Annotated in this window: 110 protein-coding genes and 9 pseudogenes (2 of these 119 cut by a window edge); 48 read left to right on the top strand and 71 right to left on the bottom strand. The window is 58.8% G+C overall.

Translation table 11 applies throughout. The features are described 5' to 3' along the window. The 3 genes in view from ligD to IB267_RS17445 are tightly spaced (at most 12 nt apart) and all read right to left on the bottom strand, a layout consistent with a single transcriptional unit that may run on beyond the window. Positions 1–671, bottom strand: partial view of a non-homologous end-joining DNA ligase gene (gene ligD, locus IB267_RS17455; RefSeq protein WP_192448732.1) — the 5' portion only. It extends 361 nt beyond the left edge of the window; 671 of the gene's 1,032 nt are visible here — the first part of the coding sequence; it begins with the start codon at positions 669–671; the stop codon falls past the left edge of the window. Further along, positions 668–1,480, bottom strand: coding sequence for a Ku protein (locus tag IB267_RS17450; RefSeq protein WP_192448731.1), 813 nt, complete (start codon positions 1,478–1,480; stop codon positions 668–670). The genes ligD and IB267_RS17450 overlap by 4 nt, the downstream gene beginning before the upstream one ends. A gap of 12 nt (positions 1,481–1,492) precedes the next feature. Beyond that, on the bottom strand, positions 1,493–2,392 hold the full coding sequence (locus IB267_RS17445; RefSeq protein ID WP_192448730.1) for a Ku protein: 900 nt from the start codon (positions 2,390–2,392) through the stop codon (positions 1,493–1,495). A gap of 198 nt (positions 2,393–2,590) precedes the next feature. On the opposite strand from IB267_RS17445, the gene IB267_RS17440 reads away from it, so the two are divergent. The 5 genes from IB267_RS17440 to IB267_RS17420 are packed head-to-tail and all read left to right on the top strand — an operon-like array spanning position 2,591 to position 4,366. Continuing rightward, entirely contained in the window at positions 2,591–2,767 is a 177-nt protein-coding gene (locus IB267_RS17440) for a hypothetical protein (protein WP_192448729.1), read from the top strand. A gap of 11 nt (positions 2,768–2,778) precedes the next feature. Beyond that, positions 2,779–3,555: an exodeoxyribonuclease III gene (xth, locus tag IB267_RS17435; RefSeq protein WP_192448728.1), complete on the top strand. Its 777-nt coding sequence runs from the start codon at positions 2,779–2,781 to the stop codon at positions 3,553–3,555. Positions 3,556–3,599: 44 nt separating this feature from the next. After that, positions 3,600–3,845: a hypothetical protein gene (locus IB267_RS17430; protein ID WP_192448727.1), complete on the top strand. Its 246-nt coding sequence runs from the start codon at positions 3,600–3,602 to the stop codon at positions 3,843–3,845. Between the two features lie 12 nt (positions 3,846–3,857). Then, positions 3,858–4,097: a hypothetical protein gene (locus tag IB267_RS17425; RefSeq protein ID WP_192449318.1), complete on the top strand. Its 240-nt coding sequence runs from the start codon at positions 3,858–3,860 to the stop codon at positions 4,095–4,097. A 5-nt stretch (positions 4,098–4,102) separates the two neighbouring features. Continuing rightward, a complete protein-coding gene (locus IB267_RS17420; protein WP_192448726.1) occupies positions 4,103–4,366 on the top strand; it encodes a hypothetical protein in 264 nt (87 codons plus the stop codon). A gap of 20 nt (positions 4,367–4,386) precedes the next feature. Here IB267_RS17420 and IB267_RS17415 read toward each other — a convergent pair. Next, positions 4,387–5,273 (bottom strand): annotated as a pseudogene (locus IB267_RS17415) (alpha/beta fold hydrolase). Positions 5,274–5,295: 22 nt separating this feature from the next. Continuing rightward, complete coding sequence (locus IB267_RS17410) at positions 5,296–6,189, bottom strand: SDR family oxidoreductase (RefSeq protein WP_192448725.1); 894 nt, start codon at positions 6,187–6,189, stop codon at positions 5,296–5,298. A 146-nt stretch (positions 6,190–6,335) separates the two neighbouring features. On the opposite strand from IB267_RS17410, the gene IB267_RS17405 reads away from it, so the two are divergent. Then, positions 6,336–6,653: a plasmid stabilization protein gene (locus IB267_RS17405; RefSeq protein ID WP_192448724.1), complete on the top strand. Its 318-nt coding sequence runs from the start codon at positions 6,336–6,338 to the stop codon at positions 6,651–6,653. A 236-nt stretch (positions 6,654–6,889) separates the two neighbouring features. After that, positions 6,890–7,586, top strand: a pseudogene (locus tag IB267_RS17400) (sulfite exporter TauE/SafE family protein). Between the two features lie 30 nt (positions 7,587–7,616). Here the strand turns inward: IB267_RS17400 and IB267_RS17395 are convergent. Further along, positions 7,617–7,757: pseudogene (locus IB267_RS17395) on the bottom strand (transposase domain-containing protein); the annotation flags it as partial. Positions 7,758–8,087: 330 nt separating this feature from the next. Continuing rightward, a pseudogene (locus tag IB267_RS33945) lies at positions 8,088–8,159 on the bottom strand (transcriptional regulator); the annotation flags it as partial. A gap of 298 nt (positions 8,160–8,457) precedes the next feature. Between IB267_RS33945 and IB267_RS17390 the strand changes: the two are divergent. Next, positions 8,458–8,829 (top strand): hypothetical protein, encoded by a 372-nt coding sequence (locus IB267_RS17390; RefSeq protein WP_192448723.1) that lies wholly within the window; start codon positions 8,458–8,460, stop codon positions 8,827–8,829. Positions 8,830–9,013: 184 nt separating this feature from the next. Then, complete coding sequence (locus IB267_RS17385) at positions 9,014–9,292, top strand: HU family DNA-binding protein (RefSeq protein WP_042778458.1); 279 nt, start codon at positions 9,014–9,016, stop codon at positions 9,290–9,292. A 299-nt stretch (positions 9,293–9,591) separates the two neighbouring features. On the opposite strand, the gene IB267_RS17380 is transcribed toward IB267_RS17385, so the two are convergent. The 5 genes from IB267_RS17380 to IB267_RS17360 are packed head-to-tail and all read right to left on the bottom strand — an operon-like array spanning position 9,592 to position 15,014. Next, a complete protein-coding gene (locus tag IB267_RS17380) occupies positions 9,592–10,608 on the bottom strand; it encodes an ABC transporter ATP-binding protein (RefSeq protein WP_192448722.1) in 1,017 nt (338 codons plus the stop codon). Beyond that, positions 10,605–11,600 (bottom strand): ABC transporter ATP-binding protein, encoded by a 996-nt coding sequence (locus IB267_RS17375; protein ID WP_192448721.1) that lies wholly within the window; start codon positions 11,598–11,600, stop codon positions 10,605–10,607. Before IB267_RS17375 ends, IB267_RS17380 begins: the two co-directional genes overlap by 4 nt. After that, on the bottom strand, positions 11,593–12,501 hold the full coding sequence (locus tag IB267_RS17370; RefSeq protein WP_192448720.1) for an ABC transporter permease: 909 nt from the start codon (positions 12,499–12,501) through the stop codon (positions 11,593–11,595). The genes IB267_RS17375 and IB267_RS17370 overlap by 8 nt, the downstream gene beginning before the upstream one ends. After that, positions 12,492–13,427 carry an ABC transporter permease gene (locus IB267_RS17365; protein ID WP_192448719.1) on the bottom strand — a complete coding sequence of 312 codons (936 nt, stop codon included), beginning with the start codon at positions 13,425–13,427 and terminating at the stop codon, positions 12,492–12,494. Before IB267_RS17365 ends, IB267_RS17370 begins: the two co-directional genes overlap by 10 nt. 9 nt (positions 13,428–13,436) lie before the next feature. Continuing rightward, positions 13,437–15,014 carry a nickel ABC transporter substrate-binding protein gene (locus tag IB267_RS17360; RefSeq protein ID WP_192448718.1) on the bottom strand — a complete coding sequence of 526 codons (1,578 nt, stop codon included), beginning with the start codon at positions 15,012–15,014 and terminating at the stop codon, positions 13,437–13,439. A 310-nt stretch (positions 15,015–15,324) separates the two neighbouring features. On the opposite strand from IB267_RS17360, the gene IB267_RS17355 reads away from it, so the two are divergent. From IB267_RS17355 to IB267_RS17345, 4 genes and pseudogenes are all read left to right on the top strand, one after another. Next, a complete protein-coding gene (locus IB267_RS17355; RefSeq protein WP_192448717.1) occupies positions 15,325–16,098 on the top strand; it encodes an aspartate/glutamate racemase family protein in 774 nt (257 codons plus the stop codon). Between the two features lie 2 nt (positions 16,099–16,100). After that, positions 16,101–16,208: pseudogene (locus IB267_RS33355) on the top strand (flavin reductase family protein); the annotation flags it as partial. Between the two features lie 38 nt (positions 16,209–16,246). Continuing rightward, on the top strand, positions 16,247–16,507 hold the full coding sequence (locus IB267_RS17350; protein ID WP_246810687.1) for a DUF1214 domain-containing protein: 261 nt from the start codon (positions 16,247–16,249) through the stop codon (positions 16,505–16,507). A gap of 409 nt (positions 16,508–16,916) precedes the next feature. After that, a complete protein-coding gene (locus IB267_RS17345; RefSeq protein WP_192448716.1) occupies positions 16,917–17,990 on the top strand; it encodes a GSU2403 family nucleotidyltransferase fold protein in 1,074 nt (357 codons plus the stop codon). A gap of 263 nt (positions 17,991–18,253) precedes the next feature. On the opposite strand, the gene IB267_RS33940 is transcribed toward IB267_RS17345, so the two are convergent. Continuing rightward, a complete protein-coding gene (locus tag IB267_RS33940) occupies positions 18,254–18,496 on the bottom strand; it encodes an amidase family protein (RefSeq protein ID WP_371742557.1) in 243 nt (80 codons plus the stop codon). Positions 18,497–18,653: 157 nt separating this feature from the next. Here IB267_RS33940 and IB267_RS17335 point away from each other — a divergent pair, with 157 nt between their 5' ends. Continuing rightward, positions 18,654–19,358, top strand: a complete 705-nt coding sequence (locus IB267_RS17335; protein WP_210335899.1) for a DUF1003 domain-containing protein — start codon at positions 18,654–18,656, stop codon at positions 19,356–19,358. A gap of 594 nt (positions 19,359–19,952) precedes the next feature. Here IB267_RS17335 and IB267_RS17330 read toward each other — a convergent pair. The 3 genes from IB267_RS17330 to IB267_RS17320 all read right to left on the bottom strand — a co-directional run bounded on the left by IB267_RS17330 (position 19,953) and on the right by IB267_RS17320 (position 20,976). Continuing rightward, positions 19,953–20,108: a hypothetical protein gene (locus IB267_RS17330; RefSeq protein WP_192448714.1), complete on the bottom strand. Its 156-nt coding sequence runs from the start codon at positions 20,106–20,108 to the stop codon at positions 19,953–19,955. A gap of 95 nt (positions 20,109–20,203) precedes the next feature. After that, the gene (locus IB267_RS17325) at positions 20,204–20,581 is read right to left on the bottom strand and encodes a hypothetical protein (protein WP_192448713.1); all 378 of its coding nucleotides are present in this window, start codon (positions 20,579–20,581) and stop codon (positions 20,204–20,206) included. Between the two features lie 8 nt (positions 20,582–20,589). Then, complete coding sequence (locus IB267_RS17320; RefSeq protein ID WP_192448712.1) at positions 20,590–20,976, bottom strand: hypothetical protein; 387 nt, start codon at positions 20,974–20,976, stop codon at positions 20,590–20,592. Positions 20,977–21,233: 257 nt separating this feature from the next. Here IB267_RS17320 and IB267_RS33935 point away from each other — a divergent pair, with 257 nt between their 5' ends. Both IB267_RS33935 and IB267_RS33930 read left to right on the top strand, forming a co-directional pair. Next, entirely contained in the window at positions 21,234–21,557 is a 324-nt protein-coding gene (locus tag IB267_RS33935) for a LacI family DNA-binding transcriptional regulator (protein ID WP_371742556.1), read from the top strand. Positions 21,558–21,683: 126 nt separating this feature from the next. Next, positions 21,684–21,878: pseudogene (locus tag IB267_RS33930) on the top strand (substrate-binding domain-containing protein); the annotation flags it as partial. 93 nt (positions 21,879–21,971) lie between these two features. Here the strand turns inward: IB267_RS33930 and IB267_RS17305 are convergent. The 12 genes from IB267_RS17305 to IB267_RS17250 all read right to left on the bottom strand — a co-directional run bounded on the left by IB267_RS17305 (position 21,972) and on the right by IB267_RS17250 (position 33,898). Next, positions 21,972–23,072, bottom strand: a complete 1,101-nt coding sequence (locus tag IB267_RS17305; protein ID WP_371742555.1) for a GlxA family transcriptional regulator — start codon at positions 23,070–23,072, stop codon at positions 21,972–21,974. Between the two features lie 51 nt (positions 23,073–23,123). Continuing rightward, entirely contained in the window at positions 23,124–23,831 is a 708-nt protein-coding gene (locus IB267_RS17300) for an RraA family protein (protein ID WP_210335898.1), read from the bottom strand. After that, positions 23,828–24,556: an alpha/beta fold hydrolase gene (locus tag IB267_RS17295; RefSeq protein ID WP_192448710.1), complete on the bottom strand. Its 729-nt coding sequence runs from the start codon at positions 24,554–24,556 to the stop codon at positions 23,828–23,830. Before IB267_RS17295 ends, IB267_RS17300 begins: the two co-directional genes overlap by 4 nt. A gap of 3 nt (positions 24,557–24,559) precedes the next feature. Next, entirely contained in the window at positions 24,560–25,528 is a 969-nt protein-coding gene (locus IB267_RS17290) for a cupin domain-containing protein (RefSeq protein WP_192448709.1), read from the bottom strand. A 5-nt stretch (positions 25,529–25,533) separates the two neighbouring features. Next, on the bottom strand, positions 25,534–26,508 hold the full coding sequence (locus IB267_RS17285; RefSeq protein WP_192448708.1) for a nuclear transport factor 2 family protein: 975 nt from the start codon (positions 26,506–26,508) through the stop codon (positions 25,534–25,536). Positions 26,509–26,533: 25 nt separating this feature from the next. Then, positions 26,534–27,301, bottom strand: a complete 768-nt coding sequence (locus tag IB267_RS17280; protein WP_192448707.1) for an SDR family oxidoreductase — start codon at positions 27,299–27,301, stop codon at positions 26,534–26,536. Further along, a complete protein-coding gene (gene hisD, locus IB267_RS17275; RefSeq protein WP_192449257.1) occupies positions 27,298–28,608 on the bottom strand; it encodes a histidinol dehydrogenase in 1,311 nt (436 codons plus the stop codon). Before hisD ends, IB267_RS17280 begins: the two co-directional genes overlap by 4 nt. 79 nt (positions 28,609–28,687) lie before the next feature. Further along, positions 28,688–29,227 carry an ester cyclase gene (locus tag IB267_RS17270; protein ID WP_192448706.1) on the bottom strand — a complete coding sequence of 180 codons (540 nt, stop codon included), beginning with the start codon at positions 29,225–29,227 and terminating at the stop codon, positions 28,688–28,690. A gap of 14 nt (positions 29,228–29,241) precedes the next feature. Beyond that, the gene (locus tag IB267_RS33350) at positions 29,242–30,450 is read right to left on the bottom strand and encodes a carbohydrate ABC transporter permease (protein WP_192448705.1); all 1,209 of its coding nucleotides are present in this window, start codon (positions 30,448–30,450) and stop codon (positions 29,242–29,244) included. 15 nt (positions 30,451–30,465) lie between these two features. Next, positions 30,466–31,494 (bottom strand): carbohydrate ABC transporter permease, encoded by a 1,029-nt coding sequence (locus tag IB267_RS17260; RefSeq protein ID WP_192448704.1) that lies wholly within the window; start codon positions 31,492–31,494, stop codon positions 30,466–30,468. A 69-nt stretch (positions 31,495–31,563) separates the two neighbouring features. Continuing rightward, entirely contained in the window at positions 31,564–32,742 is a 1,179-nt protein-coding gene (locus IB267_RS17255; RefSeq protein ID WP_210335897.1) for an ABC transporter substrate-binding protein, read from the bottom strand. 28 nt (positions 32,743–32,770) lie between these two features. Next, entirely contained in the window at positions 32,771–33,898 is a 1,128-nt protein-coding gene (locus IB267_RS17250; protein ID WP_192448703.1) for an ABC transporter ATP-binding protein, read from the bottom strand. A gap of 139 nt (positions 33,899–34,037) precedes the next feature. Between IB267_RS17250 and IB267_RS17245 the strand changes: the two genes are divergently transcribed. Continuing rightward, the gene (locus IB267_RS17245; RefSeq protein WP_192448702.1) at positions 34,038–35,060 is read left to right on the top strand and encodes an ester cyclase; all 1,023 of its coding nucleotides are present in this window, start codon (positions 34,038–34,040) and stop codon (positions 35,058–35,060) included. A 7-nt stretch (positions 35,061–35,067) separates the two neighbouring features. Here IB267_RS17245 and IB267_RS17240 read toward each other — a convergent pair whose 3' ends face one another. After that, positions 35,068–36,105, bottom strand: a complete 1,038-nt coding sequence (locus IB267_RS17240; RefSeq protein WP_192448701.1) for a LacI family DNA-binding transcriptional regulator — start codon at positions 36,103–36,105, stop codon at positions 35,068–35,070. Between the two features lie 593 nt (positions 36,106–36,698). Here IB267_RS17240 and IB267_RS17235 point away from each other — a divergent pair. Both IB267_RS17235 and IB267_RS17230 read left to right on the top strand, forming a co-directional pair. Then, positions 36,699–37,232 (top strand): hypothetical protein, encoded by a 534-nt coding sequence (locus tag IB267_RS17235; RefSeq protein ID WP_192448700.1) that lies wholly within the window; start codon positions 36,699–36,701, stop codon positions 37,230–37,232. Then, a complete protein-coding gene (locus tag IB267_RS17230; protein ID WP_192448699.1) occupies positions 37,232–37,699 on the top strand; it encodes a RidA family protein in 468 nt (155 codons plus the stop codon). The genes IB267_RS17235 and IB267_RS17230 overlap by 1 nt, the downstream gene beginning before the upstream one ends. Positions 37,700–37,926: 227 nt before the next feature. Here IB267_RS17230 and IB267_RS17225 read toward each other — a convergent pair whose 3' ends face one another. The 4 genes from IB267_RS17225 to IB267_RS17210 all read right to left on the bottom strand — a co-directional run bounded on the left by IB267_RS17225 (position 37,927) and on the right by IB267_RS17210 (position 40,773). After that, positions 37,927–38,346: a type II toxin-antitoxin system VapC family toxin gene (locus IB267_RS17225; RefSeq protein WP_192448698.1), complete on the bottom strand. Its 420-nt coding sequence runs from the start codon at positions 38,344–38,346 to the stop codon at positions 37,927–37,929. Then, on the bottom strand, positions 38,343–38,597 hold the full coding sequence (locus IB267_RS17220; protein ID WP_176356532.1) for a plasmid stabilization protein: 255 nt from the start codon (positions 38,595–38,597) through the stop codon (positions 38,343–38,345). The genes IB267_RS17225 and IB267_RS17220 overlap by 4 nt, the downstream gene beginning before the upstream one ends. 317 nt (positions 38,598–38,914) lie before the next feature. Further along, complete coding sequence (locus IB267_RS17215) at positions 38,915–40,237, bottom strand: epoxide hydrolase family protein (RefSeq protein WP_192448697.1); 1,323 nt, start codon at positions 40,235–40,237, stop codon at positions 38,915–38,917. Positions 40,238–40,332: 95 nt separating this feature from the next. Further along, positions 40,333–40,773: a VOC family protein gene (locus IB267_RS17210; protein WP_192448696.1), complete on the bottom strand. Its 441-nt coding sequence runs from the start codon at positions 40,771–40,773 to the stop codon at positions 40,333–40,335. A gap of 333 nt (positions 40,774–41,106) precedes the next feature. On the opposite strand from IB267_RS17210, the gene IB267_RS17205 reads away from it, so the two are divergent. Beyond that, positions 41,107–42,060 (top strand): alpha/beta fold hydrolase, encoded by a 954-nt coding sequence (locus IB267_RS17205; protein ID WP_192448695.1) that lies wholly within the window; start codon positions 41,107–41,109, stop codon positions 42,058–42,060. Positions 42,061–42,062: 2 nt separating this feature from the next. On the opposite strand, the gene IB267_RS17200 is transcribed toward IB267_RS17205, so the two are convergent. Further along, positions 42,063–42,965: a LysR family transcriptional regulator gene (locus IB267_RS17200; protein ID WP_192448694.1), complete on the bottom strand. Its 903-nt coding sequence runs from the start codon at positions 42,963–42,965 to the stop codon at positions 42,063–42,065. A 29-nt stretch (positions 42,966–42,994) separates the two neighbouring features. Then, on the bottom strand, positions 42,995–43,630 hold the full coding sequence (locus IB267_RS17195; protein ID WP_192448693.1) for a TetR/AcrR family transcriptional regulator: 636 nt from the start codon (positions 43,628–43,630) through the stop codon (positions 42,995–42,997). Positions 43,631–43,895: 265 nt separating this feature from the next. Here IB267_RS17195 and IB267_RS17190 point away from each other — a divergent pair, with 265 nt between their 5' ends. From IB267_RS17190 to IB267_RS17170, 5 genes are all read left to right on the top strand, one after another. Continuing rightward, positions 43,896–44,435, top strand: a complete 540-nt coding sequence (locus IB267_RS17190; protein WP_192448692.1) for a YkgB family protein — start codon at positions 43,896–43,898, stop codon at positions 44,433–44,435. Between the two features lie 489 nt (positions 44,436–44,924). Continuing rightward, complete coding sequence (locus tag IB267_RS17185; protein ID WP_192448691.1) at positions 44,925–45,353, top strand: cupin domain-containing protein; 429 nt, start codon at positions 44,925–44,927, stop codon at positions 45,351–45,353. Positions 45,354–45,376: 23 nt separating this feature from the next. Beyond that, on the top strand, positions 45,377–45,832 hold the full coding sequence (locus IB267_RS17180) for a carboxymuconolactone decarboxylase family protein (RefSeq protein WP_192448690.1): 456 nt from the start codon (positions 45,377–45,379) through the stop codon (positions 45,830–45,832). Between the two features lie 175 nt (positions 45,833–46,007). Then, positions 46,008–47,003 carry an SLAC1 anion channel family protein gene (locus IB267_RS17175; RefSeq protein WP_192448689.1) on the top strand — a complete coding sequence of 332 codons (996 nt, stop codon included), beginning with the start codon at positions 46,008–46,010 and terminating at the stop codon, positions 47,001–47,003. After that, positions 47,003–47,962 (top strand): GlxA family transcriptional regulator, encoded by a 960-nt coding sequence (locus IB267_RS17170; RefSeq protein ID WP_192448688.1) that lies wholly within the window; start codon positions 47,003–47,005, stop codon positions 47,960–47,962. Before IB267_RS17175 ends, IB267_RS17170 begins: the two co-directional genes overlap by 1 nt. Before the next feature lie 152 nt (positions 47,963–48,114). Here IB267_RS17170 and IB267_RS17165 read toward each other — a convergent pair whose 3' ends face one another. From IB267_RS17165 to IB267_RS17125, 9 genes are all read right to left on the bottom strand, one after another. After that, positions 48,115–49,341: an NADH:flavin oxidoreductase/NADH oxidase family protein gene (locus tag IB267_RS17165; RefSeq protein WP_192448687.1), complete on the bottom strand. Its 1,227-nt coding sequence runs from the start codon at positions 49,339–49,341 to the stop codon at positions 48,115–48,117. 349 nt (positions 49,342–49,690) lie between these two features. Beyond that, on the bottom strand, positions 49,691–50,572 hold the full coding sequence (locus IB267_RS17160) for a hypothetical protein (RefSeq protein ID WP_192448686.1): 882 nt from the start codon (positions 50,570–50,572) through the stop codon (positions 49,691–49,693). Between the two features lie 976 nt (positions 50,573–51,548). Beyond that, positions 51,549–52,571, bottom strand: coding sequence for an aldo/keto reductase (locus IB267_RS17155; RefSeq protein ID WP_192448685.1), 1,023 nt, complete (start codon positions 52,569–52,571; stop codon positions 51,549–51,551). A gap of 219 nt (positions 52,572–52,790) precedes the next feature. Beyond that, positions 52,791–53,759: a D-glycerate dehydrogenase gene (locus tag IB267_RS17150; protein ID WP_192448684.1), complete on the bottom strand. Its 969-nt coding sequence runs from the start codon at positions 53,757–53,759 to the stop codon at positions 52,791–52,793. Positions 53,760–53,812: 53 nt separating this feature from the next. Further along, positions 53,813–54,778 carry a sugar phosphate isomerase/epimerase gene (locus IB267_RS17145; protein WP_192448683.1) on the bottom strand — a complete coding sequence of 322 codons (966 nt, stop codon included), beginning with the start codon at positions 54,776–54,778 and terminating at the stop codon, positions 53,813–53,815. 56 nt (positions 54,779–54,834) lie between these two features. Next, positions 54,835–55,929 (bottom strand): substrate-binding domain-containing protein, encoded by a 1,095-nt coding sequence (locus tag IB267_RS17140; protein ID WP_192448682.1) that lies wholly within the window; start codon positions 55,927–55,929, stop codon positions 54,835–54,837. 21 nt (positions 55,930–55,950) lie between these two features. Next, positions 55,951–56,973 carry an ABC transporter permease gene (locus tag IB267_RS17135; protein WP_192448681.1) on the bottom strand — a complete coding sequence of 341 codons (1,023 nt, stop codon included), beginning with the start codon at positions 56,971–56,973 and terminating at the stop codon, positions 55,951–55,953. 23 nt (positions 56,974–56,996) lie between these two features. Continuing rightward, positions 56,997–58,517, bottom strand: a complete 1,521-nt coding sequence (locus IB267_RS17130; RefSeq protein ID WP_192448680.1) for a sugar ABC transporter ATP-binding protein — start codon at positions 58,515–58,517, stop codon at positions 56,997–56,999. Then, positions 58,514–59,413: an SMP-30/gluconolactonase/LRE family protein gene (locus tag IB267_RS17125; protein WP_192448679.1), complete on the bottom strand. Its 900-nt coding sequence runs from the start codon at positions 59,411–59,413 to the stop codon at positions 58,514–58,516. The genes IB267_RS17130 and IB267_RS17125 overlap by 4 nt, the downstream gene beginning before the upstream one ends. Positions 59,414–59,498: 85 nt before the next feature. Between IB267_RS17125 and IB267_RS17120 the strand changes: the two genes are divergently transcribed. The 3 genes from IB267_RS17120 to IB267_RS17110 all read left to right on the top strand — a co-directional run bounded on the left by IB267_RS17120 (position 59,499) and on the right by IB267_RS17110 (position 61,674). Next, positions 59,499–59,924, top strand: a complete 426-nt coding sequence (locus tag IB267_RS17120) for a heme-binding protein (RefSeq protein WP_192449255.1) — start codon at positions 59,499–59,501, stop codon at positions 59,922–59,924. A 183-nt stretch (positions 59,925–60,107) separates the two neighbouring features. Further along, positions 60,108–61,145 (top strand): LacI family DNA-binding transcriptional regulator, encoded by a 1,038-nt coding sequence (locus IB267_RS17115; protein ID WP_192448678.1) that lies wholly within the window; start codon positions 60,108–60,110, stop codon positions 61,143–61,145. A 145-nt stretch (positions 61,146–61,290) separates the two neighbouring features. After that, positions 61,291–61,674 carry a hypothetical protein gene (locus tag IB267_RS17110; protein ID WP_192448677.1) on the top strand — a complete coding sequence of 128 codons (384 nt, stop codon included), beginning with the start codon at positions 61,291–61,293 and terminating at the stop codon, positions 61,672–61,674. A 344-nt stretch (positions 61,675–62,018) separates the two neighbouring features. Here IB267_RS17110 and IB267_RS17105 read toward each other — a convergent pair. From IB267_RS17105 to IB267_RS17090, 4 genes and pseudogenes are all read right to left on the bottom strand, one after another. Beyond that, a pseudogene (locus tag IB267_RS17105) lies at positions 62,019–62,463 on the bottom strand (IS6 family transposase); the annotation flags it as partial. Positions 62,464–62,616: 153 nt separating this feature from the next. After that, positions 62,617–63,597, bottom strand: coding sequence for a Gfo/Idh/MocA family protein (locus tag IB267_RS17100; RefSeq protein WP_192448676.1), 981 nt, complete (start codon positions 63,595–63,597; stop codon positions 62,617–62,619). A gap of 515 nt (positions 63,598–64,112) precedes the next feature. Further along, a pseudogene (locus tag IB267_RS17095) lies at positions 64,113–64,202 on the bottom strand (IS6 family transposase); the annotation flags it as partial. Between the two features lie 338 nt (positions 64,203–64,540). Then, positions 64,541–65,500: a helix-turn-helix domain-containing protein gene (locus tag IB267_RS17090; protein WP_371742554.1), complete on the bottom strand. Its 960-nt coding sequence runs from the start codon at positions 65,498–65,500 to the stop codon at positions 64,541–64,543. A gap of 95 nt (positions 65,501–65,595) precedes the next feature. Between IB267_RS17090 and IB267_RS17085 the strand changes: the two genes are divergently transcribed. The 6 genes from IB267_RS17085 to IB267_RS17060 all read left to right on the top strand — a co-directional run bounded on the left by IB267_RS17085 (position 65,596) and on the right by IB267_RS17060 (position 72,470). Further along, positions 65,596–66,831: an ABC transporter substrate-binding protein gene (locus IB267_RS17085; protein WP_192449253.1), complete on the top strand. Its 1,236-nt coding sequence runs from the start codon at positions 65,596–65,598 to the stop codon at positions 66,829–66,831. 186 nt (positions 66,832–67,017) lie between these two features. Beyond that, positions 67,018–67,836, top strand: coding sequence for a carbohydrate ABC transporter permease (locus tag IB267_RS17080; protein WP_192449252.1), 819 nt, complete (start codon positions 67,018–67,020; stop codon positions 67,834–67,836). Beyond that, positions 67,836–68,687, top strand: a complete 852-nt coding sequence (locus IB267_RS17075; protein ID WP_192449251.1) for a carbohydrate ABC transporter permease — start codon at positions 67,836–67,838, stop codon at positions 68,685–68,687. Before IB267_RS17080 ends, IB267_RS17075 begins: the two co-directional genes overlap by 1 nt. A gap of 53 nt (positions 68,688–68,740) precedes the next feature. After that, positions 68,741–69,832 (top strand): ABC transporter ATP-binding protein, encoded by a 1,092-nt coding sequence (locus IB267_RS17070; RefSeq protein ID WP_192448675.1) that lies wholly within the window; start codon positions 68,741–68,743, stop codon positions 69,830–69,832. Continuing rightward, entirely contained in the window at positions 69,829–71,805 is a 1,977-nt protein-coding gene (locus IB267_RS17065) for a beta-galactosidase (RefSeq protein ID WP_192448674.1), read from the top strand. Before IB267_RS17070 ends, IB267_RS17065 begins: the two co-directional genes overlap by 4 nt. Continuing rightward, positions 71,802–72,470 (top strand): DUF1349 domain-containing protein, encoded by a 669-nt coding sequence (locus IB267_RS17060; RefSeq protein WP_192448673.1) that lies wholly within the window; start codon positions 71,802–71,804, stop codon positions 72,468–72,470. The genes IB267_RS17065 and IB267_RS17060 overlap by 4 nt, the downstream gene beginning before the upstream one ends. Before the next feature lie 712 nt (positions 72,471–73,182). Here IB267_RS17060 and IB267_RS17055 read toward each other — a convergent pair. Next, positions 73,183–74,046 (bottom strand): helix-turn-helix domain-containing protein, encoded by an 864-nt coding sequence (locus tag IB267_RS17055; RefSeq protein WP_192448672.1) that lies wholly within the window; start codon positions 74,044–74,046, stop codon positions 73,183–73,185. Between the two features lie 133 nt (positions 74,047–74,179). On the opposite strand from IB267_RS17055, the gene IB267_RS17050 reads away from it, so the two are divergent. Then, positions 74,180–75,016: an N-acyl homoserine lactonase family protein gene (locus IB267_RS17050; RefSeq protein ID WP_192448671.1), complete on the top strand. Its 837-nt coding sequence runs from the start codon at positions 74,180–74,182 to the stop codon at positions 75,014–75,016. A 185-nt stretch (positions 75,017–75,201) separates the two neighbouring features. On the opposite strand, the pseudogene IB267_RS33345 reads toward IB267_RS17050, so the two are convergent. The 5 genes and pseudogenes from IB267_RS33345 to IB267_RS17030 form a co-directional block, all read right to left on the bottom strand. After that, a pseudogene (locus IB267_RS33345) lies at positions 75,202–75,662 on the bottom strand (transposase); the annotation flags it as partial. Between the two features lie 494 nt (positions 75,663–76,156). Next, a complete protein-coding gene (locus tag IB267_RS17045) occupies positions 76,157–76,504 on the bottom strand; it encodes a nitrile hydratase accessory protein (protein WP_210335896.1) in 348 nt (115 codons plus the stop codon). Next, positions 76,491–77,147 (bottom strand): nitrile hydratase subunit beta, encoded by a 657-nt coding sequence (gene nthB, locus IB267_RS17040; RefSeq protein ID WP_192448669.1) that lies wholly within the window; start codon positions 77,145–77,147, stop codon positions 76,491–76,493. The genes IB267_RS17045 and nthB overlap by 14 nt, the downstream gene beginning before the upstream one ends. Continuing rightward, entirely contained in the window at positions 77,147–77,794 is a 648-nt protein-coding gene (nthA, locus tag IB267_RS17035) for a nitrile hydratase subunit alpha (RefSeq protein WP_192448668.1), read from the bottom strand. The genes nthB and nthA overlap by 1 nt, the downstream gene beginning before the upstream one ends. Positions 77,795–78,563: 769 nt before the next feature. Further along, complete coding sequence (locus IB267_RS17030; protein ID WP_246810685.1) at positions 78,564–79,025, bottom strand: ceramidase domain-containing protein; 462 nt, start codon at positions 79,023–79,025, stop codon at positions 78,564–78,566. Here IB267_RS17030 and IB267_RS17025 point away from each other — a divergent pair. Next, complete coding sequence (locus IB267_RS17025; protein WP_210335895.1) at positions 78,999–79,562, top strand: RidA family protein; 564 nt, start codon at positions 78,999–79,001, stop codon at positions 79,560–79,562. The genes IB267_RS17030 and IB267_RS17025 overlap by 27 nt on opposite strands. Positions 79,563–79,763: 201 nt before the next feature. On the opposite strand, the gene IB267_RS17020 is transcribed toward IB267_RS17025, so the two are convergent. After that, positions 79,764–80,555: a DUF1194 domain-containing protein gene (locus tag IB267_RS17020; RefSeq protein ID WP_192448666.1), complete on the bottom strand. Its 792-nt coding sequence runs from the start codon at positions 80,553–80,555 to the stop codon at positions 79,764–79,766. A gap of 839 nt (positions 80,556–81,394) precedes the next feature. Here IB267_RS17020 and IB267_RS17015 point away from each other — a divergent pair. The 3 genes from IB267_RS17015 to IB267_RS17005 all read left to right on the top strand — a co-directional run bounded on the left by IB267_RS17015 (position 81,395) and on the right by IB267_RS17005 (position 83,274). Then, positions 81,395–81,727: a GYD domain-containing protein gene (locus tag IB267_RS17015; RefSeq protein WP_192448665.1), complete on the top strand. Its 333-nt coding sequence runs from the start codon at positions 81,395–81,397 to the stop codon at positions 81,725–81,727. A 407-nt stretch (positions 81,728–82,134) separates the two neighbouring features. Next, positions 82,135–82,902, top strand: coding sequence for an SDR family NAD(P)-dependent oxidoreductase (locus IB267_RS17010; RefSeq protein ID WP_192448664.1), 768 nt, complete (start codon positions 82,135–82,137; stop codon positions 82,900–82,902). A gap of 60 nt (positions 82,903–82,962) precedes the next feature. Beyond that, positions 82,963–83,274 carry a hypothetical protein gene (locus IB267_RS17005; RefSeq protein WP_192448663.1) on the top strand — a complete coding sequence of 104 codons (312 nt, stop codon included), beginning with the start codon at positions 82,963–82,965 and terminating at the stop codon, positions 83,272–83,274. 295 nt (positions 83,275–83,569) lie between these two features. Here IB267_RS17005 and IB267_RS17000 read toward each other — a convergent pair whose 3' ends face one another. The 7 genes from IB267_RS17000 to IB267_RS16970 form a co-directional block, all read right to left on the bottom strand. Next, positions 83,570–84,427: a carbohydrate ABC transporter permease gene (locus IB267_RS17000; RefSeq protein ID WP_192448662.1), complete on the bottom strand. Its 858-nt coding sequence runs from the start codon at positions 84,425–84,427 to the stop codon at positions 83,570–83,572. Positions 84,428–84,436: 9 nt separating this feature from the next. Then, positions 84,437–85,330 (bottom strand): carbohydrate ABC transporter permease, encoded by an 894-nt coding sequence (locus IB267_RS16995; protein WP_192448661.1) that lies wholly within the window; start codon positions 85,328–85,330, stop codon positions 84,437–84,439. Beyond that, positions 85,327–86,424: an ABC transporter ATP-binding protein gene (locus IB267_RS16990; RefSeq protein WP_192448660.1), complete on the bottom strand. Its 1,098-nt coding sequence runs from the start codon at positions 86,422–86,424 to the stop codon at positions 85,327–85,329. The genes IB267_RS16995 and IB267_RS16990 overlap by 4 nt, the downstream gene beginning before the upstream one ends. Before the next feature lie 5 nt (positions 86,425–86,429). Then, on the bottom strand, positions 86,430–87,212 hold the full coding sequence (locus IB267_RS16985) for a 6-phosphogluconolactonase (RefSeq protein ID WP_192448659.1): 783 nt from the start codon (positions 87,210–87,212) through the stop codon (positions 86,430–86,432). A gap of 65 nt (positions 87,213–87,277) precedes the next feature. Beyond that, the gene (locus tag IB267_RS16980; protein WP_192448658.1) at positions 87,278–88,546 is read right to left on the bottom strand and encodes an ABC transporter substrate-binding protein; all 1,269 of its coding nucleotides are present in this window, start codon (positions 88,544–88,546) and stop codon (positions 87,278–87,280) included. 31 nt (positions 88,547–88,577) lie between these two features. After that, positions 88,578–89,513, bottom strand: a complete 936-nt coding sequence (locus tag IB267_RS16975; protein WP_192448657.1) for a PfkB family carbohydrate kinase — start codon at positions 89,511–89,513, stop codon at positions 88,578–88,580. Further along, positions 89,504–90,889, bottom strand: coding sequence for a 6-phospho-beta-glucosidase (locus IB267_RS16970; RefSeq protein ID WP_192448656.1), 1,386 nt, complete (start codon positions 90,887–90,889; stop codon positions 89,504–89,506). The genes IB267_RS16975 and IB267_RS16970 overlap by 10 nt, the downstream gene beginning before the upstream one ends. Positions 90,890–91,062: 173 nt before the next feature. On the opposite strand from IB267_RS16970, the gene IB267_RS16965 reads away from it, so the two are divergent. The 3 genes from IB267_RS16965 to IB267_RS16955 all read left to right on the top strand — a co-directional run bounded on the left by IB267_RS16965 (position 91,063) and on the right by IB267_RS16955 (position 92,718). Further along, positions 91,063–91,836, top strand: a complete 774-nt coding sequence (locus IB267_RS16965) for a GntR family transcriptional regulator (RefSeq protein ID WP_192448655.1) — start codon at positions 91,063–91,065, stop codon at positions 91,834–91,836. 228 nt (positions 91,837–92,064) lie between these two features. Next, positions 92,065–92,484, top strand: a complete 420-nt coding sequence (locus IB267_RS16960) for a hypothetical protein (RefSeq protein ID WP_192448654.1) — start codon at positions 92,065–92,067, stop codon at positions 92,482–92,484. 42 nt (positions 92,485–92,526) lie between these two features. Then, positions 92,527–92,718, top strand: coding sequence for a hypothetical protein (locus tag IB267_RS16955; protein ID WP_192448653.1), 192 nt, complete (start codon positions 92,527–92,529; stop codon positions 92,716–92,718). 286 nt (positions 92,719–93,004) lie between these two features. On the opposite strand, the gene IB267_RS16950 is transcribed toward IB267_RS16955, so the two are convergent. The 6 genes from IB267_RS16950 to IB267_RS16925 form a co-directional block, all read right to left on the bottom strand. Then, the gene (locus tag IB267_RS16950; protein ID WP_192448652.1) at positions 93,005–94,546 is read right to left on the bottom strand and encodes an FRG domain-containing protein; all 1,542 of its coding nucleotides are present in this window, start codon (positions 94,544–94,546) and stop codon (positions 93,005–93,007) included. Positions 94,547–95,169: 623 nt separating this feature from the next. After that, the gene (locus tag IB267_RS16945) at positions 95,170–95,964 is read right to left on the bottom strand and encodes a hypothetical protein (RefSeq protein ID WP_192448651.1); all 795 of its coding nucleotides are present in this window, start codon (positions 95,962–95,964) and stop codon (positions 95,170–95,172) included. After that, complete coding sequence (locus tag IB267_RS16940) at positions 95,948–98,665, bottom strand: toll/interleukin-1 receptor domain-containing protein (protein ID WP_192448650.1); 2,718 nt, start codon at positions 98,663–98,665, stop codon at positions 95,948–95,950. Before IB267_RS16940 ends, IB267_RS16945 begins: the two co-directional genes overlap by 17 nt. A gap of 165 nt (positions 98,666–98,830) precedes the next feature. Beyond that, positions 98,831–100,117, bottom strand: a complete 1,287-nt coding sequence (locus IB267_RS16935; protein ID WP_192448649.1) for a DUF4062 domain-containing protein — start codon at positions 100,115–100,117, stop codon at positions 98,831–98,833. Positions 100,118–100,228: 111 nt separating this feature from the next. After that, the gene (locus IB267_RS16930) at positions 100,229–102,298 is read right to left on the bottom strand and encodes an ATP-binding protein (protein WP_192448648.1); all 2,070 of its coding nucleotides are present in this window, start codon (positions 102,296–102,298) and stop codon (positions 100,229–100,231) included. Further along, the gene (locus tag IB267_RS16925; RefSeq protein WP_192448647.1) at positions 102,295–103,578 is read right to left on the bottom strand and encodes an SIR2 family protein; all 1,284 of its coding nucleotides are present in this window, start codon (positions 103,576–103,578) and stop codon (positions 102,295–102,297) included. Before IB267_RS16925 ends, IB267_RS16930 begins: the two co-directional genes overlap by 4 nt. 384 nt (positions 103,579–103,962) lie before the next feature. Between IB267_RS16925 and IB267_RS16920 the strand changes: the two genes are divergently transcribed. From IB267_RS16920 to IB267_RS16910, 3 genes are all read left to right on the top strand, one after another. Continuing rightward, on the top strand, positions 103,963–104,742 hold the full coding sequence (locus tag IB267_RS16920) for a phage Gp37/Gp68 family protein (RefSeq protein WP_192448646.1): 780 nt from the start codon (positions 103,963–103,965) through the stop codon (positions 104,740–104,742). A 21-nt stretch (positions 104,743–104,763) separates the two neighbouring features. Continuing rightward, the gene (locus IB267_RS16915) at positions 104,764–106,026 is read left to right on the top strand and encodes a three-Cys-motif partner protein TcmP (protein ID WP_192448645.1); all 1,263 of its coding nucleotides are present in this window, start codon (positions 104,764–104,766) and stop codon (positions 106,024–106,026) included. A 433-nt stretch (positions 106,027–106,459) separates the two neighbouring features. Further along, positions 106,460–106,960, top strand: a complete 501-nt coding sequence (locus IB267_RS16910) for a hypothetical protein (protein WP_192448644.1) — start codon at positions 106,460–106,462, stop codon at positions 106,958–106,960. A 1,199-nt stretch (positions 106,961–108,159) separates the two neighbouring features. Here the strand turns inward: IB267_RS16910 and IB267_RS16905 are convergent. Genes IB267_RS16905 through IB267_RS16895 form a run of 3 tightly spaced genes read right to left on the bottom strand, consistent with a single transcriptional unit; the run spans position 108,160 to position 110,935 of the window. Next, positions 108,160–109,227, bottom strand: a complete 1,068-nt coding sequence (locus IB267_RS16905; RefSeq protein WP_192448643.1) for a hypothetical protein — start codon at positions 109,225–109,227, stop codon at positions 108,160–108,162. A 22-nt stretch (positions 109,228–109,249) separates the two neighbouring features. Continuing rightward, a complete protein-coding gene (locus IB267_RS16900) occupies positions 109,250–109,759 on the bottom strand; it encodes a GIY-YIG nuclease family protein (protein ID WP_192448642.1) in 510 nt (169 codons plus the stop codon). A gap of 27 nt (positions 109,760–109,786) precedes the next feature. Further along, positions 109,787–110,935 carry an RHE_PE00001 family protein gene (locus tag IB267_RS16895; RefSeq protein WP_192448641.1) on the bottom strand — a complete coding sequence of 383 codons (1,149 nt, stop codon included), beginning with the start codon at positions 110,933–110,935 and terminating at the stop codon, positions 109,787–109,789. A 186-nt stretch (positions 110,936–111,121) separates the two neighbouring features. Between IB267_RS16895 and IB267_RS16890 the strand changes: the two genes are divergently transcribed. The 3 genes in view from IB267_RS16890 to IB267_RS16880 are tightly spaced (each overlapping or abutting the next) and all read left to right on the top strand, a layout consistent with a single transcriptional unit that may run on beyond the window. Then, the gene (locus tag IB267_RS16890; protein ID WP_192448640.1) at positions 111,122–111,379 is read left to right on the top strand and encodes a type II toxin-antitoxin system VapB family antitoxin; all 258 of its coding nucleotides are present in this window, start codon (positions 111,122–111,124) and stop codon (positions 111,377–111,379) included. Continuing rightward, positions 111,376–111,780 (top strand): type II toxin-antitoxin system VapC family toxin, encoded by a 405-nt coding sequence (locus IB267_RS16885; protein WP_192448639.1) that lies wholly within the window; start codon positions 111,376–111,378, stop codon positions 111,778–111,780. Before IB267_RS16890 ends, IB267_RS16885 begins: the two co-directional genes overlap by 4 nt. Then, positions 111,753–112,457, top strand: partial view of a site-specific integrase gene (locus IB267_RS16880; protein WP_192448638.1) — the 5' portion only. 516 nt of this gene lie beyond the right edge of the window; the window shows 705 of its 1,221 coding nt (coding positions 1–705); its start codon is at positions 111,753–111,755; its stop codon lies off the right edge, out of view. Before IB267_RS16885 ends, IB267_RS16880 begins: the two co-directional genes overlap by 28 nt.

The following is a 112,457-nucleotide window of genomic DNA, read 5'->3' as shown; positions in this document are numbered from 1 at the left end:
TTCAGCCAGTCGCCTGTCCTGCCTGAGCGGTATGGACGCTCCCGGTGCTTGGCGATAATGCCCTCCAGTCCAAGCGACCGGGCGTTTTCCAGAAGTTCGCCGCCGTCACCCTGTATCTCCTCGGACAACCGTATCGCACCGACCGCGCCCTCGAGCAGATCCTCAAGCAGATGGCGACGGACTGATAGCTCGGTCCGGGTCAGATCGTGGCCATCGAAATAAAGAAGATCGAAGGCGAACAAGACGGCTTCCGTCGACGCACGCTTGCCGCCGCGCCCGCCGAGCGAACGCTGCAAGGCTCCAAAGTCCGAGCGTCCTTCGCTGTTCAGCACCACGGCCTCACCGTCGAGGATGGCTCTCGAAACGCCCAGGTTTCTGGCGGCCTCGGCAATCGTCGGGAAGCGATGCGTCCATTCATGGCCTCCGCGGGTGATGACCCGCACACCCTTCGGCTCGATGTGGATCACCAGGCGGTATCCGTCCCATTTGATCTCGTAGGCCCACTCGCGGCCGGTCGGCGGCGTAGCCCTCAGGAGCGCCAGGCACGGCTCGACGCGCTCAGGCATGGGATCGAATGGTAGATTGGGCTGCGCCGGGTCGCGCTTCCGGCGCGGCTGCGATTTCGCGGTGAAGCTATCGTCCTGGAGAAGCGGCTTGGCAGGGCGTCTCATTTGCCGGACCGGCTTTCGGCCGCCACCGACTTCTTCAAAGCATCCATGATGTTGATGACGTTATTGGGTGCAGCTTTCCCCGGTGCTGGCGGCTTGGCCTTCGCCGGCTTCTTCATCGCTTTCTTCTTGGTGGCGATGATATCGAGCAACCGATCCTGGACCGGGTCGATGACCATCTTCGGGTTCCAGTGCTGCGTCTGCTTCTTGATGAGTTGCTGTACCAGGGGCATCATTTCGCTGTCCGCCGTCTCGTCGTCGTCGATCCCTGCGAAATAGGTATCCTCGTCACGAACCTCATCCCCGTAGCGCAAGGTCCAGAGCACGATACCCTTGCCGCGTGGCTCGAGCATGACGGCGCGTTCCCGGCCCGAGATCACCAGCCGCGAGATACCGACCATGTCCTGGGCTTCCATCGCGTCGCGGATCACCGAGAACGCTTCCTGCCCGACTGGATCGTTGGGCGACAGATAATAGGGCGTGTCGAGCCAGATCCATTCGACGCTGTCGCGTGGCGTGAAAGTCGAGATGTCGATCGTCTTGGTGCTGTCGAGCGCGACGTTCTCCAGCTCTTCGTCCTCCAGCATGATGTAGTCGTTTTCGCCGCGCTGGTAGCCCTTCACCTCGTCTTCATCCTTCACTTCCTTGCCGGTGACGGAATCCACGTAGTGGCTGACGACGCGGTTCTGGGTTTCGCGGTTGAGCGTGTGAAAGCGAACCTTTTCGTTCTCGGAGGTCGCTGGCATCATCTCCACGGGGCAGGTGACCAGCGATAGCTTGAGATAGCCTTTCCAGTAGGGACGGACAGCCATGGTATCCTCCAATCAACCGGCGCGGCGGGTCTGCGATGCCGCAGACTTTGATTTGGCGGTTGCGAGCTTCGCGGCCTTCTGGCGCGACGTGCCCTTGTTGGCGTTGGCAGCCGTCCGCTTCGGCTCGGTCTTTTTCCCACCTATGCCGGCGCTCTCGCGCAGCGCCTGAAGCAGATCGCTTTGCTTGGACACGGCCGGCGCCTTCTTCTTCGGGAGCGCCCTGCCCTCGATCTTGGCCTTGACCAATTCTGCTACGGCCGCTTCATAACGATCGTCGAAGGCACTGGCGTCGAAGCTGCCTTTCTTGGTGCCGAGGATATGCTCGGCCAATTCCAACATCTCGCCTTCGATCTTGAGGTCGGGCAGTTCTTCGAACGCCTCCTCGGAGGAGCGCACCTCGTAATCGAAATTCAGGGTCGTGGCGATCAGCCCTTTGCCGTGTGGCCGGATGAGAACTGTACGCACACGGCGGAACAGGACTGTGCGGGCGATCGCAGCAACTTTGGCTTTTTTCATGCCGTCGCGCAAAAGCACAAAGGCATCCGTGCCCATCTTGTCAGGCGCCAAATAGTACGGCTTGTCGAAATAGATATCGTCGATCTCGTTGCAGGGAATGAAGGCGTCGATCTTGAGTGTCTTGTCGCTGTCGGGCACAGCCGCCGCCACCTCTTCCGGTTCGAGGATGACATACTGGCCATTCTCGATCTCGTAGCCTTTGACCTGTTCGTCCCGCTCGACCGGATCGCCGGTCTCGCTGTCAACGAACTCCCGCTTCACCCGATTGCCGGTCTTGCGGTTCAGTGTGTTGAAAGCGATGCGTTCCGAGGAGGATGCCGCGGTGTAGAGCGCTACCGGACAAGCGACCTCTCCAAACTTGATGAAGCCTTTCCAATTGGCTCTTGGGGCAACCATGACGCAGAACTCCTGACACAACCAATGCGATTCAAGCGAATCAGCGAGCAATTGTTCCGAGTCGAAACGAATCTTTTTTCAACGGCTTAGGCCAACAACGCCGCTCGTTTTGCGAGTCTGCATTAGGCTCTTGATTCCGGTGCATCTTTTCCCGGCCACGCGCGTTTTCCCCGACAGCAACCATGAAGGAGTCCTGCCATGAGCAAGCGCGAACTGATCGATACCGGAACCGACAAGCGTTATGTCCGCCGGGACAAGGAAGGCAAGTTCAACGAAAGCGTCGACGTCTCTCGGTCGCTGTCAGCGGACGCCCGCCACGACGCCAAGCATGATGCGAAGCCGGGCCAGGGAGACAAGGGCGATCGCAAGCACTGACGGAAACGCCGGTGAAGCTCGCCACCTATAACGTCAACGGCATCAACGGCCGGCTTGAGGTGCTGCTACGTTGGCTCGACGAGGCGAAACCTGACGTCGTGTGCCTTCAGGAGCTGAAGGCGCCGGACGAGAAGTTTCCGCGCCGCGAGCTCGAGCGCGCAGGCTACGGCGCCATCTGGCACGGCCAGAAAGCCTGGAATGGCGTCGCGATCCTTGGCCGCGATCAGGAGCCGCGCGAGACAAGGCGCGGACTGCCGGGCGATCCCGACGACAGCCACAGCCGCTACATCGAGGCTGCCATCGATGGCATCATCATAGGTTGCCTGTATCTTCCGAACGGCAATCCAGCACCAGGGCCGAAGTTCGACGATAAACTTCGCTGGTTCGAGCGGCTGCATTCCTATGCGGCGGAACTGTTTGAACTCGATGTGCCCGTAGCTCTGGTCGGCGACTTCAACGTGATGCCGACGGATCTCGACGTCTACAAGCCGGAGCGCTGGCGAGACGATGCGCTGTTTCGGCCTGAAGTCCGGGCCGCCTATTCCGAGCTCGTTGCCATGGGCTGGACGGACGCGATTCGCCTGCTGCACCCCGAGGAGCGGATCTATACCTTCTGGAAGTATTTCCGCAACGCCTTCGCCCGCGATGCCGGACTTCGGATCGACCATTTCCTGCTCAGTCCGTTACTCCGGGAACGACTGCAAGCCTGCGGCGTCGACAAGTTTGCGCGGGCCTGGGAGCACACGAGCGATCACGCGCCGGTCTGGATCGAACTGGATGTCGACTAGGCCGCTATCGCCAAACCGATCGATGACAGAGGAGCCGACAGACAATGGCAGAGGGACAAGATTTTGATGCTGCGGGGTTCGAAGACCAACTTTCCGCGATGACCGACGAAGAACTGTTTGCCCTGATGCAGAAGCTGGAAGACGAAAGCGAAGATATCCCCGTGGAAGACCGCGACACCAGCGAGGTCTTTGCCAGGATCGCCATGGTCGAAACCGTGATCGAAGATCGATTTCCCGGACAGCTGTTGGCGCCATACAAGGACTGGCAGCAGCGGAGGCTAGATATTTGAGGAGCGACGATCGTGACAGAAAGATCTGACAATGCCGAACGGCTATTCCAGCATCTCGATGACCTTGTCGCCGAGATCATCGACCGGTTTGCGAATGAGGGCCATGGAACGGTCACGGTGATCGAAACGCTTCAAGACGTCATTGCAAAACGTCGCCTGGCTTACGACCGTGACCCCGATCCAGCCGAAGACGTTGAGGAGCCATCGAACGATTGGCCCGCCGCTACCGCGGCGACAGAGGGGAAGGGGTAACGCTTATGCTGCCCTCCCTCGAGCACCCCGGCCCAGCCGAGACGGAAAAGAGCCTCACCCGGAGCCAACGGGACGCGCTACGAGCGATCGCGTTTTTCCGACGCCAGCGCAAGGCGGGCAAAGGGTGGCTGGTTGGCGACAAGCGTCTGTCCGAAAAGCTGGTCGAGCGCCTGGAAATGATGGAGCTGGTGGAAGAGAGCTTCATCAGGGGGGAGCCGATACTTCAGTTGACCATCGTCGGGCGCGCTATCGAGGCAAAACTGCAATAGTCGTGTCACGGACACGGGAGCTATCTCTCCGGGCGCAACTCTCGGACTGCGTCCGCAAATTTCGTCGGTGCTTCCTGCGGAACGTTGTGGCCAACGCCGGCAAGAATGTGGCGGCTATAGGCTCTCTTGAAGTGAACAGCATCTTTGTCCTCCAGTGATGGAGGATCCACACCATCGTCGGCGCCGAGCAAGACTATGGTGGGAACCGTAATGGCAGGCTGCTCTGCCAGCCGGGCTTCGATGTCGGCATAGGCCGGATCGCCGGGCACGACGCCGTACCGATGGCGATAGGAATGAATGACGACGTCCACGAAGTCCGTATTGTCGAACGATGCGGCGCTGCGTTCGAACGTGGCGTCAGCGAACGCCCAGGACGGCGACCACGTCTGCCAGAGAAACCTGCAGATCTCATCTCGCTGCTGCTCAAGTCCCTTCCGACCCCGCTCGGTGTGGAAATAATACTGATACCAGTCCCCCGCCTCCTGGTCCGGAGTACCAGGGTTGGCGGCGCCGGCGATATCCTGGACGTTGTAACCCGCCCCCGCGCTCACCAGCCCAATCACCCGTTCAGGCCAGCCCGGCCACCCCAGTCGTAACCGCCGAGTATGGCTTGTTCGATGCCGAGAGAATCCATCATCGCCAGGAGGTCCGCGCCTAATGCCGCCTACTCACCAGAGCGTGGCGTCGCCGGCGACTGGAAGCGGGTCGCGCCGTAGCCGCGAAGGAAGGGTACTATGCAGCGGTGCCCCGAGGCGGCAAGGTTGCTTGCCACCTCGTCATAGGCATGAGCATCATAAGGGAAACCGTGAAGCAGGATCGTCGGCGTGCCATCCTCGGGCCCCAGCTCGATGTAGGCAATATCGAGCACACCAGCGCGGACCTGCTTCAAATCCTGATCCTGAACCATGCTTCGCCTTTGGCCCGATTGCTCATGCGACGCCTTTGCCGCCGGTCACGCCGTAGACCTCGCCGTTGATGAAGCTGGCTTCCTGCGAGGCGAGGAGCACGAAGACAGGAGCAAGTTCGACCGGCTGGGCGGGCCGACCGAAATCGCTGTCCTTGCCGAAGTTCTTGACCTTCTCATCTGGCTGCCCGCCGCTTGGCTGAAGCACCGTCCAGATCGGGCCGGGTGCAACGACGTTGGCGCGGATGCCGCGCTCGATCAACTGCTTGGCGAGCGCCTTGGTATAGGCGACAATGCCCGCCTTCGTCGTCGCGTAATCGAGCAGGATCGGCGAAGGCTGATAAGCCTGGATCGAGGCGGTCGTAATCACTGCAGATCCAGCCGGCATGTGCGGCACGGCAGCCTGGGCAATCCAATGCAGCGCGTAAAGGTTGGTCTTCATGGTCTTGTCGAAATCGTCCGTCGACAGCTCCTCGATCTTTTCGCGGTACTGCTGGCGTCCGGCATTGATAACCAGGATGTCGAGGCCGCCAAGACCAGAGACGGCCTTTTCGACCAGCTCGCGACACCATGTCTCTTCCTTGATGTCGCCCGGCAGCGCGACCGCCTTTCGGCCCTCCGCCTCGATCAGCCGGATCACCTCCTTCGCGTCCGCTTCCTCTTCCGGAAGATATGATATCGCGACGTCAGCACCCTCGCGGGCAAATGCGATCGCGGCGGCGCGCCCGATCCCGGAATCGCCGCCCGTCACCAGGGCTTTGCGGCCAGTGAGCCTTTCGGACCCGCGATAGCTTTCTTCACCATGGTCGGGTACGGGGTCCATCTTGCGGGCAAGCCCAGGAGCAGCTTGCGGCTGGTCGGGAAAGGGCGGCGCAGGATAGAGGTTGCGGGGGTCGTTCAGAGAAGCTTTGTTGTTCATCGTCTCACCAAGACTATGTTTGTCGATGATTGGATCGTCGCAATTTGCGAACGCAGCCTGGCGATGTTTGTTCCGGGACCTGTGGCGCTGGGGAACTATCTGCGGAAGGGTTCGTTCGTTTTTATCATCAACCCGGAGGAAGCATCATGCCCCAAGGTGACAAATCGAAATACATGGACAAGCAGGAACGTAAGGCAGACCATATCGCCGAAAGCTATGAGGACCGCGGCGTTTCGGAAAAAGAAGCCGAACGGCGCGCCTGGGCGACCGTCAACCAGGACGACGGCGGCGGCAAGAAGGCCGGCGGCTCTGGTCGAGGAAAGCATACCGGTCATCCCGCAGCCCACAAAGGTGGCGAGAACGCTGGAAAGGCCGCTGCATCACGATCTGCCGCCGATCGCTCGGCGTCGGCGAAGAAGGCTGCAGCAACCCGGAAACGCAATGCAGAACACGCGCATCATTAGCAGCTGCGCTGACTGCGGGCCGACCTGGTACCTGTCGATCAGGCGATTTCGCGGAAGGTGATCGAATAACGAAGCTGATCGACAGGCGGGATGGAATGCTCCCCTTCCGACTTTTAATCGCTCTCGATGGCAAGACAACTTAAAAGCGCTGCGAGGCCTCAGAGCCTGGAGTTAGATCTGGATCGCCGGTTTGCTCATGGGGACCAGGCCGAAGCAGTGCGCAATTCGGCTCGCACATCGGCCTGCTTGCCGGGATCGTAAGTGGCATTATCGGTACTGGCTCCTCTATCATACTCGTCCCGGTGTTGGCCTATTTCTATGGGCTAAAAGAAGCTGTGCCTATAATGGCGGTAGCTGCCGTCATGGCGAACATTTCCCGGATTCTTGCATGGTGGTGGGAAGTTGATTGGCGAGCTGTGGCAGCCTATGCGGTTACTGGCGTTCCTGCAGCGGTTCTTGGCGCACGAACAATGCTTGTTCTGCCGCCAGGGGCAGTAGATGCGGCGATTGGATCATTCTTGCTCTTGATGATACCTGGACGTCGCTGGTTGGCCGCAAACCTTATCCACTTGCGATTACCTCATCTGGCCGCAGCCGGCATGCATCGGCTTTTTGACTGGGATCGTGGCCTCGTCGGGACCTGCTTCCGTACCGGTGTTCATCGGTTATGGTTTGACCAAGGGAGCCTTTATCGGCACCGAAGCTGCAGCTTCGCTCGCGATCTACACTACCAAAGCACTCACCTTTCAAGGATCGGGAGCACTTCCTTTTGTTCTTGTACTGAAGGGTCTTACGGTGGGGGCATCTCTGATGGTCGGTTCCTTCATAGCGAAACCTTTTCTTCTCCGCCTCACGCCAGAGGCTTTTCGCCATATCATGGATGCGCTGCTGGTAACTTCAGGACTCAGCCTGCTTTGGGGAGCGGCAGTCTAGGCAAGACGATAAGGCGCGAGCCGCAATCGGCTAGTTAGCGCCCATTATTGGCATTTTACCTGGGATTGGATGATTCCACGGTAACAGATCGCTGATCTGACTCTGCTTGTGGCCATTGACTATAGCAGTAAGCGTGGCGGTCAGGTCAGCCTGCGGATCGACATGGTTGACCACATTGGCCGTTGCGCGGTGTTGTCGCGCGATGGCGGGTGACGCTACGATATTTGGGTCTCTGCGCCACCCGTCACCGGTCACGCCCGATCATGCGACGGTCGAGTTCTGTCAATCACATCTGGCGGACGATCCATCTCGAACGCCATTTTTCCCAGTTTTGTCCAGACGTCGCGCGCTCGTTCGTCGTCCTCGCTGTGGAGGTTTCAACCATCCAGAATAGCGCTCGTAGATCATGGTGGAATGGCCGCATTCTTACACTTAAGAGCCAAACGACATTTGCATCTGCAAGCCGTACATTAAGCAAGCGGCCGATCGGATGGGATTTTAGCCCTTCGTCCATTCCGGTGCGAAGCCGATCCCGAGGCCGGCGGAGACGAGCGACACCAGCGAAAAGGTGTCCGGCTGCGCCTCGGCCTTTGCCGTAGAAGGCTATCAGGCGCCGGCCGCGGGGTTCACACTGCAACGTTCGTGGTCAAGTTTTTCTGCGCCAGCGTACCGGGATCGAGGAAACGGACCTTCAATCCGTTGAGCTATGCGCTTAGCGTACATGAGGAATTTCTGTTGGACTGCAATCCTCCCCGCGCCCAGTGAGCCATATGGGTGCTAAACTCGCTCCGCCTACCGGCGAGGTCTTTCTTTCCGGCACGAGAGTTCCCGTCGCTAGAGCCAGGCATCAGGATACTCCGAGAGGCACTGCATGAAAGCTGAAGAAATTTCGCTAAGGTATTCCGCTCTCCGGCCCGACGGCACTGTTGTGGAGATCGAGTTCAATCAGGAAATCGCCGCTTCGCTCGCGCGGCTTCCGGATGACCCTTCGCTTTACTTCGATCTGAGCGAACCACATCTCCTCGTTCCGCTCGAGCAGTTGGTCAACGCGCGTGCGCGCGAAAGAGGCATCGTCAATGCCAACCGCCACATGGTGGCGGCAGCGAAAGGCAGGCTGGAAAAACGCAAACCCCTCACTGTTCAGTCCTTAGGCAACGAGCTGTGGCTCGTGGTGGATGGCAATTCAACTCTGCTCAACGCGCGTCACTCTGGTTGGCGGGCGATACCTTGCTGCATGAGATGACCAGACACATCTGGATATCCCGCCATCGATCGAACGGGCACTCGCATGCTCGGGGGCCAATTTCACCGAAAAGCAGCGATTGCGTTGTGGAAATCCTCGCATTTCGCTCCACCTCGCTGGGACGCCGGATGACAACGGGGATCCGGGCGGGCGAGACTTCCCCGTCATCAAGAGGGGAAAAACAATGACAACAACCAACGAGATTGCAGACAAGATCGCGACCGAACACGGCTTGACCAAAGTCCAGAGCAAGGCGGTTGTCGAGGCGGTCTTCGCCGCCGTGACCGCGGCCGCTACATCCGGCGCCGAAACTTCGATTCCGGGGTTTGGCAAGTTCAAGGTCAAGGACACGCCTGAGCGGGAGGCGCGCAATCCGGCAACCGGTGCAACCATTAAGGTTGCTGCTGCGAAAAAACTGACCTTCGCGCCGGCCAAAGCTCTCAAGGACGCGCTGAACGGCTGATACGACTCGGAGGTTCGGGGCGAGAGAGCGCACCACCTCACGGTGATGCTAACTGGTCGCCTCGAACCTTAACGATTGCGGATTGTGCGGCAGAATCGGTCGGCTGACGCACTTGAGAGATGCGGGACCCGCGATGGCTTGGTCCCGCCGCACGCGGCTCCCGATGATACATTATGCGATCCTGGACGCACGAAACGGGAACAGATCAAGAAAAGAGCCCCGCGCTAAGGCGGGGCAGTCGCGCATCCCCAGCTTTGAAGGATGCGAGGGAACTCTGGGCGCAGAAGGGTTCAGCGAGCCTATGCCGCCGACACCTCCTGCTGAAGGAGCGCTGATCGCTTGCCACGATGAAGGTCGGCAGCGAAGGTGCAGGCAGCCGTATGCCCAGGCGAAAGCACCCTCGATGGCGGCAGCGCCTTGGCGCAATCGTCGACCGCGAGCGGACACCTCGTCCTGAAGCGGCAACCCGACGGCGGGTTTGTCGGGCTGGGTACCTCGCCGATCATCAATGGCCCCTTGCGGTGCTTCTCTATCCGTGGATCCACCTCGGGTGCGGAGGCCAGCAACATCTCGGAGTACGGATGGCTCGGGCGGTCATAGAGGTTTTGCGAGGGGCCATGCTCGACGATCTTGCCGAGATACATCACATAGACCCGCGAGGCCGCCTGCCGCACCAGCGCCAGATCATGGGCGATGAACAGGCATGCAACGCCTAGATCCTTCTGCAGCCGCAGGAAGAGGTTCATCACCTGGGCCCGGATCGAAAGATCGAGCGCGCTCACCGGTTCATCGCAGATCAGCACCCGCGGGTTAACTGCGAGCGATCTCGCAATCGCCACGCGCTGGCGCTGGCCGCCCGAGAGTTCGCGCGTGTGACGGTCTCGGACCGCGGATGCGAGGCCGACCTGATCAAGGAGTTCCTTTGTGCGACGATTGCGCTCATCCGGTGATCGGGTGCCGGCGATCACCAGCGCTTCATCGATCGCCTCTCCCACCGTCTGTCGGTCGTTCAAGGACGAATAGGGATCCTGGAAGACGTATTGCAGCGCCCGGCGGCTGTCGCGCAGAGCGGCTCCCGACAGCGCGCTGAGATCGACGCCGTCGAGCAGGACGCGACCGCTGTGTGCCTTCTCGAGCCCGACGATGGTGCGCCCGAGGGTCGACTTGCCGCAGCCGGATTCACCAACCAGACCGACGATTTCGCCCGGATAGAGTTCGATCGAGACATCATCGACGGCATGGACATATTTACCGCGCTGAACGCTTTTGAAGCGCGTCTGGAGGTTTTCGACTTTGAGAACGGGTGCTTGTGTCATGCGGCAGCCTTTCCTTGATTGACGACGGGGCACGCCACGAGAACGGCGCTGTCATCGGAGCGGACGAGCGGTGGGCGGCTGTTGCCGCATGCCGGGACGGCCAACGCGCAGCGCGGCGCAAGGGCACAGCCCTTGATCGGCGCACCGAGCGTCGGCGGGATACCGGGAAGCCCACGGAACTCCGAGCCGATCGGATCCTCCCGCCTCGGGATCGCGTTGATCAGGCCCCTGGTGTAGGGGTGACGCGGGGTTACCAGAACCTTGTCCACCGGACCGCATTCGGCAGCGCGTGCCGCATACATGACGACGATGTTGTCGGCAGCGCCCGCGACCACGCCCATGTCGTGGGTGATCAGCACCATCGCCATGTTCAGACGCTGCTGCACGTCCTTGAGCAAACGCAGGATCTGCGCCTGAACCGTCACGTCGAGCGCGGTCGTGGGCTCGTCGGCGATCAGGAGTTTGGGTTCGCCGGCAAGCGCGATGGCAATGACGATGCGTTGCCTCAGACCGCCGGAGAGCTCATGCGGGTATTGCCGAAGCCGTGCCGCGGGATCGGAGATGCCGACGAGCTTGACGAGTTCGAGCGCGCGCGCTTCTGCCGCTCTGGGCGTCATGTTCAGATGCAATTCTGCCATCTCGGCAATCTGCCGACCGATCCGGCGCACCGGATTGAGCGCGCTCATCGGGTCCTGGAAGATGAAGCCGACGGACTTGCCGCGCAGCTTCTGGATTTCCGCCTCGGGCAGGCCGATCAGTTCGCGGCCCTCAAGCTTCACGGAGCCGGAGAGCATCGTCGTCACACCGGTCGGCATCAAGCCGAGTGGCGCGAAATTCATCACCGTCTTGCCGCTACCACTTTCGCCGACGATGGCTAGACACTCGCCCTGTCGGACCGAATAGCTGACACCGTCGACGGGACGGACCGCCGATTTCGCGGTCAGCAAGTTGACCGTCAGGTTGCTGACTTCAAGGAGCGGTTGATCATGCATCGGAATTCTCCTTGCTCCAGCTTGCGACCTCGGCACGACGCATCGCGAGCATGCGTCTTGTGAGCGGTTTCGGAATGCGATTGAGTGCGATGGACTCGCCGAGCGTGTTGAAGCCGATGACGGCCATGGTGAGAGCAAAGCCTGGCAAAAGAACCTGACGCGGGTCGGATTCGAGATAGGGCAGCGCATCCACGAGCATCTGCCCCCACTCCGGTGTCGGCGGCTGGATGCCGAGGCCGAGGAAGCTCAACGTCGCAACCGCGAGCGCGGCCGTGCCGGCATCCGCAGTCGCATAGACCATCACCGAACCGATGGTGCCCGGTAGAAGGTGGCCGAAGTAAATGCGCCAAGGGCTGGCGCCGAGCACCCGCAGAGCCTCGATATGCGGCTTGCTCATGATGCTGACGGCGACCGCCCGGCTGATGCGGCCGCTCATCGGCCACCAGGCAAGCGCCAGCGCCAGCACCATCGTCCAGTAGCCGGGGCCGACGATGCCGATGACGGCGAGCGAGATGATCAGGCTTGGCACGGACAGGCCGACATCGACGACGCGCATCAGGAGGTCGTCGACCCAGCCGCGATGATAGCCGGCGATCGTTCCAAGCAGGATGCCGATGGTCATGGCGACGCCGAGGACAGAGCCGACGCTGACGAGCGAGGTGTTCGCAGCGATGATCAGGCGGCTGAAGGTGTCGCGTCCGAGGTGGTCGGTTCCCAGCCAATGGGCGGCGGACGGACCAAGCCCCGCATCCAGCAGGTTCTGGGCGCTCGGATCCTGGGGCGCCAACCAGGGCGCGAAGGTGCCAAGCGCAATGAAGAGGCCGATGGTGATCAGTGCCGCGCGCGGCATCTTGTTCAATCGGGCGAGGATAGGATTGAGCATGTTCATGATCAGCTCCATTGGCGACGGATGCGTGGATCGGTCAGCAGCACTGCCAGATCGACGATTAGGTTCACCACGATGAAGAACGTGAGGAAGATGAGCAGGCACGCCTGCACCACCATGAAATCGCGGAAGCGAACGCCAGCGAGGAAGTAGTCGCCCACACCCTGCCAGGCGAACAGTGGCTCGACGATGATGGCGGTTGCCGTCATCAGGCCGACCTGGGTGCCGAGCGCGTTGATGAAGATCGGCGTGATGTTTGGCAGCGCCTCGCGGAAGAGAATTTTGGTGCGGCCAAGGCCCTTGCTCTTTGCGGTCAGAACGAACGGGCTGGTCATCGACTCTTCCAGTCCCACCCGCACGACACGACTGAGAACGGCTGCCGGCAGAACCGCGATGGTGAGCCATGGCAGGATCCAGCTCTTCGGGCCGTCGAAACCGAACGATGGCAGGAGCTGGAAGCTGACGGAGAAGGCGTAGATCATCAGCGCGCCGACGAAGAAGGTCGGGGTCGATGCGCCGAGGAGCGCCAGACCGCGCGAAACGCGGTCCGGCAATTTGTAGGGCCAGAAGGCGCCGAAGAACCCGAGCGCAAGGCTGATGAGGGTGGCGATCACCGCCGAGCCCGCTATCAGCGTTCCGGTCACGAGCATCCGGTTTGCCAGATCCGCACTAACGTCCTGACCAGTCCGGTAAGAGATGCCGAAATCTCCGCGAACGGCATCCCCCAGCCAATCCACGTAGCGCATCAACAGTGGCTTGTTCAGTCCTATCTCTTCTTCAACTTGTTCAACATAACCCGGTGTGGCGACGGCTCCCCGCAGTTCGGCGATCAGGACGGCAACATTGCCGGGCGCCGACACGACGAGAGTGAAGCAAACCACGGACGCCATGAACAACAGGACCAGGGAATGCTTCAGCCGCTTGCTGATGAAGTGGATCAAGGTACGCTCCTATTCGTCCAGCAGAATGTTGTCGTAGGGCATGTCGTATTCGGTGACTGGGCTCATAAAGCCGTGGAGCCGCTTGGAATGCGCCCAGATGCTCGGCACGTAGACCAGCGGTGCAATCGCGTCGTTGTCCCTCAGCCAGTCGTAAACCTTCTGGATGGTCGGCTGGATCTGATCCCCGGTTGCCGCCGTCGCCGCATTGATCAACGGATCGAGGTTGACCGGATCCGTAACCAGCTTGCCTTCGACGTCATTCTTGAAAGTCGACAGGCAGAGCGCCACGATCGAGCCGAACGGATCGTATGGTGCGCCGTAGGTTAGGAAGAACCCGAGATCGTATTTCTGCTCCAGCATGTCGGTGTGCTTGGAGGCGTGGTCGACCGAGCGGATCACCAGATCGATGCCGATCTCCTTCATCTCCGACTGGATGACTTCGGCAATTACGCGCGATCCCGGCACGGCGTCCGGGCTGACGACCAGTTCGAGCGTCAGCGGCTTGCCGTCCTTGGACCTTATGGGACTTCCGGTCCAGCCGGCCTTTTCGAGCAGCGCCGCGGCGGCCGCAGCATCCCGGATCGGGGCATCATATTGCGCCCCGGCATAGGGCAAAGCGCCTGAGAACATGTTGCCGGCGGGCTTGGCGTAACCGTGGTAGAGCACCTTGGAGATCGCCGCGCGATCGATGCCGATGCTGATGGCCCTTCGCACCTGCGGGTCCTTGAGCGCCTCGGCGCGGTCGGGGTTGAACGCCATCACCAGCGTGACGTTGCCGGGATCGACGACGACGTTGAAGCCGGCCCCCTCGAGCTGCTTGCCCTCCTCCGGCGTCAGCGGCGCGATCCAGAAACCGCCGACCAGGTCGATTTCGCCGGCGCGCAGAGCCGCGACCCGCGAACGCGCATCGGGGATGACCTTGGCCTCGAGGCGCTCATAAGACGGCAACTGTCCCCAGTAGCCTTCGTGATGCTCGAAGACACTCTGGGTGTCGTCGGCGCTGACTTGGCGCCACGGCCCAGTTCCGACCGGGTCCTTGAACTTGCCATCGGCGCCGACCGACTTGGGCGAGAGGAACCGCGTCGGCCGCGTATAGGAGAGCTCCTGCATCAGCGCCAGGACCGGCTCCTTGAAATGAATGGTGATGTGGTAGTTGTCGACCACGTCCAGCGACTGGAAGTGCTTGGAGCAATTCATCCAACTGAACTGGTCGAGGCCCATCCAGCGTTCGAGGTTCCACTTGCAGGACGCGGCGTCGAACTTGGTGCCGTCCTGGAACGTCACGCCCTGGCGCAGCGTCAGGTGCAGTGTCTTGCCGCCATCCTCGATCTTCCAGTCGGTCGCCAGGCAAGGCTCGATCTGACCGCCTTTGCCATATTTGACGAGCGGCTCGAACATCAGATCCTGGATCGCCCAGATGGCATAATGGCTCTGCGGATCAAGATTGCCTGCGGGCTTGGCGATGGCGACGCGGAGCGTGCCCGCTGCACCCTGCGCATAGGCGATTTTCGACAGGGCACCCTGTGCGATGGCCAAGCCGATAGCGCCGGCCGCCCCTTGCAGGAACGTACGTCTGTTCACTGACATGAGTATTTCTCCTCCTGTTAGGCGCTCCTCGCGCCGTCGATACGAGCGGCCTCCACACCGTTTTGTATAGACAAAAAGAATATTCTCATGTATGCAATTATCCGTCAATATCGTATTCATCTTTGTCGACAAAATTGCCCACATCCGAAAAACCGAATGAACACCTGAAGGGAAGGCAGCGACGTCGGACGGCTTACCTGCCGTGGATCTCACGCTTCAACGCCTTGATTTTTCGACAATTTTGCATCCGCGAGCACGAGATGCTTTCGACAATATCGATGCGTATTGTGTACAATACGGGAGGACATAAATGCTGATAAAACTGATCAATCCGAATACAACGACGAGCATGACGGAGCTCATGGGTGAGACTGCTCGCAAGGTTGCAGCTCCTTCAAGCGAGATCGTCCTTGCGACGTCACGCTCCGGGGCCGCCTCAATCGAAGGACACTACGACGAGGCCTTGAGCGTGATCGACGAAATCACGAATGGAAAGCCTGCAGACGCCTACGTCATCGGCTGCTTCGGTGATCCCGGCCTGCTGGCCGCTCGCGAAATCACCGCATCACCCGTCCTCGGCATCGCCGAAGCGGCAATGCACGCCGCAACGTTCGTAGCGACGAGTTTCTCGATCGTCACCACACTTGAGCGCACCCGGATCATCTCAGAACACCTCGTCCGCAATTACGGTATGCAACACCACTGCCGTCGCGTGCGCGCCACGGACGTCCCGGTCCTTGAGCTTGAAGAGCTAGGTTCGAAGGCCGATGCCACAATCCTTGCGGAGTGCGAGAAGGCTCTGATCGAAGACCGCGCAGAGGCGATCGTGCTTGGCTGCGCCGGCATGTCGAACCTGGTGGAACGTCTGCAGCAACGGCTAGGTGTTCCGGTGATCGACGGCGTTGCCGCTGCGGTCAAGGTCGCCGAGGCGATCGTGGGCATGGGGCTGCGGACATCGAAGGTCGGGGACCTCGCCTATCCGCTGCCAGAAGCCTATGCCGGGAAACTCGCTGAGTACGCCCCGGCTCATCTGAAACTGCGCGAGACCAGCTTCCCAGCGCTCGCCACAGCGGTAAGGGGCTAGTCATGGAGTTCGATTTTGCCCAACTGCCTGAAAAGGAACGCTACCGGCTGCTGTGCAGCTTCGTCGGGCCGCGCCCGATTGCCCTGGTCACCACCGTCGATGACGCTGGCCTGAGGGACAGGAGCCGCCGGTCAACGGGTTCTGGTCGATGGCGCTCTACACTGCGGAGCACTTCTTCCACCCGAACGACCTTAAGCGGTATTCGCTCGGCACCAAGAACAAATCCCTGACGTGCAACGCCGACGGTTCGCTGACGCTATATGCCGGCGCGAAGAACCCCGGAAAGGACAAGGAAAGCAACTGGCTGCCGGCACCGGACGGCGCCTTCTCGCTCTACATCCGCGCCTATTGGGGCAAGGAAGGCATCCTCGACGGCTCCTGGCAGCCACCGAAGATCGAGGTGAAGTAGGGAGCAGAGCGCAGACTTGCTCTAACTCGGAGGGTCCCCGTCACGCATACGGGGACACTCTCGCCACGTTACATCTGGCAGGTCGGCGTATCCCGTCACCTTGAAAGGGTTCGAACCACCGAACCGCGCGCTTGATGCGCTAAGCCATTGAAACCCGATCAATTGATTTAAGCGGTACGCTAGCTGCAGCGTAACCCGCTATTATGGAACTGCTGATGGCAGGTGTTCTCGACGGCCGCGGCATGCTATAATTTTCCACCAAAAACATTATAACTTCCACTCTGTGGCCCCATTTGACGGTGAGCATGGCTTGTATTTCTCCCGGACTGCCGGGGCATTTTGTGATCCGTTGACAAAGTCAGGCGCAGTTATAATGTTTCATACAATGCATTATAACGAGAAGACAGCGATGAAACAAATCGACCTGATTTATCGGACGGCGTTCGCTGAACTCGCGCAGCGAACATTCGACGCTCAGTTCCAAGCCGACTTCCCCCTCGAGGGACGTTTCGTGACGGTCCCGGTCAAGGGCCGCAATTATTGGTATTTCGACCTTCCTACTCCCGAAGGCAAGGACAAACGAAGCTATGCCGGCCCCAAGGATGATGCAGAGATCTCGGCTCGAGTGAAGGCCCACAGGGAAATCAAGGATGACATTCGCGAGCGTCGGCGTCTCGTCAGTATGCTCCAGCGTAGCGGCGGCATGGCCTCCCCGGATCGCTTCGCGGGCGAGGTTACGAAGGCCCTTGCCGACGCTGGCCTTTTCCGTCTCAGGGCGGTCCTGATCGGCTCGGTGGCGTTCGGTTGCTATTCGGGCCTGCTAGGTGTCCGTCTCCCCAATACCGCCATCCAGACGGGTGATGCGGATTTCGCACAGGACTTCGCGATCTCGGCTGAGGTCGAGGACAGCCTGCCGCCCATTCTCGAGGTCTTGCATTCGGTCGATGAGACCTTCCGGGCGGTTCCGCATCAGGCCGACAAGGCAAAGGTTGCCGCCTTCACGAACTCGGTCAACTATCGCGTCGAATTCCTGACGGGCAATCGGGGATCGGACGAATACACGGGCAAACCCTCGCCTATGCCTGCCCTCGGCGGCGCGTCGGCGGAAAACGTCCGCTTTTTGGACTACCTGATCTACGAGCCGGTCAGGACCGTACTCCTGCATCGCGAGGGCGTGAGCGTGAACGTTCCGGCTCCCGAACGATATGCCGTCCACAAACTCATCGTGTCGTCCCGGCGTCTCAACGATGCGCCCGGACGTGCGAAGCGGGACAAGGACCTTCTGCAGGCCTCCCTGCTGTGTGAGGCACTCCAGGAGACGAAACAGGGCTACGTGCTGGCCGATGCCTACCGCGAGGCATGGGATCGCGGACCCGCGTGGCAGGAAGGGATTGCCGCGGGTCTTGCAATGATGCCGGACGACGGCAAGGCAGCGCTGGCGGTCGCTCTCCGCGTGAAGCCCGAAGAACTCGGTAAGATGTAAGGACGAGACGTGGAGGAGCTGCTGCGGTGGACGCAAGAAACGAGACAACATCTGCCAAATGTCGAGCGATTGCCTCGGAAGGGATGATATGGACGGCCCCACTTTGCCGTCACAAGTCCCATGCAGACCTGCCCCCAGGAGATCTCGGCGAAACGATGTCGGACTTCACGACCGCGCGAAACATCCGCTTACCAGGACCATCCGTCCGGCCGACCAATCGCCAAACACGCTGTGCGCAGCGTTGCCTCGATAGCGCCGCCAAGTTACAGCACTTTTTCATCGGCATAGGGATGACCGAAAATCTGCAGGCCGACCGGTAGGCCGTTTTCGGCCAACCCAGTAGGTAGAGAAAGTGCCGGGCACTGCGGCAAGAGGTTGAACGGGCAGGTCATGTCCAACCCGAGAAAACGCCCGTCCCGCGTATCGGCAACACGATGACGACCCTCGAATTTGTCAAATGTTGCCCGATAGTTGGTTTCGAGGAGTTGGAGGAATGCCGCCCACACACCTTCCCACCTTTGCTGATCGCGTGGGATTCGTAACAGAACTTTTTATGGTGCCGTTTGCCAAGTTTCAAGGTTCCCATGCCTATCTTTAGCCATCTGTTGCACTGAATGGATGGCAAACGCTCAGCTATGTCAGCCCACCAGCGGGAGCATTGGAATGAAAACACCGAATTCCGCGCATGGACATTTCTGCGGTCTTTGCGGTCAGAGAAAACCTACAAACGAACTTATGGTCTGCGACCTCGTTCGCCCCTCCATCACCGCGCTTCTGGATGCTTCGCACACGGATTGGCGGCGTACCGGCTGGGTCTGCCGCGGTCATGTCCAGGACTTTCGCCGCAAGGCCGTCGAAGACTTGATACTCCGTGAACGCGGGGAACTCACTGCACTCGACAAAGAGGTCATAGACAGCCTTGCCGATCACGAAACGCTCACGGAGAACACTGAGGAAAGCTACGATGAGGCCGAGACATTCGGCGACCGGGTCGCAGATCGGACGGCTTCATTTGCGGGATCCTGGGTCTTCATTCTTTCTTTCATTGCCATATTGGTCGTCTGGGTCGCAATCAACGTCATTCCAATGTTCACCTACGACCCTTATCCGTTCATTCTCCTTAATCTTTTCCTGTCGATGATCGCAGCGCTACAGGCGCCGTTGATCATGATGAGCCAGCGTCGGCAGGAAGAAAAGGACCGGTTGCGCTCGCAGAACGACTATCAGGTCAATCTGAAGGCGGAGCTGGAGATCCGGCATCTGCACGAGAAGCTAGATCATTTTCTCGTCGGACAATGGGAACGGCTATCGAAAATTCAACAGGCACAGTTTGAAATGTTGGAGGAGTTGTCTCAGCGAAAGGCATGACAACGCGCGCGGCCGAGGAACGCTCGATGCAGTAACAGCGCGATCGCAAGCCCCAACATGGTCTCGATGCCCACGGAGACGACGGTGAACACGCGCGTGTTGGCGGACGGCCCGCCAGAAGGTGGCGTCTTCCCAGACGGTTACGAAATTGGCGAAACCGACGAAATCATAGCTACCGGGATTGTCGAGATGGGCATCGAAAAAGCGAAGAGCACTGCACGGCTCAGCGGCGAGAAGGCCGATCGCCGAAGCGATCGACCTCATACGGGGCGGCAAGCCCGAGCCGCATTGCGAAGATCCGCATTCTCCGTCCGCAGTTTTTCAGCGAGCGTATTGCGCAGCCGCGCATTCTCTTCTTCGACCTGCAGAAGCTGGGCGGTTTCGTCCAGGGCCGAAACCGGCGCTTGTACCGACGATGTGGGTGCCGACCAAGGCTCTGACTATCCACTTGGGTTCCCTCCTCGATCCTCGAAAGCAATTTGTGACTTTCAAGTACAGGGATCACGCAACGTAGACCTCGGGCGTGATCCCATTCCTAGCCGTTGAACATGGGCCAAACCCGGCTTGGGTTGGTTCTGCCAACTGACAGCCGGCTCATGCGGTCAGGAACAATCCCACCGCCGCAATAGCCGCCAAGGGAATAACCGCCCAATAAAATTGCCTGCGAAGCACCCGCATCGTTATCAACGAAGCGATACCCATGGCGAAGACAATCGGGATCACGATCAGGAAGATATCAGTCAGGGCCATGCTTTTTCATTCCCACTATGGCTGCTTTATTGAGTTAACGGCTAGGCAACGGCCCGGCAAAGTATCATGCTCAGCCGGGCCGCCGCGTGACCGGGTTAGCCGCCAGTCAGCGCGCTAGCATTCTCGTCGAAGGATTTGCAGTGCTGCTCAAGCGTTTGGCTCATCCCCTCGGCAAGTTGCTCAGCCGACATCTCGCTTTGGGAATCGGCATAGTAGTAAAGGCCTTGACGGCCTTTTTCCTCAGCCAGGGTCGCCTGCGCCGCATCTTGCGCAACCGGCAACGAGCTCAGAAATTTTTCATACTTCTCGGCGGCTTGCTGCGACGGAAACCCTTTGTCGATGCAGTATTTGATTATGCCGAGTTGATTCCGAAACTGATAATGCAGAGCGTCCGGATTGGGATCCTGTGCCTGCGCTGGCAGAGAAAGCGCAGCGAAAATGCCAAAGCCAAGATTAATGTTCTTCATCGACACGATATGCCTCATTTTGCAGGTTGTCTTTTGGTGATCAATTTGCCCATGAAAATCTGGTTGCGATATTCATGGCAGACATCGGCCAGCTCGACGCCATTGGCTGCGGCCAGCTCCTCAAGGGGCTGTTCATCGCCCTGGAGATAGGAAATACCTTGACGGCCCTTGCTCTTGTGAAGGTCGCCGCCGGCCGTCGGCGGTAATTTACGATAGAACTCCTCGATATGGGCTTTGAAAAAGCGCTCCGAGTCACCCGGAAGCAGGCCCTTGCTCGCGCAGAAGACCACAAGCCCGAGATCATTGCGGCTCTCAAGATAGTAAGAACTGGAGTCTCGCGCATAGGATGTTGCTATTGAGAAGACCCCAAGGGATGCGGCGCTTGTCAGCGCCAACGCCATTCGTCTGCTCATACCCTTGCCATCACATTCTAAAATACAGTTATAATAGTGTTTTTTCAGCGCAGAATGAACCTTGCCCTCGTCGCTCTTGTCTAAGGGAGGGAGCACAGAAATTCAACCAGGGCGAGATCGATCTGGTTCGGGTCCTGCCGGGCCAACCATATTGCCAAATGATCGCCACGCGACCGGTTAGTGCCCTGACGACCAACTCAGAGCTATGTCGCCACGCTTAGAAGCGACCCTCGAACCTTCACTGATTGCCGAGCGAGCCTCGTGCTTCGCGGCTCCTACGGGAGGGGGAGAAATTTGCCAGGCGCGAAGCGGTACATCCTTGTTCCGGAGAGAACTTGTCCAAGAAACGCATTTCGTCCCTTGACGTCGTCTGTCGCGCCGGAGTTTCCCAGTCGGCCGTAAGCCGTGTTTTCTCTAGAGTCGGGACGGCACCGACGGTATCCGACGAGATGAGAGCGCGCGTCATGGAAGCGGCTAGCGACCTCGGTTACCGCCCGAACGCCCCTCGCTCGCGCGGTGTTTGTCGGCCCCTCGCGGATTGTGGCGGTACTTTTCAGCTAACTCGATAATCCGTTTTACGCAGACGCCCTGGAAAGGATCCGCACAGAACTGCAATCGAATCGCTGCCACGCTGTGGTGTTCATGATGCCTGAAACAACACAAGGCGTCGACGCAGTCATGGAAGAGATCCTGCAGTATCAGGTTGCGACATCCAGCTTGCGAGCTTTCCAAGCTACAATCTGACAACCGTGGCGCACCCCCTCGTGCCGATGGTTACGGCGAGCGTCCAGATGCTCATAAGCAAGATTGAAACACGCGACGTCGTGCCGGAACATATTTCGATTGGGGGCAAGCTCATGGTACGGGGATCCACGCGCCGGGAGACGTAGCGCCGGCCGCTCGGACCCTTTTCGGCTTCAGTAGGTGGCTCGGACGTCCGCGTCGATGGTCGCAGGGTCCGTCAACTCCACGATAAAGTTTCTCTAGCTGCGACGTCGTCCTTTTTCCCCGACGTGCGCCCGCCTGAGACTGGACGGAGTTTGTCCGAAATGACGACGGAACCGGCGGCTAAAATTCGAATCGCTCTCGAACCCGCACGCAAGTGCCACTTGTATTATCGAACTGGTCGTGTGGAGGACCAGCTTTAACGCCGCGTCCAGTCTAATCTTGAGATAGGCAGCGCTGGGCGACGTTCCCAGCTCGGTGTCGAACAGGCGTTCCAACTGCCGTCTCGACAATCCGACCAGCGACGCCACTTGGCCTATCGGAAGCAAGTCTTCGACGTGCTGCTCCATGAGCAGCAATGCGCTGCGCACGCGTCTGTCGTTCGTTTCGAATGCCAAAGGTATTCGGGCCTGTGCGTCCTCCGGATTCCGCCGTGTGGTGATCTGAAGAATTTCCATTGCGTTGCGCTCGGCTTTCTCCCCGATGTGCCGGCGGACAATCGCGGCTGCGAGATCGGCGACGGCGCTCCCGCCCGCACACGTCGCTCGCTTCTTGTCCAACCGAAAAATCTGGTTATGTGCGATCGGCTGGTGTGGGAACCTTTGCCGAAATTCCCGGCAGTGGAGCCAGCTGACACAAGCGGAATGTCCGCCCAGGTGCCCGTGCTCTGCCAGGATGAACGTCCCTGTGCAAAGACCGATCAGTCCCACGCCTGCCCTCGCGGCCTTTCTGAGATAATTGACCTCATCGCTATCCAGCGGATCCTCGACACTCAGCAACCCGCCTACGACTGCTATGTAGTCATAACTCGCCGGTTCGGCGAGCGAGGCGGTCGGAACCACCTTAACACCGCAACTGGAAGACGTGGAGTTGGGAGAACTGCTGAGGATGTCCCAATCGCAACGGATACGACGCGAGCGGTCCCCTTCGTCGCCCGCTAAACGCAGCGTGTCCGCGAACAGCGCGAAAGCAGACAACGTGAACCCCTTGGCCAGGATAAACCCGACACGCAACTTCGGCAGTTCGCGGAGAGCGTGGTTTTTTCGCGTTGGCGTCGATATTTCCGCGAGCTTCTGGTTTGGAGCAACGCGCCCCTCGCCCCGGTCTGTTTCTCGTATCCGGAAAATGACTTGCGACACAGACGTTATCCCCGCTGCCGTTTTCGCGCGGGCGCGCTTCCAATCCGCATGCTACACTCGCGCGGCTTCGAAGGCCCGCCAGGCTTCCTCGAAGCGCTCAATAGTGAAACCGGGCTCTCGCGCCGGACCGAGTATGACTTTCTCGCTTTCGAGCAGCTTGGCGACGGATTGCCCAAGCCTTGGCACGACGTCGGAGGGGACCACGACCGCGCCGTGACGGTCCGCGTGAACCAGATCCCCATCCGCCACGTTGAGACCGCAGATATTCACCTCACCGCCGATTTCGAGCACGTGCACGAAACCGTGACTTGGCCCGATCGAACCGGCGATCACCTGAAATCCTGGCGCCAGGTCGCCCAGATCACGCATGACGCCATTCGTCAGGGCGCCCACGACGCCGAGGCCTGCATGGACGGTTGTATTCACCTCCCCCCAGAACGCCCCCACGCAGTCCGGATAGTCCATGTCCTCGATCACGGTCACGCTCGGCCATGCTCCCGACGCCATGTGACGATAGTATTCCATTCGACGTTCGCGAATGGTCGAAGGGGGCTCCTTGGGTGGCGCGACCGCAGCGATCCGCGCTGTGCGAGCGAACCCCACCATAGGCGGAAGGTTAAGGTCGGCTGTCAGCATCGTCTTTCGCGTGAAGTTCTGGAAACCTCGCTTTCCCTGCGCGACTTCGATCGCGTTGCACACCGTAGGGGTGTCCACGCGCCTCAAAAGGGCGAGCAGTTCATCATCAATGATCTGGATCATTTGCAATCTCTCTCAGTTTGCGCGGTGGTCGAAAGCCAGCGCCGTAGTTGTGCATTCACAAGGTCTGGAGCTTCGAGCGTGGATATGTGGCCGATGCCCGGAAGGGTCACCAACTCGCTGAAATTGCACGCCCCCACAATCATTCGGTGCCGGTCGATCGGGCACAAGGCATCCTCCTCGCCGCACAGCACAAGCACTCGTCCGCGATAGGATCGCAAAGCATCTTCGCTGTTACGACGGTCGCGGAGCGCTACCGACTGGTTCTCAAACACGTCGACGCCGAGATCCATCGCCATCTCCTCGAGCGATCGGCGAAGGCTCTCATCCTTCTCGTTCAGCGACCCGAGATAAAAGGGCAGCATTTCCTCTACGAAGACACGTTGCAGGCCGCCCTTTCTTGCTTCGGCGACCTGACGGTCGCGAACGGCGTCTCTGCCGGCAGCATCCGCCAGTGGCGTCGTATCAAGCAACGCGGCTGACATTATGCGCTGCGGCGACTGGCGGATCATTTCCATCGCGACGATACCCCCCATCGACAGCCCACAAATCGAGAAGCGATCGAACGGAACTTCGACGAGCAGCGCCGACGCTATCTCCTCAATTGATCTGTGGCGTCCGATATTCGCCACGACCATCTCAGCGACGTCGTCCAGATGTGCGATCTGAGGCCCAAACAGCCTTCGATCGCACATCATTCCAGGTATGAACAGCAGCGGAACGCGCACCCGCTAGATCCTGGTCGGTCCGGCTTGGTCGTCCGTATCGCGAACCCGGAAGAGTGCGACCTCTCCTGTCATGCTCGGGACTAGCGAGTGGCGCAGGCCAGGCGGGACAGCGCACGTATCGCCGGGCGCGAGCGTCTTTTCGCCTTGCTCCCACGCCAGTCGCCAATGCCCCTTGTGAACCAGCAGGACCTCGTGTCGGTCAACGGCGTAGGGTTCCGGCGAGATGGAGTTGCGCCCGAGAAACTCCACTTCGAACCCAGTACGATCGCGTATCAAGGCGTTCTCCTGTGTACCGATGATCTTGGCGGGGATCTTTCCGGCCAAGGCCAGCATGTCGTGATAGCGACCGACATAGTGCGGCACGACGTCGCCGACCGGTGTTTCGGGGAATGCTTTCAACTCCTCGCCAGTCAGCAGCGGCATCGGCCTGACGCCCTCGGGCAATGCGTGGCCTTTCTTGGTGTCATAGAGCTTGCCGGTTTCTGCAAGTACCAGGCCGTGGTCGCGGGCGTCTTCGATGACCTGCGGGGCCCAAATGACTCCGCCTCCGGCGTCGTCACCGCCCAGGATCGCCATGATGATCCCGTAGTCGGTGCCTATGTTCTCGAACCCCCGGAAAATGCCCGTCGGGATGTCGAAAATATCGCCTTCCTCCAACACCACTTCCCCGGCCGTCCCGTGACGGCCCCAGAAGAAGCGCCACTTGCCCTTGTGCACGTAAAACACTTCCGCAGTGCGGTGCGAATGCAGCGAATTCCTGCATTTGGGTGGCTGTCCGGCAGCGCCGATGTTGAAGCCAGGCGTGTCCTTGATGTGAACATGCTGGTCGGCGCTTTCGGAAACTCCGCCCCCGATGATGGTGAAGTTCTCTTTCTGGTTCGACCCCGGAGTATGGGCGTCGATGAATGCGGTTTTGCAGGGCTTCAGATCGCCATAGCGAACGATCCGCTGTTCCATTTGCTCAGGTGTCATGTTTGTCATCCCGTCTTGAGTACGATCTGCTTCCAGATCGCCGTTTCGTCGAAAAGCACAAATTCGCGTCGCAAGCCCCAGGGGCCGAACTCTGCATGGCTCATTCCCATCACGTGCACGTTTGCTCCGGTCGGCGCGCCGAAAGCCCCCCAGCCATCGTGCTTGCCGGTCAGCGACCAGCGCAGGGCGGCGCGCGGTGCGAACTCCGGATCGTCGCGTCCGATCTGGTGATGGATCTCAAATGCAGCGTTCGGGAAAGCAGCCCTCAATCCCATCCAGAACTGATCAGCATCGCCGTAGCTGTGGCCGGTGACGCCGCCAGGAAGCTCAAGCTGAACGGCGCGGTCGTATTCCGAATTGATCACCGCCATGTCCGCACCCATGATGCGCGTCAGGATGTCGGCGTAGCGCTGCCCGATCGGGTGATTGTTCCCGCGTCCTTTATAGAGACCCTCGACGTCGATTTCGGGCGTGAAGGGGCGCACGCATTTTTCGGGGCCGCCCTCGCGTTCGATCAGATCGGCTGCGAAAGACTTCGGCTCCCAACCCATCTGACGCACGATCGCGCCTTGGTCACGGATGAGCCACTCGTCATAGATCTGATTATCCCGCGCCGCGCAATCGGCGATGATACGATACTTGAGACGCTTGCCCGTTGCTTCTCCGTAGAGGCCCGATCGGGTGTGCGTCGCGGTCGACAAGAGCCGATGGGACGATAGAAATCCGCTGTCTTCGTCCCCGCACCAGATGACGTCTTCCGCCAGCAGCGTTCGGTCCGGGAACTCGGCGAGCGTTGCCATCGTCGCCGAGATCACGTTCTTGTTCCCAAGGACGATTGAGGCTGGCGAGCGGACCGGCATATCGGGCGCGTAGTAGCGGTGCAGTGTCGCTATACCGCGGTCTTCCCAGATCTCCTTTGTTATTCCGATGATGAAGTCAGGAAAGTCCTTAAACTTCGGGTCGAAACCTTTGAGGCTCATTATTCACATCCTTCCATGTATCTGTTCAGCCTGCGGTCCACCCGCCATCGACCAGCAAAGAGGTCCCCGTGATCATCGCGGCCGCGTCGCTCGCCAGGAAAACCACCGCACCCATCACATCCTCGAGCTCGGCGACTCTGCCGAGCTTCATTTTCGAGGCGATCCATTCTGCTTTCTCCGTGTCCGCGAATGTCGCCTCCGTCAGCGGTGTGCGAATGAAGGTGGGACAGACAGTGTTGACACGGATGCCGTACCGGCCAAACTCGATTGCAGCCGACTTTGTCATTCCCTCTATCGCATGCTTCGTCGCGGCATAGACCGCGCGGTCGATCCCTCCGACGTGCCCCATTTGGGATGAAATCGAGAGGATCACACCGCCCTCGCCCCGCGAAATCATTCCGCGGGCGACGGCCTGAGAGACGAAGTAAGCGCCGCGAAGGTTGACGTCGACCACCGCGTCGAAATCCTCGACCCGAGTATCGACCATCGGGCTGTGGCGCGCGACGCCGGCATTGTTAACCAGGACGTCGATCGGCCCCAGGTCCGCAACGACATCCGCAATGTTGGCCGGATCGGTCACGTCCAGAACAATGGCCTGAGCGCTCCCGCCTTCACCCGCTACCGCAGAGACGCCTTCGGCCAGTTGACCCTTGTCGCGTGCCGCCATGAAAACGTGCGCGCCCGCCTGCGAAAGGGCCGCGGCACAGGCAAAACCAATCCCTCGCGACGCTCCCGTGACGAGCGCTCTGCGACCGTCCAGGCGGAAGGAAGGGGTCTGAGGGCAAGCGTTCACTCCGCCGCCTCCGCGTATGGAACGTGGCGGCCGCCATAACGGCGCACACGCACGTTCGCCTGTTCGGCGTGCCCGACAAAGCCTTCAAGCATGCAGAGCCGCGAGCAATAGCCTCCGATCAGCGCCGATGCCTCGTCGGTCAAAACCTTCTGATAGCTGTGCGTCTTGAGGAACTTTCCGACCCACAGACCTCCGGTGTAGCGTCCGGCCTTCTTGGTGGGGAGGGTGTGGTTCGTGCCGATGACCTTATCGCCGTATGCGACGTTGGTCCGCGGCCCCAAGAACAGGGCTCCATAGCTCGTCATGTTCTGGAGGAACCAGTCGTCGCGGTCAGTCATGACCTGGACGTGTTCGGACGCATAGAAGTCAGCCTGCTGCAGCATCTCATCATAGGTGTCGCAGACGATGACCTCGCCATAGTCTTCCCAGGACTTGCGGGCCGTGGGCCCGGTCGGAAGCACACCAAGCAAACGCTCGATCTCCGCCATGGTCTCCCGCGCCAGACGCTCCGAATTCGTCAGAAGCACCGCCGGCGAATTAATGCCGTGTTCTGCCTGGCCGAGCAGGTCCGTGGCGCAGATTTCGGCATCGACCGTTTCGTCGGCGATCACCATCGTTTCCGTCGGGCCGGCAAACAGGTCGATTCCGACCCGTCCGTAAAGCTGGCGCTTGGCTTCGGCGACGAACGCGTTTCCAGGGCCGACCAGCATGTCGACCGGCGCGATCGTCTCGGTGCCGAGCGCCATGGCGCCGACTGCCTGAATGCCCCCGAGGCACAGGATTTCGTCAGCTCCGCCCAGGTGCATTGCCGCGACGATCGCCGGATGGGGCGCGCCGCCTTGCGGCGGCGCAGAGGCGACGATCCGCTTCACGCCCGCAACCTTGGCCGTCACCACGCTCATATGAGCTGAGGCAACCATCGGGTACTTGCCGCCAGGGACGTAGCAACCGACGGAGTTGACAGGAATGTTGCGATGACCGAGCACGACGCCAGGCAACGTTTCAACTTCGATATCTCGCATCGATTGCTTCTGATGCTCGGCGAACGTTCTCACCTGCGCTTGAGCAAACCGGATATCCTCCAGATCGCGTCGTGACACTTTGGACAGCGCCGCTTCGATCTCGTGTTCGGTCAAACGGAACGAATTGGGCGAATAGCTGTCGAACTTCTCGGAAAGCGCCCGGACCTCGGCGTCACCCCGGGCTTCGATACCCGAAAGAATGGCTTCCACCGAGGTACGGACCCGCGCATCTTCCTCGGCTCGCTCTTCCACGCTCTTTGCTGTTTTCAGCTGTCGGATCACAATGACTTCCTCCCGCGGGCAGCCTTTGAAGGTCTGCCCGCCTGTTAACTTGTACCAATTGTTGGCAGTCTATGACCTAAGATCAGGCGGCTTGGTGGTTCGGGCGCGGCGGGACCTTTCGACCGGCGTCGTATTCCTCCCAGCCGTGGCCGTTGAACGGGTCGACACCGAGCTGGCGCATCACGTGCGGGAAATCGACCATCACCCAGTTGTCGACGATCTTGCCGTCAACAACCTTCCAGAAATCCATGTAGCGGATCTCGACGCGCTTGCCGGTCGGAGCGATGCCCATGAACTCGCCCGAATGAGTGGCTTCCTGGCGACCAAACGCGGCCATCCATTCGCCTTCCGCAAGCCGCGCCTCGTCGATGCAGACCTTGTCGGAGAAGGCCGCCTGGAACGGTCGCTGCCAGTTGTCCTGGAATTCTTTCAGCCCGTTCTTGACGCCGCAGCCGGCATTCCCGAGCCATCTGAAATTGCTGGCGAAGAACGATCCGATGCCGTCAATGACATGGTCGTTCAGCCCGTCGACCATCGTCTCGACGACCTTGCGCGTGGCCTCGGTCTTGCTGAGGTCGTTGTCGCGGGTAAGTGCCGCTTGTTCTGGACGAGAACCCTTCATATCTAATCTCCTTGTTAGCCCTTGACCGCCCCTTGAGTGAGGCCGGATACGATTTGCCGCTGGAATACCATGACCAGCAGGAACAATGGGGCGGTGATCGACACCGCGGCCGCCACTGCCTCGATCTGGTCAGTGGTGGTGGTTTCTCGGTTGAAATACTGAGCTATCGCCGGAACCATCGTCTGCGATTGCGCATCGAGTAGCAGCGAAGTCACGAGATAGTCATTGTAAGCGAGCAGGAACGAAAATAGCCCCGTTGTAATCACGCCTGGCCACATCACGGGCATGATCACGCGCCAGAACGCCTCGAAGTAAGTGCATCCGTCCACCCTCGCCGCCTCATCAAGCTCCGCAGGTATGTTCTGGAAAAACGATCGCAGCATCCAGATCGTGAACGGCTGATTGATCGACACGAGGACCATGATAACCGCCAACGGCTGACCGTAGAGCGTGGGCGGCTGTTCAGAGAACAGATGGAAAAACCAGGCGAGCGGCGGCCAGTTCCAGAGCGGCATGAGGATTTCACGCGAATTGATGAAAGGCGGCAGATATCCTGTTACAAGCACCGAATGCGGTAGCGCTCGGAAAATCAGAGCCGCGATGAGCAACCAGAATGCCAGGTTGCTATTGGCGCGAGCCAGGGCGTACCCTGCAAGCGTTCCGACCGACAACGAGATGGTGACGACACCGAACGTGACCAACATCGAGTTGAGAAATTGGTGGTAAAAGCCGTGCTTGATCCAGACCGCTTGGTAGTGCTCCGTCGTAAGCCCAAACAGAGGCTTCGCGAAGGCTCCTAGAACCGGCAGCGGCGAGATGAGGGCCTCGACGGCACCGATCACCGCCGGGATGACCCAATACACCGCTGCCCCGAGCAGCAGAACGTAGAGGAGCCAGGCGGCGAGCAGGCCAATGGACCGCGCGCCACGGAACGACAAAGCCTTCGCTAGCGCCGCTCCGTGACGGCGGGGCAGCCAGATCGAGCAGCACAGCACGAGGATATACGCGGCAATCGCCAGCAGCGATATTCCGCCGCGTCGCTGCAGTGTGACGTCACCGAAGATCACCTGCAGCGGGTCGGTCGCAAAAGCATCGATGGGGACTCGGAACGACATGATCGCGATCCACACCAGAGGGAATGCCGCTATGATCGCCCAGAAGGCAACAAACAGGCCGACCGCCAGATTGAGGCCGAAACCGGGTCTTAGAGCTTTGGTGTTCATGTTCGTTCTCTCAGACTAGCGCTTCGATCGATGCTCGCGCCAGGTACGGCGCAGAAGCGGAAGCAACAGGATGACGATGCCAAGCATGGTCAGCATCGAAGATGCCGAAGCGCGCGAAATGGAGCGATTGCCGCTGTTGTCGGGGATGAGATAGTTATAGGTCAGCCATTGCAGCGAAATGCGATGAGCCTGGCTGGAAAAACCTATGACCTCGTCGAATGCCCGGTACGCGTCCATCAGGTGGATTAGCGACACAAAGACGATCAGAGGCATCAGGTGCGGTACGATGACGTAGCGCAGACGCTCGAAGCGCGAAGCTCCATCGACCACGGCTGACTCCAAAGTATCCCGGTCGACCGTCTGCAGACCCGCATAGAAGATCACGAAAGCGAACGGCGCGACGTGCCACACGCGATAGAACATCATCAGCAGTTCTATCATCCAACCGTGCGCGAACACCGCGACATGCTCACCGGAGAGTTTGGCGATCGCCGCGGTCATAATTCCGTCGCCGACGAACAGCCACCTAATTGCAAGCGCGCCAATCACCGGGGTAATGATGAAGGGAAGCAGCGAGATGAAGATCAACGGGCCGCGGACCGATCTCAGGGTATTGTTGACGGCGAGCGCAAGGGCAAGACCGGTGCCGATCACAAGCGGCAGCGTGATCAATGTAAACGTCAGGGTAAAGCGCAACGCTTTGTAGAAGTCTATATTCAGAACTGCCGCCCAACCGCCGCCGCCCTCAGAGAAGGCCCGCATTACCGCGTCCGGCTGTAGCACGGTCTTATAGACATCGAACCCGACGAATTTCGTTTCGACTATGGGGCGGCCGTTGACGTCGAGCTTTGGGAGGTTTTTGACTTCCTCAACGCAAGACTGGGTCAGGAAGCCGGGGGTGCAAGTCTCGGTCTTAACCTGTTCGAACACCTGCTGTGTGAGTTGAAAACTCTGCACGGCCACGCTGATGAGCGGTAAGGCGATAAACAGGATCATCAGCGCCATAGAAGGAGCGACGAAGGCGTAGAAGGTGCGCGATCTCATCGCCGGTCCTCCTGGGTTCAAAGGCAAGAATTGATGAAATGGGGCGGCTCGCACCGCCCTACCTTGGCGTCAGTTAACGAGCCCCTTTTCCTTCGCCGCGGTGAGGTACTCCCCCTCAATATCCTTGAGGGTTTCTTCGACCGTATCCTTCCCGGTCAGGAAGTCGGCGATATGGTTTCCAAGAGCCGTGTGCATGATGCCGAGTGCGGTGGAGGCGGGATAGGAAGGCGCCCCCGTCTCTGCCGAAGCGAACGCTCCTCGCGACAACCGACCCGGCTCGTAACCCTTGACGAGCCAGACGGCGGCGTCGTTGTTGGCCTTGACCATCTCCGCTTTGAGACCTTCCATCGCCAGACGAAAAGCCGCGTCCGCCTCATCGTCGGTAATGTGGCTGGCGATCGTGACGCCATCCCACCAGATCGTCGTCGCCGGCTTGCCTCCAGGTGTTGCTGCAGGCGCGGCGGCCATGGCGATCTTGCCCACCACTTTAGACTCCTTCGGATCGTCCATGGCGGCCGCCCGTGAAGCCCAAAGGTTGGCCATCGCGATTTTTTCCTGCTGGAACTGCTGCTGCACCGTGGTCGAGTCCGACACGAGGTACTCCGGATCCATGTATTCCGTGAGCGCCTTCATCATCTCTAGCGCCTTGACGCCAGAATCGTTGTTGATCGAAGGGGTGTTGTCTGCGTTGAAGAACTTGCCGCCAAACCCGAGGTACATGTTGACGAACTCTTCGCCCAAATTCCAGCCGGTCTTGTAGGTCCCTCCAAGCGGATAGGGCACGACGCCCGCCTCCTTGATCTTTTTCGCCGCTGAAAGCACCTCGTCATAGGTTTTCGGCAAAGCGATATCGAGGTTCTTGAAGATATCCTCGCGGTACATTAGGTGCTGCGCGTTCACCATCATCGCGATCGCGACAATCTTGCCGTCGACCTTGATGAGCTGGTTGGTGTTGAGGTTCTGCCCGTACTTCGCAACCAGGTCATCCAATGGGCGTATCAGACCTTCCTGGAGGACAGGTACCAGCGTTTCGTTGGCCACACCGCCGATCTGGTAAAGAGACGGCTGGGCGGAAAAGGCGGCCACCTGCTTCTGGGCGAATTCCTGGTCGAGTTCAGCCTTGAAGTTACCACACTCAGCCATCGTCGAAGTCACTGCCTTCCAAGCCTCGAAGCCCGCCGTCAGAGATTTCAGCGGCACCTTGTTTTCATAGCTGCAGGCGGCATGGGCGGAGGCGCTGGCCAGCATCAGGATGCTTGCCGCGCAGACGATCTTCTTAACGAACATGACGGTTCTCCCAGTTTCTGTTTTCGATGGTTCCCGAAACGGTGCCGCTGCCGGCACTCTTGTGATTTTCGATGCGATTGCCGCTCGTCCGGTCGAACAGGTGGCAGATCTCCGCCCGGATCGAGAACCCCACAGGGTCCCCGATCTGCGCGCGATACTCCTTGCCCGCCCGCACCGCGACGAGGCTCGCTCCCGTCTTCACCGTCACCATTGTGGCATCCCCGAGGAGTTCCACGCTGTAGATTGGCGCCTGAACCTGCGACGCTTCGACGGGACAGACCCTTGCGTCTTCGGCACGAAACCCCAAGGTCACAGGGCCGACGATGTCCCGAGCAAAGCCTTCGATCCGAACGTTCGGGCATGTGAAAACGCCGTCGACGATTTCGCCATCGATCAGATTCATGGCGGGAGAGCCGATAAAGCCCGCGACAAAAGTGTTTGCGGGCCGGTCATAGATTTCGGTGGGCGTTCCGACTTGCTGGAAGACGCCGCTTTTCATCACAACCACCCGGTCTGCCAGAGTCATCGCCTCGATCTGGTCATGTGTGACGTAGATCGTCGTCACCTGAAGTTCATGGTGCAGGTTCTTGAGCTGGGCCCGGGTGGAGACGCGGAGCTTGGCATCGAGGTTCGACAGCGGCTCGTCCATCAGGAACACCGAGGGCTGGCGAACGATGGCGCGAGCGAGCGCGACACGCTGTCGCTGCCCGCCCGAAAGGGCGCTCGGGCGGCGATCGAGCAAATGCGTGAGCTCCACCATCTCGGCGGCGCGTCGTACCCGAGCGTCATGCGACTTCGGATCGATCTTCCGAACCTTCAAAGGAAAGCGGATATTTTCGTAAACGGTCAGATTGGGATAAAGGCCGTAGTTCTGGAATACCATGGCAATGTCGCGGTCTCGCGGCTCCAGATCGTTGACGACCCGGTCCCCGATCAAAATGTCACCAGACGTCGGGTCCTCGAGTCCGGCAATCATGCGCATCGTGGTCGTTTTGCCGCAGCCCGACGGCCCCAGGAAGACCATGAATTCCTTATCGGCGATCTCGAGGTTGACGCTGTCGACGCCGATAAACGCGCCCCAACGCTTGGTCACCCCCTTGAGTGTGATTGATGCCATCCGCCGGCCTTCCCTGTTTTAAAGTTCCCTGGCGGCCATTGAATTAGCCATCCTTGATATTGAGATTGACAGAAATTGAATACGTATGCAATACCTGGAGCGGACAAATTTTTTGGTTGCTCAAAAGACGGGGATCGGAATGGAAAGCCTGAACCTGCGCCACAAGCGCTTTATACAAAACGTGATGTCAAAGCTTGCCGGAGGTGGAGCCGAAGGGATTGGGAGACGAATTTCCGACGCCTACCATCCGAACGCAGAATGGCGGGGCTCCCACCCGCTAAATGAAATGAACGGCCACGAAGCGATCGCCGCGAGGGTGTGGCAGCCACTGCTTTCGTCGTTTCCGGATCTTGAACGGCGCGACACCATCTTGATGGGCGGTAACTACAACGGGGCCGACCTCGTCGGGGCCGTTGGCCATTATCTGGGCACCTTTGAAAAGGACTGGCTGACCATTCCGGCGACCGGACGGCCGATCTATCTGCGATATGGCGAGTTCCATGAGATCGTCGAAGGAAAGATCGCCCGCAGCACGGTGTTGCTGGACGTCCTCGACGTCATCCGCCAGGCAGGCTTCTGGCCAATAGCGCCGAGCCTCGGGACGGAGGAGCAGTGGCCTTGCCCAATTAGCGCCGACGGCATCCTGCTCACCGAACAGGATCCAGGGGTCTCCAGTGCCGCGCTGAAACTTACGCTTGATATGCAGGCTTCGCTCGGGGCTTACAATGACGAAGCCAAAGAAGGGCGCGAAGGCCTGTTGAACATGCCGCAGAAGGCGTTCTGGCACCCGAAAATGATGTGGTACGGTCCCTGCGGCATCGGCACCACCCGTGGACTGGAAGGCTTTGTCGACTATCATCAGCTGCCATTCCGAACCGCATTCCCCAATCGCCGCGGCGGCAACCACTATGTTCGCATCGGAGATGGCAAGTTCTCGGCGACGGGCGGATGGCCGAGCGTGTACGGCAAACATGTCGGCGGAAATTTTCTAGGAATGGCGCCTACGGGAAGAGATGTCAGCATGCGGGTGATGGACTTCTACTTGGCCGAAGACGGACTCATCCGTGAAAACTGGGTACCGCTCGATATCATTCATCTACTGCTCCAAATGGATGTTGATGTGTTCGCCCGTATGCAGTCATTCTTCAGGCGCGGCCGCTGAAAAATCCTCAACCCGCCTCGATGATCCGGGCAACGCTGCCCGGGTCGGGCAGCCGGGCGGATCGCCTGACGCTGACGGTGGCGGGAACGATGACGGCCCGGCGCTCGACCTCGCCGCGCTCGATCTGATCGAAGAGTATCCGCACGGTCTCTTCGATCATGACGTCGGCCGGCTGCCGCACGGTCGTGAGTTTGTATCCTCCCCAGCCGGCTTCGGGAACGTCGTCGAATCCCACGACCGAGATGTCCTCGGGAACCCTGAGGCCAGCTTCGTCACGGATGACGTCAATGACCGAAAACGCCATGTGGTCGTTCGCGACCACGATCGCATCCGGCAGCTCCCCGTTGTCGAAGAGCTTGCGCGCCGCCCGGGCGGCTCCCTCCGAAGTGTAGTCGCCGACAAGCCGCCGAAATGGCAGCAGCCCCCCTCGCTCCATCGCTTGAAGAAAGCCGGACTCGCGATCCTGATTGGTGGACGAATCCTCGGTCCCAGCGATGTACGCGATTCTCTGATGCCCGGCGGCAATCAGAAGCTCGGTCACCATTCTCGCCCCGCCGACGTTGTCCGACGTGACGCTACTGGAGAGCGACGAGGTGACGTAACGATTGAACAAGACCACCGGAATCCCGGTGTCGGCGCATTCCCTCGCCAGGCTCGAGGACATGTCTGCCGACGCCATCACAATCCCCTCGACCTGATACTGCAGCATCTTTTGCACCATTTGGTCCTGGGTGCCGCGCTCCGTCAAGAACAGCAGCACCTGATAGCCACGCTCCTGCACGGCGCGCGAAAGGATTTCGAGAACCTGTGGGTAGAAGTGGTTGTCGAGGTAGGCGACGAGGACGGCGATCAGCCGGGACCGGCCGCTGATCATAGCGCGGGCAAGGGCGTTCGGTCGATAGCCCAGTTCACGGGCGGCATCGAGCACACGCTGCCGCGTGCGCTCCGAAACGCTTGCTCCGGGGGTGAACGTCCGGCTGACTGCGGATTGGGAAACGTTTGCCAATCGGGCGACATCCTCGGATGTCACATTTTCCTTCGCCACCTGTGTCCCCTACTCCGCATTGTCGGATATTCTATGCATAGGTACTCAGCGCGACAGGGTATCAGGCGGCAGGCTTACTCTGCAAGCGCGGGGTCTTCCAATGCAAAAAATGGCCAGAACGTTTCGCAGGCAGGATGAGGTGATTTGCAAGTGAATCGGACAGCGGCCTTCCGCGGCGAATGTGGACGGGTATTGTATCCGCGGGGCGAAGTCGAGGCCGCCGGTGCGCCCTTCCATTCGATACATTATGCGATCATTTTGGCCCAGAACGTGAACATCCTGGAAACGAGTCCTGCATCGGGCTCGTGGAGGAAGGATGAACTCCCTTGGGTGGTAACTCACGTTGCGTGCCACATTCCATTCAACGCCGATTGACATGCCCGGTTCGCGCGCGGGAGCCGGGCACCGCCATGCGCCTCAATAGTAGATTTCGGTGACGGACAGATTCTCGGCCGAAATCTCCGTGAGGGTGACGCCCTCGATCAGGATGCCGGCATCGTCGAACCCGTCGAGCGTGACGACGACGCCGCCCTGCGTGTCATGCGAGGCCAGCCGAGTTCACACCTTTTGCCGCGGTTTCGGAATGGGCGGCGATGAACTCTTATTGCTTAATGTCCCCAAGCAAACCCTTTAATCTTACCGGACTGAAGCATTCCATCGTAATCACCCCGAATCCGGCGCTGCGAGAGGATTTCAGGCGCGGTCTGGTCGGTGCCAATCTCATGTATGGCGGGAGTGCCCTTGGCTACGCCGCTGCCGAGGCGGCGTTTCGAGATTGTGACGATTGGAGCGAGGCACTGATGCTGCACATAGCCAGCAACCACGCCTACGTCGCCGACCTCATCCGTGCATTTCTGCCGGAGGTGACGGTTCCGACAGCCGAAGCGGCATATTTCGCTTGGCTGGATCTCTCGAACCTCAATACGCCAAAGAGCCTCTACGAGGCGTTGATCGAAAAGCAAGCGAAGCTGATCGTGACCTACGGCGAATTCATGGGGCCTGGCGGGGAGAACCACATCCGCATCAATCTCGGCACGTCGCGCTCAGTCTTGGAGAGTGGTATGCGCCGCCTGCTTGCTGCCCTCGTTCCCCATACGGGACGCGCTTTCGATGAGGGCGCGCTTTAATGGCCCCGACAGCGGAGACACGCCTCGCAGCTTTGGGCATTGAGTTGCCTGAGCCTCCTATCTCAGTCGCCAACTACGTGGCAACGCTGCGATTGTCGAACATGCTTTTTGTACCAGGGCAGCTTTGCCTTGACCGAGGAGCCCTAGTCGCCACAGGGTGTGTCGGCACTAGCGTGACGTTGGAAGACGCTACCGCGGCAGCGAGAGCCTGCGCTATCAACATTCTTGCACAATGCCGTAGCTCACTGGGTAGCCTGGACCGGGTGCGGCAGGTAGTGCGGCTGGGAGGTTTCATTGCCAGTGCTCCGCATTTTGAGGACCAAGCGACCGTGATGAATGGGGCCTCCGATCTCATGGTGGAAGTTTTTGGCGACGCTGGGCGGCATACGCGGTCTACCGTTGGCGTGAGCGCGCTGCCAAAGGGCGCGGCCGTTGAAATTGAGGCCGTTTTCGAGATCGAGCCCTGATACCGCCCTCCGACGGAGACGAGAGGCAGAACGGCAGCTATCCACCGTTCTGCCTCTCATTGCTGACTGGCTACGAATGAACCGAGACCGACTGCCGACATCAAGGATTCTTGAATAAGCGCCGAGAGGTGCCGGTTGCCGCCGGGTGCGTGTCCCTCGCTTTGAGCCGATCCGAACCTGAGACCGGCGGAGGAAGGCAAGAGCCCCAAGGTTCAGTATCTTTGGAGTTATTCGTTTTTCCAAGGATTTACGACGGCAAGTCCCGCCACTTCAAAGGGGCTGGTGTCGCGCGTAGCTATGATAAATCCCTTAGAGGCGGCAATCGCGGCGATATATCCGTCCGGGGTCGGGAAACCCCTGCCGGCCGCTCTTGTTTTCACCGCCAACCCGGCGTAGTGCCGAGCAGCTTCGACGTCGAACGGCAACACACGATCGCCAAACAGTTCAAGCACGCCGTCAAGCATCCCGGCTAGCGCCTTCTTGCGCCGACCGTCGGGCAACGCGCCGATGCCAAACAGCAGCTCAGCCAACGTCACACTTGACAGGTATAGGGTTTCAGCAGCCTGCTCGTTCAGCCAAGAGCGGACGGCCAGATCAGGTTGTGGTTTCATCGCCTCGGAGACGACATTCGTATCCAAGACGATCATTCAAACCTCATTGGCTCCGCCGACGCATCGTCACGTACCTGGTCAAACACGGCAAAATCGTCATTGGTCAAGCCCTGTCGTCGGCCGAGCTCAGCCAAGGCATCGCCCATGCGGACCCGCTGTTCCGGCTTCACTACACTTTCGAGAATGTCGCGGACTTCCGCCTCGGTGCTGCGGCCGTGCATCGCGGCCCGCACACGCAAAGCTCGGTGCACCTCGTCGGGCACATTCCGCACTGTCAGAATTGCCATCGTCAAACCCTCGCATTCGCTGTCAATGACAGCAATATAGCTACTATGCAGGCTCACTGCAAGTTTGGGTAGTTGCGCGATTTCGCGAAGCCGTCCGATGGACTATCAGAATATGGGCCTGCGTTAGACAGTTGTGCTTTCTGCCACCAGAGATGCGCCCAGCGTTCGCTTCCCGTTGATACATTATGCGATCTTCGAAGCACAAAATAAGAACATACTCCTCAATAACGGATCTCCCATCGCGCCTAAGGCCTATGCGCCCAGATGCAGTTCTTCGTTCCGGTGCGCCAAAGATGAGGAAGTTCGAACTTGTGCGCTCAGTCCGGAAGACGCATAACCTTGAAACCCGCCCTGATCTCTTCTGCAAAGAGTTCCGGCTCCTCCCATGCAGCAAAATGCCCGCCCTTCGAGGCGTGGTTATAGTAGACGAGCTTCGGATAGGCCTCTGACAGCCATTTTCTCGGCGGCCGATAGACCTCCCCCGGAAACACCGTGACGGCGACAGGAACCTTGGCGGCGGTGAGCTTCGCTCCAGCCTTGAGGTTTTCCCAGTAGATGCGTCCGCTCGATGGGCCGGTGTTGGTCAGCCAATACAAGGTGATGTTGTCCAGGATGTCGTCTCGGCTCAAAGCCTGTTCCGGATGGCCGCGAGTGAACACCCAATCGGCGATCTTGTCGTAGAGCCAGGCCGCTAGGCCCACCGGAGAATCCGCAAGCCCGTATCCGACCGTCTCCGGGCGGGTGCTGAGGATCGACGCATAGCCAAAACCGTTGTTGAGGAAGTCGCGCGCCTCGTCTAAGACCTTCTTCTCTTCGGCCGAAAGGCTGTCGGGAGCCGGCCCTCCGCTCTTCAGCGCCTGGGCAGCGTCGGCGGGAAATGTCGAACCGCGCTCGATGCGGTTGACGTGGATACCGAGAAGCCCCTCCGGTGCCTGACGGGCGAGCGCGTCGCTGACGATCGCGCCCCAATCACCGCCTTGCGATACATAGTGGCTGTAGCCGAGCCGCTTCATCAGCCTGTCCCAGGCCATGGCGATCCGGCGCGCGTCCCACCCCGTCGAGCTTGGCTTCTGCGAAAAGCCAAAGCCGGGGATGGAGGGTATGACGAGATGGAAAGCGTCTTCGACCTTGCCGCCATGCGCGGTCGGGTCGGTCAGCGGGGCAATGACGTCCAGCAGCTCAAAGACCGAGCCGGGCCAGCCATGCGTCATGATCAGCGGCATTGCGTTGTCATGACGCGAACGCACATGGATGAAATGGATGTCGAGCCCGTCGATATTCGACAGGAATTGCGGGAACGCATTGAGCTTTCGTTCCGCTCTGCGCCAGTCATAGGCGGACTGCCAATAGGCCACGAGGTCCTGAAGCGTCTGCTGGTCGACGCCCTGGGAGCGGTCCTTGACGGTTGAACTGTCCGGCCAGCGCGTCGCCGCGAGACGCCGCTTCAGATCCAAGAGGGCGGCTTCGGGAACGGCAGCCCTGTAGGGACGGATGTCATCGCCGTTGATTGGTACACCCACGGTGTCGGCAGCGGCAGCGGACCGGGGCAGCACCGCCGCCGCTGCACCGATCGCAGCGCCCGAAAGCAAAAACGAGCGCCGCGTAACGTGGCGCTTCCCAGCCCTATTTTCCAAGTCCATTTGAGGGTTTCCTTTGTGAGCACGCACAATCGTCGTCGAACAGGTTTGGAGGGAATGCCGGAGCCTCGCCGATGGCGGCGAGGCTCCGCCGATCGTCAGGCCTCGTCGGGGCCTTTGCGGTAGATCAGGAACTTGTTTCCTTCCGGATCGCGAAAATAGGCACAGTAAGGGTCGCCGCCGTCAGTTCCTCTCGGACCGGGCCCGCCCTCGTCCGAACCGCCCGCTTCCAGCGCCGTAGCATGGGCGAGATCCACCTGCGCCCGCGTGCGGGCCTCGAAGGCGATCATCGTACCATTGCCGGCAATGGCCGTCTCGCCATTGAACGGCTTCAGCACGCCGAACTCGAGCGCACGGTGCCCGTAGTAGACGGCCCTTCCCGGCTGAACCAGCACGCGGCCGATACCGAAGACGGCGAGGAATTTGTCGTAGTAGGCAGCGGCAGCATCGAGATCGTTCGTGCCGACGGTCGAGTGGCCGGGCAGTGCTCTGGCTTTTTCCGGGATCGCTTTTAACGAAGAGGATGTCGTATCGTTCATTCTGATCTTCCTTTTGAGGCGAGGGATTTTCGTCTCGCTGTTTCGCTTGGGATCGCTGTCGAAACGACGATCCGCGAATGACCGGAAATCTAAGAACGAGGCCGGGCGGCCAGCACCCAGCGGAATTGAGAGCCACCCTCTCACTTGGGATAAATGGGACGGCCGGGAGCACGGGCAGTTCATGCTAAAGCAAGGACGAACATTGGCATCTCACGCCGCCCGGCGGCCCTTTGCTCCGTTCAAGAGGGTTCCTCTCAGAAACGCCATCTGCCGGTGACCCATCCGATGTCGGATCTTGTCGTCAGGATCAGATCGACCAGAAGGACACCTGACATGGTTACCCCGACACTCAAGTACTTCATTGCGACAGCTTCCGTGGCAATGGCTTCGGCGGCACCAGCACAGGCCGGCGCCACCACCGTGGCGGGGCCGAAGATCGACTTCATCAAGATCGACGAAACCATCACGCTGCGGCGCATGGTTGCCGGTCCGTCCTCCCCGAAGGGCACGGTTCTTTTCCTGCACGGTTTCCCGGAAACCTTGACGGTCTGGACGCAGGTCGCGGAAACACTGGGCAGGGACTACGAGGTGCATGCTTTCGACTGGCCCGGTTACGGCCAGTCTTCGCGTCCCTCGGTGCCACAGTTTTCCTATTCACCGATGGACTATGCCAAGGTTCTCAAGGCCTATATCGAGAAGGCGGGCGTCGACCGATCCAGCCTGGTCATCTACGCCTCGGATATCGGTGGCCTTCCTGCACTGCTGTTGGCCCTCGACGAACCAGGCGTGGCAAGAAAGATCGTCGTCGGCGACTTTGCCCCGTTCAACCGGCCGCAGTTCATGTATGAGAGCCTGCAGAACCTCAAGGCGGAGCCGACGGCGACGCCGACACGCGCCTACATGAACAAGACCAGCGACGAGATCCTGCAAAACGTGCATCGCCGCGGTCTTGCACCGGAGGCCCAGTACGAACTGCCGCCCGAGGCGCAAGCGGACATGAAGAGCTCCTGGGCACGCGACGGCGTAACCAGCGCCGACGCCTTCGCTTTCTATTATTCCTATTTCACCCGCGACGAGGACTATCTCGAAGCCAATCTTCACCGGCTGAAGGTCCCGGTGAAAGTGATCTGGGGCGACCGCGATATCTACATCAAGCCGGAGATGGGCAAGGAATTTGCCGACCGCACCAATTCGGAGTTCGACCTTCTCTCAGGTATCGGCCACTTCCCGCACCTGCAGGATCCGGCTCGGACGATCGAAGAGGTACGGGCGGCCTTCGCGGACTAGGCTTACGAAACCTCGCCTCGCTTGCAGGCAGCGCGAAGGCGAGGCAGTGCCCAGTCGACGAAGGACCGCACCTTGAGCGTCAATTGACCCTGTCCGGAATAGACAATGTGGATCGGAAGAGACGCCTGGTCGAAAGCCTCGAGAACCGGCACTAGAGCGCCTGAAGCCAACTCGTCCGGGACCTGATAATCGAACAGGCGAGCGATCCCGGCGCCGCCGACCGCGGCTGCCACGCAATTGGCGGCGGTGTTGACCTCAAGGCGGGTGCGCGGAACCGCCTCCACCGGGTTGCCATCGACATCGAAGGTCCAGAAGAAAGTCCGCTTGTTGAAGAGAATTCCGTCGTGGTCTACGAGATCGCACGGATGTTCCGGCACGCCGCGGCGTTGCAAATAGGCCGGGCTGGCGCAGGTCAGCAGGCGGAACTCGCCGGCTTTGACAGCGTAGAGAGAACTGTCGGCGAGGTCGCCCAAGCGGATGGCGATGTCGACCTGCTCGTCCACTAGATGCACCGTCCTGTCGAGCGACAGCAGGTTCAGCGACACCTCCGGATACGTCTCCATGTAGCTGAGCGCGATCGGCATTACATAGCGGGCGCCGAACTCGACCGGCATAGTGATCGTCAGGATGCCGCGCGGCGTCTGGTACTCGCCGGACGCCCGGCGTTCCGCCTCCTCGAGGTCCGCCATGATCTTGCGGGCGGCATCGACATATTCCCGGCCTGCATCGGTGAGCTGGAGATTGCGGCTGGTACGCACGATCAGGCTCGCGCCCAGGTGCCGTTCGAGCTCGGCAACCTTGCGGCTGACGCTGGGCAGTGGAGCGTTCAGCTTCCTGCTCCCTGCAGAGATGCTGCCGGCATCGACGACGGCCAGCAACATTTTCATTGCTTCAAGGCGATCCATCGTATCCCCCCGGGGCGCTCCGACGTTGCTTACGAAATTGTGGTCCTATGCCCTGCCTGTTGTCCTGCACCTTCGCTCCTGGCCGACTGCTTGCCGGGTGCGCGCGCCTCCTCGGCAAGCAGGCTTGCCGCCATGCGTTTGCTCTGCCGGACCGGCTCGCCTGTTCGCGTCATTTGCGCAATCGCGGTCGCCCCCTCATGCAGGAGATTGATCGTGTCGGCGATCCGCTTTGGTTCGCAGAACCGGGCCGCATGTGCGAGTTCTTCGAAATAGGCAAGGACCAGGCGCTTGTGCATCGAGGCGGCGCAGAATACCGGATCGACGGCCTCCTTGTGTTCTCCGGCAGCGCTCATGAAAATGCAGCCGCGGAACTGCTTGTCCCGGACAGAGGCCTCTAGAAAATCGAAGGTTGCCAGAAGCCGCTCGTAGGGATCGCTCGCACGCTGCTCGACAAAGATGCGCATCTCCGCCCGGGATTGTTCGTCGCGCCGCTCCAGCGCGGCCAGGATAAGATCCTCTTTGGTTTCGAAATGTCGATAGAGCGTCGTCTTGGCCACCCCGGCTTCGGCAATCAGCAGGTCGATCCCGGTCGCGTGGTAGCCATGAAGGTTGAACAGGCGCAGAGCGGTATCGAGCAGATGTCCGCGAATCTCTGAGCGGCGCATAATCACTCCTCAAAACAAAACAGATTTGTATCATTTTATCGCGTTGGACGCGAAATGCAAGCCATGGCGCCCGGCTGCCAAGGCTTCGCGCTTCATGGCGATCACCTTCAGAGTGAGGGCCGCCTAGGTAACGCGGCTACACATTCCCGTGTGCCGGATTGCCAAACGATACAGGTCGGTATATTTAAGCACGCACCGATACAGATCTGTATCGTTTATAGGCCAATCGGGAGAATGGCCCGACGCCACCAACCAGGAGAAGACTATGCCTCGTGATCTCGCACACCAAAGCGCGGCGCGTCCGCGTGTCCACGCTCGTTCCGCCGCCTCCGCGCTCGAGCTGATCGACAGCCACGGCCAGGCCGTCACTGCGGCTGGCCTCTATGGGTCGCTCGCTGTGGTCTACGGCTGGTTCGGCGGCATGAAGTTCAGCCGCTATGAAGCGGAGGGCCTGGTCGGACTGGTCAGCAACAATCCTTTGCTGAGTTGGACCTATTCGCTCTTCAGCGTAGAAGGCTTCTCAAATCTTCTCGGCATCCTCGAATTGAGCATCGCGGCCCTCGTCGTGGTCCGGCTCATCAAACCGATTTATTCGCTCGTCGGCGGATTACTTTCGGCCGGGCTCTTTGCAACGACGCTCAGCTTTATGGTGACGACACCCGGCGTGTTTGTGCCCGAGCTCGGCTTCCCGGCGATCTCGGTCGCGCCCGGGCAGTTCCTGCTCAAAGACATCGGGCTTTTTGCCCTCTCCTTGTGGATCGCCGTCGATTCGTTTGCAGCGCTCCGTGCGGCACGGGCCGATTGACGAAAAACGTGACCCGACGGCCCGCCCTCATGCTTTCGAAATCCGAACACCATCTCCGGCAACCTGGCCGGCTGAACAAAGGAACATCTCACGCCGGCAGTTCGACCTGTGACGAAGCCATGACGCGGGGCCGGTGCAACGAGGTATTGCGCAAAAGTGCATCGGTCAGCGTCGTGGCCAGGACGAGGCCCCGCGCTGCGAATGTGGTGCGGGCAATCCGCCCCTATTGGAGACAAGGAAATGACCTATAGAAAGACTGACGAAGCGATCCGAAAACTGACGCCCGAGCAGACGCTGCCGACCCGCTCCGCATCGTGCTCGCCTGATCGTGGGAGAGGCCCCGCGGCCCAACGACGAAGCAACGACCACTTGGCACCCAGTGCACTGACCAAGTCGCATTGGCTGCCACAAGCGAGCCCGCTCCTTCGTCCTCTCTGGAAGGCTGCGGGCTCGCTGTCCCACACAACGTCATGAAAGGAGAATGTCGTCATGAATGCACGGTTCATCACAGGCGCAGCCTACACCGCCACCGCCCTGGCCATCACGATCGCAACCGGCATCCCGGCCGCCGCCCATGGCCCCACCGAAACGGTCACGCCACATTTCGAAAAGGCGATACCCAACATTCCGGGCAAGACGATGAAAGTGGTGATCGTCGACTACCCGCCGGGCGGCGCATCCGTCCCGCACAGCCACGCGGACTCGTCGTTCATCTTCGCCCACGTTCTCTCCGGGGAAATCGAATCGAAGGTCAATGACGGCCCGACACAAACCTACCGTGCCGGCGAAAGCTGGTACGAACCGCCGGCATCCAGGCACCTCGTCAGCCGCAACGCGAGCAAGACCAAGCCCGCAAGGCTGCTTGCTGTCTTCGTCCTTGATAGCGACGAAAAAACGCTGACCACGCCCATCAAGTAAACCCGACTTAAGGAACAGAACAAATGAGCAAGCGTCTCGACTACAACCAGATCGCACCGGCTGGCGCCAAGGCCCTTGGCGGTGTCTACGGTTACGTCCTGCAAAGTGGCCTGCCACCAGTGCTGGTCGAACTGGTCTATCTCAGGATCTCGCAGATCAACAATTGCGCCTACTGTCTCGACATGCACACCCGCGATCTTCTGAAGAAGGGCCAGCAGATTGAAAAGATCGCGTTGGTGCAGGCGTGGCGGGAAGCCGGTCACCTCTTTGACGGGCGCGAACGGGCGGCCCTCGCCTGGGCCGAAACCGTCACCCGTGTCGCCGAGACGGGTGTACCGGACGAGGCCTACGAGGCCGCACGCGCCGAGTTCAATGAGCGCGAACTCACGGACCTGACGATCGCGATCAGCCTGATGAACGCCTATAATCGCATGGCGATCAGTTTCCGCAACACGCCTCAGGCTGCGCTTGAGGCCTGACCTTCTACCCCAGAGGCGCGCGATCCTCACGCGCCTGTGGTCGGGGACGACCATGGTTCGGCAACACTGGCTGCTAACATCCGCCAACTGTCTGAAATCGTCCCATCAGTTCTATTTAAGCCAGAACCCGGCCATGTTCTAATCCTGCCAGGACTTTCTTGCACAGGAGGAACCAATGACCATCCAGTCGATAAGCATTTCCCAGAACTCGACGCTGACTAAGCGTTCGATCGCCCAGCTCCCGATCAACCTTTTCGGATCGGTGACGGGCATCACGGGCCTGAGCCTCGCCTGGCGCGAGGCCGCCAAGACGATCGGAATGCCGGCACTGCCGGGCGAGTATATCGGCTGGTCCGGCACTTTGATATTCCTGGGCCTCGCTGGCGCCTATGCGATAAAGTGGGCTCGCCACTACGCCGCTGTCGCTGCCGAATTCGCTCATCCGGTCCAGAGCAACTTCTTCGCGACGGTCGCCATAGGTCCGCTTCTGCAATCGGTCTTTCTTGGCCGCTATGATGCGATCGTCTCGCAAACGGTGTGGATAGCCGCTTCGGCCATGACCTTTGTCTTGGCCTATCTCGTCACCAGAGCCTTCATCGGCCGGCAGCAATCTCGCGAAACGACCCTGCCCCCGCTGCTCATTCCAGGCGTCGCCACCCTGGACATCGCGGTCACTGGCTACGCCATGCCGTTTTCCTGGGCACACGAAGTCAACATGCTGGCTTTCTCTATCGGCAGTGTCATGGCTGCAATATTCGTGGCCTTGATCTTCTCGCGCTTGCGACACGAGGATTCGGTCCCGGTGCTCGCCCGACCGTCCCTGATGGTCCTGGTCGCTCCGTTCGCCGTCGGCTTCCTCGCCTACACGAACGTCACAGGCACCGTCGATCTCTTCGCCACTGTCCTGTTCTATTTCGCTTTGTTCCTGATGCTCGTCCTCTCGCCGATGGTCTTCCGGACGCATGTTCCCTTCAGCATTGCCTGGTGGGCAATCAGCTTCCCTCTAGCCGCCCTTTCGATCGCGTTTTTCCGTTACGCTCGGGCCGTTCAAAGCGATATGCTCATCGGCCTGGCGGTCTTCATGTTTGTTCTCCTCGTCGTCGCGGTTGCTGTCGTTTTCATTCGCACCGTCAGCGTCATTCTGACCGGAAAACTTTTCGAGGTACGGTGATGTCGACGCACAGAATTGCAATCGTTGCGATGCAGGGCGTTCAATTGCTTGACGTTATCGGGCCGTCGGACGTCTTTGCCGAGGCGAACCGCCAAAGCGGCCGCGACCACTATTCAGTGGAAGTGGTCAGCACCTCTGGCAACCCCATAAGGGGTTCATCGGGGCTAGCCCTCATCCCCGATCACCTGATTGACGACGAACCGTGCGACTTTGACACGCTGCTTGTAGCAGGCGACCCGCTGATCCAGGAACGTCCCCTTCCCGAAGCGTTGTTGCTATGGGTGAAACGAATGTCCGAACGCACCAGTCGCTTCGGCTCTGTATGCTCGGGGGCCTTCGTGCTCGGAGAGGCGGGCCTGCTGGATGGAAAGAGAGCGACGACGCACTGGTCCCAGGCCGCCGAATTCGCGAAGCGATTTCCGGACGTGAAGCTCGAACCCAATCGCATCTTTACCAAGGACGGTAATGTCTGGACATCAGCGGGGGTTACAGCCGGCATCGATCTGGCCTTGGCAATCGTGGAACAGGATCTCGGGCTTGAAATTGCGCTCAAGGTTGCCCGAGAGTTGGTGGTCTTTCTGAAACGGCCGGGCGGACAGACGCAGTTCAGTACATTGCTTGCCGGTCAGGTTGCGCAAAAGACGCCGATCCGCGTCGCACAGGACTTCATCGCCGACAATCTCGCAGCCGACCTTACGGTTGGCGCAGTCGCGAATCGCGTAGGAATGAGCGAGCGAAATTTCTCAAGGCAGTTCAAGCAAGAGGTCGGGATGACGCCCGCCGACTATGTCGAGAGCATGAGGCTCGAGGCTGGCCGACGATTGGCCGAGGATACCAGGATACCCCTCAAGAAGATCGCCACGGATATCGGTTTCAACGATGACGTGGCCTTCCGAAGGTCCTTTTCTCGCCGGTTCGGCACCTCACCCGCTGCGTATCGACGAAGCTTCGGAACGTAGAATTGCCAGTGTCAGCGATCCCAGCCTGTGCGTCTATCCGCACGACGCTCCGCTCGATACATCAATCGATTGTAGCGGGCGCAGTGCTATGTGCGCCCACATGACGCGGATCGCCCGGCGCTCGTCGCGGTGCTCATACATTGGCGGGCCGATCAGCCTTGGGGTTGCCGCGTTTCATTACAGAAATGACGCAACCAAGCCTCTGTTCGAGATTTGTTACCCGCTTCGTAGTTGCGGATTGCCTGTCCGAGATCAGCAAAAGCCGGCCCTTCTTGGTCAGCGCCGATCTCAGCGAGACGCATCGTGTACCACGCGGTGATCCCGCCCTCCGGGGCGTCGGAGAATTTTGGGAAGAGCGGCTCGGATTTCCGGTCCGCCTTCCACATCATGGGAAGTGAAGGCTCCAGCACGAGCGCTCGTGCAAGACCGACAATATCGACTGCGCCGCTCGCCACAGCGTCCTCGGCCTGCGCGCGCGTCTTGAAACCACCTGTAAGCATAAGCGGCTTGGTTGTTACGGTGCGGGCACGCCTTGCAAACTCGAGAAAATAGGGTCCGCGTCCTGCTCTGTCGGAGGCAGACTTTGCTCCGGGGAAGTAGGTCCCACCGCTGATGTCGATCAGGTCGACCGAAGACCCATGGAGCGTCGCCACTACCTTGAGGGCATCTTCCTCGTCGAACCCGCCTTCAAGCTCGTCTGAGGAGTTGAGTTTCACAGCGATTGGAAAATTCGGCCCGACAGCGGCGCGTGTTGCCTCGACAGCCTCCAGCAACGGCCGCATACGATTGGCAATTGCGCCTCCGTATTCGTCGCTCCGTTTGTTGAAGAGTGGCGAAAGAAACTGACCAAGCAGGAACCCGTGCGCCGCGTGAATTTGCACACCGCCAAAACCGGCCTGCTGCGCTAACCGGGCTGTTCTCGCAAACTGCACCGGCAATTGGCGTGTTTCTTCGCGTGTTATTTCCGCGCAACGCAGTCCCGGCAGGTTGAAAGCACTCGGGCCTTTCGGGGTGCTGGTCGGCGCGTAGGCGAGTGCCCCGGCGTGGCCGAGTTGCAGCCAGAGTTGGGTGCCGTTTTCACCGCCATGTCGCGCCAGTTCGCAGAATCGCCCAAGATCGGAGGCCTCGTTGAGCACCAGATTACCAGGGTTTTCGGTGTAACCGGCGGTAAGCTGCACCTCGCCGATTATCGATACGGCCAAACCACCTGCCGCCCAGCGCTGATAAAGCCTGATCTGTTGAGGTGTCGGATGCCCGGTTCCATCGCCCAAGGCATCGGACATTGCTGACTTTGCAATCCGATTGCTCAAGGTGACGCCACAAGGCAGTTGGAGCGGTTCGAACAAAGGTGCACGTTGCAATTGAAACTTCGCGTCCATTTCCGCTCTCCTGAAGGTAACTTGGTTCGCCGGAAATCGTGTGATGAAAATGGACGATCCAATGAGCGCACTCTAGAGGCGGAGCTCAGTACGCGCTACTCAGTGACATTGAGAGGCATCCTCTCATACGGACGCTCGGCTATCGCGCAAGAACCAAGCAATAACCCGCGCCCAACCGAAGCATTTGTCCGGTTCGAGCGATGCCGTTCCGCCTCCACGCCGCAACGAACGGAAGATTTTCGAAAACACGCAAGCGCAGCACTCAAGCGATTGTACCCGACTAGGTGCCGGTGTGTCGAAACGCGAAACTTTCGGCTGTGACGGTGCAGGCAGTAGGCACGGGCGACGCCTATTCCCTTTGATATATTATGCGATCCCAAACGCACAAAACGGGAACATTGCGTGATCTTCCGATCTTGTGGTGCGCCATTATTCCCTTGCGATGCGCATGTCGCCGTGAGCCAGTCAGGCCCTTTTTGCAAGCAGCTATTGAGAAATACGACCATTGCAGCTCGTCATTCTCGGCGGTCTCCCGCGAACCAATGCGTTCCGCATCCAATTTCAACTTCTGCTTTAGGCGATAATCAGGATTAGGACGCGTGGCGAGAAAGTCCTTCAACAGATCACGTGTCATTCGTAGTGCAATGAAAAAAGTATCCGCCAGGTCGAAGTAGTCCTCGTCCGGTCGGGCCTTTTCGACCCCAAATAGATTGAAAAACACCCGGCCGCCCAAAGGATTGAGCTTCAATCGTATGTTGACGCTGTCGAGATGAACATAAGCTGACGAATCTTCGTCGGCGGCCGTTACCCACAGATACATCTCCGCTAGTTTCTCGCGGAGTATCTTGTCCCGCAGAGGCTGTTTCGTACCTTTCAGCTTCAACGTTGAGTACTTTTCTCCGTTCATTAACCTGGCCCCGGATTCTTCGACATCGTCCACGAGTGTGAGGCCGAAGAGCCTCATTGCGGCTTCGATTTGCATGCGGATCAATGCAGCGGCCGCAATCGTGTTGCGCTCACGGACGAGAGTTTCAAATGCATGAGCATTTGAAGTGCTCTTCGACACGAAAGCGAGCGAAAACCACTCTACATCAGCAAGAATGCAACCTTGGGGGGCGTAGGTCCCGTCCGGCATATGGCAGATTTCATCTGCCATGCTCCGGATACGGACCATCCGGCCTTCCAGTCCCGACGTCTCTTCAAGGTAAATCTCGTTGCTCTCACGCTGCATGGAATTTCATCGATCCTTAGGTTGAAAAATCCCGCCATCAGCAAGATGTGTCAGGCTCACGTGGATGGCTTCAGACGGTCGATGAGATCGACGAAACTGGGCGGTTCAACATCACTCCCCTGCCCAGGAAATGCCCTGAAAATTGCGTTGAGAGATTTCGCACCGGTCCAAGCAAGGAACATCAGATATTGGCGGCGCCACCAGGCGCCTGTACCGTCGCAACCAGTCCTCGCCGGCAAAAGTGCCGTCAATGTCGGCATCAACCAGACGATGGTCGTCTGGAGCCGCGCTGTTCGCGATCGGCTTCCGTCTTGGGTCCGGTCTAACGAGTATTGTCGGCGGCACAACCGTTCGGCCGAGAAGGATGGGCGACAGCTTGGCTGTTTCACCTCCGCTAAGCAACTAACGGTCCGCCATCGCCCGCGTCGCGATGGCGATCTCCATGGGCGGTCTTTGTGTCGCGCACTCGCTCTCGCTGTGGATTACAGCCACTATCGGCAAGGTGAGTGCCTCTGCATTTCTGACAATCGTGATTGTAACCGCGGCGCAACGAGGGGCGGCCGAGAGTGCCGCTGGCTGAGTTGTCCGCAGTTCTTGTGCAAAGAGATACGAACCGCAGACCCGTGAATTCATTGGTGCGGCGTAACGCTTATTTATGGAACTTGATGTGGCATTTAGACTTGAGGGTGCTTGGAACGTTTGCGGCCGTACTAACCGCAAGTTGCGACCCAAGCTGGGTGTTTAATATCGGCGAGCGACCGCCTTTGGCGGCGACAGAAAGGCCAACGGCGTCGGCAGAGACAAGCAATCCAGCATTTATGAAGCCGTCTTGAACGACCTCGAAACACGATGATCGCGCGCAAATGCACGCGCGGTCCTCGTGTATGAAGTTCGTGCAAATTCGACGGCTCGGAAAGGCGCACATGGCGCTTTCCATTCGCATTAGCCGAAACCTTGCCCCCGCTTAGAATCGTAGTTAGTCGGGCGTCGGCGACTCGCAGAGTATGAGCCGTTCCTGCTTGAGTTCCGCCCACAGGTCCTGCGGAATTTTATGGGCCATCAATTTCATGTTCCGCTCTACCTGGTCCCGCGAAACCGCTCCTGGAATCATGGAAGCCACGGATGGATGCCCCAACGGAAACTGAAGTGCTGCGGCGGCCAGCGGCACATCATGGCGCGCGCAGACTGCCTCTATGCGCTGAACCTTTTCCCTTATGTCAGCCGGGGCCGGCGCATAGTTGTAGCGTGCGCCCTCGACAGCGCCTGTCGCGAGAATACCGGAATTATAGGGGCCGCCTAACATAATACCTATCTCTCGCTCTTCGCACAGAGGGAGGAAATCGCTCAGTGCCCCCTGCTCGAGGAGCGTGTAGCGGCCGGCCAACAGGAAGAAGTCAAAATCGCCGGCCGCTGCGAATTCCATGCAGATATCGACTTCGTTAATGCCAACCCCGATTGCTCTCACAACGCCTTGCGACCGCAAATCATCGAGAACACGATACGCACCATCCATGGTCTCCTTGAACTTCTCTTCGTAGATCTCTCGCGTGCCGTGCGTCCATACGTCAACGTCATGAATGGTGAGGCAATCGATGCTCGAAATGCCTAGGCGTGCCATGCTCTGATCGATGGAGCGAAGGGTGCCTTCGCGCGTGTAGTCAAAGACGTGGTTAAAATCCAGGCCCCCCACATAGGGTGTCCGATCCAGAGGTTTTTCAATCGGAGGAACGAGATATCGGCCAACCTTCGTGGACAGTACAAAGCTGCCGCGGGGCTTTCGGTTGAGAACCGACCCGACAACGTGTTCCGATTTACCGTGTCCATAGAATGGCGAGGTGTCGAAAAGTGTCATCCCCCCGTCATAAGCCGCCTCAACGGTGCCTACGGCAACGTCGTGATCTATTTTGGCATTCAGTTCCCCCAAAGGGCCGCCACCGAACCCGATGATCGTGACATCTACGCCGCTTTTTCCCAGTTTACGTCTTGCTCTCGGGTCCATGCTATTGTCCTCGTCCTATGTTCTAAGATTAAGATCTGTTGATGGCTTATCGCGCTCTCGCGATATGTCGCGCGGTTTCGCAATGGCTTGAAAAGTGTCCCAACCCTCGGCTACGGAGGTCACCGTCATAGACAGGGGCGATGCGCAATCTGGTAGTAAGATCACTTCGAATGATGGGGGGACGTCACACTGCCCAACGTTATTGGGCAACTCACATCTTCACCGGCCGTTGACTGGCGTAGTGGCACTTCCGCCTTTCAATACATCTACAACATTGCGAACTGCGAGCTCGACCATTCCCGTCCGAGCTTCCACAGTGCCGCTCCCTATGTGCGGCGTCAGAACCACGTTGGGTATGTCGGCCAGGCCTTGGGCTAGTTTGGGTTCCTGTTCGAAGACGTCGAGGCCGGCTCCAGCAATGGTGCGGTTGCGCAAGGCGTCGATCAGCGCCAGCTCATCTACGACAGGCCCGCGTGCTATGTTGATCAGATGCGCTTTCGGCTTCATCAGTGCCAAAGTTCGAGCGTTTCCAGTGTGGCGGGTCTCCGAACTTAACGGCACGCACAGTACCAAAAAATCAGCAGTGCGGAACACATCGTCCAATGGAAGCCATGTCGCCTGCAGGCTGTGTTCAATGGCGGGATCGACTGGCTTTCGGTTGTTGTAGACAACCCTCATGTTGAAGCCCCTCGCCCGCTGAGCCACAGCTTGGCCGATGCGGCCCATACCGATGATGCCAATCGTCCGTCCACTGATCTCCGCGCCCCAGAGAAGCTTGAATTGATTTTTCGTGTAAAGGCCATCGCGAATGTATCGATCAGCTTCGGCAATCCGCCGCGCGGATGCCAAGAGCAGTGCAAATCCCATGTCGGCTGTGGCCTCAGTCAGAATATCCGGCGTATTGGTGACCACGATGCCAAGCTTGGAGGCAGCGCCGACATCGATATTGTCGTAGCCGACGCCGACGTTGGCGATGACCTTGAGGCTGGGACCAGCCGCTTCCATCATCTGCCGTGATACCCCCATGCCATTGACCACAGCACCCTGTTTACCCGAGAGGCGGCGGCCGAAATCGCTTGGGGACATTGCAGCCTCTGAGGAATCATGATGATCGACAATAATGTCGGCCGGAATGCTGTCGCGCACCGTTTCGGGCAGCCAAGAGTAGATGAATGCAGACGGTTGCATGTTGTAGATCCTTGATAAAGGTGGAAATCGGTAAGTGTGCTGAGGTCATCTCGCTAAGAGAGAGCTTCGACGACGCGGCCGAGATAACGCAGACCGTCACCGCTGACGGCCAGGCCGTCGCCACCATAATGTTCGATGATAACCGGGCCTGCATACCCATCCTGCAGAGCGAAGGTCAGTAGCTTCCGGTAGTTGATAAGCCCTGCCGGCAGGGCAGCCGGATGTGTGAGTGTCAGACCCGTTTGTGGGTGCTCCAGATAGGCATAATTCTTTACATGCCAGTAGTTCGTGACCGGCAGCAAATCCAACGCCATCTGCTCCCAGTCGATAATGTCAGACTGCAGGCGAACGAAATTGCCCAGATCAGGATTGAGACCAAAGCTCGGATGATCAACGGCGTCAAACATTCGCAGTGCATCATTCGCTGAACCTACGAAGGTATCGGGGAATAGCTCCAGAGATACTCTTACACCGAGATCTTCTGCATAGACGCTGAGCTCCCGGAGAGCAGCGACCGTTTCATCCCACTCCTGTGGATCTGCAAGGGTCTGTCGCTGGTTCCAGAACCAGAACGGACCCCCGGGCTGTCGTGGAACCATGCTATGCAAGCCAAGGCAGACATAGGGTATATTGAGGCGTGAGGCACTGGCGATAACGTCTTTCGTATATTCGAGATGGGAGCATCGGTTGCCACGATCCGCCAGGGAACGGTTGGCAACGACGCAGCCGATCGCGGTCAAATCGAGATCCGCCAGGACACCTGCAAATTCGCTGCGTCGCCCATCGTCAAGTTTGCGAATATCCAGCCACCCATTGGAGATTTCCAGAGCCTTGAAACCTTCAACGGCGACTGGTTTCAACATCCGATACCATTGGTTCGGGGTTGCTGCGGCCACATCGTTACAATTGCTATAGGAGGACGGAAATTGCAGCATCCCTGCGGCAAAAACCGGTTCTCCCAAAGATCCGGAGATAGCAGTCGGCACGATGTCGACAGTCGGACGGGGGCATTGTGTCATGAGTTTTCCTTGGGCAATGGGCGGCAGATGCGCTGCCGCCCCAAACTGGGTAAGCGTTACTTCTTGCCCCAGATCTTCATGTACTCGTCGCGATAACCATTTTGTGGATCGAACGTATTGTTGGCTCCGCCATCAAATTCGATGTTGGCGGTCGTGACGACATGCAATGGCGTGACGTAGTCGGACCATCCCTGCCCCGCCAGCGCCCGGTTCATCTCATCAATTGCTTGCCAACCCTGCAAGCTCAAGGGTTCGGCCACGGTTACGGCCTGGTATTGCTTGGCACGAATGCGCTGATACGCTGATGCAGATCCGTCGCCGGCCGAGACATTGATCGGGCGATCAATTCCGCCGAGGCCCGCCGCACTCAACGATGGGGCGATGAAATCAAAGTAGAGATCGTTGACCGCCAGTGAATGAGTCCATTTGGTGCCGTATCTCTGGAGCAAAGTCGATGCCAATTGCGGCATACGGGTCGACGTGTCTGCAATCGGGGTGTCGACATATTCCAGCACAGTTCCACCAAGATCTTCGATGGTCTTTTTCAGGCGATCCGCCTTAGCAATGGCCATTTCATAGGTCGAATCTGTGAAAATGACGACACCAGGTTTGCCGCCCGCGTCGAGATAGGCCCAGTAGGCTGCAGCGTCGGCAACGGCGTCAGGGTCAGTGGTGATATTCCCGAAAATGCCATCTTCCTCGAGTGGCCCGGCTTTGGAACTTGCGTGCCAGGAAACGACCGGAATGTTGGCTTTATTTGCGGCTTCCACGCTCTGTTTCTGCTCGACTGAGTCCACCCCTGCAATGATGATGCCATTGGGTGAGGTGGCGAGAGCTTGTCCCATGGCGGCTGCCCGGCCGGAGACCGAACCCTGGCCATCGAGAACACGAACGCTCCAGCCAATCGCGGCAGCAGCTTCCTTCATTCCCTCGACAGCACCCAAAACCCCGCCGTTGCGCAGATCGCCGGCAACGATGACGATCGATTGATCGGGTTTGGCAACTGGACCCTTGGTCGGACCATCCCATTTTTCGACCTTGGTCGCATACTTGTCGACAAAGGCCTGCGCGTCTGCTTTTGTGTCGGCAAATGCCATTGGCATCGACACAGACAGCGCGAGCATAGAAAGTAGAACAGTTCTTCTCAGCATTATCACTCCTCCCAGAGTTGGTTACTTGCGGGCAGCGCCCTTGCGCCGCTGTGCATATCCAGCAAATCCGATGGCCACGAGTAGGGTTACGCCGTTGAACATCGGCTCCACCCAGAACGACCCACCTATTTGCTGAATTCCTGAAATCCCGACCGCTAGAATGGTGACACCGATGATGGTACCCCAAACGTTGACGCGGCCAGGACGAATGGTTGTCGAGCCGAGAAACGCTCCCACGAGCGCCGGCAGAAGATACTCAAGGCCTACGCTGGCTTGGCCAATGCGCAGTTTAGATGCCAGGATTACTCCGGCCAAAGCCGTGAGGAGCCCCGACGAAAGAAAGGCGCCCATAACGAACTTGCGGGTCGGGATGCCGTTCAAGGTCGCGGCGCGTGAATTAGCGCCGATTGCGTAGAGATAACGGCCAACGGGCGTGTACTCCAACACCACCCACAACAGCAGTGTGATCGCCAAGACATAGAAACCCGTGATCGGCACGCCGAACAGAAATGTGCCATTGATGGCATAAAATCCCTCGGGCAAAGTTCCCATGATCTGCCGGCCGCCGGTATGGGCAAGAGCGAGAGCGTAAAGGACGGTTCCAGTGCCGAGCGTTGCGATAAACGCATCGATCTTGGCGACTTCAACCAACAGCCCGTTTATCAGGCCTGTCACGGCACCAAGTAGCAAGACTACTGCCACGGCAACCGGCCAAGGCAGGCCAAGTGCGGTCTGCAAAGAGATGGCGAGAATGTGCCACAATACAATGCCGTAGCCGACAGTGAGATCAATGCGCCCTGCCGCCATGGGGATCATCGCCGCAAGGCTCAGTATCGCGATGATCGACTTGTCTGAGACAACCGAGCGAACGTTCAGCAAGGTCGGAAATGTATTCGGCATCATGACGGAAAATATGAGGATTAGGGCGATCGTCAGAAAAACCAGGCCATAGACGGGCGCAAGTCGCGTGGCTTTCTCGGTGACCGATAGACCCCGCAGGTCGGCAGCGGTCGGTTCAAGCGCGTCGGATTGAAGGGATTGCATATGTATTGTCCTCCCGATGGGATTTATTCGCTCGCTGAGGCGGCGCTTATGAGAAACGGTGTTGTGAGATTGTCGCCTGAGAGCTCGGCGACGACCTTGCCGCGACTGAACACCAGTGCTCGATGGCAGATATCGGCGATTTCCTCGAAATCAGTTGAAACCACGAGAACCGCCATACCTTTTGAGACGGCATCAAATAGCAATGAATAGATTTCGGCCCTGGCGCCCACATCCACGCCAGCCGTGGGATCTTCCGCGACCAACAACTTGCGATTGGTCGATAGCCACCGTCCGACAATGACCTTTTGCTGGTTGCCACCAGAAAGAGCCTCTATCGGAAGCGTCGGATCATTGGGCGACAGTGCCACTTCACGACCAAGCGCTATCGCATGCCGCTCTTCCTCGCCGCGACTGCGGAAGGAGAGCAGCGTCCGACCGCTTGCAAGGGGGTTGATAAAGGCGTTTTCCCGAATAGTTAGCGCGGTTGCGAGCGATTCCACCGTTCGCTCACGCGCAACTAGTCCTATGCCGGACGCCATGGCTGAGCGTGGACTTGATAGATTAGGAACGGCCCCGTCTAGCAGAACTCGGCCAATGTGCGGCATCTCGCCAAACAGGCTCCTGCCAACCTCCTCATGACCGGCTCCGCGCAAGCCGACAAGGCCAACCACTTCGCCCCGGAGTAGCTCGAGATCAACCGGCCCAACGGTCCCAGTCATGTAGTTACTTAGATGGAGCGCCAGCTTTCCAGGATGGACTTCGGGACGCGAGAAATCACGCGTCTTGCGCCCGACGATCAGATTGACGAGTTCGTCCGGCTCCGTGGTTGCGACTTCGCGTGCTCCAGCAACAAGTCCATCCCGTAGAACGACCACACGTTCAGCAATTCGGAAAATTTCATCGAGCCGGTGCGAGACGTAAATCATGCCCACGCCTTGGTCGCGTATGGTTCGCATGACCTTAAACAGGCGCTCCACTTCATCAGCTGGCAGGCTTGCTGTTGGCTCGTCCAGTACCAAGAAGTCACACTTAACCGCGAGCGCTCGGGCAATTGCCACCAACGCTTTTTCCGTGTGGCCGAGATCCGAAATTCGCGTAGACGGATCAATGTCACAATCGACGGTCCTGAGTGCCGACCGCGCCGCATCGCCAACAGCATCCCAATCGACAAGACCAAATTTCCGCGGGTAGCCGAGCGCCAGCGCCATATTTTCCGCGATACTCATCCATTGAATCAGGCCCAGGTCCTGATGAATGAACGCGACAGGTTGTGCGTGATTAACCCGGCCAGGCGCATGACTGTAGAGCTGTCCGTCTATGTGCACCTGACCGCGATCCGGTGTGTAAATACCACCGAGGATTTTGATCAGAGTGGACTTCCCGGCACCGTTTTCGCCAAGCAAGGCAACGACCTCGCCACGCTTGACGCGCATCGACACGCCTCGAAGCGCATGTGTACCGCCGAAGGATTTTTCGATGTTGGAGAATACCAGTCCGGCGTGCTCAACCGTATCATTGTTTATGAAAGTGGCGGCGTTGATCATAGCAAGTTCACTCCCCGACGATTTAGCGACACGGCGTATAGGCTCGTCGAAGCGGTGATGAACAACTGATGGAGAGCCCGCCCCCCAAAGCAAACATTGGACACGGTCTCGGGTACTAGTATTTTCCCGAGAAGCTCCCCCTCAGGCGAAATGCAATGCACCCCGTCAGCAGCTGACGACCAGATGTTGCCGTCAGTATCGACACGCAATCCGTCCGCCACTCCGGGCGTGATTGTGTGAAACGCGTTGCCACCGCTTAGCGTCCCGCTGGTGCTGCAGTTGAACGCCCTGATGTGGGTTGGATCCCCACCGAACATCCGCCCTGTATCTGCCAGATAGAGCCTGTCTTCGTTCGGTGAAAAGGCGAGACCATTTGGGCCATTGGCATCTGTGACGACAGCTTCAATGTTTCCGTTGCGGGGGTCGACGCGGTAGACGTTACAAGGCAGTTCCTGCTCCGCGCGCGCGCCTTCATAGTCAGTCATGATCCCGTAATGAGGATCGGTGAACCAGATCGTCCCATCCGATTTAACGATGACATCGTTCGGGGAATTGAGGCGCTTGTCCTTGTATCGGTCGGCAATTACCGTGACGATTCCATCAAGTTCGGTGCGGGTTACACGGCGCTCACCATGTTCGCAGCTGATGAGCCGACCCTGACGATCTCGGGTATGACCATTGGAAAAATTCGAGGGGTCACGATAAATCGATATGCCGGCGCCTGGCGTCCAGCGCATTATTTTGTTGTTCGGTATATCGGAAAACAGCAGGCATCCGGAGTCTGCAAACCAAACCGGCCCCTCAACCCAGGCAAAACCAGATGCGAGCTGTTTTAGTGGCGCGTTTGCGAGCACGTAACTCCGGAACACCGGATGGTTTATTTCAAAAAATGACACGTTTGCCTCCCCTCCGATCCTTGCAACGGGACCGCATGTGAATTATGGTATCGATACCATTTTTGATGTCAAGAAGGTTCTCGATATGGAGCTCACAAAATCGAGCAGGCAACTTACACATGAAGGAGCCCTCCTTATGCTGTGGGCTGCAGTCGGTGCAGCGGATGGTTTGCGCCAACCCCAATGTGTTGTCATTGTAGATGCCAGCGGCGTGACAATTGGCAGCTTGCGTATGACGGGTGCCAAATTTCTCAGTCTGAAAAGCGCATCGGCCAAAGCAACGACGGCAGCGTCCATCGGCCGGCCGTCCGACATGATTCCCGAAAGCGCACGCTCCGCAATCGGCCTAGCCACAGATGGACAGGTCACTGGTTTGCGAGGTGGCCTTCCTATCCGTATTGATGGCGATTTGGTCGGGGGAATCGGAGTTGGCTCTGGCACCGGAGATCAAGATTACGATGTCGCCATCGCGGCGCTCATGGCAATCGGTGCGGAAATACCATCGACCTGACAAGTGAAGATTTGGACCACTTCGATCCCGTACCGTGGGATTGCTCTCACGTCGGTAAGCACGGCTAGAGTCGCGATTAACGCCGAGATGTATTACTCGATCACACGTGAAAAACGCCAGCGCTTGATTGCGGCGGAACTAGCGCGATATCTTACTTATTCGACAAATTGGCACGGGACGTGAATGACCGAAAAAAAATCAGACAAACTCGCGCGAACGGGCACTCGCAGCGCGGTCACCCTTCAGCAAGTTGCCGAGCGCGCCGGCGTGGGCGTGATGACCGCATCGCGTGCCATCAATTCACCCCACATTGTTTCCGAAAAATTGCGCCTGCGTGTACAAGCAGCTATCCGGGATCTCGGCTATCTACCAAATGAGTATGCTGGCCGTCTGTCTTCAAATCGTTCAAAAATCGTCGTCTTCGTCTTACCCTCCGTCTCGATCGGGGTTTTCCGCTTCATCATTCAGGGAGCTGAAGAGGTACTCAGCCCACTTGGATATCAGGTGATGGTTACTTCCGGGTCGTATTCGCTTGAAGAGGAAGAAGTTGCTTGTTGGAGAATTCTTGGCTGGCGACCGGAGGGCGTTGTGCTCTCCGGAACAGACCATACTGAGGCGATGCGCGCAATGCTGCTGGCGGCTGACATCCCGGTGGTAGAAGCTTTGGAACTCGGGGATCAAGCGATCGATATCAATATCGGCCTATCGCATCAGGAGGCAGGTCGGGCCGCCGCCCGCCATCTGTTCGAACGGGGTTACAGGCGCCTTGGATTTCTTGGCTCAAGTATGAAAAACGATTATCGCGCGCAGCGGAGGCGTGAGGGATTCCTCGGTGTCGTCCAAGAGGCAGGCCTATCGGTTCACTGGGACGTTGACCACCCGGGGAAAGTGAATTTCGAAACGGGAGCGGTGGCGGCGACGCACCTCATCGAATCGGCAAACAACGTCGATGCTATTTTCTGCTCTTCTGATGAACTTGCCGTTGGGGCTGTTGGAGCGACTCTGCGTGCTGGTAGGAAAATACCGCAGGACTTGGCTATCATCGGATTCAACGATCTCGATATCAGCTCCCATATGGTCCCTTCTATCACATCCATCCGCACTCCTCGCCTTGAAATCGGGCGTTTAGCCGCAGACGCTATTCTGACTCGGATTGACGGTGGCCAGTATCCCAAGCGGGTTGATGTGGGTTTTGAACTTATTGTTCGAGAAACGACCTGATACTGTGGCCGCGGCGCGGTACCGAGTTGTACTCGGCCTCAGGCTAACATGGTGCCTTTAGAAGAGACCATAATTCAATTGCCGCGCGGAGCTTGCTCGGATATTCCGAATATCATCGCAGATCCAGCGAGAAAGAGGGTAAGAAATGTCTGAGCATCCAAGTCATGGCGCCCCGTCGGAATGGGATCCCGCATTGGATGCAGTGACTGCTGCGCCTGAGAACCATTTGGTGTTGCACGAGGATGAATTTATCCGCGTGCTTTCAGTTACCCTGGCGCCCGGAGAAACGGGAAAGGTTCATCACCATCGTTTCCCGTCGGTTATCATCATGGATCGAGCGGCTCAAACGAGTGATTTTGATGGACTGACTGGCGAAGAAATCCACCCAAGCGGAAGCGGACATTCTGCGGACGAGCTTCCATTTATAGTCGTAATGCCGCCTCAGCCCCTGCACTATGTACGTAACCGCGATGACAAAGTCGCTCACGGGATACGCATAGAATTTAAACAAGGGCTTCCGAAGAGGTAGCATTCGTCACTAGCGCCAAGAATACGCCGGCCAACGTCGCTCCTTCTAGTGGTAGACCCATGTGTGAAGGTATGAAGGGTAGTCTTCATTTAAGAACCGTAGCTATCTCCGGAGACGTTAAACGCCTGCAAGCCGAAGCTTGAAACCGTTCTCCCATAATGTCGCGGGCTTCGTCGACGGCGCAGATGAAATTGCCGGCGGGCAGACACCCCTCGCTAAAGACATGCATGCAGGTTGTGTGGAGTTGTCACGTTGCCTTTCGGAGAACGGACGGCCCGCGTTGCCGTTATAGATCAGGCGGTGGCACCCGTGACGGCTTTCCAGTGCGCCATGGCGTGCAAGCGTTAGAGGTGGATGGCCAGTGCGGATCGTTTGTGAGGCGGGGTGACAAAGAGATTTCGCAGCGCCGAGAATGAACCGCTGCAAGCTGCCGGCCGATCGGAAACCCTGCATCATGCGTTCTCGTTTTCGCACCGGCAGATGAGAATTTTCCGCTCGATTGTTGAGACCCTTGTGGGATCGGTGCTCGACAGCCGGCATAACCTCACGCTTGGCCGCGCCATACGAACGGAACTTGTCGGTGATGATCCGCTTGGGCGGCATTCCCGCCTTCTTCAGTAGCCTGGTGAGCAGCCGCTTGGCGGCCTTCGTATCGCGTCGGCTCTGAACAATCTCGTCGAGAACGTAGCCGTCCTGATCAACGGCACGCCAAAGCCAGTGTTTGCGGCCGGCGATGGAAACCACCACCTCGTCCAGATGCCAGACGTCGCGGCGCGACGGCCGAGCGGTAGAAACCTGCAATGCACCTGCTCGAGGAGTGCGTAACGTCCGGCAAGCGTTGCGCATATTGGCTAAGCCCGAAACCTTGCAATTGCAATTGCAACTAAAGTGGCGAGCCGTCCTTTAAGGCTCGCCCTCGATCTGAGCTACAGCTTCAGCGCACTATTCACCGGGATATGCGAGGCCGATCTGTTTCCGAACCATATCCAGCACCTCCATAATGGCCAGACTCTGTTCCGGAGCGAGGATCGACGAATTATTTCCTGTCCGGACCAGACCTTCCATTTCGAATGCCTGGAACTGCATGCCACGGCCGGGCACCTCTTCCACGAACTCCTCAATCACCACGCCATTTTGATCGACGATCTTGAAAGAAGTCGGCATGTACCACACAGAAGCGATCTCGATCCGCGCTTTGCTGCCGTAGACGACGGCAACATTAGGACCGGCACAATCGAGCGCCGAGACAGTTGTTGAAATAGCACCCCCTTGATGCTGCATCACAGTCGCAATTTCCGCATCTACGCCCGTGCTAGAAAAACGAGCTGATGCCTGAATAGAAGTAGGGATGCCCAGAAGATCGCAAGCGAAGGAGATAGGATATATTCCGAGATCAAGGAGCGCGCCCCCACCGAGCTCGAGCCTGTTCAATCTATGCTTTGGATCAGCCGGAAGATACTGCCGGTGCTCGGCTGAGATGGAACGTACTTCGCCTATGGCTCCCGATTCCACGATCTGCCGGATTTTGAGCATGTGAGGCAGGAACCGCGTCCACATCGCTTCCAGGACCACAAGCTTCTTTTCGGCAGCCCGATCGACAACCTGTCGAGCCTCTTTTGAATTCAATGTAAATGGCTTTTCCACGAGCACATGCTTCCCGGCGTTCAGGGCCAGAAGTGACGCTTCGACATGGTTGGGATGGGGCGTTGCTACGTAGATAATATCGACGTCTGGATCGGCAACAAGAGCCTCATAGCTCCCGTGAAAATTCGGTATTCCGAATTGTTCGGCAAAGATCTTCGCCTTACCTAGTGACCTGGATCCGACTGCAGCGACCCTGAGGCCTGCTGAGATGAGATCCTGCGTGAAGAGTTCAGCGATCCATCCGGTCGCCAATATACCCCAACCAAGTTTGGTTTTCATTCGTTGTCCCTTCAAAGTATCAGTTGCAAAATCAAAGTGATACAAAGTCTGCATCAGAAAAATGACCCTTCAGCATGCTCGGGCAAACGCGACGACTGTTGTATCAGCATTGTTGTGGCCAGCCTTCTCCCAATTCCATGGAGAAGCCAGGGCAATTGTGTCCTTCTATCGATGTGCTCGAAGAGCCTAACCCTCGGAATCTTCGCAAGCTCGAGTACGGCAATTGTGTTTCTACAAGAAGTCCTGATTAGGCCTCAACAAGACCAAACTTGAGCTACTCCATATCGCTGACATTGCATCAACGTTCTGGGTCCCTATGGTATCGATACCATATCATTTGTCAAGCAAGGGATCGTAGTATGGAGCTTGACCCTGTCAAACAGACAGCTAACCCATGAAGGGGGAACCTTTTCCAAGGTTGCGCACGAAGGCCACGGCGGCGGTGGCGTGAACGATCCGATCGAGGGTTCGGCGGAATTCGCGATCGCAACGTCTCGTAAGGAGTTGTCACGGGTGACAAAGAGATTTCGCAGCGCCGAGAAGATCGAAATGAACCGCTGCAAGCTGCCGGCCGATCGGAAACCCTGCATCATGCGTTCTCGTTTCGCAGCAGCAGAACGGCACCAGAAAACCAGTGTTTGCAGCGGACAACAGGTGACCTTCCAGAAAGTTCGCCGGTTCCGAGCAGACGCGTATAAGCTATCGCCCTGGCCCAGGAATTGATAGCCAATGTAGTGACGGCGAGCGTTGTGTTTGGACGGCAGGGCCGATCAATCACGATGATTCGATCTCAGTCACATAGGCGATAACAATTGAACTTGTCCATGCACCAAAGCCGGCCATAACGCTGCCAGATCCTCTTCTCAACGCACAGCCAGATCGCAAATCTATTCTATCGTCATTACCGGAGCGAGATTGATCGCGCCCGATTGACACGTCTCGCTTACGACGTCCGGCGGATGCGTTCCCGGTAGGCGCCGGGGCGGATACCGAAGCGGCGGTGAAAAGCCTGGTAGAAACGAGACACGCAGCCGAAGCCAGCTTCGAAGGCCACCAAGGTGACTGCGATATCGGAACAGGCCAACAATGATTGCGCGGTATCCAGTCGGTGTTGGATAATCGCCTGGTTGATGGTCATGCCCAGCGCGCGCCGGTAAAGCGATGTCGCATAATTAGGGTGCAGGCCCACATGCGCGGCCACATCAGGCACGCCGATATCTTCCAAAGCATGCTCGCCGATAAAGCGAAGCATCCTTTCCACGTGTTCGACGCGAGCAACGGTGTCGCCGAAGCCAGGCATCTCTACCGAGGCGCTTTCCCTGAGGTCCCGCCAATTGTCCCGTGCCAACCTGCGAACGCGCGCCGAAATCTCCTGCCTGGTTATATCGGCCGCCTCGTCCTCACCGGACACGAGATCGGCACGCCACCGCAAGAACTGCGCACGCTCCCCGTCATCGGCCTCATTGGGCTCGATCATGCTACCGCGGAAAACCGCTTCGCGAAGCTGATTGATATTCGGCAGGTCAAGAAACATCGAGAGCGGCAGATAGAGGCAGACGAACTCCGTCTCCTCTTCGCAGTCCACCACCTGATGAGGAACCATGCCCCAGAACAGGCAGAACCGGTTCGCGTTCACGGTGATACGCCGCTGGTCGAAACTATAGGTCATCGCCCCCTTTAGCACAAAGTTCATTTCCACCTGGCTGTGCATGTGCGGGGTCTTCATACGCTTAACGCGTGTCAACGAGCCGGCGCAGAGCCGGTGGCCGCCATAGATGACCAGCGGATAGGCTGCGCCCAGCTCAGGACGAACCGGAACTCCTCCAAGCCAGTCAATTTCTCGTCGATCTACAGTCATGATCTTTGAAAACAGGAAACCAAGTCGGAAAACCGCGTAGAACACTACGGAATTCCAACCTAGCGTCAAGGCGTTATCAACGGCAACAGGTTTGCCGCTTTCGCCGAAGGAGATGGCGAGAGATACCGGGAGGAAGACACATGCCTATCGTGCACATGTTGCGTGCCCTTGCCCTTGGAACCGCCCTCGCCGCGGCGCCCGCCCTGGCGAGCGAACTCGTGATCAACGCGGACAAGACCGACCCGCCATCGAAGAAGATGATGGATGCCGTCATTGCTGATTTCCAAGCAGAATATCCTGCCATCACGGTCAAATGGAACAATTTTGACCATGAGGGCTACAAGTCGGCGATCCGCAACTTTCTCACCGCCAACCCGCCGGATATCTTCGCCTGGTACCCCGGCAACCGCATGATGCCGTTTGTCAAAGCCGGGTTGGTGGAAGACGTGACCGATGTTTGGGAAAAAAACAAGCTGGATGACACACTGAAATCCTCCGCCAAGTCGGTCGAGGCGGACGGCAAGAAATGGGGCGTGCCCTATTCCTATTACCCTTGGGCGATCTATTACCGGAAAGACATTTTCGACAAGCTGGGCATCGCTCCGCCAAAGACCTGGAACGAACTCCTGGCCGCCTGTGCGGCGCTGAAGACCGCTGATATCACGCCCTTTGCCATTGGCACCAAGGCTCTTTGGCCAGCGGGCGGCTGGTTCGACTATCTCGACCTCCGTGTGAACGGCTATGAATTCCACATGGACCTGACGGCGGGCGAGGTGTCCTATGAAGATCCCAGGGTGAAGGCCGTATTTGAGAAATGGGCCGAGCTGGTTAGGCCGGGCTATTTCCTGGAAAACAATGCTGCCATCGACTGGCAGGAGGCAATCCCGCAGTTTGTCCAGGGCAAGGCCGCCATGTATCTGATGGGAAACTTCGCGGTGCCGATGATGAAGGATGGCGGGCTGAAGGCGGAGCAAATCGGCTTCGTGCCATTTCCAGAGGTGACCCCTGGCGTGCCACGTGCCGAAGACGCGCCGACAGAGGCCTTTTTCGCGGCTTCAGGCGGTAACAACAAGGCAGACGCGCGCACCTTCCTTGCCTATCTCGCTCGCCCGGACGTACAGGCAAAGATGAACGGTTTCACAGGCCAGATCGCCGCCAATAACCGGTCGCCATCGCCTAACGATCCATTGCTGAAGGCAGCGACGGAAACGCTGGCTACTGCCTATGGCCTCGCCCAGTTCTATGACCGCGATGCGCCGGCGGAAATGGCCAAGGCGGGCATGGAAGGCTTCCAGCAGTTCATGCAGTCGCCGGATAAGCTCGACGCCATCCTGGCGCGGCTGAACAAGGTCCGCAGCCGCGCCTACGGCGAATGATCGCCACGCGCTCAGGCTGCGACGGCATCCGGCGGGGCATGACGCCCTTTCCGGATGCCGGTTTTCTTGCTTCCAGACACTGCGGAGTAACACATGATAACCCTGACCCATGAAATGGGGCGGACGTGCCACGCCAGTTGGCGCCGTCAGTTTGTGCCCTTTGCCTTCCTGGCACCCGCGTTGGTGATGTTTACCGCCTGCGTGCTTTACCCGATTGCCGATAGCCTCTGGCTCAGCCTGTATGACTGGGACGGGCTAGGGCCGAAGACATTCATCGGACTGGCCAACTATATTGAGCTTTTCGACGATGACGCCTTTTACACAGCGCTCGTCAACAATCTGCTCTGGCTGCTGTTCTTCCTGCTGGCGCCACCCCTGGGTCTAGGCCTTGCACTACTGCTTAACCAGACGGTCACGGGCATCCGACTTTACAAATCGCTCTTCTTCTTCCCGTTTGTCCTCAGCCAGATTGTCGTCGGCATCGTCTTCAGTTGGTTCTATGCGCCGGATTTCGGACTGCTTACCGCGCTGATCAAGACATTGGCGGGGGCCCAAACCGCCATTCTGGCCGACGAGCGCTTTGCCACCTATGGCATCATCGCCGCCGGTCTCTGGCCACAGATTGCCTATTGCATGATCCTCTATCTCACCGGCCTCAACAACATCAATCCGGAGCTGATCGAAGCGGGCCGCATGGATGGTGCGCGGGGCTGCCGCCTGTTCTGGCATGTTGTGCTTCCGCAGCTCGGGCCCGCCACCTTCATCGCCGTCGTTGTCACCATCATCGGCTCGCTACGCTCCTTCGATCTGGTCTCGATCATGACCGCGGGCGGCCCCTATGGGTCTACGCGCGTGCTCTCCTTCTACATGTACGAGCAGGCGCTGTCGGAATTCGGCTACCGGATGGGTTACGGCGCCGCCATTGCTGCAGTTCTGTTTGCCATCATGATGGTCTTCATCAGCCTCTTCATCCTGCACATGTTCAAAAAAGAAAGGGCTGGATGATGTTTCCCACACCGATCGCAAAAGCCTCCATCCCCACGCGCCTGGCCTACCGACTGCTCCTGCCGGTCAGCCTCGTCTTCTGGCTGCTTCCACTCATCGGCGTGCTGATGACATCGGTTCGGCCGCTCGGTGACCTCGCGGCCGGCAACTATTTCGGTCCGCCGTCGCGCATCGATTTCACCGAAAACTACGGCGCGCTGTTTTCCAGCTCGCCCATCGGCCATTACCTCCTGAATTCACTGCTGATCACGCTGCCGTCCGTGGCGGGGGCCATCGCGCTGGCTTGCCTTGCCGGCTTCGCGCTCAGCACCTACAGGGTCCGCGGTAATCTCTTCATCTTCTTCCTGTTCGTCGCGGGCAATTTCGTGCCGTTCCAGATCCTGATGGTCCCGGTGCGCGATCTCGCACTGCGGTTGGGAGTCTATGACTCCATTCTCGGTCTCGCACTGTTCCATATGGCGTTTCAGACCGGGTTCTGCACTCTGTTCATGCGCAATTTCATTCGCCAGCTGCCCTATGCGCTCATTGAGGCGGCGCGGATCGAAGGGGTGAGTGAGATCAAGATCTTTATTCATGTGGTGCTGCCGCTGGTGCGACCCGCCATCGCCGCGCTTTCGGTGCTCGTCTTCACCTTCGTCTGGAACGATTACTTCTGGGCCATGGTCATGGTGCAGGGCGAACACGCTATGCCGGTGACGGCGGGGCTCTATGCGCTCAAGGGCCAATGGATCGCCGCCTGGAATCTCATCGCGGGCGGCGCGGTCGTCGCGGCGTTGCCGCCTGCCGCCATCTTCTTTCTCATGCAACGCCATTTTATCGCCGGGCTGACGCTTGGCGCCACAAAAGGATGACAGGGCCATGATCTCTTCTTTCACACTTTCGCGGCCCCTGCGGGGAGGCCCCCATGGGTAATGTGCGCTTGCAGGCGGTTTCCAAGCATTTCGGCATTGCCGAAGTCATAAAGAACCTCGATCTGGAGATCGGGGATGGGGAATTTTGCGTCTTCGTTGGGCCATCGGGCTGCGGCAAGTCCACGCTGTTGCGGATGATAGCCGGACTGGAGGACATCACCTCCGGACGGCTGGAGATCGCCGGGCGGAACATGACCGGCGTCGGTCCGGCCGAGCGCGGCACGGCGATGGTGTTTCAGTCATATGCGCTCTATCCGCATATGACTGTCGCGCAGAACATCAATTTCGGCCTGCGCATGACCGGTCACCCAGCAGACGAGATCGCGCGCAGGACATCAAGGGCTGCGGGGATGCTGCAACTCGATGCGCTGCTCGACCGCAAACCCTCGCAGCTGTCCGGGGGGCAGCGCCAGCGGGTGGCCATCGGCCGCGCCATCGTGCGCGATCCGGCGGTCTTCCTGTTCGACGAGCCACTGTCGAACCTCGACGCATCGCTGCGGGTGCAGATGCGGGCGGAGATCTCCGGGCTGCACAGGGAGATCGGCACGACCATGATCTACGTTACCCACGACCAGGTGGAAGCGATGACGATGGCCGACAAGATCGTGGTTCTGAACCAAGGACGAGTAGAACAGGCGGGCAGCCCCCTTGCCCTCTACCATCGCCCGGTCAACCGGTTCGTCGCCGGTTTCATCGGTTCGCCCGGTATGAATTTCATTCCGGGACACGCACGGCCCGCAGATGGCCGCACGACGGTCGAACTCGCGTGCGGCGGCACACTTGACCACGCGCAGGCGATCGCCATGGCGCAAGGGCCGGTCACGGTCGGCATCCGCCCGGAACACGCCCGGGTTGGCCGTGGCGAATGCGGCACGTTCAGTGGCGTGCTCACCCACGTGGAGTTCCTCGGCTCTGAAACCGTACTTTACCTTCACCTTTCCGATGGCAGCACATTCTGCCTGAAAGCCGATGGCCTCGCCCGGGCCACTCCCGGCGAGACAGTGGAATTCCACGTGCCTACTAAGGCCTGGCACCTGTTCAATCTGGAGGGCGTAGCTCTCCTCAATGGAGATCTGACCCAATGAGCCTGGGTGTCTGCTACTATCCTGAACACTGGCCGGAGGATTGGTGGGAGCGGGATGCCGCCCGCATGATGGCATTGGGAATCCGCCACGTCCGCATCGGCGAATTTGCTTGGTCGCGACTTGAGCCTGCCCGTGGTGTTTTCGATTTCGGCTGGCTGGACCGGGCAATGGACGTGCTTGCGGCTGCGGGACTGAAAATCGTTCTTGGTACGCCAACTGCCACCCCGCCGAGATGGCTGATCGACGATTATCCGGGCATCCTCCCCGTCGATGAACGCGGCCGTAACCGCGGCTTCGGCTCGCGCCGGCATTATAGCTTTTCCTCGAAAGACTGGTGGCGCGAGAGCCGCCGCATCGTCGAGGTCCTGGCTGACCGCTATGGCCATCACCCTGGCCTGGCGGGCTGGCAGACGGACAACGAATATGGCTGCCACGGCACGACGTTCTCCTATGGCCCCGAAGATCTCTCTGCCTTCCGCGAATGGCTGCGGCAACACTACCAGAGCGCGGAACAGTTGAACGAGGCCTGGGGCTCGGTCTTCTGGTCGACGGAACTCAGCGGATTTGATGCGGTGAGCCTACCGAACCTGACCGTCACCGAGGCCAACCCGGCCGCCCGCATGGATTACTGGCGCTTCCTGTCCAGCCAGATAGCCACATATGACCGGATGCAGTGCGAGATCATTCGCTCCCGCTCGCCTGGCCGCTGGATCACCCATAACTTCATGGGCTTCACCAATGACTTCGACCATTGGGCGGTCGGAGATAATCTCGATTTCGCCTCCTGGGATAGCTATCCAATCGGTTTTGTCGAGAAATTCCCTTTTACGGAAGAGGAACGCAACCGATGGGCTGAAACCTCCCATCCGGATCTCGCACCATTCCATCACGATCTCTACCGGGGGGTCGGCAAGGGCCGGTTCTGGGTAATGGAACAGCAGCCAGGGCCAGTAAACTGGGCGCCTTGGAACCCGGTGCCCAAGCCCGGTATGGTGCGGCTCTGGACACTTGAGGCGATGGCGCACGGGGCAGAGGTCGTAAGCTATTTCCGCTGGCGGCAATCCCCCTTCGCCCAGGAGCAGATGCATGCGGGCCTCAACCTGCCAGGATTGCAGGAGCTTTCCCCCGGCGGCCGCGAGGCAGAGCAGGCAGCGCAGGATCTCATCCTTCTTGGCACGCCCGGTGAAACGGCACGGGCGCCGGTGGCCCTCCTCTATGATTACGAAAGCTGGTGGTCCACACGCATCCAGCCGCACGGCCAGGATTTCCGCTCTGAAGAACTGGCGTTCCGGTGGTACGAAAGTGTGCGCAGGTTGGGGCTGGATGTGGACTTCGTGCGGCCCGGTGCGGATCTCGCTGGCTATAGCTTGGTATTGGTGCCCGGCCTGGTACATGCCAGCGATGACGCCTGTCGGGCCCTGGAGGCTGCGAAAGGCGTGGTGCTCTACGGGCCGCGCGCTGGTTCGCGTGACCGCAACTTCCGCATTCCCGAAAACCTGCCGCCCGGGCCCCTGGCCGGTCTGACGGGGGTGCGCTTGCGGGAGGTTGCCTCCTTGCGGCCGGGCCTATCCGTGGCAGTTCAGGGAGCGGTTGGGGGCCGGATGATCCGCTGGCGTGAACATCTCGAAGCCCGGGATGCCGATGTACTTTCGACCTTCCCGGACGCAAGCCCGGCATTGACCGCACGCGGTAACCAGCACTATCTCGCCGGCTGGCCGGATGAGGACCTGCTGAATGCCACGATGCGGCTGCTCGTGGACAAGGCCGGACTGGACGCCACTCCCCTGCCCGCGCAGGTGCGGTTGCGGCGGCGCGGAAACCTCACCTATGCCTTCAATTACGGGCCGGAAGTCTGGGAGGTGCCAGAGGGTGCCGATGTGGTGCTCGGCGGCACGTTTTTGGGTCCGCAGGAGGTTGCCGTTTGGCGGACGGACTGCGATGCCGTTGCGCCCCGGAAGGAGGCAAGCCGATGACTAAGCAATTTTCATCTCCTTTTCCCAAGTCTTCCCAAGCGCATCCATCACAGCTGACGGGTGGAGAACTCGCATTGATCGCATTTCGCTCACAAAACGGCCTGTTCGCCTACCAAGGCGATTGCCTGTCGATGGAGGCGCTGCCACAGACGAACTATTTCATTAATCCGGACGGCAGCCCGGCGGACCATTCAGCGCCCGTCGCGGCCCTAGTAGTCGAGGCTCCCGTCTTCAGCTTGCACGCCCGGGTGTGCACCGGGCTCGGCTCACTCTACGATGCGGCCGGACTGATCGTCGAAACTGGAAACCCGGCAGGTGGCTCGGTTTGGGAATGGGGTAAATGCGTCATTGAACTTTCACCCTTTCTGCGCCCTACCATCGTTAGCGTTGTTACCCGCGACGTCTCGGATGACGCCAATGGAGAGGAACTCTGCACGCCGGAGGCTCATCTACGCCTGCACCGGAACGGGCCACTTCTGGCCTTTCACTGGTCGCTGGATGGCGCCGTTTGGAAGCTGGCCCGCCTGTTCAGCTTGAAGGGCATGGATGGCCCTCTGAGAGCCGGAATGATCGTGCAGGCGCCGACAGGGCCCTCACTGACCGCACTATTCTCCGGCATCTGCCTAGAGACGGACGTCGCGATCGATCTGCGTAACGGGGAATAGACCGATCGAGGCTGCCTGCTGCGCCGTCCTTAGTCAAAAGATCATTGATGCTGGTTCGCAGTGAGAGCGGATGGAGTGGATGCCACCTCCCCGAAACCGAAGCCGCCAACAGCCGAAACAACGAGGTCAACACGGAGGGGCATTGCGGTGACGAAGAGAGGCACATCGTGCATCATCAGTCACTGCGCCTCCATGCTTCGTCGAGAGGACCCAAACTTAATTCCGTCCTCTGTTCAGGCGCGGGCCGGCGCCACGTTCGGCCTCGATCGTAAAATGGTGGGCCGCCTCCGAAAAGGCGGCCCGTGGCTCTCAAGATAAAGGTTGCTACTCATACCATGGCTTGCAAAGAATGTATCGGCAGTGCAGATGTTGCACGCCCTACCGGCGCTCGCCGGCAAAATGGCCTGTTACAATGTCGTCCTTTTGAACATTCATCTATACGGCCTATTTTGCCTGATGTAGGCCATGGTTGAGTTCGCCCAGCAGTCTATCATGCCACGAACTGGATCGGCTGGAGGCTCACGGCCTTCTGGTACCTAGTCCCTTGGAGGGCGATTGTGGACCTCGAGCAGGCGCGACATTCGACGCTCCCTGTTCTTGAAGGGAATTGAATCTGACACCCCGTAATCCGCCAGCGGGATGCCGCGGTTGGCGGCCGCGGTGAGGTAAAGACGTAACACCTTGGCGATTGTCTTCACCCAGATGGCGTTGTTCAGCCCACACCGCGTCTCATCGGCGACGTGCCATAGATTTCGCGATAACGGCGTGCAAAGTGGGAGCGCGAGCTGTAGCCCGCCGCCTCCGCCGCAGCATGGCTCGACGCGCCTGATGCGAGCACGCTTCGACCAGCCTCCAGCCGCTCATGCCGCAATATCTCCCGGAAGGATTGGTTCTCAGACGTGAGCCGGCGGCGCAGTGTTGAAGCCCCCAGGCCGAGTCGAGCCGCGACACGCTCCACCGTCCACGCTTGCGACGGTGCGGCGCGGATCAGCCACGCAATCTCCTCCGACAAGCTGGTCTCAAACAGCGGTCGCGCCGCGGCAAGCGGTTGCATCAACGTGAGCACTTCCGCCAGCCGGAGCGTCTTCAATGCCTCACCGACCGCATCACTAGCGATCGAGGTGGCGGCGTGGACCAATGCGTCAACGAGATCGCTGTTGAGGGGAACGCAGAACTGCCAGTCACTGCCTCCGGCGCGCGGGCCACCGATCAGCGGCGATATGCCCGGCGGGAGCGCTGGCACTTCCAACAACAAGGATTCGTAGGAATGGCGCTCCGCCGGTATGTTGACCACGTCCATCCGTACCCCACGCGGCATGACAAAGACAGTACCTGGCTCAAATACACGAACCGTATCGCCCAGCCATACTTCCTTAAGCCCACGCAGAATAATGCCGATGATCGGATGGGGGAGCTCGATCGCTTTCAGTCGCTCTCGATCGATGGAACAATAGGAAAACAACCGAGTGCCGTGCTGATAGCGCCCATCGGTACCGCTAGGCGCCGTCATCGGCCGCAGCCGCTCCAACAGTGTCGAACTCAAGTCAGCGCCTTGGCCTTTGTAGTGAATGTTCATGCACGCAATATAGGCGACGATGGCGCGACAAAAAACACCGACGCGAGCGTTTCGGGCTCAAGAGCGATCGTAGCGGCACCACCCTCCCCGCTAAACTCAGCCACAAGCCGGTCTTCAACCGAAGGAGACCAGAATGAGAACCCTGACAACAAACCTATTTGCGGTAGCAGCGATGCTGGTCTTGGGCGCCCCGGCCAGTGCGGCGGACACAGAGCTCTGGCGGCTCGATTGCGGCAACATCGAGGTTCGCAATCTCGGCGTCTTCTCCGATACATTCAAATATGCCGGAGCGAAGCGGACACTGACCGATAGCTGCTACCTGGTTCGTCACGATAAGGACTATATGCTCTGGGATGCCGGACTTCCGGCAGGGTTGATAGGAGCGAAGTCGGATGCGTCCTCAGTTTTTGCGCCGACGCTCTCGGAAGATCTGCCGACCCAACTTGCCAGAATCGGTGTCAAGCCGGAACAGATCGGCCGGCTCGGTATCAGTCATAATCACTTTGACCATGTCGGTCAGGCGGCCAGCTTTCCCGGCGCCACGTTGATGATCGGCGCCGCGGATTTCGCCCAGTTCAAGGCCGATCCCCTGCCCTTTGCCGTCGATCCCAGCTCCGTCAAGCCCTGGCTTGATGGCCGCTCGAAGGTCGATCCGATCTCGGGTGATCGCGATGTCTTCGGAGACGGATCGGTGGTGATCCTGTCGACTCCCGGCCACACGCCGGGCGAAACCAGCCTGCTCGTACGACTGGAGAAGACAGGGCCGGTGCTTTTGTCCGGCGACGTCGTCCATTTCGAGGAACAGCTCGCCAATCGCGGCGTTCCGACCTTCAACTTCGACCGAGCTAGCACGCTCGCATCAATGGAGAGACTGATTGGCATTGCAAAGTCCCTCAATGCGACCCTGATCGTGCAGCACGACGCATCGGACATCGACAAGCTGCCCACGTTCCCCAAAGGCGCGAAATAACCCATCGGCGCGGTCGACGCCGCGCTCTGAAGCCATTCAGCCGTGCGGTACGCGCCCTTATCGCATGCGCCAAACGGAGGGCCCGATTGCAAGCGGTCTCCCGGTTTGGGCATGCGGTCACCTTCAGTCTCGCAGGTTGTCGTCCGACGGCTTGCCGGTGCAGCGATCCTTGTTCAGTTCGTAGCTACCACAAGCCCGAAGGTTTTCATGACGCCCCGAATCTGATTGCCAAGTTGCGTTGATAGGCTAAGGAACTGATCACGGGTTCGCCACCAACGCGCGGGTCAGCATAGCGTCAAACGACTTGACCCGAACCGATTTGAAAAAAGCCGGTTTCGGCAAGCTGAGCTAGACCATCGGCATCATTGGCATCGGTCTTGTTGAGCGTCTCGTTCAAACTTTACGCGTGCCGCGCTTCGATGCAGATCGCCGGAACTCCATCGGCCGTCAGCGCATGATAGAACCATGTCGACAGGGGGCCCGTTTCGAAGACGACGCGCCTGGCGTGCGGGGCGTGCTTGCGGATAAGCTCGGCCAGAAGCTTTGGGTCCGAAGGGCACTTCCCTCGCCAGATCCGCTTCCCTCCCTCCCGAACCGAAATCGCCGTATCTTTCAATGAAACATCAAGCCCAATATATTGGTCCATGGTTGCTCTCCATCTGATGTTGGGCCCGGTTCCCATCGTGAGCCCGTTTGACCATCTTATCGGGAGCAACCACCCACTGGCATCTGCTTGGACGATCGCACCGCGATTACCCCATGTTTTTGGCCGTTGTTAAGACGCGCAACTGGACCGCTGGACGGCGGAAATATGAACGAAGACGTCGAGCGGACCTGTCGCGAATGGGCCTCAGGGCCACATGCAACCAGAGCGTCGGACCGCCGCAAGAGCTGCCAGCCGCAAGGCGCGCTAAGGTCCACCTTGATTGATCAGGTGATTGCAGTTGATACATCTATGCGACGTTTTTGGCCCAGAAGGTGAACATCACGGCAACGCTGCCGGGCCCACCATATCACCCCAGGTCGGCTGCTCTTCGCGATGCGCGTGTGCACAATTGACAGTGTGCAGGCCAATAGGATCACCTTCCTTGTGATAGGACAGTTCGCGATCGACATCTTGTTTGGAGCAGGAACGAGTTGTCAGAAGTCCCCATTCAGCACGACGGGCTGTCCATGCGGCGTCCGCAAATATGCGCGCTCCCAGGCATCTCGCCGCTGGATTAGTTCATTGCCAGAAATCGCGCGTGCTTGATCGAGGAGGCTTTCGAGTGCGGACAGCACGGCACGATAATAGGTGTCGGTGTCATCCGGCTGTCCGACAAGCTGTGCCTCGCGCAACTTCGCTCCCAGGGTTTCAGACCAATGCGCTCCTGATATTACGCCCGAAGCAACCAACAAATTCGCCATCGCCGATGCTTGAGCATGCCAGGGCTCGGCAAAAGCCGGTTCGCGCGTCAGGTGCGCCGACCCGGGGTCAGATCTGCTCAAGATAGCTCTCCCAGAGATCGACGAAAACTTGATCGCGGCTATCATGCGCTTCCGGCCACAACTCGGACGCGGCAAAGCCGATCGTGTAGAGGTGCTCGCCTCTTGGCTTTCCGGCGGCTGATGCATCCGGCAGCAGATGAGCGCCGTGATGCGCGATCACGCTTCCACGCCTCCCCCGCGCATAGGACGGCAAGCGCGTGTGTCCGGAATGTCCCATGGATTTGCCGCGCACGGCATCGCCAACGACGAATAGCGGCGGCGCCTCGGTATCGATAGCGTAACTGCGCGCGGACTTGACGTAGGCGCGCGCCTCGTCCGCGGTTTCAGGCGGATAGCCAGGCTGGCGTACAAATGCCGACCGGCCGGCATCGAGTTCCTCCAATGTGAGATAACCGGCATCAATCATCTGGGCTGCAATCGTCACCACCCATTGATCGAAATATGGCCGCGTCAAATATTCGGCCGGAACGATCAACTCGCGGCAATGCCTGAACCAATCAATCGACCAATTCGCATCGCCAGCGGCAGCCTGCGCAAGGCCGAAAGCACGCATTTCCCAATCCGAACGGAAGGGACGTTCGTCATCCCTGCCTAAAATGGGGCCAAATCCTTCGCGCCCGCCGAGGTCGTGAACGCCATCCATCAGGCTTCCCTCCTGGTCGGAGAAAGATCCCTTTGCGTTCCGATCATAGAATTACGCGAGACCAGCTCCGCGAGCTGCTCTTCGCTCCAGGATTCCACACCATTGGGCTGCTGCGGTATCACCAGATATCGTCTTTCGGACGTCGAGTCCCAGACCCGCACCTCGACAGTCGGTGGAATTTCCACGCCAAACTCCGATAAGACGGCACGCGGTTCGCGCACAGCGCGCGCCCTGTATTCGTTCGACTTGTACCACGCAGGCGGAATTCCCAGAATCGAGAATGGGTAGCAGGAACAAAGGGTGCAGACGACAAGATTGTGTATCTCTGATGTATTCTCAACCGCCTGCAGGTGACCGGTTGCGTGTCCAGCAAATCCGAACTGCTCGATTGCAGCGGTCGCATTTGCCAGAAGAACCTTTTTGAACGACGGATCTCTCCAGGCCCGCACCACGACTTTCGCCCCGCGCTTGGGTCCGATCTCGTCGCGGTACATTTCGATCCAGGCGTCCATGGCCGCAGGATCGATCAGCCCCTTTTCGACGAGAAGGCTTTCGAGTGCTTTGGTTCTCAGCGCGGACTCGGAAGGCAAGTGCTGATGCAGGTCGTGATGGATACTGGAAATGTGTCGCGAATCGAAGCTTGTCATCGCCTTGCTCCAGGAGCCTAGTTTGCCAAATCAACAAGCGACCCCCACTATTTTCAGGTGGGTCGAGGCGTGAATGATCGAGCGGTTTTTCACCAAGGTCAAGCAATGTTGCACCGGCCATCACGGGTCAAATCTTATGAAACCCAGGAAGGCCAAGGTCTCTGGCAGCACAGCGGCATCGTATAGCAGTTCGATGGCGAGGTTGCTTCAGCAGACACCTGAATTGCCCGCTTGAAGAGTGAGCAATGGTGATCGACGTGAACGGCAGCCACCGCCATGCCATGGAGATTGAGTATCCCAAGGCAAAGAACGCCAATTAAAAGCATCCGGAGTGAAACTCGGCAGGTAGGCATGAGGCGCGGTTCCTCCGCCTGCCGATTGAAAGTTCCGCACCCGAACGCACGGCTGCGTGGATCGGCTGCGGCCCTGACGACGGTGTTGTTGGATACCCAGGCCCCAAGACACTCCGCAGCTCAAACCTCTCGGAACTGCCAGCAGTATTATCACGCCTTGGAGGGCACGAATGACAGCGAAGTCTCTCCGCCCCACGAGGAGAGGCGCTCAACCGACAACAGCGCGAACGCCAAGGCGAGGGCGTTGAGCAGATGCCAAATGAAATGCGTGCCGACGCTCCAGGACCCGCAAAAAGGGGTATCCAGTATCCGGAAGAACAAGGCAGCGGAGAAAATCGTACCGGCCGCTACTAGCAGCCGGGGCACGGCACCTCGACTTGAAAGCGGTACCGCGAAAGCCACGCCGAAAGTGGCGATCAACCTGGCGCATAGGCTGCCGAACTTCCCAGCAGCGGCTTCGCGATGACTTGTAGTGCGGGTGCAAGCACCAGCAGCGCCACGGTCAGAATTCCGGCGACGAGGGCGCTCAAGCGCAGAAACCGCATCAACGCCAAGAAGAAAAATGAGTAGATGACCACCGCGATCGGGACGATGTCCGCGATCAGTGACCAGCGGTTGGCCAGCGTGTGGAACAGAAAGGAACCGACCCCGACCGATGCGGTCATCAATGCCAGGACAAACAGCGGCTTGTCGTCCAGCACCGATCGCCGATTGTGGATGACTATCGCGGCCGCAGCTATGAGAAAGGCTGCATTTGTCAGCGCGTTAAACGGCTCTGCCCAGAATCCCGGCCCCACGCGTTCGCAGTATGGTCCAACGGCGTTCACCAATCGCCGGCTGGATCGGACCCCATGGCAAATGCCGCAGTGGCAACGCATGCTGCAGCTCCCAGCGCAGAGCCTACAATCGCGATCTGTTCATCGACGTTTGCCGCCGACCGAACGTTTGTTCTTGACCTTCCCAGCGTGGGAAGGCGCACGGTTGTGCTGCTGGCCGCGCGGAGCACGCAAAATCATGCAGGGAGAAACAATATGAGAAAGCGATACATTGTGGACGTCGAAGGTGTTCCACCCCCCCCGTCTCCCATCAGCAACGCAGTGGTTGTCGGCAATCAGGTCTGGATCAGTGGCCAACTGTCCGTGGGCGACGATGGCGTCTTTATCCCGGGGAGCACGGTCGAAGAAGCCAAGCGTGCGTTTGCACATATTTTTCGAATTGCGGATGCTGCTGGCTTCAGTGCCGCGGATATCGTGTATGTGGATTTGGCCTTTATCGATCTGGCCGATGTAACCGACGTCAACCGTCTTTACGCGGAGTTTTTTCCTGAAGGGCAGCGGCCGGCGCGGACCATATATCAGGCCGCCAAGTTGCCCTTCGGAGGGCGCATCAAGGTGCAGGCGGTTGCTGCGCGATGAGTGGCCACGAAGTGTTAAAGCGCGCGCTACGCGCCAAACCGACGCTTTAACGGACACAGCCCCATGTCGTCGAGACCGCTAGAGGCACTCGCGTGGAAGTTCAGCATTGCCAAGGATCATCAACAACGACGCCCGTGCCTTCAACGTCTTTGATGTTTGGCGTCACGACAATCATGTCATGGACGAGCGCCGTCGCCGCAATCAGCGCGTCGGCCTCCGGGATGCCGGTTCGAGAAAACCCGGGTATTTCTCGCCGATCAAGCAATCTACTGGCGGTGTCATAGAGGCCAACCGGGGAGCCCAACCAGGCGCCAGCCCGCTCACTTCGAGCAGCAGCTTTTGGCGGACGGCGCTCGCAAGGTCCTCCGCCTTGCGCACGGGAACCATAAAGGAGCCCGGACCGCCGATGACGCATTCCGCATAATATTGGTCAAGGGGAACGGTCGAATTGGTGGGCCTGATTAGTATCACCAATCCATTGATCACGATCCCACGCGCCAGGGCGTCATCGCGAGTGACTGCGATTGGCAATCCCGTGTTGTTGTACCCGTCACCTGAAACGTCGAGGACGCGGCGCGCTCCGAAATAGGCGTTGGTTTCGATCAGTTTCGTGCCAAAGCGGATTGCACTGGAGAGCGAGGTGCCATGCCGCGTGTCAATCGAGCGGGCTTCGAGCTTGGCGGCAAAGGCTTTAGCGTCCTCGGCGTCTTCAATCACCTGCCAGGCGACGACCGACGATTCCTCCACCCGCCCCGCCCATTCAAAATAGCCGATGGCAATGCGGCCCAGGTACCCGCCTTTGACGGCTTTGATGAAGTCCGGATGTCGGAGCGCTTCCAGATAGCCGAGGCGCTGTACGCGCGCCTCCTCCATATCCATGGAGCCCGACGTGTCGACCGCTAGAACGAGCTCCAAATCGACGTCCGGAGGTGCGGCGGCGGCCCGCAAAGGATATGCGACGAGAGCAAGGATCAGCACCAACTCGCGAAACATCGCACAGCCCCCACGGTGTCCTTGCCACAGGATACCAAAAAGGCGGCCGAACTGCATTAGTTGATACTTAATTACAGCCCCACAGCGAACCCTTGCACACACCCATCGGCGCCGACTTCCAAACGCGCAAGCAGTGTCGTGGCCGCTCCACGTCGAACCTTACTCCGATCTCGCCGAGCGCACGGCGGACCGAACCTCCGCTGAAAGCAACTGGCGTGCAATGTGGCCGCGAGCTGCCCGATTTGTTGGGGACCAATCGAACTGGTCAGGATTGTCAGGGGGAGCGCAGGGCGCGAGAGAGAGCGCCGCCATTAACCGTCGGTGCTAGCTCGGAATGACTACAAGCCAACTTGTTCCAACTGCTGTAGATTAGCGCAGCCTAAAACTCAGGAGGAGCGTGATATGCCGAGGATCTTGCTCGCGCTGACCGTGCTAGCCTTCTCGACGTGCGCCATCGCCCGTGCAGAGACGGATGCTGCCCGGATTTAATTCGAAACTGTGAAGAATTGTGTACGCCAGGCGCCGTTCGGCAAGTTTGATCGAAAGTGCGATATTCCAGCTGCCGGATGGCGTGGAGCCGAGGGACTTTGGCTGCCAAGTGTGTCCCAAGGTGCCGGCTGAGTAGAACGGCAACGCGCCTAAGAGCAGCAAGTATCCAGGCAGAACGTCGCGGCTCAGCAGATCGCTACGCCAAGCAGGCCAACGGGGCCGGCGCCCATGACGCCGAGGTAGGCGGCGACCATTCTAGCGCTCTGCGGTGCGACGTCCGTCTAACGTCTTTTGAGACAGTGAATGTTCGGCAGATCACTCGATCTGCCCATATCGCGGGAGGATGTCCTATGCCACTGTTTATAACCACAGGGTGCTATACAGCCACATCAGCGAAGGGAATGATTGACAATCCATCGGACCGAGAACAGGCCGCCCGCGGCATCATGGAAGCAGCGGGCGGGAAACTGCATTCTTTCTACCTCACGACCGGCGAAACCGACTGGACGGCAATCACGGAATTCGACGATGGTGCTGACCTGATCCCCGCACTTCTCGTCGTCGGCGCATCTGGAGCCGTATCGAACGTCAAAACTGTGCGAGCCTACACGGGCGCGGAATTCAAGGCCGCGCAAGAGAAGGCGGGAAAAATCGCATCTTCCTACAAGTCCCCGGCAAAATAAGAAGATCGCTGGTTGAGACATTTCTGGCAGCGGATCGAACCTCCGCTGCCAGAAACGAAGTGTCGGCGCCCAATGTTTGAGCGCGCGGTCAGTTCGATCATACGCTGACCGTGCTGGTCGCTCAGCGTGCGCCATCGCAACCTGCGGAGACGGATGCTACCGAGGTTGCGGGACATGAATTTCGAAACGGTGAAGAATTGTGTACGCCAGGCGCCGATCGGCAAGCTTGATCGAAAGTGCGACATCCCAGCTGCCGGATGGCGTGGGGCCGACCATCGAACCAGATGAAGCGAAGCACGATTGCCGCGCTCTGTAAGGCTGAGGTCGCGACGATGGGAATGTTTATGCGGCCGAATGTTGTGGTGTGCCTCGAACGCCTATTGAGAGCCTGCTTAGGGGAACGATAGATGGCAACGTATTTGATAACCGGCGCAACCGGTGGCATCGGTGAGGCGATCTGCCGAAGATTGGCGCCGCTTCATTCGCTAATCCTCGTGGCACGTGACCAGGCCAGACTCGATGCTTTAGCGATGACGCTTGGTGGCGGGCACCGTGCGTGGGCGACCGACATAGGCGAGGACCGCGCCATCAATGCTTTCACTGCAAGAATGGAAAGCGAGCAAGTCACTCTCGATGGGGTGGTGCTCATGCCTCCACAGCCGCATTCTGATGACGATCCCATGCCGAGCCCTGACGTATGGCGCCATCTGTTTCAGGTGAGCTTCATCGGCCCGCTGGCTCTGCTGAAGGGAGCGGTGGCGCGCATGAACCCGGACCCTGCTCAGGGCCACCGAGCCAAAATCGTCATCATCTCGGGCATATCGTCGGCACAAGTATTGAGCCATTACGCAACCGCCAACGTCATCAGAACAGCTTGGGTCGGCGAAGCGAAGACACTCGCCTTTGCGCTCGGGAAACGTGGGATTCACGTCAACACCCTCTCTCTGGGCGGTACACTCTCGCCGTGGTACCGAGAAAAGCTTGAAATGAAGGCGCAAAAAAATGGCAATTCTTTTGAGGCGCAGCTCGCCATCGAGACGGACAACGTTCCGCTTCGGAAATATGGCAAACCCGAGGAGGTTGCCACTGTGGTCGAAGGCCTGCTTTCGCCATTCTCGGACCACATGACGGGCTTGAACATCCTGCACGACGGCGGCTTTACGCGCGCGTACTGAGACTCAGTGACTTAGTGGTAATGACGCCACTGCCCTTTCTGTCCTGACTCAAGGCTGTAGATGCCGGCAGGGCTCGCAGGACGTCATTCCCTTCCAGTCGATACATTATGCGACCTTCTTGGCCCAGAACGTGAACACACTCGCAACAGCCGTGTCACCGGCCTCGCGAAGTACGGTTCTCTTCGGCCCGCCGCCGACTTTGGCTGCACGCATCCCGAAGCGACCTTCGATTTGTTGCGCTGGAGCGGCGGCAGCTTTGCGTCCAGCTATTCCGACCTTATTGGTGATTTCCCAAAAGCTGCCATTGAGTTGACAAAGCATGACGTCTTTTACTGGGTAGAACCCCGCATGTCCTTTACAGCGACGAATTGAAACTCCGCCTATTGATGGGACCGTTTGCGGATTTGGAGTACGCAGGCTGTCTCGAAGCTACCGGCACCCCTGGGAGTAAGCAGAGCTTGCGACAATCGTCTTGCAATCACTCATAGGCCGCATGGAGGCTATCGGTTCACAACATTCCTGTTTATCGCGTCAGGGACGAGACCTACCACCACTTGCAGGCCTTCTCTCACGGGGCTGACGGTAGAGGCCGCCCGGCAAAAACCAGTGGCGGCTTTCGACGCTGCCGGTGGTGTCACGAATGGCCACCAGGCAGAATGCACGTCGCCTACCCTTTTACGGCCCCAGTCGTGAGGCCTGCCACGATCTTCCTCTGAAAGATAAGAACGAGAGCAAGCAGCGGCAATGTTACCGTCACCGAGGCAGCCATCAGGAGGCCGTATGGCACCTCGTATCGGCTGCTGCCCGTGAGGAGGCCGATCGCCACCGGGACTGTCCGGTTCTCGTCGGTCAGGATAAAGGTCAGCGCGAAAAGGAACTCGTTCCACGACAGGATGAAGGCTAGTAGGCCGGTACTGGCGATGGCCGGCCACATCAGCGGCAGCAGCACATGGGTAAGGATGCGCAGCCGTGAGCAGCCGTCGATCAACGCCGCTTCCTCGAGCTCCACCGGCAGATCGCGAATGAAGCTGGTCAGGATCCAGGTCGTGAAGGGCAAGGTCAGGATGAGATAGGAAACGACCAGCGCGCCCGGGCTGTTGTAGAGCCTCAACCAGCCGATCACCTCGAACATGCCGGAAAGCACCACGACCTGAGGAAAGACGGAGATCATCAGAACTGCAATCAGCAGATAGCGCCCCGCCGCGAAATGCAGCCGGCCGAAGCCATAGGCCGCGAGAATGCCAATTGCGAGTGCGATCATCGTGCTGGCAAGCGCTACGATGATGGAGTTCACCAGCGCGCCGATGAACACGGCGTTTGAGAAGAGCTGCACGTAGTTGGTTAGGTCGAGGGACGGCAGCAGGCTGAAGCCGTAGATCGCCTGCGCGGATCTCGTCGAGGTCACGATCGCCCAGTAGTAGGGAAAGATAACATAGACCATGACCACGGCAACGGCTGCATAGAGACCAACGGATTTAAGGCGACTGATCAGCCGATAGGTCGCGTTGGAATGTCGTATGGCCATGATCGCCCCCTAGTGATGTGGCCGGTCGAGCCGAAGCAAGCCGACGATGACAATCGCGATGAGACCGATGATCAGGAAGACCCAGGTCGAGGCAGCCGAACCGACACCGAGATCCTGAAAGCCGATGAGCTGGTCACGCGCATAGATCGACATGGTCATCGTGTTGGCATTGTTGGCGGCCAGTACGTAACTCAAGTCGAACATGCGCAGTGCGTCGAGCGTGCGGAAGAGCATGGCAACGCCTATGGCGGGCGCCACAAGCGGCAACGTGATCGACCAGAAACGCTTCCAGTGCGGCACGCCCGACACCTCTGCCGCCTCGTAAAGCTCCTCTGGGATGAGCTGGAGGCCGGCGAGAATGAGCAGCACCATAAAGGGCGTCGTGACCCAGACGTCGATGAAGATCACCACGCCGAGAAGCAGGGACGGGTCGGCGGTCCAGGCAATGCCCTTGGCGATGATGCCAAGTTCGACGAGCACCTTGTTGATGAGGCCGAACTGATCGTTGAGCATCCAGTCCCAGATGCGCGTCGAAACGACCATGGGCATGGCCCAGGGAATGAGGATCATCGCCCGCACCAGCCCGCGGCCGAAGAACGCTCGATGCAGTAACAATGCGATCGCGAGCCCCAACATAGTCTCGATGCCCACGGAGACGACGGTGAACACGAGCGTGTTGCGGACGGCCCGCCAGAAGGTGGCGTCTTCCCAGACGGTTACGAAGTTCGCGAAACCGACGAAATCATAGCTGCCGGGATTGTCGAGATAGGCATCGGTAAAGGCGAAGAACACCGTGCGGCCCAGCGGCCAGATGGCAACCGCCAGCAAGATGACGACAAGGGGGGCCACGAAGAGCCATGCTACTCGCGTTTCGGCGCGCCGAGCGCGATCCGTCGGCGTCATGCAACCTCCTCTGCCACTCGGCCGGCTGGCCTGTGGTCGAGCCGCTGACCATCCCGGTCGAAGAGGTAGAGGTTCTCCGCGCGCCAGCCGACATGGACGGTCTGTCCCGGCAAAAACGCGAGCGGCGCGCCAGAGCCTCGAACGGTCCAGATCAGCCCTTCGCCGATGCGGATATAGCAGAGGTATTCGTGGCCGAGATCCTCCTGTCTCTCGAAGATGCCCTCGATCGTACCGGAGCCCGGCTGCGCCGACAGCGCCAACGCTTCCGGCCGCAGCCCGATCTCGCTCGCCGCGGTGCCCGTCGCCAGGCCAGGCGCGTAGGAAAACCCGCTTGGCCCCGCCAGCCGACCATCGGTCAGCACAGTCGGCGCGAAGTTCATCTTTGGGCTCCCGAGAAAGCCGGCGACGAAGCGGGTCGCGGGGCGATCGTAGAGTTCGCGGGGCGTACCTGTCTGTTCGACCTTGCCGTGGTTCAAGACAACGATCCGATCGGCGAGTGTCATTGCCTCGGTCTGGTCATGGGTCACGTAGATCATCGTCGTCTTGACTTCGGCATGCAGCTTGGCGATTTCGAAACGCATCTCGGTGCGCAGGTCCGCATCAAGGTTGGACAGTGGTTCGTCGAAGAGGAAGACTTCCGGATCGGCGACGAGCGCGCGGCCGATCGCAACGCGCTGACGCTGGCCGCCGGAAAGCTGGCGTGGCTTACGCTGCAGCAGATGACCGATCTTCAGCATGCTGGCGACTGCCTCGACCTTGCGCACGATCTCCGCCTTGCCGATCCGTGCCGTCTCCAGCGCGAAACTGATGTTGCGCGAAACATTCATGTGCGGGTAGAGCGCGTAGGACTGGAAGACGAAGGAAATGCCGCGCTTCGAGGCCGGGACATCCGTCACCTCATCACCGCCGATTAGCACGGCGCCGTCGGAAACCGGAACGAGGCCCGCGATCAAGCGCAGGAGGGTGGATTTTCCGCAGCCCGAGGGGCCCACGAAAACCACGAACTCGCCGTCGTCGATCTCCAGGTCGACATTGCGGATGATGTCATAGACGCCGAAACTCTTGCTGACGTTCTTCAACGTGACGGACGCCATATGCTCTATCTCCGATTGTCGGCCGCGGCATGGTCCGCGAGGATGTCGTGGCTTGCTGCGGCCAGCATGATGCTTGCAGGCCAATCCGCATCAAAGCCGGCGGCATTGGTGAGCCGCCGAAACGCTTCGCGCTTTTCCCTCCCCCAAAGCAAAAGCATGCAATGGCGAGCCGACCGGATCGTCTGCAGCCCAACGCTGACGCCATGCCGCGGCACGGCGTCGAGGTTTTCGAAGGCAGGGAAGGTCTTCATATTGTCGATCCGGGTCTGCTCGGCCAACGTCACAATGCGCGTGAGGCTGCCCAGTTCACTGCCCGGCGGATTGAAAGCGACATGACCATCGCCGGATCCGGACGCAACCAGGAAGCAGTCGATACCGCCGGCCTCCGCAATGCGCTTGTCATAGGAGGCTGGTTCGTCCACATCGGGAAACCAGATATTCTCCGAACGAATCCGGATCTCCGGCGGCAGGACCGCATTTATCGGCGCGACGACCTCCCTGTCAGCGAAGCCGCGGCAGGAATAATGCGCGGACGTATCGGCAAGACGAAGCCGTCCGGCGCCATCTTCGATCGTATATTCGTCCATCATCACAAGCACGAGATGCGAGAGGTCCAAGGGCTCATACCGCACGGCTTCGGCGAGTGCCGCATAGACGGGTCGCGGCGTGCGCCCCGTCGGACATCCGAGGAGATAGGGCCTGCCCACGGCCGCGCCCAGGCCCGCCAGCAGATGGCTTGCGGCATGGTTTCCGATTGCTTCGGGCTTGTCGAACAGGCGAACGGTCACTCGGGATTCCTGTTTGCTTGGAGATTGATCCCGGCAGACGACCATGCCCGCCGGGATCTTCGATGTCAGTCGGTGGCCTTCACGTCGCGTTCGATGCGACGGGCCATCTGCTCGACCGTTCCCGCAACGTCATCGGCGCCCGAAATGATCTCGTGGACGGCGCGGTAGAAGGTTCGCGAAACACGGTTGTAGTTCTTGCCCGTGATGGCCGAGGGACGTGCCACGGACTCCTCGAAGGCTGCCTTTGCCATTTCAAGGAACGGGATCTTCGCCAGCACGTCCTTGTCCTCGTAAAGGGCCGCGACAGTGGGATTGTAGCCACCTTCGATCGCCCGCATCTTCTGGTCCTCGAGGCCGACCATATAGCGCAGAAGGTCCACAGCGATGTCCTGCTTCTTCGAATATTTCGAAACGCCGAGATAGGCCGTACCGAGCGCGCCGCTTGAGCCCTCGCCTGACGCACCCACGGGCAGCGCCATCACGCCGACCTTGCCGACGAGGCCGGCGCCTTCCGCCTGGGAGGTGCCCCAGACATAGGGCCAGTTGCGGTGGAAGACGGCGTTGCCGCTTTCGAAGATCGCACGCGAAGCCTCCTCGTCGTAGTTCAACACGCCCTGCGGAGAAATCGTGCCGATCCAGTCGCGCGCCCGCGTCAGCGCCTCGACGGCCTTCGGATTGTTGATGGTGATTTCACCGTCGTCGGAGACGATCGTGCCGCCACCGCTCGAAGCGATCCACTCGAGTGCGTCGCAGGTGAGGCCCTCATAGCTCCTTCCCTGCCAGACGTAGCCCCAGATATCGGGGCTCCCGGCCGCCCGCTCTGCGTCTTGGATTTCCTTGGCCGTTGCGGTCAGTTCGTCCCAGGTCTTCGGCGGCTGCTTGCCGTACTTCTCCAGAAGGTCCTTGCGATAGAACATCAGGCCAGTGTCGATGTAGAACGGCATGGCGACAAGTTTGTCTTCAAGCCGCGCCGCGCCGGTCGCCGAGGCGAAATGCGCTTTCACCTCATCCTCCGGCACCAGCGGCGCAAGGTCGGCAAGGTGGTCCTTGAACATGCCGAGCCAGATCACGTCGATATAGAGCACGTCGACATCAGCCGAGTTGGCGGCGAAGAGCTGCTGGTAGATCGGGATCGCATCGTCGAGGTTCTGCGGCATGCGATTGATCTTCACCTCATGGCCCGAGGTTTTCGACCATTGCGCTGCTCCCTTTTCGCAAAGCTCGTAATCGGTTGCCGAGCAGAACATCGAAACGGTTTCGGCTCGCGCCGAAACCGCCGATATCGATGCCATCAGGGCCGCGCCGGCCAGGAGTCCCAGTTTATATCTTGCCATTGTTCCCACCTTTGTTTTGCACTGGACGCTGCTATACGGGAGCCCTCGCTCGCCTGTATTTCGGAAGGTCGTCGAGATAGGGAAGATTGCGGCCACCATAGCCGGTGACGGCGAGCGAACCGCAGATGACGCCAATCTCGAGCGCAGACTCGAAGTCTGGTTCGCTCAGGAGGCCGTGCACGAAGCCGGCATTGAAGCAATCGCCTGCGCCGGTCGTGTCGAAGACTTCAACCGCAAGTGCCGATACTGCGTATCGCTGACCCTCGTGCATCGCGATCGCTCCCTCCCCGCCGCATTTGACCACGACCGTCGGACAGAATTCGGCGAGAAGTGCCAATGCACCCTCCACATCCGCAGCGCCGGTCAGGTCGAGCGCCTCCTTGGCATTGGGCAGGAACACGTCGATCGACGACAATGCCTCTCGCATTGAAGGCGTATCGAGCGTCATGTCGATATGCTGGCAATCCGAGCACACCAAGACGCCGAGAGAACGCGCCTCTTCGATCAGGGCAAGACGCTCGGGATCCAGCGAGAAACCTTGCAGCAACAGGACGCGCGGCTTGAGGCGCCGAAGTTCCTCGCGTGCGATCAGGGCCTCCGGTTCTTCCGAATAGCTCATGAAGCCGCGGTCGTGCGAAAGCGAAAAGGCGGCACTGACGCGCCTGAGTGGCCGGTCGACCATCTGGAAGAGCTCTGTCGGTATGCCTTCCCGCCGCGCTTCGTCGACGATCATGCGGCTGAAGATGTCGTTGCCGAAGGTGCACCACCACCCGGCCCGCGTACCGAGGCGGGCAAACGCAAGTGCGGTCGAGAACGACGCCCCCGCAAGCCAGTCGAACTCCTTCGCCCAGATGTCCGTCCCGATCGTTGGCGCACCGGGCAGACCGCGGAAGATCAGGTCGAAATAGTATTCGCCGATCACCACGACCTCGAAGGCCGGCCGGCTGTTCGGTTCCCTCAATGCCATTCCCCCGTGTGGGTTGCGTGCGCGGCGAGATATTCGTCCACGAGCGGCTCTGCGCGGGAATAGGACAGAACCAGCGGATGCGCCATCAGCGCCTCGATCGCTGTCTGCCGGTCGCGCTGCAGGATCGCGCGGATCGCGAGCCGTTCGTAGCGCTTCACGTTGAGGATCAGTTGTGCCTGCGATTCCGGCATCTTTCCGATCGGCAGCGGCTTTATCCCCGCCTTGTCGACGACGCAACTCACCTCCACGACATCGTCATCGGCGAGCCCCTCGATCGCACCCTCGTTGCGCACGTTCAGGCCGCTATAGCAGGGCACGCCGGTCTCCAGCGCGTCGATGAGATTGAGCGCGACACCGGCATAGCCTTCTCCCTCCTCGCCGGTCTCGCCGTGGGCGGGATGATCCGGGACCTGGTCGGCATCTTCCATGCTCGGCGCGTCTTCAAAGGCGTAGTGCATATAGGTGGCGTTGCGCCGGCGCTCGTAGGCATAGTAGGCGGAGAGGGCCGCGTCGGGATCGCGATCAAGATCCATCCCACCGAGGCGCGCCATGAGTGCGGCGTTCAGGTCCTTGACCTCCTCGCCGCGCGTGCGGGCATCCGACTTCAGCGCCTCCACGGCGCGTTCCGCGTAATAGTAGTAATAGAGATATTCGTTGATCCAGTTGCGCTGGCGGCGGATCAGGCTGGGATCGAACATCCGCTGCGATGTAGCCTTGAGGAACGCCTCGTCGCCGAGCAACGGTTGCAGCACTTCCTTGCCGTTCAGCGTCGCGCCGCGGGTGAAGGAGAGATGGTTGAGCCCGTAGACTTCGGCGTGAACATCGTTCTGCGGCACCTTGAACCAGCGGGCAAGTGCCTCCTGGGCTCCGTTTGCGCCGTCGCAGATTCCGATGGTGCGGTGATAACCGGAATCCTGCAGGGCCTGCGCGACCAGGCCGGCCGGGTTGGTGAAGTTGAAAAGCCAGGCATCAGGGCTCCGCCGCTTCAGGATCTCGGCATAGCCGAGGATGACCGGAATGCTGCGGAGTGCCATGGCGAAGCCACCGGGACCGGTGGTCTCCTGACCGAGCACGCCATGGGCAAGCGCGATCCGCTCGTCCTTGATGCGCCCCTCCTCGTCCCCGGGGCGGACGGTCGTGACCACATATTTCGCGCCGTCGAGCGCGCGTTCAGCATCGGGCGTCACGGTAATGCGCACCGGCGATTGCACGCGCCGGGCCACTTCCTGGCTAATGCGACCGAAGAGCTCCAATTTCTTCTCATTGATATCCTGAAGGCAGATCTCGGTCAGCCCGCTCTTTTCCGCGCGCCGCAGCGCCGAACCGACAAATAGGGGGGCGCGGACACCGCCGCCGCCGATCAGGGTAAGTTTCATGTCATGCTCCGCCAATAGGACAGCACGATCAGTACTGGTCATAACCAGTCATGTCAACTATGATTCACTGACTCGACCCGGCGTGCATCTTCGCGGCCATGCGGGCGTTTCGCCCGACGACATTTGCGTGTATTTGCAATAATCAAGCGCCTCGATCACAAGGCAGGAACCCAATGTCGGCGTACGCCAACCAACGCAGCGAACCCCTGATAGAGCGCAATCACCCCGATCCGCTCTATATCCAACTGCGCAATCTGCTGAAGGCGAAGATTGATCAGCGCGAATGGGCGACGAATGAGAAACTTCCCTCCGAGAGGGAGTTGGTGACGCAATATAGCGTCAGCCGCATAACCGTGCGCCAGGCTCTCAAGGAACTTGAACATCTCGGTTATCTCCAGAGCCGGCCGGGCAAGGGCATCTACGTGTCGGAGCCGAAGCCGAGCTATGAGCTGGAAATCGTCAGGAGCTTTACGCAAACGGCGATCGAGAACCGGTTACGACCAAGCATGCGCCTTCTGACAGGCGAAGTAATCAAGGCCGGCGAAGAGATCGCGCGGTCTCTTTCCCTGCCGGTCGGCGCCGAAGTGGTATATCTGGAGCGATTGCGCCTGCTGAACGACCTGCCGGTCGTCGTCCAGCGCGACTGGTTTTCTGCGGGAATGACGCCCGGTATTCTCAAGCTCGATTGGACGGCGGAGAACCGTTCGCTCTACTCCGAATTCGAACAAACCTACGGCGTGTTCCCGGCCCGCGGGCAATCGACAGTCAGCGCGCGGCTCGCGACAGACGCAGAGGCCGAGCTATTGCAAATGGAAACTCCGGCTGCGGTTCTTACTCTCGATCAAGTCGCCTATGATGCAACCAACCGAACGGTCAACATCAGCGCTGCGGCCTATCACCCGCTCCGTTACCCTTTGACGCTGACGCAGATGAATCATCGTCGATAGTGAAACGGCTCCTATGCCAATCCGCGGCCAACCCCATCGCTCACGAAGGAACGATTGGTCCGCAGTTGAAAAGTCCGGCGCTAGCCATGGTGCTGAGCGTCACAGCGGAATTGAACGGCATCAACCTAACAGTGTGGCGGTGTGGACTATCTGTTCCCCAGCGGACTCGTTTCCACTAAATGATACTCAGTTGAGTCACGGACCAAAGACGCCCCCTTAGGAGATCAGATGAAAGGCCGAAGAATGCTTACGGCAGTGCTGGCGCTAATTGCAGCATCCGCCTTTCAGCCGTCCGCTGCTGCCCCCAGTAAACAGGAGGAAATCATGGCAGATTTGGCGGCCGGCAAAAAACCTGCTCTCGATCCTGAGACCTTTCTGCGCCTAACAGGACGCGCGATTTCGGTTGGCATGTACTGTCCAGACGCCGAACCTAACATGTCCTACGTTCAGGGCGTCGGTGACGGCGCCGGACTGGCCATCGAGTTGCATCCAGTCTTTCGGGATTCCTTCAACAGGGCGCAAGAAGAGGTCAAGCAGCAAGGTGAGGACTTGTTCTGCGAAGCTTACATCAAGCTTCTGAATGCGAGCGGAATGCCGATTCTGATACCCAGAGTGACGCCTCTGCGCGGTACCAAAACAAGCAAGTAGGGGCCTGGCGTCGATAGATACCCGAAACCCTTGGCGACACTCGTGAGAATTGCCACCGCCCTGGATACGTCACCGAACTGGCTGCTCGGTGTCGCGCTCAATACGGCACTTGACCAGCACCTTGCCGCACTCATCGAACGATTCGCGAACGCCGCAAACGGGATGACTAAGCAAGAGGTGGAACTCTGCGTCATTCAAGCTGAAGCTATCGTTGCTACGAAGGCGCACGCATAACCTATTCCATTCGATACATTATGCGATCATTTTGGCCCAAAACGTGAACAACCTGGCAACACGCCCTGCAACGGTTCATGGGAGCAAGATTCTGTCCGCTCCTAAGGCGACATCCACGCTCAAGGCTGTGAACGGCAGCATTGCGCCTCCGTCCCGGTCATTCGATGAGTGATCTCGTGATCCCGAAAGCGGACGTCGAAGACTCGTGGTCACGGATAAGTCGCAGCAGCGCTAAGTTGATCGCCTCGTTCGATCCTCATGCTAGCATGAGTCCAAGAGCGTCTGGTTAGGTCCCATAAAGTGGGAACATATTATTGGCGCCGATTGCTCGGATTTTGCGTAGCTCACGGTACACCTTATCCGAGCCAATGCCCGGGAAAAGATCGTCTACCGAAAGCCGCGATTGGTGGGCGAGGTCCGGATGTAGGCGCAGCTTGAGGCCGATATATCGTGCCGCGTAGTTCCGCGCGAGCAATCCGCCGCCGCCGAGCAGTCCGCATTCTTGGCGTACAGCACGCATTGATACCCCGCCTGCATTCAGGCGCGTGGAGTCTACTAATGGCTGAAAACGTGGGGCGAGAACGAAGCAATAGATGATCGGCCAGTTTGCCGGATCATCACCGCTCCACTTGTGCGGGCTGAAGAGAGGCGACGCGCCCACGCCCCCGAATTTGTGTGTCGCGAACCAATGGCCGATGTCTATGGACGCGGTAACGTCAAGAAATGGCGTCGGGCACCCATAGTGTTGAAGTAAGAGCCCGCGTTGCCAAGCCGACTTTGCATGGGTCGTATGGCGGGTCCGGCCCCCAACAATCTCTCCTTCCTGATTATAGGCAACCATGGTCGATGAAAATTCGACCCCGTCGCCGAACTCTTCTCCTGGAAATTCACCATAGAGTGGCACGTCGATGCAAGCCGGACCGAATATCGCCTCAGCCGCACTTTCCCAGGCCATGACGTCGACGAGGAACTTGCGATACGCGGCACGTTCGCCGCCTAAGAGCTCGGCGTTGCGATAGAGCGAGGTTACGAGCGATGCATCGCGAATATTAGCATACGGCAAGCATCCTTGCGCAAAGGCTGAGTTTCGATCGGTCATGAGATATTCAGACGTTTGGCCACGAAACCAAACTCTGCTGTTCCCCTTCGTTACCGTCAAGGCTTGCGTCAGCTCGCTCGCGAGGTCACGCAACTGCGCGATGCTCTTGATATAGATCTCAGCAGGAAGCGCCTGCGCCAAGTCAGCGCGAGCAGTTTCGTCAACCAATTCGGACCAGAAGAAGCTGGCCGCCTCCGCGCCATCGCCCAATATCCGCGAGGGATTGCGCAGGTATTCCTCAATATGATCGCCGATCACGGCCTTTCTGCGTGGAAGCCAATCCATCGTGAACGATGCATGAACCCAACGCCCACCCACTGGCACGATCGCCAGGCCGTAGAATGGATCGCATAGAAACGGGCGAGCAAAGCTCTCATCCAAGCCCATCGTGGTGAAATAGGAGATGCCAAAATGCTCGCGTAGCGCTTCCGGATCGATCCAACATAGCCCAAGTTTCTCAGTGCCGATCTGAGCGATTGGCGCAGGGCAGCCATATGCCTTGTCTTCGCCGCTGACTTCATGTTCGGGTAGGATGATCGAATCGTACAACATGGCGTGGGATTCGATCGGGTTCATTGACCCCAGAAGTTTAAGTGTGTTGCGCGCGAACCGGCGGTACGATGCGTCGGAACTGAAGTCTTCAAGAGGATAAGCCTCAAAGGTTTTGCGGCCGAGAGAACTGAGGATCGCGCTAGGCATATCAGGATCTATTTTGCTTGTTTTCGCCATGGAACCTTCCGACTGGTCGCGCGATTCGAACACCCGATTTGCCTATCTGAGCGACTTTGGTGCAACTAGGCAACACGTTGTGGCAAGTCGTAATAATCAAGCCGTTCACCGGAAAGATTTGGGCAGGGTCGATTGTCCCATACATCTGCTCGTGTCACTTATTGCAGAAGCCGCCTGAGTTCTGACGGCCCCCGTACAGAAATGATTTCTGCTATGCGCCCTAATCTTGGTCATTGCCCTGCCGGTAGTCGGAGCCCAGAAGCGGACACGGGCGAGCCGGCGCACCTTTGCGTCCCAAGGCGGGCATGAGCTTCTTAGGTTGGGGCGGCGCGGACTTTCCAAGGGCTAGTGTTGGTTTCCGCGCAGAACTGAGCCGGTTGGGGATGCGGACGAAAACTTGGACCACCAGGAGGTAGTTCATGTATTCCTACGCATCCCCTTATGCGCCTAACCGGCTCAGTTCTGCGCGGAAACCAACAGCCGCCCTTTTCGATGTGCTCAAGAGCGAGATCCATCTGATCCAGTATGGCAGCGTAGAAGCTTGGTGCGGTCATGTTGTGGACATCCTGTCAACTCGACTCTTTCCCTCGGGACCAAGCAATGTTCGAGGGGACCGTTTGAATTTAAGCCGTCTCCTTGATGAATATGCTTGCTGTCATGAACGAGTAGCGCGCGACCTGCGGCAACCATTGCACCGCATGTTGCGGTGACCCAGGGAAGTAACCGACCTCGACAGTCGGGGCGAGAAGGCTTCTGATTTCTTCTTCCGAGCGCCCCAAACCCTTCCATCCCGTCTCCCACCAGTCATCGTCATTTGATTGCGCGCCAGCCAGAAATTTGGGAAACAGCTTCGCCGCCAGCTGGGGCTTGCCAACCAGGAGCGCCAGCAACAGCATGGGTAGCTGGAAGGTGCCAGGAACTGCTGATCGACCTTCGAAGGCTGGCAATGCTTCAGCCGACAAGGAGGCCTTCAACAAGCGATATATGTTCGCAAAGCGCTTTGCACTGCGCGGGGTGGCAAGGAGCATATAGAGGCCATGGGCAAACTCTGTTTCGACCGGAGTGATGGATAGGGCCTGCGCCGGCACAGCGAGCTCAACCGGTTTCAGCTCAGATGGTGCCGTGGCTACATCCGGCGACGGATCAATGTTCCCCTCCGACGAGAGTTGCTGCGTTACGTCACTGTCGTTCGCCGGCGTTTCGCCCTGCGAGGCTCCTCCCGCGCGCGGCGCCACGCCCTCGGCCGCCAATTCAGTCAGTTCTATATCTTCCGTGGCTGGTGTGAGCAGGCGATCCATCAATCTTCCAAATCCAGGCTTTCCCATCGGGCGGACCGTGAATGGGATCTGGAAGATCTTCTCGAGGTAGTCCTGGGGCGTCGCCACCGCGTCAGCCTGAGCGTCATTTTCTGACTGCATCTGTGGAATGCTCGAGCCAAGCGATTTGGAGCCACCGGGGGTCAACGCTTACGATCACGACAAACAGCTTGTATGCGAGCAGCAAGTGGACCGCCTGCAGAATCTCGACCACCATCTCGGGAGGGCATCGGTCAACATCGTCGATATAAAGGACGATCCGGTCGACGCCGTCGGCCTCATTCTGAATTCTCTCCACCAACCCGTCGAAGTCTTTCCTAATGGTGGCGATCAGACCGAGATGGCGACGGTAGTCGTCGGACTTGGTTCGTTCCGTGATGAAATAGCCAAGTGACTGGCTATCTTTTAAGGCTGTGAGCCTCTCCTCGATCTCCCGCACCCGAGTGGCAGCAGCTTCTACCCGTCCGGAGGCCGCGGCTTCCTGCGCCAATGCATCGGCAACCTGTTCCTGAAGTCGTTTTTCCTCGGCCGATACGACTGCTCGTTTGTCAGCCAATCGCGCATCAATCTTGGATTTCGCGGATGACAACGCCTCCAGTCCAGTCTTGAACTTGGTCACCGCGGTCTTCAATACCATGGCAGCAGATCCAAAGATGGCTGTAATTGTCCCCAATACGGCTGAAGCGTTTGCAACATAGTCGCCGATGTGCGCACGCAAGGCGAATGCAAGCGGCGGCAGCCCAAGCACGATCAACATCCCAAGCAGAACAATCAGCGCATTCCGGCCCGTGAAGATGGAAACAAAGAACGCTTTAGCTTTTCCTGTCGTGGAATAGACGTCCCTAATAGCTCGTTCCAACTCCGAGGCGCTTTCCAGAAGGGCAGGCGCGCCGACCATATCGAAGGCGCCGTGTAAAGTTTCAGCCAGCGCTTTATCGTCTTTGAGTATATCTGAAAGGTCTTGTGCTCGCAGGTCGCGCAATCGTACTTCGGAATGCTCACGCTCGAAAACCTTTTGCTGTAGCTCCGCGGTGGAGGTTTTCAGGAGCTCAGCTGCAAGCTTTTGCTCTTCAGTCGCAATTGCCACCCCTTCCTTGGCGCTGGCAAGTTCACTCGCCAACGCAGCCCGCTGCTCTTCCGGAGTTTTCGAGGGCTTCAGGTACACCGCAAGGCTTTCAAGGATGTGGCTTACCAGGCTTGCCCATAGGTTGGTGTCGACGTAGTGCCAGGCGTTGAAATTAATCTGCGCCACCCGGGTGCAATAAGGACCTCCCGCAGGGCGATTTGATATCGCTTTGACCTCTGCCTCGAGCGACTTGATGTAGAAGCTCTTTCCCGATCCCCATTCCCCGAAAAGGCCGATAGCCAGAGGAGGTTCGACCTCTCGCGACAGCATGACCGACGTCAGTGTCTGGACGTCACGCCGGATACCAATGTCATCCTTGCCAATGTCGATAATGTCAGGTGCATGCCCCGGCAGCCTGGGATCAGTCTCAGTCACAGCAGCCTGATGCGCCTCGATCCTGTCGATGAGCCGGCCCACAAGCCGCCGATCTTCCGCGTCTTCGGCGGCGGTCTCAAGGGCCTGCGTTGCCTCACCTCGTTCAAACGCAGAGAGTACGCGCGCGAAGGCATCAAGTGAAATGGGCGTGGAATTCCTCGATTCCACAACGACGATGCGTGCGAGGGCCGTCAAGCCCATGTTTTGCAGGATGTGTGGTCGCGCAGCATTCCTCATAGACGCGCTCGAGAGTGCAAAGAGTGCGTCGTAAGCCAACGACCTTCCGTCCGCCGTTCGGCCGAGCTGGTTGACAACGTCCGCTGCCAGGGAAGGAACCGGGAAGATGCGCAGGACCCGTAGGACCCACCAAACAGTCTCGAACCTGTCTGACGCGAGGGCCACTCTGAGATCGTTCAGCACGGCATCATCCGACGGGTCCCGAGCAACGCGAGCCAACCCCGCCACCTCAGGAGACGGATCGTCGAGGGCCTGTTCTATTGCTGCGGCGCGGCAGGATCGGTCAGTCTGGATGATCCCCGCTAAAGTCCAAAATCGGACCGCTCTGTCATTCTCGTTCGCGTGATCGACATGATCGAGAATGACCTTGGTGTGGTTATCGTCCTCAACGCGAAGCCATAGCAGTACGCTCAGCATCCACGATCGTGCAGCGGGAAGCCGGTTCGGATCGCGGATCGATGCCTCGAACGGATTTTGACGCGTTGGAGAAAAATCGCCAACGATCGCGTCGACGAGCTTATCTGCGAGAGTTTGAGCGTCTCTGAAGCCGTTTGCGATGATCCAGTTCAGCAATTCCAGCCTATCAGCCTCACTACCATCGAACAGGGTCTTGAAGATGTCGTCGTAGCGCGGCGATTTGGCCTCATCGGCGGGATCAAGGAGATTTTGTATCTCGAGGGCGAGCTCGACATGTCCGATAACCGCACGTTCGCGAAAGTCAATGCGGCGCCTGCGCTGGAACATGCCGTCTACGTCGGTCAGAGCATCGGCGGGCGGCTCATCGATTAAGACCGGAACGATAATCTTCTGGAGGCTCTCTGCCTGAAAAGCAATCTCTCTCTGGGTAGGTCCCCAGCCGTGCTTGCCAAGCAGCACGACCACAGCTCGCGCCGACCGGAGCTTCTCGGATTCAACCGCCTGGATATCGCTCCCGACGGGCAAATCCCGCCGATAGAAATATACTGAAAGGCCGGCTGATTTCAGGGTTTGAGCAATTGGATCAATATCTTCTTCCTTCTCATTATAAAGAAGGAAGATATCATCGGCATTCGCGCTTTCTGCCATGTGCCCCCCGGCGACAACCCCGGCCCTACATTGAGCCCCTGGGGATTGCTCAGATTTCGATTTCTATTGTTCCATGCAAGCAGGCGTCGACCAATTCCAGACGTCGTGGACTGCTGCTCTCTAACGGCGCCTGCGCGCTTAATGCCGACGGTAGTTTGCATAGTGTCATGTTGACTTCGATGAGTTCAGAAAACTGTCCGCCGTCTCGACGACGCCCTTGAGGCCGTAAGTCTCGAGCCTGATTGCGTCGAGCTCGTCGAGATACGGGCTCACGTAGGTGCCTGGCAGCGAGAGGTTTCGTGCGGACAGGAGCCGTTGGCTTGTGACGTCCCTGATTGAATGTCCTATTACGTCAACGCCGTGTGTGTTCAGCAATCCACTGACCGCTTCCCAGAACGCCTTGGCCGTCGCGGCGCGTGCGGCGTCGTGGTGGGTGAGAACAAGCGTGTCGGGGTCATCGATCGATCCATCGATCTTATAAATGGTCACGGCAGCCGGACCAGGGAGGGGGCGATGAGGCGTCGCGACGGCATATGTCCTTCCCGTAAGCTGACATGCGCGCTCAAACAAAAGATCGTAGTTCGTCGTGAAGATGGTGGAAAAAGATTGGACCGCCAGAATGTGAGCAGGGGTGGGATTGACCGGGATGGGGGTGTCAAGCAATTCCCGAATAACGCCGACCAGGGCCACACGCCCCATCTTCCTTTCTGCGAAAGACGCTATTTCCGCAAACGAATGCCGCGCCAGCATCTCCGAACCGTTCAGGGTCAGCCCAAGCCGGTTGCCGAGTATTTCGGCTAGCGAGCTTGCTGTCGGGTAGCCGGCCGAGATCGAAAACCCGGCGCCGGCCAGCAGCACTGATCCGGCAGAGGTGCCGGGCACGGCCAATGGCACCGGAGGCATCGGATCAATCGCCTGGGGTGATGGGGCGGTTGACAACTCCTTCTGCCGGACGGCGCGCTTCAGGTAAGTGTCTTGGAAAACGCCCTGGAGGGCCTCCCGGACCTTGCGCCCAAGGTCTATGGCGAGGTCGAATTCGGCACGGAACTGACCGTCTTCCCATGCGCCAACCTCCTTGCGGAAATTATCGCGCCTGATGGCATCGGGGCTCGCTGAATCTGCGCCATATTTGAGGCGTTTTACAAACGGAAGTATCGGGAGGCCTGACGCTCTCGCAAGATCCGCTTCAAGGTGGGTTACCGATTTGTCCATTGCGGCGCCGGGCCCGCGATCAGGTATCCAGCCATACCGATCACCCATCAATAGAACAAAGATATGAGAGTTCTCGATTTCGTCGGCGAGCAGATCCCAGCTGCTCGCACCATTCGGCAACAGCCCCTCTGCGTTGACCGGCTCAAGGCCAAGACCAGCGACTTGTTCGACGACAGACTGACGCTCATTGGCCAAATCCTCCATCGTGCTGCTGATGAATACACGCACCTTGCCCGGCATACCTACCCCCGCCCCAAATCACCGCAACCATAGAAGAATTCAGCTATGGCGACACCCACCACCGCGGATAAAACCTGTGGTTCAAACGTTTTCCGTCATCACGTTTCGAGGCTATTGCTGCCATCCGGCCGCGAGCATGCCCCAGTCAACATCGCGTTCCTCCTTACCGGTCCACACATCCCAGTAAGTCGGATCGTCGGACCTCGGTCGATGATCATGGTTCAGTTCCCGCATCTCAACGAGAACGGGGATCGGCGCTGCCCATCCCAGGAGGATTGCGTGCCTGGATGGAAGGCCGGGAAGCTCTTTAAGCAAGCCGCCGATGTTGTCAGGTACCAGCTTCGAGACCAGTTTCTGATCGGCATCATTGACGATGCGATGAAGTAGGAATGTGTTGCACTGGGCAAGCAGCGTTGGCGAGAGTTCTGACGGCCGCTGCGACGAGACAAGCAGGCCGAGTCCGAACTTCCGCCCCTCTCGAGAGATACGTTCGAAGATGTCCCGGCAAAGGTCGGCCGCATTCCAGCTCTCCCGGTCAGTCGCGCCAGCGCCCTTAACGAAGTTGTGGGCCTCCTCCAGCACGAGCACCGTCGGTAGTGACTGGCCAGTATCCCGGCGAAACCGCTGGAGAGCCTCGAAGACGACTCGAGCCAGCACGGAAACGATGATGTGCACTGTGTCCGAGGGCACGAGCGAAAGGTCGATTACAGCGATGTTGCCGTTTGCGGCGTTGTTTGCGCCGACATAGTCTTCCAGCCAGTCCTTGAATTCCGGAGGATCGGGGTCGTTCACGACACTTCCAAGGCGGCTATCCGCCAGCATGCCGCGGATCCTCAGTCCGAGCGTCGAAACGAAGTTCGCGACGTTTGCTGACTGTCGGGCAGCGAGTCCTTCCAGATGGCTTGCCAGACTGGATACGTCGAATGCGAGTGGCGCATCCTCATGCATGTGTTCGTCGGCCTGGCCAGCAGGAAGGGAATCAAGCAGCGCTTGGAGTGACGCGGCAAGTTCTTCCAGGTCAGCGGCTGCGAAATCGCTCCAGTACTTTCCTCGCTCGAGTTTCGCGCGAATGAGAGCTTCGACGGTTGACTGGACGTGTCCGACAGCGTCGTGGTGTGAAACGTCGATTCGACCAGGCCAGACCTCACAATCGACCGACAATGTTACAAGAATACCCCCGAAGTTCTTGTTGCCGGGAAATCCTGTGTATTCTTGGCGACCGTTCGCGAGCGCCGATCTTATGGATGCGCAATAGGACGACACCAGCCGCGCAACCTGTGCTTCTGGCGTGATATCTAGTTGCTTACCGCTCTTGAGCTCTCTCAGGCCCTGCAGAAGCAACGGGCGCTGGACGGCTGGCTGGGCATGGGAAAGCGTGCTCCATTCAGCTCCGTTCCACAGCCATGCCGGAACCTTGAGTGCCTTCTCATCTCCTTGCAGGGGTGGCACGCGGAAAACACGGACGCTGGCCGGGTCATCGGCAAACGCCCGACTGTACTCGCCGTTGGGATCCAGGATGATGAACCGGGCGTTGGGCTTTCCTTGCTTGTCCGCCTTTTTTCTTTCTGCAGCGGCTGCATCGATCGACCACCTGATCAGACCTGCCACAGAACAGGATTTCCCACTTCCTGTGTTTCCGAGCACGGCCAAGTGGCGACCGAATATCTTGTCCGGATCCACCATGATGTCGGCATCCATCGCGAGTGGCGAAGATCCGATCACCACCCGGCGATCCGTGTCACCAGCACCCACGATTGCTGCGACCTGATCCGGCGTAGGGATCAGGACCTGGTCGCCCACGGATGGAAAAGCCAATACTCCGCGGGAAAGCTCATGCATCGGCTTCCCATCCCGACCATTGCGAAGAAGCAGCGTGCCGATCGGAGAGACGTTCATCTTTCTTGTAGGGAATGGCAGATCCAGCAGGCCCAGCTCTCTCGGGCCACCGCGCGGCATTGGTGACTTCATAACACCGATCCAGGTCACGTATGCGACGGTTGCGCCGACTTCGTTTGGAAGCAAGACGTAGCTGTTAATCCGTGGGAACGGAGTGGGGATCCCAGTATTCAACGCGATGGCCTGCGGCGCTTCTCCACCCAGTGACACAACGATCTCGGCGGGCGAGACAATCTCAACGGTTCCGATGACAAGATCCGACAAGGCCTGGATGGGATAGCTCACTTCGCCGCCTCCTCAGGGGTCGTGACCGCAATTTCCAGTGGGCGCTCCTTGAGAAGGGCAGTCATCCTGGCTGTGATAAAGTCGAGAGCTGGTTTTGGAAGGTAGTTCCGGGTCATCGTCTGGAGGTCGCTGAAATGCGTCCCGACGAGCAGTGTCGTCTGCGCCTCGCGCGTCTTCGACAGGAAGGCTTCAAGTCTATTGCTCACAGATCGCGCAGCCACCACGAGATGGGTCGAAGGAATGGAGAGCATATCAAGGATCACGCGGTTTATGTGATCGTCGCCGAAGCCGTAGCCGTAGATGAAGAGGACAGCATTCGGCCTGCATACGGAGGCCGCGAAATCCCGGAACAGCTCGGCGTACGGATAGTGTGTCGTCTCGAAGTCCTTCGCAGGATTCGGGTAGATCATCACGGTGTCAACGGGTTCCTTGGGAATGCCTGTATGGTCCCGTGGCGCACCAAACGGCAACCCAAGCCTTGAAATCGTTCGACGCGCGTCGTCATAGATCCAGTCCAGCGAGCCGTGAAGCTTTGTGAGCCGCACGACGCCTTCCATGAAACGAGGCTCTCCACGGATGCCCGGCGGGTTATAGTGATAGTCCACGTCCAGGCGGGATGCCCGAAAGACCGGGTTCAACGCGCCCACGAAGCGATCGATCATCCTTATCCCCGCGAGATCGCACCCATGTTCGATCAGGCGGTCATAGTTGGTTGTGAAAATGTGCAGCCGCTCACGCGATGCCGTCCGGCTGGCGAAGCTGAGGAGGAAGGACTGGAGTGCGATCTCCATCTCGATCAAGTTCTTGCCGGTGGCCTTGGCGATGCCGATTTCCGTGTCGAGCAAGGATTCGAGAAAGACGCGCATCTGGCTGTTAATGCGGTTTCGAAGATCGTTTCCGTCGTCAGGATCCGTAATCTCCTGGCCAGCAAGCACTGCCAGCGCGCTTCGAAACTGATCCTCGATGTTTGCGGATCCTCTGCCCATCTTCTTGGCCATCGTTTCCGCATGCTCATTGATGTACTTCTCATATGCACCTCCGATCGAGATGGTGCCCATGCCTGTCGCGGCGGATCCGGCGATCTTGCCTACGGCCGTGGTGAAGCCACTTCCGATCAGCAGGTTCAGGTGTTCTGCTTGGAATGTGGCTGAAAGCCAGGGCTCGATTTTCTTCCTATGCATGGCAACGAATTCCGCCATCGCCTTGTCGTCTGCTGGAATCTCGTCACACGAATGAGAGGCGCTTCCAGCCCTGTAGTGATGCTTGCCGATCCCTGCCATCTCGCCCTCCGAATCACCACCTTTAGTTTAGCGATTGTGCGATATTCGTTGAAGCGAGATGGTGCCACCGAGTATCGGTGGGTTCATTGTCGAAAGCAGAGAGTTTGGAGCTTGCTCATGGAATTGTACCCTCCCCTGGCCCGTTGGTCATTTCAGGAAATAGCAGAATGGAGGAATTGGCGAAGTTCCTAGCGCGATAGGCAACTAAGCGAAAATTCTGTGATTTGACACTGTTTAGCAGAGTTCCTATTTTGTTCTATATTTGCTCGAAAGATTGCGGAAAAAGCAAGCCTAGCAAATCAAATAGAATCAAAGCATTAACGCTCCGTTTGTATTTTATCTGCCGGTGTCGTGTAGGTAAGTAAGAAAGAGGCGTCGAAGAAGATGGCCGAAACCCAGATCGAATGGACTGACGCAACGTGGAATCCGGTCGCTGGATGCACAATTGTAAGCGCCGGCTGTACGAACTGCTATGCGATGGAGATGGCGCGGCGGCTCGACGCTATGAAGATCGACAAGTATGTCGGCCTGACGCGACGAAGCGGGAAGCGCGTGGTCTGGAAAGGTATAGTGCGCGAAGACCGCGAGGCGCTTCAGATCCCATTGAAATGGAGAAAGCCACGCAAGATTTTCGTGAACTCCATGAGCGACCTATTTCATGATGGCGTGACGGACGACTTCATTTCCGATGTCTGGAACATCATGAAGCAAACCCCTCACCATCATTATCAAATTCTCACGAAGCGGCCGGAAAGGATGGCCGATTTCCTGAATGGTAGCGATATGGAAATTTTGCCGAATGTCTGGCTTGGTACCAGCGTGGAAAACGCCGAAGTCGCCGAACGGATCAGCGCTCTGCGCAGCGTTCCGGCGGCGATCCGGTTCATCTCCTTCGAGCCGTTGATCGGTAGCGTAGGCAATGTTGACCTCAGTGGTATCCACTGGGCAATCGTCGGTGGCGAGAGCGGCCATGCCGCACGGCCAATCCGCGAGAACTGGATCGATGAGATCTATGAGCAATGCCAGGACGCAGATACCGCGTTCTTCTTCAAGCAATGGGGAACTTGGGGCAAGGATAACAAGCGCCGCTCGAAGAAAGCGAATGGTCGAATCTATCGCGACCGAGTATGGGATGAGATGCCGTCGGCTCCCAACTCAATTTGATTGCATCGCAGGAGATCCTCAATGGTTGCCAAGCCTTATACGTTCGCGAAAGGGGCCAAGCTCGAGGATCATACGAAGCAAAAGCATAAAATACTCAGAGAATATTTCGACCGCTACCTTTGGGTTCGTTGCCGGCTTCCCCAGCAATCGAAATTCCGTGTCGCGATCGTCGATGGATTTGCTGGCGGCGGTCGATATGAAGACGGCAGCCCAGGTTCACCGATCATCTTTCTCGAGGCACTGCAAGCTGCAACAGAGGCTTTCAACATACAGCGCGCAGCCGATAAGATGGCCGAACTCTCCATCGAATGTCTGCTGATCTTGAACGATGACGACCCGGAGGTCGTGGACTTTTTGAAAAGCCAGGTCGCGCCCGTGCTGGCGGCGATCAAGGATACGCAGCCAAAGCTTCATGTTCATGTCGAATTCTTGAACAAGCCGTTTGAACAGGCTTATCCCGAGATCAAGGCGTTTCTCGAGCGCGGTAGCTATCCAAGCGTATTGTTCAATCTGGACCAGTGCGGTCATTCACAGGTACACAGTTCGACGCTGACAGACATCATGCGCTCGTTCCGTGCTCCGGAAATATTCTATACGTTCATGATCGAAGCGCTCATCGCCTTCCTGCGCAAGGGAAACGCTGAGCGATATCGAAAGCAGTTAAAGCACCTCAATCTTACCCCTGAAGCCCTCGACGCACTCGGCGAGCAAATGAGCAATCACAGCTGGCTCGGATCCGCAGAAAAAGTGGTTTTCGAGTCGTTCCACGATTGCGCGGCGTTCGTCAGCCCCTTCTCCATCAACAATCCCACGGGATGGCGGTACTGGCTCATCCACTTCTCGAATAACTACCGGGCAAGACAGGAATACAACAACGTCCTGCATCGCAATAGCACTATGCAGGCGCACTTCGGCAGATCAGGCTTGAGGATGCTATCGTACACGGCATCCGATCCGTCCAGCGGGCTGTACCTGTTTGAGGAGGCTGATCGGGTGCGCGCGCGCGATCAACTCAGTGACGATATCCCGCGGCTGGTCAACGAATACGGGGATGCGATCCAGGTCGGCGACTTTTACCGGGGCATCTACAATATGACGCCAGCCCACATGGACGATATCCATGCCAGCGTCATGATGAACCCCGACCTTGAGATCGTGACCGATGCGGGCGGTGCCCGACGAACGTCGAACACCATCGCCACGAACGACGTACTACGCCTGAAGCCGCAACGCAGCTTCTTTCCGATGTTCCTGAATTCGCAGATCGATCCCCAAAAGCGATAACGTGAGGAGCATCCTTCACATCAGTTCGAAGGCAATTTCCGGGTCGAAAGTGCAGGATACCGGTTGGCTCGAGCAGCCTTACTCTTTCTGTATCACCGAGCCGCTCGAAAATCGAAACTCGTTGCCGATTCCCCATCGCCACCTTTGAAATTCACCTCGAAAAACTCGAACAGGTCCAATCATGAGCCGCTTTGGCTGGCAATGGATTGGACTAGCGAGTTGAAGGCGCTCACGGCCTCTATTTCCAACATACCAGGCGATCCAAAACGTCATGCCGTCGGCACACTCTAGCCCATCTTGCCGCCATCGTCTTCGGCGCGATAGGAAAAGTGCTCCGGCCCATGACTTAACCTTGCATATTCTCAATGAATACAATTATTGATGCATACCACTAGCATACTACGCTGACAGGCAGAGACGACCCGGATTTGATATGGCAACACTTGACCCTCGCCTTTTCGAGCTTTTCGAAACACTTAGGGCGTCGCAGTTGGACTGGATGATTTTCGAGCTTATGGAGGGTATCCAAGCGGGGAGGCACCCCAAGGAATCGCCCGACAATCTTGCACGGGCACGCCGCGATGTTCAAACCGACAGCTCACCCGAGTTTGTCGTCAGTCCCACGAGCGAAGCGGCTCCAATATCAGGTGACGAGCAGATCGAGTGGGCAGTGCAATACGTCGCGGATCGACTGGACGCCACGCTGGCTGAACTTAGTAAAGCTGCAGATAATCTCAACACAATCGTAAACGGGAACGACGCGAAGTCCACAATCATTCCGAAACAGGGTCCGCAAGAAGTGACGATCGAGCTCGCCGACGGAGATGGCAAGCGCAAACTCGGGCGCAATGACATTATTGCAGCCTCGATAGAACTGCCGGGTCTTCGCAAAGAGCTCGAAGCCTGGTCCGCTCAAGTTCGGGGGCTGGTGTAGTCGTGATTCCAAGCGTTTCGGCGGCCCTGAATGCCATATTGGGTATGGCGACCCCGCTTACTCACGCCTCCGGCGCAGGTAGAGCGTTCGAACTGTTTGTTATGACAGAAGTGGCGCTCGGTCTGCGAAGCAGTGGCTTTTCCGTTTGGTTGCAACGCTCGGACGGCACCACAATTCGCTCCTCTGACCCTAACCGTCGGTTCGTCCAACGAGGTGGCGCGCCAACGGGAGTCGCGCCGGCCTCAGCAGGTCCCGACAACGCAAGCGTGATCGGTTTCCGCTGGAGGACCTGCCCAGCATGGGAGATCTGGAACGGGATCCAATTCTATGGACGCAGCCAGGCAATGCATGAAATCGACGTTGCAATCGTGCCTCAGAGCGTAGGCGTGGAACTTCGTCTGTCAGGTGGAAGTCCGGTTGGCCGGCCTCGTGTGGCAATCGAATGCAAGGACGTAGGGACGGATGGTAGCCTTGATGAGATGCGCACACTGGTCGCACGCCTGTACGATGTGACCTTACTTCATGCTCACCATCACCACCTGCCTTACCCATTTGCCCAAGCGATCCACCCAGGAGCGGCAACAAACTCCAAAGACAGGGCCGTCATTACCTATTGGCAAGAAAACAGGAGAACCAAGAATATTTTGGCCAGGCGGACAGGTTTCGTCGCCGGCACAATACCGCTTGCGAGTTATCATCATATCGAATCCCACGCCAACATTACAGTCGGGAGCCCGGCTGTGGCTGAGCTGGTTGAATCCGTGGTCCAATGGGGGCGTCGCAACGCCCGATGATCAAAGCCCAACCCCTTAAGCGGTCGTCATTGCCAACGACCGCCCATGGTCACTTCGTCAGCATGTCGCAAGCAATGTCCACGCATCCGGAGAACACTGCTTCCTCTTCCGGCCATTTGGAACGTGAGATCCTGCATAAATCCGTTTTGCGGCGTCTCCCAGCGCCTGCCGAAGCTGATCAACGCTTTCGCACATCTCGCAAACCTGAGAGGGCTCCTCAAGGTCGTCCACACCCACGCAGCTCCAACCTTTATGGGGGACGGTGGCCTCGGACCATTTCCCACGCTGAGTATGCAAATCACCTGCCATTGCTTCCTCTTAGATCCGCCTGGCGAACCGCTTTGGCCAACGAGGCTGGTCATTCGCCCACCTGCCAACGACGCGGTGAATGCCGGCCAAGTATACTTAATCGTCCCCCTTCTCCTGCGTCCTCCCGAACTCGGGATTGGGCTGGAGGACAAACTGCCACAAAGGAAGTGTCTCGCTTTTGAAACCTTGCGGGATATGAAGCGTGAACATTTCCGGATCGTGCCGTACATCAAGAGCAATCACGCCAGACTCATCGACAGTCAATTCACGATATGCACTGCTTACCATCTGACTGAGCCAACCGATCGTCTCGAACCCTTGCTCGGGATGAACTTCTTCGGGTTCGAACACAAATTGAAGCGCGATAACTTTCTCTCCGTCGAACAGAGGGATCTGCTCACCACAGGGCCACCGACCATATCTCATGAGGTAAAAGGCGATCTCCCGAGCTTCGTCGCCAATAACTTCGGTATGCCCACACTCGAACCTTATCGACTTGATGGTGAAGACCACTTCGGAGTTCGCATCGGGCTTCATCGCCAGCTCAGGTGTCGTACGAAACTCAACAGACAGTCTCGGGAGTGTCGCGATAGTCCGATCGCCCAAAGTCGCCATTTCGTTGACCGCCATCGCCCTCGCAAAGGATATCGAAAAGTGCTTGCCGTCCCTTTTGAAGGCAGCCTTCGACAGTAGGACCCAGTTGTTCAGGTTCGAGAAGTAGATCGCGATTTTCAACGGAAGTCCGTTGAGCTCAGCATATTGCCCAAGCCCTTCCAATGTCTTGGCAGGGATCGTGAACTCCTTGTCGAATGATTTGAGATAAAAGTTCTTAACTTCAACCAGAAGCGCTGTGCCGTCTGCCAGAACGATTCTGTAGTCTGGCGCGATGATATTTCCTCCCGCCGTGAAAATGTCGCCGGCATCCTCCCGTTTGATAAATCTGCATTGACCCAAGGCACCTGCGACATGGGCGAATAGCGCCTCTGCTCGCTTTCCGTGCAGCAGGAGGGGATTCGTCTGCGATGCTCGAAGGGAGTCCTTCATGGTGTCGAGGAAGCTCTCGATATCTCCCGCGACATTGAGTTTATAGCCGCGATCCCGGCCGACCGCGGTGTACAATTCGATAGTGTCGAATTTGGCCGGGTTTCGCTTCACACGCTTCATCGTTGCCCCTATCGGCTCCCGCTCATTCATCTGGCCCCGGCCTGTCATAATCGTGCTCGGAAGCGCCGCACTCTAAGCAAAGATCACCTCCAAAATTCTCGCTATACGTCCATCCACATGCCCAACCACAGTTCGGGCAAAACTCATACAGATCTGTGTCTCCCCAGAGCCAAGGACTTGCGAACTCGGGAACAGCGTCACGATCGTATGAGATGATCTCGAAAGCATCTTGGCCTATCGCGATATAAGCCCTGGATGAATATCGCTTCAAACTATCGATGACGTCCTCCGGCGTTAGAAAGAACCATTCTCGCGCATCATGTTTACTTCGGAAAAGGTCATGTAACTGTCTCTCGATCTCGCAGTCCTCCTCGACCGAAGATGTCCTTATCTCTCCCATCAGCGCAATTCTGCGCCTGTTGCCGGTCTGCAAATCCGAAAGGCGGCGCCTGAGCGCCTTCGATCGCCCTATTTTTATATAGAACCTGCCCGACAAACTATTATCGAGCTCGGTTACGAAATAAACCGTCATGGATCCCTCCCCAAGCCGCTCTTCATACTAGATCACTCCCCACGCCCGAAACCTCCCCCTCCCCGTCATCTCCCTGAGGCCAAGCTCCAAAACAATCCGCCGCGCCGCCTGCGGCGTCACCTCGAGCGTCTTAGCCACCATGCCGGCCGACACGAGAGGCTTGGCCATCACGAGCTCGACCAGCTCCGGCAGTTTTGAAGATGTCCGCCTCCCCTCCAGCTTTCGGTCCAGCATCGTCTTGGCCAGCGTCAGCCGGTCGTGCTCTTTCATGCCGATCTCCGCCGCCGCCAACAGCCCTTGGACAATGGCCGACAACCGGGTCTCTCGATCGCGATGCCTACGCCGATCGAGGGGGATGGATTTCAGGCCAAGATTGAAGGCGGTGAGATGCGACGCAGTGGTGATGCCGGCCTGGCGCAGGATCGACGCAGCCAGCAGCCGGCCAAGCCAGGGCGCATGCTGCAGCACAGCGAGTTGGTTCCAGGCGTCGAGGACAATGATCGCCTGCAGCACCGGCGGCAGATCGCCCGTCACGGCGAGCACACCGCGCCATTCCTCGAGACGCTCGTCCTCGTCCCAATCGAGATCGTAGACCAGCGTATCCTTTTCCGCCCGAGCGTTTTCGGCGTGGCCGGTCCGCCTTGCCTCTTCAATGGCAGCGTCCGATCGGGCGAGCACAGCGTCGATGTCAGCCAACTCAGCGTCGAACGGATTGGGATCCTGCTCAGATGTCCCCTCCCCCTCCCCTGCTTCGACAGATGCAGGATCGGCCGTTGCACCGACGCGTCCGACCGTACTGCCGGAAGGGACTGGTGCTCCAGACCCCGTCTGCCGGAGGCTGCGAAGACCGTCGGGACTGAGCGCCCAGCCGGGCGGTTGCGCTGCCATGCGCCTGCGGGTGCGCAGCACGTCGCGGGCAATGGTCAGTTCGTGGGTCGGCGTGCGGATGTCGTGGCCGGCGTCGTGCAGCACCAGGTCTTCGAGGTGGACGAGTTCGCCGTCGATCCAAAGCGAGGCGCAGGCATCGGCAAAATGGGTTCGTTCGAGAAAGCCGTCGCCGGCCGGAGAGCGGGCAATGCGCTCGTCGAGACGGGCGAGCGCGATGCCGGCGTCGGAGATCGGCCGCAGCAGGCTCTGGATGGGCAATTTGGCAAGATCGTAAGGCATTGAAATCATGGTAAATGATTTCCTAAGCGAACTCTATCTCAAAGTTAAAGTTCCTCACTTGGTATGGCCTTTAGAAGTGCTTCTCACTATCGATAGGTACTCAGTATCGATAGTGAGCCATCTCGTCGCAGTTTCTTGCCATCTTCGTGCGCGATGACTATCTTGAAGGCTGAATTTTGATTAGGAAATTGCCCAATGTCCGAGCCGCAGCTTTCCATCCGCAGCGCCAAAGCCAAAGAATTGGCGCACGCGCTGGCCCGTCGGACCGGCATGCCGATGAGCAAACTCGTCGAGCGCGCCCTCGAGCGCTACGACAACGAACTGCGCCAGCAGTCTGCCCGGACGCCAATCGATGTGCTGGCGGATTTGATGGCCGAAGGCCGGCGTGCGGTCCCGGCCGGCACAACCTCCGCGCATGACGATTTCTACGACGAACACGGTTTGCCGCGATGATCGCTGTCGACACGTCGGCCATTTTGGCGATGGCGCTCGGGGAGCCCGAGGCCGAACGATTCACGGCGCTGGTTGGCCGAGAGGCCGTCGCGATCGGCTGGCCGACCCTGCTGGAGTCGCGCATGGTGCTGACCGGCAAAGGATTTCCCAACGCTTCAAAAATCGTCGATCAGCTTTCCCAGTTGCCCAACGTTACGGCGATTGCGTTCGACGAGGCACATTACCGCGAAGCGGAACAAGCGTTCGACCGCTTCGGCAAGGGTCGCCATCCGGCCACGCTCAACATGGGCGACTGCTTTTCCTATGCGGTCGCGAGGATCGCCAAGGCACCCCTTCTCTACAAGGGGCATGATTTCGGAAAGACCGATCTGAAATGCCACCCCGCGTCAACCGGCCTTTGAACGAGCCGCTCTCCACCGCGACGCACAAGCGCGCAGAAGAACTCGACGCGCTCGACGCCATCCTGCCGTTCGATCGCCGAGACCAGCTTGCCGTCCTGTTGACCGACGACGACGTCGCGACACTCAAGCATCTTGCCAATGAAGGCATGGGTCACAACACGCTCAGAGCGCTGGCGTCAGATCTCGGCTATCTCGAGGCCTGGTGCCAGCTGGCCACGGAAAGCCCCCTCCCCTGGCCGGCGCCGGAAAGCCTGCTGCTCAAATTCGTCGCCCATCATCTCTGGGACCCGGTCAAGCGCGCCGAGGAGCCGGACCATGGCATGCCGCTCGACGTAGAAGCCGGCTTGCGCGACCGGCGCTTGCTGCGAGCAAAAGGTCCCCATGCTCCCGACACGGTGCGCCGACGGCTGACGAGCTGGTCGATCCTGACCAAGTGGCGGGGCTTACAAGGTTGCTTTGACGGCCCTTCACTCAAATCCGCGTTGCGGCTTGCTGTGCGCGCGAGTGCGAGACCACGACAGCGCAAAAGCAAGAAGGCTGTCACGGCCGACATTCTGGCCAAGTTACTCGAGGCCTGTGCCGGCGAGCGCCTGGTGGATCTGCGCGACCGGGCTCTGCTTCTGGCGGCGTTTGCCTCTGGCGGGCGGCGGCGATCCGAAGTGGCAGCGCTGCGGGTC

This window comes from Ensifer sp. ENS09, assembly GCF_014852425.1.
GTDB lineage: Bacteria > Pseudomonadota > Alphaproteobacteria > Rhizobiales > Rhizobiaceae > Ensifer.
The sequence above is the reverse complement of the archived record's forward strand: the minus strand, read 5'-3'. Positions and strand labels throughout refer to the sequence as shown.

What these genes read in the sequence shown, in the direction of transcription:
- IB267_RS17450 (WP_192448731.1), bottom strand. Translation starts at nt 1,480, where the DNA reads ATGGCTGTCCGTCCCTACTGGAAAGGCTATCTCAAGCTATCGCTGGTC.
- IB267_RS17445 (WP_192448730.1), bottom strand. Translation starts at nt 2,392, where the DNA reads ATGGTTGCCCCAAGAGCCAATTGGAAAGGCTTCATCAAGTTTGGAGAG.
- IB267_RS17440 (WP_192448729.1), top strand. Translation starts at nt 2,591, where the DNA reads ATGAGCAAGCGCGAACTGATCGATACCGGAACCGACAAGCGTTATGTC.
- IB267_RS17430 (WP_192448727.1), top strand. Translation starts at nt 3,600, where the DNA reads ATGGCAGAGGGACAAGATTTTGATGCTGCGGGGTTCGAAGACCAACTT.
- IB267_RS17420 (WP_192448726.1), top strand. Translation starts at nt 4,103, where the DNA reads ATGCTGCCCTCCCTCGAGCACCCCGGCCCAGCCGAGACGGAAAAGAGC.
- IB267_RS17410 (WP_192448725.1), bottom strand. Translation starts at nt 6,189, where the DNA reads ATGAACAACAAAGCTTCTCTGAACGACCCCCGCAACCTCTATCCTGCG.
- IB267_RS17405 (WP_192448724.1), top strand. Translation starts at nt 6,336, where the DNA reads ATGCCCCAAGGTGACAAATCGAAATACATGGACAAGCAGGAACGTAAG.
- IB267_RS17390 (WP_192448723.1), top strand. Translation starts at nt 8,458, where the DNA reads ATGAAAGCTGAAGAAATTTCGCTAAGGTATTCCGCTCTCCGGCCCGAC.
- IB267_RS17385 (WP_042778458.1), top strand. Translation starts at nt 9,014, where the DNA reads ATGACAACAACCAACGAGATTGCAGACAAGATCGCGACCGAACACGGC.
- IB267_RS17380 (WP_192448722.1), bottom strand. Translation starts at nt 10,608, where the DNA reads ATGACACAAGCACCCGTTCTCAAAGTCGAAAACCTCCAGACGCGCTTC.
- IB267_RS17375 (WP_192448721.1), bottom strand. Translation starts at nt 11,600, where the DNA reads ATGCATGATCAACCGCTCCTTGAAGTCAGCAACCTGACGGTCAACTTG.
- IB267_RS17370 (WP_192448720.1), bottom strand. Translation starts at nt 12,501, where the DNA reads ATGGAGCTGATCATGAACATGCTCAATCCTATCCTCGCCCGATTGAAC.
- IB267_RS17360 (WP_192448718.1), bottom strand. Translation starts at nt 15,014, where the DNA reads ATGTCAGTGAACAGACGTACGTTCCTGCAAGGGGCGGCCGGCGCTATC.
- IB267_RS17355 (WP_192448717.1), top strand. Translation starts at nt 15,325, where the DNA reads ATGCTGATAAAACTGATCAATCCGAATACAACGACGAGCATGACGGAG.
- IB267_RS17350 (WP_246810687.1), top strand. Translation starts at nt 16,247, where the DNA reads ATGGCGCTCTACACTGCGGAGCACTTCTTCCACCCGAACGACCTTAAG.
- IB267_RS17345 (WP_192448716.1), top strand. Translation starts at nt 16,917, where the DNA reads ATGAAACAAATCGACCTGATTTATCGGACGGCGTTCGCTGAACTCGCG.
- IB267_RS17335 (WP_210335899.1), top strand. Translation starts at nt 18,654, where the DNA reads ATGAAAACACCGAATTCCGCGCATGGACATTTCTGCGGTCTTTGCGGT.
- IB267_RS17330 (WP_192448714.1), bottom strand. Translation starts at nt 20,108, where the DNA reads ATGGCCCTGACTGATATCTTCCTGATCGTGATCCCGATTGTCTTCGCC.
- IB267_RS17320 (WP_192448712.1), bottom strand. Translation starts at nt 20,976, where the DNA reads ATGGCGTTGGCGCTGACAAGCGCCGCATCCCTTGGGGTCTTCTCAATA.
- IB267_RS17300 (WP_210335898.1), bottom strand. Translation starts at nt 23,831, where the DNA reads ATGATCCAGATCATTGATGATGAACTGCTCGCCCTTTTGAGGCGCGTG.
- IB267_RS17290 (WP_192448709.1), bottom strand. Translation starts at nt 25,528, where the DNA reads ATGACACCTGAGCAAATGGAACAGCGGATCGTTCGCTATGGCGATCTG.
- IB267_RS17285 (WP_192448708.1), bottom strand. Translation starts at nt 26,508, where the DNA reads ATGAGCCTCAAAGGTTTCGACCCGAAGTTTAAGGACTTTCCTGACTTC.
- IB267_RS17270 (WP_192448706.1), bottom strand. Translation starts at nt 29,227, where the DNA reads ATGAAGGGTTCTCGTCCAGAACAAGCGGCACTTACCCGCGACAACGAC.
- IB267_RS33350 (WP_192448705.1), bottom strand. Translation starts at nt 30,450, where the DNA reads ATGAACACCAAAGCTCTAAGACCCGGTTTCGGCCTCAATCTGGCGGTC.
- IB267_RS17260 (WP_192448704.1), bottom strand. Translation starts at nt 31,494, where the DNA reads ATGAGATCGCGCACCTTCTACGCCTTCGTCGCTCCTTCTATGGCGCTG.
- IB267_RS17255 (WP_210335897.1), bottom strand. Translation starts at nt 32,742, where the DNA reads ATGCTGGCCAGCGCCTCCGCCCATGCCGCCTGCAGCTATGAAAACAAG.
- IB267_RS17250 (WP_192448703.1), bottom strand. Translation starts at nt 33,898, where the DNA reads ATGGCATCAATCACACTCAAGGGGGTGACCAAGCGTTGGGGCGCGTTT.
- IB267_RS17245 (WP_192448702.1), top strand. Translation starts at nt 34,038, where the DNA reads ATGGAAAGCCTGAACCTGCGCCACAAGCGCTTTATACAAAACGTGATG.
- IB267_RS17235 (WP_192448700.1), top strand. Translation starts at nt 36,699, where the DNA reads ATGAACTCTTATTGCTTAATGTCCCCAAGCAAACCCTTTAATCTTACC.
- IB267_RS17230 (WP_192448699.1), top strand. Translation starts at nt 37,232, where the DNA reads ATGGCCCCGACAGCGGAGACACGCCTCGCAGCTTTGGGCATTGAGTTG.
- IB267_RS17225 (WP_192448698.1), bottom strand. Translation starts at nt 38,346, where the DNA reads ATGATCGTCTTGGATACGAATGTCGTCTCCGAGGCGATGAAACCACAA.
- IB267_RS17220 (WP_176356532.1), bottom strand. Translation starts at nt 38,597, where the DNA reads ATGGCAATTCTGACAGTGCGGAATGTGCCCGACGAGGTGCACCGAGCT.
- IB267_RS17215 (WP_192448697.1), bottom strand. Translation starts at nt 40,237, where the DNA reads ATGGACTTGGAAAATAGGGCTGGGAAGCGCCACGTTACGCGGCGCTCG.
- IB267_RS17210 (WP_192448696.1), bottom strand. Translation starts at nt 40,773, where the DNA reads ATGAACGATACGACATCCTCTTCGTTAAAAGCGATCCCGGAAAAAGCC.
- IB267_RS17205 (WP_192448695.1), top strand. Translation starts at nt 41,107, where the DNA reads ATGGTTACCCCGACACTCAAGTACTTCATTGCGACAGCTTCCGTGGCA.
- IB267_RS17200 (WP_192448694.1), bottom strand. Translation starts at nt 42,965, where the DNA reads ATGGATCGCCTTGAAGCAATGAAAATGTTGCTGGCCGTCGTCGATGCC.
- IB267_RS17195 (WP_192448693.1), bottom strand. Translation starts at nt 43,630, where the DNA reads ATGCGCCGCTCAGAGATTCGCGGACATCTGCTCGATACCGCTCTGCGC.
- IB267_RS17190 (WP_192448692.1), top strand. Translation starts at nt 43,896, where the DNA reads ATGCCTCGTGATCTCGCACACCAAAGCGCGGCGCGTCCGCGTGTCCAC.
- IB267_RS17185 (WP_192448691.1), top strand. Translation starts at nt 44,925, where the DNA reads ATGAATGCACGGTTCATCACAGGCGCAGCCTACACCGCCACCGCCCTG.
- IB267_RS17180 (WP_192448690.1), top strand. Translation starts at nt 45,377, where the DNA reads ATGAGCAAGCGTCTCGACTACAACCAGATCGCACCGGCTGGCGCCAAG.
- IB267_RS17175 (WP_192448689.1), top strand. Translation starts at nt 46,008, where the DNA reads ATGACCATCCAGTCGATAAGCATTTCCCAGAACTCGACGCTGACTAAG.
- IB267_RS17170 (WP_192448688.1), top strand. Translation starts at nt 47,003, where the DNA reads ATGTCGACGCACAGAATTGCAATCGTTGCGATGCAGGGCGTTCAATTG.
- IB267_RS17165 (WP_192448687.1), bottom strand. Translation starts at nt 49,341, where the DNA reads ATGGACGCGAAGTTTCAATTGCAACGTGCACCTTTGTTCGAACCGCTC.
- IB267_RS17160 (WP_192448686.1), bottom strand. Translation starts at nt 50,572, where the DNA reads ATGCAGCGTGAGAGCAACGAGATTTACCTTGAAGAGACGTCGGGACTG.
- IB267_RS17155 (WP_192448685.1), bottom strand. Translation starts at nt 52,571, where the DNA reads ATGGACCCGAGAGCAAGACGTAAACTGGGAAAAAGCGGCGTAGATGTC.
- IB267_RS17150 (WP_192448684.1), bottom strand. Translation starts at nt 53,759, where the DNA reads ATGCAACCGTCTGCATTCATCTACTCTTGGCTGCCCGAAACGGTGCGC.
- IB267_RS17145 (WP_192448683.1), bottom strand. Translation starts at nt 54,778, where the DNA reads ATGACACAATGCCCCCGTCCGACTGTCGACATCGTGCCGACTGCTATC.
- IB267_RS17140 (WP_192448682.1), bottom strand. Translation starts at nt 55,929, where the DNA reads ATGCTGAGAAGAACTGTTCTACTTTCTATGCTCGCGCTGTCTGTGTCG.
- IB267_RS17135 (WP_192448681.1), bottom strand. Translation starts at nt 56,973, where the DNA reads ATGCAATCCCTTCAATCCGACGCGCTTGAACCGACCGCTGCCGACCTG.
- IB267_RS17130 (WP_192448680.1), bottom strand. Translation starts at nt 58,517, where the DNA reads ATGATCAACGCCGCCACTTTCATAAACAATGATACGGTTGAGCACGCC.
- IB267_RS17120 (WP_192449255.1), top strand. Translation starts at nt 59,499, where the DNA reads ATGGAGCTCACAAAATCGAGCAGGCAACTTACACATGAAGGAGCCCTC.
- IB267_RS17115 (WP_192448678.1), top strand. Translation starts at nt 60,108, where the DNA reads ATGACCGAAAAAAAATCAGACAAACTCGCGCGAACGGGCACTCGCAGC.
- IB267_RS17110 (WP_192448677.1), top strand. Translation starts at nt 61,291, where the DNA reads ATGTCTGAGCATCCAAGTCATGGCGCCCCGTCGGAATGGGATCCCGCA.
- IB267_RS17100 (WP_192448676.1), bottom strand. Translation starts at nt 63,597, where the DNA reads ATGAAAACCAAACTTGGTTGGGGTATATTGGCGACCGGATGGATCGCT.
- IB267_RS17085 (WP_192449253.1), top strand. Translation starts at nt 65,596, where the DNA reads ATGCCTATCGTGCACATGTTGCGTGCCCTTGCCCTTGGAACCGCCCTC.
- IB267_RS17080 (WP_192449252.1), top strand. Translation starts at nt 67,018, where the DNA reads ATGTTTACCGCCTGCGTGCTTTACCCGATTGCCGATAGCCTCTGGCTC.
- IB267_RS17075 (WP_192449251.1), top strand. Translation starts at nt 67,836, where the DNA reads ATGTTTCCCACACCGATCGCAAAAGCCTCCATCCCCACGCGCCTGGCC.
- IB267_RS17070 (WP_192448675.1), top strand. Translation starts at nt 68,741, where the DNA reads ATGGGTAATGTGCGCTTGCAGGCGGTTTCCAAGCATTTCGGCATTGCC.
- IB267_RS17065 (WP_192448674.1), top strand. Translation starts at nt 69,829, where the DNA reads ATGAGCCTGGGTGTCTGCTACTATCCTGAACACTGGCCGGAGGATTGG.
- IB267_RS17060 (WP_192448673.1), top strand. Translation starts at nt 71,802, where the DNA reads ATGACTAAGCAATTTTCATCTCCTTTTCCCAAGTCTTCCCAAGCGCAT.
- IB267_RS17055 (WP_192448672.1), bottom strand. Translation starts at nt 74,046, where the DNA reads ATGAACATTCACTACAAAGGCCAAGGCGCTGACTTGAGTTCGACACTG.
- IB267_RS17050 (WP_192448671.1), top strand. Translation starts at nt 74,180, where the DNA reads ATGAGAACCCTGACAACAAACCTATTTGCGGTAGCAGCGATGCTGGTC.
- nthB (WP_192448669.1), bottom strand. Translation starts at nt 77,147, where the DNA reads ATGGATGGCGTTCACGACCTCGGCGGGCGCGAAGGATTTGGCCCCATT.
- nthA (WP_192448668.1), bottom strand. Translation starts at nt 77,794, where the DNA reads ATGACAAGCTTCGATTCGCGACACATTTCCAGTATCCATCACGACCTG.
- IB267_RS17025 (WP_210335895.1), top strand. Translation starts at nt 78,999, where the DNA reads ATGGCAAATGCCGCAGTGGCAACGCATGCTGCAGCTCCCAGCGCAGAG.
- IB267_RS17030 (WP_246810685.1), bottom strand. Translation starts at nt 79,025, where the DNA reads ATGCGTTGCCACTGCGGCATTTGCCATGGGGTCCGATCCAGCCGGCGA.
- IB267_RS17020 (WP_192448666.1), bottom strand. Translation starts at nt 80,555, where the DNA reads ATGTTTCGCGAGTTGGTGCTGATCCTTGCTCTCGTCGCATATCCTTTG.
- IB267_RS17015 (WP_192448665.1), top strand. Translation starts at nt 81,395, where the DNA reads ATGCCACTGTTTATAACCACAGGGTGCTATACAGCCACATCAGCGAAG.
- IB267_RS17010 (WP_192448664.1), top strand. Translation starts at nt 82,135, where the DNA reads ATGGCAACGTATTTGATAACCGGCGCAACCGGTGGCATCGGTGAGGCG.
- IB267_RS17005 (WP_192448663.1), top strand. Translation starts at nt 82,963, where the DNA reads ATGCCGGCAGGGCTCGCAGGACGTCATTCCCTTCCAGTCGATACATTA.
- IB267_RS17000 (WP_192448662.1), bottom strand. Translation starts at nt 84,427, where the DNA reads ATGGCCATACGACATTCCAACGCGACCTATCGGCTGATCAGTCGCCTT.
- IB267_RS16995 (WP_192448661.1), bottom strand. Translation starts at nt 85,330, where the DNA reads ATGACGCCGACGGATCGCGCTCGGCGCGCCGAAACGCGAGTAGCATGG.
- IB267_RS16990 (WP_192448660.1), bottom strand. Translation starts at nt 86,424, where the DNA reads ATGGCGTCCGTCACGTTGAAGAACGTCAGCAAGAGTTTCGGCGTCTAT.
- IB267_RS16980 (WP_192448658.1), bottom strand. Translation starts at nt 88,546, where the DNA reads ATGGCAAGATATAAACTGGGACTCCTGGCCGGCGCGGCCCTGATGGCA.
- IB267_RS16975 (WP_192448657.1), bottom strand. Translation starts at nt 89,513, where the DNA reads ATGGCATTGAGGGAACCGAACAGCCGGCCGGCCTTCGAGGTCGTGGTG.
- IB267_RS16970 (WP_192448656.1), bottom strand. Translation starts at nt 90,889, where the DNA reads ATGAAACTTACCCTGATCGGCGGCGGCGGTGTCCGCGCCCCCCTATTT.
- IB267_RS16965 (WP_192448655.1), top strand. Translation starts at nt 91,063, where the DNA reads ATGTCGGCGTACGCCAACCAACGCAGCGAACCCCTGATAGAGCGCAAT.
- IB267_RS16960 (WP_192448654.1), top strand. Translation starts at nt 92,065, where the DNA reads ATGAAAGGCCGAAGAATGCTTACGGCAGTGCTGGCGCTAATTGCAGCA.
- IB267_RS16950 (WP_192448652.1), bottom strand. Translation starts at nt 94,546, where the DNA reads ATGGCGAAAACAAGCAAAATAGATCCTGATATGCCTAGCGCGATCCTC.
- IB267_RS16945 (WP_192448651.1), bottom strand. Translation starts at nt 95,964, where the DNA reads ATGCAGTCAGAAAATGACGCTCAGGCTGACGCGGTGGCGACGCCCCAG.
- IB267_RS16940 (WP_192448650.1), bottom strand. Translation starts at nt 98,665, where the DNA reads ATGGCAGAAAGCGCGAATGCCGATGATATCTTCCTTCTTTATAATGAG.
- IB267_RS16935 (WP_192448649.1), bottom strand. Translation starts at nt 100,117, where the DNA reads ATGCCGGGCAAGGTGCGTGTATTCATCAGCAGCACGATGGAGGATTTG.
- IB267_RS16925 (WP_192448647.1), bottom strand. Translation starts at nt 103,578, where the DNA reads ATGGCAGGGATCGGCAAGCATCACTACAGGGCTGGAAGCGCCTCTCAT.
- IB267_RS16920 (WP_192448646.1), top strand. Translation starts at nt 103,963, where the DNA reads ATGGCCGAAACCCAGATCGAATGGACTGACGCAACGTGGAATCCGGTC.
- IB267_RS16915 (WP_192448645.1), top strand. Translation starts at nt 104,764, where the DNA reads ATGGTTGCCAAGCCTTATACGTTCGCGAAAGGGGCCAAGCTCGAGGAT.
- IB267_RS16910 (WP_192448644.1), top strand. Translation starts at nt 106,460, where the DNA reads ATGGCAACACTTGACCCTCGCCTTTTCGAGCTTTTCGAAACACTTAGG.
- IB267_RS16905 (WP_192448643.1), bottom strand. Translation starts at nt 109,227, where the DNA reads ATGAAGCGTGTGAAGCGAAACCCGGCCAAATTCGACACTATCGAATTG.
- IB267_RS16900 (WP_192448642.1), bottom strand. Translation starts at nt 109,759, where the DNA reads ATGACGGTTTATTTCGTAACCGAGCTCGATAATAGTTTGTCGGGCAGG.
- IB267_RS16895 (WP_192448641.1), bottom strand. Translation starts at nt 110,935, where the DNA reads ATGATTTCAATGCCTTACGATCTTGCCAAATTGCCCATCCAGAGCCTG.
- IB267_RS16890 (WP_192448640.1), top strand. Translation starts at nt 111,122, where the DNA reads ATGTCCGAGCCGCAGCTTTCCATCCGCAGCGCCAAAGCCAAAGAATTG.
- IB267_RS16885 (WP_192448639.1), top strand. Translation starts at nt 111,376, where the DNA reads ATGATCGCTGTCGACACGTCGGCCATTTTGGCGATGGCGCTCGGGGAG.